Here is a 115343-nt window from a genome sequence, read left to right on the forward strand (position 1 = left end):
AAGTAGATTCATCATATGTTACTCCAAATAGTGTACAGACTATAGAGCAAGCTTCATTTACAAGCAATGCAAGTTTACAAAGTGTTAAACTTGTAAATGGTATAACAAGCATTGGAAGTTCTGCATTTAGTGGATGTAGAGGATTAATGAGTATGGATATACCGAGCAGTGTAACAAATATAGGATATAGTGCATTCTTAGATTGTAACGGAATTTCAGAATATAAAGTATACAGTAAAGATGCTAAAGCCTTACTTATAAATAGTTACAGTGGAATAGATCCTTCTAAAATAAAAATATATAATGAAAATTTAAGTAATAAAGATTCAAGTAGCAATGAAACTTTAGTTAAGAATGTAGAAAATGTCATAGCATCCATAGAGGTAGGAAATGTAAGAGATAAAGAAACTATAATTACTCAACATAAAAATAGTGCAGAAATATTAGGTATAGATAAAAAAGTAGATTTGCAGTTTGTTGATGATAAAACAACATTTAATTCAAAGGAATGGATAGGATATCTAAAAGGGAGTGAAAATGTAATAGGAACTATAAATAGTGTTTGGAATGATGTAAATGGATCATGGTATGCTGAACATTCAGAGGAAATTTTAAAAATAAATTGGAATAAAGACAAGGAAGCATGGAACATTCGTGCTAAAGAGGAAATACATGATGGGCTAAAGATAATGATAAAAATGGGTATTATTTAAAAGGAAATGTAGGAATGGATTAAAGTGAAGATATTAATGTTTAGTATATAAACTATTATGTTATATGAAAATATAATTAGATATTAAAACATTCTATTTAGTTAGAACAATTTATAAAAAACCCAACAAAAATAGTTTTTTGTTGGGTTTAAAAATTCAATAGTATTATTTTAGTAAGAATTATATAAAATTTTTTGTTTTATATAATTTATGATACTTTAAAAATAAAAACTTCACTTATGCTTTATTATTGTAAACCTTAAGTAAGAAAGTTATCTTTTTCATATGATTTAGTCTCTGAAGGGGTGCAAAATTATCACAGTTTAATATTTAAGAAGTAGATGGATTTTACGAGAATTAATATAAGTGAGGAGTGAATGAAAATTATGGATTTTAGCGTTGAGATTAGTAAAGATGGATATAGAGTTCTTTTAATTAATGTAGATGGAAAGAAAAAATATTTGGGTAACAAATATAATCAAAAAAGAGAAATTGAGAAATTTATGGGTAAAATTAGCAATATGACTGAAAAAGATAATTACATAATTTTTGGTTTGTTTTTTGGAGAGCATATAGAAGAGTTATTAAAAGTAAGTAGTTTTAAAAGTCATATTTTAGTTGTAGAACATAATCAAGCCCTTATTGATTTTTGTAAAAAGGATAAACAAGTACAACAAATATTAAATGATTCGCGAGTAAGCTTGGCTTCAGATGAAAGTGATATAGAACAATTTTTTAATCAATATGTAAATGAAAATAATGTAGCTAACTTGAAAATAGAAGAATATTGTTCATATTATAATTTTTATAGGGAGTACGTAAATGATAAATATGAATTAATAAAAAAAGAAATTACAAGAATAACATTAAACAGAAATACAATATTAAAATCTTATGACATTATATTTGATAATTTTTTGAACAATCTTAAATATTTGGCGATGTCAACACCGGTCAATGAATTAAAAGATAAATATAAAGGAGTACCAGCAGTTATAGTATCAGCTGGACCTTCGCTTAGTAAAAATATTGATTATTTAAAGAAAGGTGGTAATAGATTAGTATTAAGCGGTGGAAGAACTTTAAGGACTTTAATTGAAAAAGAAATAGTTCCTAATTGTGTAGCCAGTGTAGATTTTTCAGAAGTTGCATTTAAATTAGTAGATGGATATTTAAATAAGTTTGATGTTCCATTGGTAATTTCAGATAATACTAATACTAAAATATTAGAAGAACATAATGGAAATAAGTTTTTCTTTTCAGCAAACGAATTTTTGAATAATATTTGGAAAACTGATATAAAAGAATTGTTTGGTGGTGGGTCTATTGCTCATACTTTAACATTACTTGCTATACATATGGGATGCAATCCAATTGTTTTTATAGGACAGGATTTAGCTTATACAGGAGATAGAGGACATGATATTTTAGCTGAAAATACATGGCAAAAACTTACCTTTGAGAATTTTTATAGAAATAATTCGGATATATATGTTGAAGATATAAATGGAAAGCCTGTAAGAACTAGTGTGCAGTTGAATGACTATAGACTTTCATTAGAGAAAATAATAAAGGAGAATCCTAATACAACATTTATTAATGCAACGGAGGGAGGCGCAAATATAAACGGAGCAACTAATAAATTATTTAAGGATGTTATACAAGGCTTTCAAGAAGGTTGTGTAGAACCATTTAACAGTAAATCCAATAATGTAGATAAGACTAATGAAGTTATAAGAAAGCTACAGGAAACTAATAAAAGCATTAAAGGATATATTGATTTATGCCAACAAGGAATTAAAATATCAAAAGCATGGAAAGTTAATTATAATACAAAGAATGTTATAAAATTGAGAGAATGTGAAGATAAATTAAGTAAATTAGATAAGAAATTTAATAGTAATCTAAAAAATGTAACTATTATTAATTCAATACTTATAAAGGTTTTATATGATATTGAAAATAATACACAATTTATTATAAATCCTTCAGATAGTTTAGAAGTCAAATTAAATAAGAAAATAGATAGTATATATGAGCTATATTCACAAATGAAAGGAGCATTTGAACTTTCTTATAAAAAAATTGATAACGCTGTTAATGATTTTAATAAAATATAAAATTTTTAATTAGGAATGAATAGATTATTGAATTTATAAAGTATTTAAAGCATTAGAGTTCGTGAAGATTAGTTTTTTTATTTATAAAATATATCAAAAATTTTTATTTATAATGCCAATTAAAGTAAAAGGCTGTATCAGGTTGAATAAAAATCTTCAATCTGATGCAGCCCATTCATTTTTAGAAATATTTAATATGCTTTAGAACAACATGTTTGACAAAGTCCACTATTGTCAGTATCGCGACCAAATTTGTTATCGCAGCATTGCCTACATGCGTCTAGAGTATTTGGAGATATAGCATTGCCTGAATAAAAAATGTTTAATTTATTTCTTAAAATTGCCTTTGCTTGAATTGGTTTTTTCATAATAGTTGCTCTCCTTAGTTTGATTAATCTTATAGTATATAAATAGAAAAAAGCTATTTACATTTAAGACTTTCAAAGATTTTAAAAACATAGACATTTTACAAGTCTTGAATAACTACTATAAGAGAATCATTTGAATATTAGAATTAAATATTAAAGAATAAATGGAAGAATACTTGGAATTATATCTGTAATAGGATTTACAATCGAAGAACAGGTATTTACACAATCTATTTTGTCTTGCCCACTTAAAAAAGCACAACCTAGACTACATAAAGGATTACTACCATTTGGAGCTATAGCACTTTCTGAATAAGAATTGCCTAATTTATTTCTTAAAATTGGCTTTGCTTGAATTGGTGTTTTCATAATAATCACCTCCTTTCATATTTTTATATGGATATGAAAAGGAACTAGTTATTTTATTAATCTAACAAAGCGATCTACATATAGCTTCTTGCATTGGTGAACCTGCATATTTTTTAGAACAAGCTTCTTCACATGAATTCAAGGCATTGGGTTTTATATTCTTATTACTAAAAAAACTATTTATTGAATTTCTTATAATGGATTTTGATTGAACAGGTAATTTCATAATATATACTTCCTTTCATATTTTATTTAAATTTATCAATTGTTATGACATGAGTACATTTCCCAATCACGAATAGTACCTATTGAAACAGGAACTATATCACTAACATCTACAGTGAATAGGAATACTTTACGTGCTTCTTCAAGTAGTTTTTTAGGTTTAAATAGAATTATTTTTACATCCCAACAATCAGAATTAGGACGGCAAATACTGCTACGTTCTACCTCTATAGTATCTAAAGCATATTGCCCAACTATATCAGGGTTATTAAAAATTTCCTTAACTTGAACTAAGTTTGTTCCTGTATAATTTAGTGCACGGTCACCAGAAGTTATTCCTAAATTTCTAAGTTGATAGTATACTCGTTTAAGGAATTTCTTTACATCATCTTCAAAACTGTATAGATATTTTTGTGATTCTGAATCGAGTTGAGCAGAGATAGTTTTAACTAAAGCATCGATAGACCAGTTACACATACCTCTTAATTCAGGTATAAGTATAGGAACTGTATAACCGTTTATTAAAGTTACATTATTTCCAGAAAGAACTCCAGGAATAGAACAAATAATACCTTCAAATACAGCAGTTGAATCCTCAAGAAATTCTCTTAAAAGATCATATACTTCACTATTAAAATGCACAGAAGGATGAATTGCATAAAGTGGACTAGATTCTTGACTTATAGTCCAAATAAGTGAGCTAGCATAAAAAGGATGTTGTTTAAGAAATTGTATCATGTGCTTAGGATTATAAGGATTTGGCTCCTTGATTACAGATGCCATAGCTTGAGTGAAGGAATCACGTCTAGCTTCATTAGGGAAATCATACCCTATATTTCCTAGTACATAAACAAATTGTGATTGAGTTGAATTTTTACAAGCATTGCATTCAGAGGGGGAAACTTCAACTGGCGCTGTTTTTTTAGTAATATTTGTATCGTTAGAGCTATTTTCAGATATTGGATTTGAATTTTGGTTATTATCTTCATGAGTCATAAATTTTCTACTTCCTTTCATTTCTAAAATATTAATATTTGAATTTATATTATTGTAACTGTTAACTTCTTCTGTAGATGTTTCTTTTTCTAAAATTTGTTTAAGAGTTTCTGAAATATTAATTTTACCAGCAAGACAGCGATTTGCTTCTGAAGCATCTCCAATTTTGCAAGATGATGCAGTAGATAAGAGAGCATCTCTTATAATTAGAGGATCTGGTGAAGTTCCATTTTTGATTTGGTTGCTTAATAAAAGAGCTATGCAACCTGTAACAATAGCAGTTGAAAAACTTGTGCCACTTTTGGATTTGGATTTATTATTTGGTATAGCTCCTAAAATATTTTCACCTGGGGCAAGAATCCCGTTAAATTGATAAGGATCACCCCAATTACTATATTCACTAGGCGAACCATATTCATCCATAGAACCAACAGATAATACTGAAGGAATACAAGCTGGCATATTCAGACATTTGCAACCATCATTACCAGCAGCAGCAACAATAAGAACTCCCTTTTCTTTACATAAATTAATTGCATTTCTCAAATAATTTTCTGGTTCAACATCAGAGACTAGTTCACCACCACTAATGTTGATAATATGAGCTCCTAATTCAACAGCTTTGGTAATAGCTGTAGCTAAACCTAATTGATTGCATTTTATAATATTTCCATTAGAATCATCTGAATATATTGGTAGTATAATACCTCTACAATTTGGTGCAATACCATTAATACCTCCAGATTGTTGTCCGAATATAATACTAGTAATATGGGTTCCGTGTTCTGTTGCTTCTCCTTTTACAGAATAGTTTATATTTTCTACATCCATATTTTTAAGATTAGCACCATTAAAACATGAATGAGACAAATCAACAGGTCCATCTAATATGGCTATACAAATGTTAGGATCACCCATTGTTTTAGATTGTAACAACTTTAATTGTTTGTAAAAATCTTCATAAGAATCGTTGTTATATTGGGTTTTACTTAAGGATAAATTTTCAGATGTTCCAATATAATAATTATTTTTTTCTGAAGGTATATTTTTAAATATTATTGACAACCTATTAATTACCTCATTAATATCTTCTTCAGTATTTTCTTTTGATACGCTAAAGCGTAAACTGGAGCATATTTCAGAATCTGTCAAGCCCATAGCCTTTAATACATGAGAATTTCCAATATGATTATTTGCACATGCGGAACCGTGAGATACATATATTTTATTATTGGAAAGTTGCTCAATAAGTTTTTTGCCAACAATTCCCGGAAATTGAATGCTTGAAGTGTTGCAAACCCTTGGTGCTTTATAAGAATTTATTATTGTAGTAGGCATAATTTTTAAAATCTTCTGTTCTAATAAATCTCTATTTTTTCTTATAACTGGTACAAATATATCCATCTTTTTAGAAATAATTTCACATGCCTTTCCTAATCCAACGATAGCAGGTAATGGTTCTGTTCCACTACGTTTTCCATTTTCCTGATTACCACCCAATATCAATGGACAAATTGTATTAATATCAGCTATATATAGAGCACCAGCTCCTTTGGGTGCATGTAGCTTATGTCCAGATATACTAATTGAATCTACATTTAGTTCATTAACATTAATAGGTATCTTTCCTATGGCTTGAACTGCATCACAATGAAATAATATATTATATTTTTTGGCTATCTTACCTATCTCCTTAATTGGGAATATAACTCCAGTTTCATTATTTACCAACATAAGTGAGATTAATGCTGTATTTTCATTAGTTTTGATTGCTTCTTCTACTTGATTTGGATAGATTAGACCATTTTTATCTACTGAAAGGTATGTGACTTTGTGTCCTTTTTCCTCCAATTGGTGAAAGACTTCTAAAACAGAAGAATGTTCAATTTGTGATGTTATAAAATGATGTTTTTGGGTTAGTTTTTGGGCAAGACCATTAATAGCAAGATTATTACTTTCAGTTCCTCCTGAAGTAAAAATAATATTTTTAGAATCACAGTTTATTAATGAAGCTACTCTACCTCTAGCGGTTTCTAGAGCTTTTTTGGCATTTTTACCAAACTCGTGAGAACTAGATGGATTTCCATAGTTGTCATTTAATAAAGGTAATAATTCTGTGGTTACTTCAGGATCTACATGTGTAGTTGCATTATTGTCTAAATAAATAGAATCCATTATTATCCACACATCCTTAAAAAAAAATGAAAAAAGCCGGATAATACAGTATATAAATTATCTCTAAATATGTTACAAATATTTGTGTGAGTTTTTTTATATTTGAATTAAATGAATTGTTAAAAGGATAAAATTAACATATTAGATATTAATGTTAAGACATATGAAACTATATGATGTATAAAAGTTCAGAGGTTATTTTTAAGCAAAATTAATATGTCAATAAATTTCATGAATCGGATTACAATATATAAGTTTTGTAGAGGAGTGTTTTTGATATATAATGTAATAACAAACTATAGTGGAAGAGAAAGGAAGGTTGTTTCCCTTAGAAAAACTAACAATGAAAATGTTAGTAAAGAGGAATCAAAAATCACCAATGATGTACACAATTTAAATATTCCAATTTGATATTTGTTACATTTTGTATTTAAATTAATTAGGTTATAGAATTACATTTGTATTTAACTTATAATATACTATGAAACTTAAAGGTAAAGTATAAAATGCTTTATAGATGAGAGCTTAAAGTATATATAATGAAAGTGGAAGTATTCTAAAATTAAAAAGTGATTAAAGAGGGATGGTATGAAGTTTAAAGAAAGAGTATTAATGTATGAAGATAAATTGAAAGATACAGATGACCAAATAGTGGAGTATATCAATAATAATACAGAAGAATTTTTGAATCAATCTATACAAAAAACAGCTGAAATACTTTTTACTGTTCCTAATACGATAGTTAGATTTTCAAAAAAATTAGGATATTTAAGTTTCTCAGATTTAAAACATTCACTAAGAGATGAAGAAAAAACAATATCTTCAAAAGAAAGTTTCACAGAGTTTACAATATTAAACAATATAAACAAAACCTTAGAATTAATTGATATAAACATAATTAATAAGGCTGCTAAGAAGATTTTAGAAAGCAAAAATACTTTTTGCATTGGGGCAGGAGATTCAATATATTTTTGTGAAATGTTTACTAAGAGTTTGAGATGTGTCGGAAAAAGGGCAGAATTTTTTCAACATAGACATGATATGATTTATAGTATGGAAAAGTGTGAAAGTAAGGATGTAATAATTGTAATAAGTGTAAGTGGTGAAACTAAGCAACTTATTGAAGCTGTAAATAAGGCAAAAGATAGGGGAGCTTATGTTATTGCATTGACACATCTATCTATAAATTCAATTTGTGAATTAGCTGATATTAATTTACATTATTGGGCGCCTAAAATAAGTATCAATAACTATAATGCTACAGATAGAGTAGGTATAGTGATAGTTACAAGATTATTAAGTGAAGCAGTATGGAATGAATTAAAGTGTGAATAAATACACAAAATAACATAATAAGATAAAAAATATGTGCACAAGTGAGAATATTTAAATGTTTTCACTTGTTTTTGTTATTATAAAATTGTAAACGATATTGATAAAGGATGAGGTGGTTTTAGTGAAATTAAATAATTTGACATCTCCAAATCTTATTTTAGTAGACAAAAGTTTTAAGAATAAGAAAGAAGCGATTGAATGCTTAATTGAACAGCTATGGAGTGAGGGGAAAATAACTTCTAAAGAGGAATTTTTAAAAGATGTAATGTATAGGGAGGAATTATCTCCAACTGGAATTGAATCAGGTCTTGCTATTCCGCATGGTAAATCAGAATCTGTAAAAGAAGCAACTTTTGCAGTAGCTTTATTAAATAATACTATAGATGATTGGGAAAGTGTTAGTGAAGATAATAAGGTAAAATTAATATTTCTTTTAGCAATACCAAAGGCAGAAGCAGGGTCAACTCATTTAGAACTTTTAGCGGAATTGATGAAGAGAATTTCAAATGAAAAATACAAGAAATTAATAGAAGAAAGTAAAACAGCACAGGAATTATACAATAATTTAGAAAATTATAAAGAAGAGACTCTAGAAAATATAGAATATACTAAAACAATTGTAGCAGTTACAGCATGTCCAGCAGGAATTGCACATACATATATGGCAGCAGAAGCTTTAGCTAACACTGGAAGAGAATTGGGTGTCAAAGTATTTGTTGAAAAACAAGGTGCTAATGGAATAGAAGATAGGCATACAAATGAACAACTTAAAAATGCTGATGCAGCTATATTTGCAGTAGACGTAGCAGTAAAAAATAAAGAGAGATATGATCATTTACCTATATATAAAACAAGGGTAGCAGCACCTATTAAAGATGCAAAAAGTATAATTATAAATGCACTTAAACAGGCTGAAACACACAAAAAGGGTGAATTTAAGCAAACAGGAAATGCACAAGAAGATAAAATAAATTTTGGACAAGAAATTAAAAAATCAATATTAACAGGTATTTCATATATAATTCCTATAATAGTTGCAGGAGGTATGGTAGCAGCTTTTGCAACATTGATAGCTCAAGGTTTTGGGTTGCAAAATGTATTTAATGCAGAGAATTCATGGTTATGGATGTATAGAAAACTTGGTAGCAATTTGCTTGGAACACTAATGGTTCCAGTATTATCAGCATACATGGCATATTCAATTTCAGACAAACCAGCGCTCGGACCTGGATTTGCAGCAGGTATAGCAGCAAATATGATTAATGGAGGGTTCTTAGCTGGTATGCTTGGAGGATTCTTAGCTGGATATACGATTAAATTGTTTAAAAAATATATTCCTGCGAAGGGTACATTAGGAGGATTTATTAGCTTTTGGGTATATCCAGTGTTTGGTACGATTATAGTTGGAACATTAATGTTCTTTGTATTGGGTAAACCTGTTGGAGCAGTGAATGCAGGATTAATATCATGGCTTGGGGGTATGGCTGGAACTAATGCATTATTACTTGGAGCAATCATAGGGGTAATGGTTTCGTTTGATCTCGGTGGGCCTGTAAATAAAGCAGCATATACTTTCTGTATAGGAGCAATGGCAAATGGTGTTATAATTCCATATGCAATATTTGCATCTGTCAAGATGGTATCAGCATTTGGAGTGACCTTTGCAACAATGCTATTTAAAAAGTATTTTAGCGAAGATGAACAAGAAGTTGGTAAGTCAACTTGGTTATTAGGGCTAGCAGGAATCACAGAAGGGGCAATTCCATTTATGGTTGCAGATCCACTAAGAGTTATTCCATCACTATGTGCAGGATCAGCAATAACAGGAGCACTTGTTGCTATGGTTGGCATAGGTTTAGATGTGCCAGGAGCTGGAATATTCTCATTATTTGTATTAAAGGGTGGAGCTTCAGGATTGGTTAAAACAGGAGTTTGGTTTGGAGCAGCTATGCTTGGAGCAGTAATTTCAGCAGCATTATTGGTTATAACTCGTAAAGCAAAATTAAATAAAGTGGCCAAATAAAGAACCTAAATTTAGATGAAGTTTTTATAATTTCATCTAAATTTTGAATATAGGATAAATAGATATATATGATATGTAGTAATAGAAAAGGTAAGAGGTGTTTTATGAAAAAGGTTCACGTAGTTCCACATATGCATTGGGATAGAGAATGGTACTTTACAACTGAAGAATCTAGAATTCTTTTGGTAAATAATATGGAAGAAATAATGATAATGTTAGAAGAAAATGATGATTATCCATATTATATTTTAGATGGACAAACGGCAATATTAGAAGATTATTTTGCAGTAAAGCCAGAAAATAAAGAGAGGGTCAAAGCACTTGTACAAAAAGGAAAGCTTATTATAGGTCCGTGGTATACTCAGACTGATGAAATGGTAGTTGGAGGTGAATCGATAGTAAGAAATCTTTTATATGGAATGAAAGATTGTGAGGAATTTGGCGAGCCAATGAGAATTGGATATCTACCAGATTCATTTGGACAATCTGCAAGAATGCCTCAAATATTAAATGGTTTTGATATTCATTATTCAATATTTTGGAGAGGTATTTCAGAGAGAGTTGGGACAGGTAAAACTGAATTTTATTGGAAAGATAAAAATGAGTTTAAGGTATTAACTCAATTATTTCCATTAGGGTATGCTATAGGTAAATATTTGCCTTTAGAGAAAGAAGCGTTAAAAGGAAGAATAGATAAATATTTTAGTATACTAGATAAAGGTGCTACAACAGAGAATATTATACTACCTAATGGTCATGATCAAATGCCAGTTCAAAAAAATATATTTGAAGTAATAAAAAAATTAAAAGAAATTTACCCAGAAAGAGAATTCTTTTTAAGTAACTATGAAAATGTATTTAAAGAGCTAGAAAAACAAGAAAATTTAGATGTGCTTGAAGGTGAATTCTTGGATGGTAAATATATGAGAGTTCATAGAAGTATTTTTTCAACTAGAATGGATATAAAAGCAGCTAATGTAAGGATTGAAAATAAGATAACTAATATATTAGAACCTTTAGCTTCAATAGCTTATAGTTTGGGATTTGAATATCATTCGGGATTAATTGAATTGATATGGAAAGAAATTATGAAAAATCATGCCCATGATTCAATAGGATGTTGCTGTTCAGATAAAGTTCATAAACAGATTATGGCAAGATTTGAATTAGCAGAAGACAAAGTAGATAATTTAATTAATTTTTATAAGAGAATAATTGTAGATGCAATGGATAAAGATATTGCTTTAGACAAGTTAACAGCATTTAATCTTTTACCGTATGAAAGGGAAGAAGTAATAAGAGGAGAAATAGTTACTAAATTTAAAAACTTCAAACTTGTTGATGAGAATGAAATTGAGAAAGAATTTGAGATACTAAAAACGGAAATAGTTGATGCTGGCTTAATTGATAGACAAATTGTTCATTATGAAAATTATGATCCATTTATTAGATATACAGTAGAGCTTAAAGACGTTATTCCATCAATGGGATACAAGACTTATTTAATAAAGGAAAGTGTAAATAATAGGGAAAGTTCAGAAGTTTCAGAAGTTTCAGAAGTTTCAGAAGTTTCAAAGGTTGAAACAGAATTCTATGATATTAATATAAATGAAAATGGAACACTAAATATTAAAGATAAAAAGAATAATATAGAATATAAAAATGTTATGTTACTTGAAGATGGATCAGATGATGGAGATGAATATGATTTTTCCCCACTAGAATATGATTTTTTAATTTATAGTGATAATGTCAAATGCAAAAGTATAATAAAAAAGAACACTTTAAGTACAGAAATAACTATTAAATATATTATGGATATTCCTAAGGATTTAGATAGTAGGAAAGCTAAAGTTATAGATTGTAAGATGCCTGTAGAAATTAATTTAACATTACATGAGAGTAATCCAATAATTGATGTTAATATGAGTATCATGAATTTAGCTAAAGATCATAGAGTGCGAGTATACATTCCAACAGGAATAGCATCTAAGGTATCCTTAAGTGATAATCAATTTGGTACTATAGAAAGAGCCGTTAGAGATTCAGCTATGGATGTGTGGGAGTGTGAAGGTTGGGATGAAAGACCAGATTCAATTTATCCGATGATGAGTTTTGTTGCATTAAGAGATGAAAGTAAAGGAGTAAGTATATTAACAAATAGTACAAGGGAATTTGAGGTTATAGGGCAAGTATATGATACTATGGCCATTACCTTATTTAGATCTGTAGGTCTTTTAGGAAAAGAAGAGCTGTTTAGGAGACCAGGTAGACCTTCAGGTATAAAACTTGAAACACCAGATTCTCAAATGATAGGTGAAATAAAACTTAATTTTGCATTGTACTATTTTAAAAATGATGATTCAATGAATAATCTAACAAAGGTAGCAAAAGAATATTTAACTCCAATAATAAGTTATAATAAAATGCCTCACAATGCTATGAAGCTTAATGAAGCTGATTTTGTTACTCCATATAAATATAGTCTTTTAAAGGAAAAGAATAATCAGATTACATTAAGTGCTTTAAAGAAGAGTGAAAAGAATAGTGGATTAATAGTAAGATTCTTTAATGGAACAGAAGAAAATAAAAAGGTAAGTTTTAGAGTAAATAAAAATATAAAAGATTGCTATATTACTAATTTGAATGAAAAGAGAACTAAGAACAGCTTTTATGATAATAAAATAGAATTAGATATAAATAAGAACGTAGTAAAGAATGTATATATAGAATTTTAAAGTCTAAGTTATATTGGAAAAAGTATGTAAGTGAATAGTAAAAGGAGGTGATCTCAAAATATAATTAAAACTTATAATTGAGATTACCTTCTATTGTTTTAAATATTTATGTAATATGGAGTTATACAGTTAAAGATGATATCTATGTATTATAAATATTATTAAGAAATAAAATATATCTGAAGGGGTGAATATAGATATGAGTATAAAAAAAATTGTAATAGCACCAGATTCTTTTAAGGAGAGTTTAACTGCTAAAGAAGCAGCAGAGGCTATGAGAGATGGTTTATCTAAAGCAATTAGCAATTGTTATTTTGAAGTTATTCCTATGGCAGATGGTGGAGAGGGAACAAGTGAAGTTATATCTTATGCAAATAATGGGGAAATGAATGAAGTAGATGTAACGGGACCTCTTGGTAATAAAGTTAAAGGTAAATATGGTTACATAGAAAAGAATAATCTTGCAGTAATAGAAGTTGCAGAGGCATGTGGATTACATCTTGTATCAAGAGAGGAGAGAAATCCAGAGATTACAACTACTTATGGAGTTGGAGAATTGATAAAAGCGGCTTTAGATAAAGGGGCAAAAAATTTTATTATAGGACTTGGAGGAAGTGCAACAAATGATGGCGGCTTCGGAATGCTTCAGGCTTTAGGAGTTAGTGGTAAGGATATTAATAATAATGAAATTAAATTTGGTGGAGCAGAACTTATTAAATTAAAATATATTAACTTTGAAAATTTAGATGAAAGAATTAAAAAATGTAATATTATGGTTGCTTGCGATGTTGAGAATCCACTTGTTGGTGAATTTGGTGCAACAAAAATTTTTGGAGCACAAAAGGGTGCAAGTAAGGAACAATTGGAGAATTTAGAAAAGGCTTTAACTTATTATGGAAATGTATTAAAAAATCATATAGGATTAGATGTAAATAATACAAATAAGGCAGGCGCAGCAGGTGGTCTTGGAGCAGCTTTTATGGTTTTAAATGCAAAACTTAGAAGAGGAATAGATATAGTACTTGAATGGACTGATTTTGAAGAAAGAGTTAAAGATGCAGACTATATATTTACAGGAGAGGGTTCTATAGATAGTCAAACTAAATTCGGAAAGACTATATCTGGAATAGCTAAAATCGCTAAAAGAAATAATATAAAACTTATTGCATTAGGAGGTAGAGTAACTGATGACTCAAGGGAATTATATGATATAGGAGTTACATCCTTATTTTCTATAATTGATTCAGTTAAAACTTTAGATGAAGCTATTGAGGATGGCTATAAATCAATTTCAAAGGTAGCTGAAAATATAGGCAGGATTTTAAAATGAATACTTTGCAATAAAAAATTAATAATATAATATTTTATATAAATATTGTATTATTAATTTTTAAACCCTAGTGGTAAGTATTTTCATACTACTACTAGGTAGTATATAATTTAATATTTATAATTTGTATGCGGCAAATTTGTAATTTTTATGAAGCATTCATTCAATAGATAATGATTTTAAATTTAAAGTTAGTTTTTTATTCTATTAACATAATTAAAATAGAATTTTATTTTTCTGCCTCAACAACATAATAACTGATTTTAATTTTTCCTCCATTATCTGTTCTCTCGGCCTTATCAATAGATAAATGTCTAAAACCAGCGCCGTTCCAATATAATTTAATCGAATTTTCATCAAAAAAGTGTACAGTTCCTCTGTGAGCAAGACATCCTTCAGTTAATTCTCTGTAGGTATTATCTTCTAATTTTTCTCCGGTACCATACCCCGTTGTGTCAATACAAAATAAGCCTGTAGAGAAGAATTTTCCTCCAGGTTTTAATACTCTAAATATCTCTTTTAATATCCTTTTTATATCTTCGGATTTATGTGCATAAGTTGCAGCAGAATCAATGACAGCGTCAAATATTTCATTATCATATTCCAAATTTGCTCCATCACTAACAATTAAGTGACTATTCAAATGTTCATCAATCAACCTTTTCTTTGCCTTTTTAACAGCAGTAAGCGAACCATCAAATCCATATACGTTAAAACCCTCTCTTGCTAAAAACCAAGTCACTGCTCCAGTACCGCATCCAAAGTCTAAAAAATTTATTTTGCTCCTATCTTGTGAATAATAATTTCTTGCTGTAAAACGTATTACCTCTTCACAAGGATATTTTCCCCACTCATGATCCGTATGTATTTGTTCCCAAATAGTATCGAATGTTTTCATAATGAGTCCTCCTAGCTAGTTTTAAAATTATCATTTTAGTTTTTTAGAAATATATAAATAATCTTATATATATTTTTATTATCATATTCATCATAGAGAAAATTAATTTGTTATTTAATTGTTTTTAAGTAATGGTTATACTTATCCAAATTACATAAGATTTTCTGAATAATATATATTAGTATTACAATAGAATTCTTAATTGAAATTAAGTTATTTATATTAGCATAATAATGTGGTCTTATGTATAAATTTCTCAATTGATAGTATTATTTCATAAATTCCAATTTAATATACATTAGATTTACACAAATAATTCATATTACTTTATAAAAATTAATATGAATTATTTGGTGATAATATTTTATATATTAAATTTAGAGATTTATTTATAGAGGAAAATTACGTCTTTTATAGAATACTATTTAAAAATAATAATATTTTATGGAGGAATTTTATATGAATAACAAAGGAATAACAAAAGAATTGTTTGCTACAAAAGATAATGAAGGGAATTTAACAAATGAAGTTGTATGTGACATTTGTAACAACAGATTTAGATGGATTGATGGTGTGAATTCTCAAGCTATTGTGAAATCGATTTCTATAATTAGTTATTATAATAAAGATGAAAAACAATTTAACTTAAATGTTATAGCTAAGTGTCCACATTGTAATTTTAGAACAGAATATAATCAGTATTATAAAGATAAAAAATAAAGGTTATTAAGTTATATTTTATATGGTTTATATATGATGAAGAGATAGAGTATATAATACAATTTGTGTATGGATATGTGAAACATTGAAATGAAATTTACTTTCTTGTATAATTGAATAAAAATAAATAATTAAAATATTAAGAATTTTAAGTTGTAGCTTCAACAGGAAAGATAATGCATAGCCTACAACTAATTCTTGAAAACGATTATTTTAGTGATACTATAAAGCTATGTATTTATATATAGGGGATGAGTGGGAGGACGTGAAACTGGTGGATAATGCAAAACAAGAATTGAGTGTTGAAGTGGCAAGACTTTATTATCAGTCAGATTATAGCCAACAGCAGATTGCATCACAACTTGGAATATCAAGACCAACTATATCAAGGCTTCTTAAATATGCCAAGGAAAAAGGTTATGTTACTATTAATATAGTTGATCCCTTTGCTGATTTAGATAAGTTAGCATATCAATTGAAAGAAAAATATGGACTAAGTGATGTACGAGTTGTTCTTTCGCCAAAGGATGATTATGCTTCTATTAAAAAATATATTAGTAAGCTAGCAGCAGAGTACTTAGAAGAAACAGTAAGAAGTGGAGATATTATTGGAGTAAGTGCAGGAACAACGATGTATGAAGTTGCCAAAAGGGTTACATCTCAAAATGTTAAAGAGGTAGAAGTAGTCCAATTGCAAGGGTCTATTACTCATTCCAAAATAAATAGATATGCATCGGAGACAGTTTCAATTCTTGCTGAAGCTTTCCAGGCAGTACCACGATATTTACCGTTACCATTGATTTTCGATAATTGTAATATAAAACAAATAGTAGAGAAAGATAGCCATATTAAGGACACTTTAGAAATGGGCATACAGGCTAATATAGCTATTTTTACAGTTAGTATGGTTGAAGATAGAGCATTGCTTTTTCAGTCTGGTTATTTAGATGAGGAAGAGAAAACAATTTTAAGGCAAAGAAGTGTGGGAGATATTTGTTCACATTTTTTTGATGAAAATGGCGAGATTTGTGATAAGCAGATTGATAATCGTACAATGGCTATATCATTAAATACTCTTAAAGAAAAAGAAAAATCTATTTTAGTTGCAGGTGGTGAACATAAGGTAAAAGCAATCAAAGGGGCACTAAAAGGAACAATTGCTAATATTTTGATTACTGATCAATATACCGCCAAACGACTTTTAGAATAAGATATGAATCAAATTTTAGTTGCAATTAATTATAAGTGATTATCTAAAACTATGATTTAATAATTTAAACTTATTTTGTAAGATTACTATTATGAATATATGTTAATAGAAATTTACTTGTTAGCTTTTAAAAAAAAAACAAAAATAAATATTTTTAATAGAGTTTTAATATGGAAATGCTCTTTTGTAATTATTTTAATATAAAGAATTACAAAGGAGCGTTTTTATATTTAAAAAGACATTTTAGTAATTTTATTTAAAAAGGTAGTTTATGAGTATTTTTAAAATAAGCTTTTAGTTTATGTGAACAAAATTTCAATTAAAACTTTACAATTGTTCAAAAGGAATATATAATAAACAATTGTAAAATTGATGACTACATTCAAATGAAACCGAATACAGATATTTTCAGTTATGGTGTAAAATTCCTATATGCATTCACTTATTTTGAGATTAGAAAGTATAGTTATGAATTTAGTATAAGGAGTATTAAAAATAAAAGAAATAATTCATCTAAAGGAAAAGCTTTTATTTTATTAAATTTGTAACATCATAATATTAAATTTATCGTATTCAAGAAGGAGCATAAAGATGAAATATATTATTGGAATCATTGGGTTAATTGTTGTTTTGGGACTTGCATGGGTTGCAAGTAGTGATAAGAAAAATGTAAAGTACAAGCCTATTATTACAATGCTTATCTTACAATTTATACTTGGTTTTATTTTACTAAATACTGGTGTTGGGAATTATTTAATAGGTGGTATAGCAAATGGTTTTGAAGTATTGCTTAAATGTGCTGGAGAAGGAGTAAACTTTGTATTTGGTGGCTTAGTTAATGATAAACAGTTTTCATTTTTTATTAGTGTCCTTCTACCAATAGTTTTTATTTCCGCTTTAATTGGTATTTTGCAATATTTAAAAATACTTCCTTTTATAGTGAAATACATAGGCTTAGTTTTAAGCAAAATTAATGGTATGGGAAAGTTAGAATCTTACAATGCGGTAGCATCAGCTATTCTTGGACAATCTGAAGTATTTATTTCAGTAAAAAAACAGCTTGGTTTATTACCTAAACATAGATTATACACTCTTTGTGCATCAGCTATGTCAACGGTGTCTATATCTATAGTTGGTTCGTATATGGTTCTTTTAGAGCCTAGATATGTTGTAACAGCAATTGTTTTAAATTTATTTGGTGGATTCATTATATCATCAGTTATAAATCCATATACTGTAACAGAAGAAGAAGATATTTTAGTAGTTCAAGGAGAAAAAAAGCAAACATTTTTTGAAGTTCTTGGTGAATATATTATGGATGGATTCAAAGTAGCTGTTATAGTTGGTGCTATGTTGGTTGGGTTTGTAGCAATAATTGCTATGATTAATACATTCTTTAAGGGGATTTTTGGAGTTAGCTTTCAAGATGTACTTGGATATGCATTCTCTCCATTTGCATTTTTAATGGGTGTACCTTTTAATGAAACAATACAAGCTGCGAGTGTAATGGCAACTAAGCTAGTGGCGAATGAATTTGTTGCAATGAATTTATTATCAAGTGGAAGTGTACATTTATCAGCAAGATCAACTGGTATTGTTTCTACATTTTTAGTTTCCTTTGCAAATTTCTCATCAATTGGAATTATTTCAGGGGCAGTAAAAGGCCTTCATGAAGAACAAGGAAACGTTGTTGCACGTTTTGGATTAAAGTTATTATATGGTGCAACATTGGTAAGTGTTTTAACAGCAACTATTGTAGGATTAATTATATAAAACAAGTAGAGAATATTAAAAAATCAAAAATTTAGACTAGTGATGTAAAATAGAAAAATATAATAAATGTCTTTATCAAAACTATTTTTTTATAAATTAGCAAATTAAAAGACAGGCTAAAACGGCTATTGGTAACCTTAATAAAAGCTTATCAATAGCCTTATACTTCTTTATTAATTTAAGAATATATTTTGTAATTTTAAATTATAGATTAATTCACAATCTAAGCTATTTTGATAACAGTTCAGTGTACATTATAGAAGTATAGTAGAAAATATTAGTTAAAATATTTTCTAACTTGCAAAAAAATCTCAGACATTTCTTCAGGACTTTTTTTAGCTCCGTCACTTAACCATTTAAATAATAGATTACAGTAACCACCTGCACTAAAAGCCATAATATATTCTGAATTTATCATTTCATCATATTTAGAATCATTAACTGCATCACGAATTTTAGGTAAAAATTCATTATATTTCTCAAATAATAAAAATAATAGTTCATTTTTTTTAAGGAGTTCCAAAAAATCTAAATGTTTTTGCCAAAACTCAAAATATACTTGAATTACATTATGCATTGTAAGATCCGTAGCTTGGCGTAAGCAGTCAATATAATCCTCCATTAATTCTTTTGCATATTGAGACAACAACTCTTCTTTAGTGGAAAAATTCCTATAAAAAGTTCTTCTTGATAAAGTAGCTTTATCTGTTATTTCTTTAATTGTTATATCCTGATACTGTTTTTCCTTCATAATATCTAGCAAAGCATTTATCATCCATTTTTTTGATTGCTCAGAAATTTGATTCTTTTTTTCTTCCATATTTATTTTCTCCTTTACTTTGTGTCACATATTTCTACTAGATGTAGCACTTGTGCTAAAAGCATTGACATTCCAATATGTGATTATTATACTATATTCAACCGAGGTGTCACAAGTGTGGCACTTTAATGTAAATAGTAAAAATGGAATGTGATTTTTAACTAAATCCAATCCTGTAGATATTGCAATAATCTAATTAAGCTAAATGTAGAAACTAATACAAAAAGAAGAATTCTACAAAATACAGAGTACTCTGATAAATTTTTTCTAGACAAATAATCATAATTTTTTGCGAAAGTAAAATAAATTTTATAAAGATATAAATTAGTTGTTTAAAATTTTTTATAAGGAGAGATAGGCTTATGACTGATAATTATGCGTTCATCAATTGTAATATAATAGATGGAAATTTACAAAGTGAAATTCAAAAGGACATGACAATTTTAGTGAATAGTAATCTAAAAAATGGTGTTAAACAAGGTATAATTCATAAGATTGCAAACAAAAATGAAATAGAAGTACCACCCAATTACAAGGTAATTGATTTGCAGAATAGATATGTAATGCCAGGTCTTATAAACGCCCATATTCATTCCTTTGGAACTGGGAAACCTATGAAAGCTGTGGAGAATGAAAGAAGGCAAAAGCTACTATTTAAGCTTTTAAATACTAAGCCTGGTAGAAACGTATTTAAGCGAGTGATGAAAAAAAACTATATTAATGGTTTGAATTCAGGAGTAACAACTATGCGTTGTGTAGGTGATTTTTTCTACCTTGATGTAAAGTTAAGAAATGAAATTGATAATGGAAATTTTTTAGGACCTAGACTTATGGTTTCTGGTCCAATGATTAGCGTAACAGGAGGTCATGGTGGAGCAAGTCTTGCAATAATTAGTGATTCGCCTTGGGAAGGTAGAAAATGTGTAAGAAAAAATGTGAGAGAAGAAGTTGACCTTATTAAGATTTGTGTTACAGGAGGTATAGCTGATTCTAGAAAAGTAGGAGAGGCTGGTAGATTGCAGATGACTACAGAAGAGGTGACGGCTATTTGTGATGAAGCTCATAAAATTGGGATGATGGTTGCTGCTCATGTGGAAAGTAAAGAAGGGATGAGAGTTGCTCTAATGGGAGGCGTAGATACTATAGAACATGGTGCTGAAATGGATGATGAGATTATAAGTCTTTTCAAAAATAATCCTAAATCATTAAGGGGGTATTCAGCTCTCATACCAACTATGCATCCTCCAGTTTCTTTTAGTATGTTAGATACAAGCATTACAGGTATAAGTGAAGTCGCTAAGGAGAATACTATAATTGTTTACAGAGAAATGGTCCAAGGTATTAAGCAAGCTTTAGAAGCTGGAATAAAAATAGGTTTAGGTACAGATGCATCAATGTCTTATATAACTCACTATAATACATGGAGAGAATTAGATTATCTTGTTAGGTATATAGGAATTACTCCAAAACAAGCGATTTACCACGCTACTAAGTCAAATGCAGAAATTCTAGGTATTGATGATGAAACTGGCTCGTTAGAAATTGGAAAATCAGCTGATTTCATAGTATTAAATGAAAATCCTTTGGAAAATTTAAGAAGCTTGTCCGAGCCTAAAATGGTTATTATTCGAGGCACTATAATTAATGAACCTAATATTGATAAAATACCTCAGATTGATGAAGCTCTTGACCAAATATAATAATAAATAAATTGGTTGCAATAATAAAATATAGACTTTGTTATTTTTATTTTTTATGAAAACCTATTGAACATATTAATACTGACTTATGGCAGTATTAATATGTTATTATTTTTTGAAAGCAATTTAAAGTTATAGTATGAAATGAAGGGAAGAAAAAAATGATTATGAAAAAGTTTTATTATAAATAGAATGGAAAAATACTTGCCAAAGTGAGAAAAACAATTAAAATGGAAAAAATATTGCGGTTTTATTAAAAATATATTAATATAGAAGGAAGAAATTTAATAGTTCAGATGAAGATAGCGGGAGAGTAATGGATATGCCATTCACCGAAGAAGTAAATCTTTCAGGTACCTATTTAGTTAGAGATGACCGTTATTGGATGAACCCTTGGAGAGACTCGAAATAGAGCACCGAAGGAGAAAGCTATAAAAGCGAAACTCTCAGGTAAAAGGACAGGGGAAAGGTAACATATCTTAAAAAGTAATATATTATAAATTACTTTCTTAGAGCTTATCTATTCTCATTTGTGTCTCCAATCATAAAATACTTATATAGTAAAAGGCATTTTATAATTTTCTTATCTTTTGAAACTATAAGTAGTCTTATACAATTTTTTTCGACTTAGAGTTTATTCATCAGAGTAGGGGGATTATATACTTTTTTAGTACATGCTTTTTAACTAAGGTGGAGGGATAAAATGAATCGATTAACAAAAGTACTTACCCAAATCTATTCTATAGTATTGGGAGGTGAAGGTTTAGTCTTACTAATTGAAACTTGAATCTATTGCATTAATAATACTTTTTTGGACATTATTGAAATAAGAAGAGATTTATCATTAATTAAATAATAGTTCTAAAAAAATTAAGATTGCAGTAAAGAAGATTTATAAAAGTAACACTTAGAAAGGCGGAATACATATGTCAGAAAATAAAGATTTATCAAGAGGATTAAAAAATCGTCATGTTCAACTACTTGCAATTGGAGGAGCGATTGGTACTGGGTTATTTCTGGGCTCAGGTAGGTCTATTCATTTGGCAGGACCATCTATTTTATTTGCATATATGATAACGGGTGTTATTTGTTTTTTTATTATGCGTGCACTTGGCGAATTATTGCTTTCTAATTTAAATTATCATTCCTTTGTAGATTTTGTACATGATTATTTAGGAAAAGAAGCAGCATTTATTACTGGATGGACCTATTGGTTCTGCTGGATATCACTTGCTATGGCTGATTTAACTGCTGCTGGACTTTATATACAATATTGGTTTCCGAATATAGCTCAATGGGTTCCAAGTCTTATAGTACTTGTAATTTTATTAATTATGAACCTTACTACAGTAAAGTTATTTGGAGAAATGGAGTTTTGGTTTGCATTAATTAAAATTGTTGCAATTTTGTCATTAATTATAATTGGTACAGTTATGATTATTAAAGGTTTTTCTACAGATGCTGGAGTATCTAGCTTTACAAACCTTTGGAGTCATGGTGGTTGGTTCCCAAATGGAGCAAGTGGTTTTATTCTTTCTTTCCAAATGGTTGTGTTTGCTTTTACTGGAATAGAGTTAGTTGGGTTAACAGCTGGTGAAACTGAAAATCCAGAAAAAGTTATTCCAAAGGCTATTAACAGTATTCCAATTAGAATTATTATTTTCTATATTGGAGCACTTGCTGTTATTATGAGTATATATCCATGGAATTCTATTAATCCAGATAAAAGCCCATTTGTACAGGTTTTTGCTGTAGTAGGAATAGTGGCAGCAGCAAGTATTGTAAATTTTGTTGTATTAACATCAGCTGCATCAGCTTGTAATAGTGGTATTTTTAGTACTAGTCGTATGGTTTATTCTCTTGCTAAGGAAAATAATGCACCTGAATCAATGAAAAAATTAACTTCTCATCAAGTACCTTCGAATGCTTTAATTTTTTCTGCAACTGTCATTTTAATTTCAGTTATTTTGAATTATATTATGCCAGAAGGAGTATTTGTACTTATTACAAGTATATCAACATTTTGCTTTATCTTTATTTGGGCTATTATAGTAGTCTGTCACTTAAAATATCGAAAAACTAATCCTGAACTTGCAGCAAAGAGCAAATTCAAAATGCCATTTTTTCCAATTGCTAATTATATAATTCTAGCATTTATTGCTTTTGTTATAATTGTATTAGCACTTAATAAGGAAACTCGAGTAGCTCTATTTGTAACACCTGTATGGTTTATAATGCTTTGGTTAATTTATAAGGTATTAAAACGAAAATGATTCAAGTTTAATTAATTACTTTATTATTAGTTAGAGAAGTAAAAAGAGAATTAAAAATAATTTAGTAATTAAAAAAATATTATATAATTATTAAATAATAATTTTTATGGCGGTGTTAGAGAAATCAGGCACCGTCTTTTTAATTTTTATATTTAGAAAACATTAGTTGTATTAAGTAGATAAGAAAAAAGAAGGCTGATATAATGTTTTTAGAATAGATAGATTTTAATAAATAATCTACATCTATAACAGTTAGAGTCGTCTATATTTTCAAATAGTTTGAATGTAGAAAGTTAATTAGAACTTATATATTTATAAAATAAATCAGCATAAAAACAAGTAAACTAAATAGATAAAGGAGAATAAAATGAAATATTATTTAGCGCCAATGGAAGGGATTACTGGATACATATATAGAAATTCTTATAAGAAATTTTTTAATAATATTGATAAGTATTTTACGCCTTTTATTGTTCCAAATACAAGTACAAGCCTTAAAACTAAAGAATTAAGGGATGTTTTACCAGAAAATAATAAAGGAATGAATATAGTGCCTCAAATACTTACCAATGATCCAGAAGGTTTTATTACTACTTCTAGGAAGTTACAGCAATTAGGTTATGAAGAGATTAATTTAAATTTAGGCTGTCCATCTGGAACTGTTGTTTCAAAGAATAGGGGTTCAGGATTTTTAGCTAAAAGAGAAGAACTAGATATGTTTTTTAATGAAATATTTAAAATGGATGATATGAAAATTTCTGTAAAAACTAGAATAGGAAAAGACAGTCCAGAAGAATTCTATGAATTAATAAAAATTTATAATAAATATCCTATAGAAGAATTAATTATTCATCCTAGAACTCAAAAGGATTTTTATGGGAATAAACCTAATTTAGAAGTATTTAAGGATGCATTAGCTTTAAGTACTAATCCAGTATGCTATAATGGAGACATTTTTACCGTTAATGATCATAATAGCTTAATTAAAGCTTTTCCAGAAGTAAAAACTCTAATGTTAGGAAGAGGGGTACTAGCTAACCCAGGATTAGTTAGTTTGATAAACAATGATACTAATATAAATAAAAAAGTATTAAAGGATTTTCATGATGAAGTTTTAAATGAATATATAGAATTATTTAATGAAGATAAAAATGCAATGTTTAGAATGAAAGAATTATGGGGTTATATGATCTACATATTTTCAGATAATAAAAAATATGCTAAGAAAATAAAGAAAGCACAAAAACTACGAGATTATAATGAAGCTGTTTCAAAGTTATTTGAAGAACAAGAAATTTTAGAAGGAGCAGGATTATTTAACAATGAGAATTAAATAGTGTAATATTATGTTAAATGAGTATTCTTTAACAGATACATTTCATGATTTATTGCAAACATTAGTAATTATTAATGAATGGGTTAAAAAGACTTTATGAATAATAAGATAAAAAAGAGATTTAATGGGTAAAATATGAGAGGATTTATCCATATTTCTATAAATGACAGGGAATAATTTTTTGTATATAATAGAACAGTACTAAAAATTTTAGAAAGAAGGATACTGAATATTATGAAAAGAATAAATGAAATTTTTAGTGATTATGAAGCAAAAGGCAATATAAATAATGCTATTGTAGAATCAGTTATTTTGTACAAAAAGAGCCAATGCTTAGAGCTTAAAATTACTTCAGATAAATATGTTGAAATAAAAGAAGTTGAAAGTCTTAACATGTTTATAAGAAGAAAATTTTCTTTAAAAGATTCTATAATAAAAGTAAAATATGTTGATGGAATAGAAAGAAAGCCTATAGAAGAGGAATTAGAAAATATTATTCTTTTAATAGCAGACAAACAACCAGTTTTAAAATCAGTAGTAGGTAACAGTGATTTTACAGTTACTGATAATACTATAAATTTTAGCTTCAAAATTGCAATATCAAATTTTTTGAAATCTATGAAGTATGATAAACAGATTCACAATGCTATAAAAACATTTTATGGTGAATCATATAAAATAAACTTTATTGATAATGTAAGTAGTGAAGAGTTAGAACTTCAACAAGAAGAAAAACAAAAAGAGATGTTAGCTGTTTTAAGTCAGATTAAGACAGATGCAATTAGTAATTCACCTAAATTACCTAAGGAACCTGTAGTTAGAAAAGAGGATGAAAAAGAGGAAACAGGTAGTAAAAAAGCTGATCCATTTTTAATATTAGGAAGAAGTTCTAAAATTAAGGATCCTATAATAAAAATTACAGATATTACACCTGATGAAGGAAAGGTAGTTATAGAAGGTGAATTATCTAATATGGAAACAAGGGAACTAAGAAGTGGAAAGATATTAGTTTCCTTTGATGTGTATGATGGCTCAAGCTCTATGACATGCAAAAGTTTTTTAAATCCTGCTGAAAGTGAGGAAGTGTTATCTAGACTTAAGAAAGCTGGTGGTGTAAGGCTAGTTGGAATGGCTAGTTACAGCAAGTTTTCTGGAGAAGTTGAGATGATTGCTAATATTATAATAGAAACAATGGGAATTAGAAGGGTTAAGAGACAGGATAATGCTGAAGTAAAAAGAGTAGAGTTACACATGCATACGCAGATGAGTCAAATGGACGCTATGACTAGTGCTACTGATTTGATTAAAAGAGCTATGAGCTGGGGAATGAAGTCAATTGCTATAACAGATCATGGAGTAGTGCAGGCTTTCCCAGAGGCACATAAGCTTTTGGGAAGAAATAATCCTGATATGAAAGTTATATATGGGGTGGAGGCTTATTTAGCACCTGATAAAAAGCCATCTTTTACAAATTCTAAGGGACAGAGTATAGATACCACTTATTGTGTACTGGATTTAGAAACCACTGGATTCTCACCAAAAACTGAAAAAATTACTGAAATAGGTATCATGAAATATAAGGATGGAAAGGTAATAGATAAGTTCAGTTGTTTTGTAAACCCTGAGAAGCCAATTCCTGCAAGGGTTATAGAGGTTACAAATATAACTGACGATATGGTAAAGGATGCTGAGAAAATAGAGCAAGTTTTTCCTAAAATGTTAGAGTTTATTGAAGGAAGTGTTTTGGTAGCTCATAATGCTACATTTGATGTTGGGTTCTTAAAACATAATGCGAGAGTATTAGGATATGATTTTGATTTTACATCTTTAGATACATTAACATTAGCACAGGAGTTATTTCCTGAGTATAAAAGTTATAAATTGGGGAGAATTGCTAAAAATCTAGGTATAAAAGTAGAGGTTGCTCATAGAGCTTTAGATGATGTTGATACTACAGTTAAGGTATTTGAGATAATGCTTGGAATGTTAAAGGAAAGAGGAGTAAAAACTATTGATGATATAGAATTATATGCAGCTAATGAAGAATCTAAAAAAGAGTCATATAAGAAGCTTAGAACATATCATACAATAATATTTGCTAAAAATTATGTTGGACTAAAAAATTTATATAGACTAGTATCTTATTCAAGTCTAGATTACTTTTATAAAAAGCCTCGTATATTAAGGAGTATGCTCCATAAATATTCAGAGGGATTAATTATAGGAAGTGCTTGTAGTGAAGGAGAATTGTATCAATCAATACTTCTTGGAAAATCTGATGAAGAGATTGAAGCTATTGCACAGGAATATGATTATTTAGAAATTCAGCCACTAGGAAACAATGAGTACTTAGTAAGGAAGGAGCAAGTACCCGATAGAGAGTATCTAAAGGAAATTAATAAAAAGATTATAAAGCTTGGAGAAAAGCTAAATAAACCTGTTGTAGCTACAGGAGATGTACATTTTATGGATCCTGAAGATGAAATATATAGGCGTATACTTGAAGCTGGGCAAGGGTTTAAGGATGCGGATGAACAGGCTCCGCTATATTTAAGAACTACTGAGGAGATGCTTGCTGAATTTTCTTATTTAGGAAGAGAAAAAGCTTATGAAGTTGTAGTTACAAATACTAATAAAATAGCAGATATGTGTGAGCAAATAAGTCCTATATCACCTGATAAAGCTACACCACATATAGATGGTTGTGAGCAAACAATTAAGGATATTACATATGAAAAGGCCCATGAACTTTATGGGGATCCTCTTCCTGAACTAGTTAAACAAAGGCTAGAGAAGGAGCTTGATTCTATTATAAAAAATGGTTTCTCTGTTATGTATATAATAGCTCAAAAGCTAGTGTGGAAATCAAATGAGGATGGGTATCTAGTTGGTTCCAGAGGTTCTGTTGGTTCTTCTGTAGTGGCATATATGACTGGTATAACTGAAGTAAATGCTCTTCCACCTCATTATAGATGTCCAAATTGTAAGCATTCGGATTTTTCGGATTATGGTATTAAGCTTGGATTTGACTTACCAGATAAGAAGTGTCCTGTTTGTGGTGAAGAGTTAGCTAAGGATGGTATAGATATTCCTTTTGAAACTTTCCTTGGGTTTAATGGGGATAAAGAGCCAGATATAGATTTAAACTTTTCAGGAGAATATCAAGCAAAGGCTCATAGGTATACAGAGGTTATCTTTGGAAAGGGCACAACTTTTAAAGCAGGAACAATAGGTACTATAGCTGAGAAAACAGCTTTCGGATATGTAAATAAATATTTTGAGGAAAAAAATATTACAGTAAATAAAGCGGAAATTTTGAGAATTTCAAAAGGATGTACAGGAATAAAAAGAACTTCAGGACAGCATCCTGGTGGAATTATAGTTGTCCCTAAGGGAAGAGAAATTTTTGAATTTTGTCCTGTTCAACATCCGGCTGATGATCCAAATTCTGATATTATAACGACACATTTTGATTATCATTCTATCGATCAGAATCTGTTAAAACTTGATATATTAGGACATGATGATCCCACAGTTATAAGAATGTTACAGGATATAACTGGGATAGATCCTAAAACAATACCTATGGATGAGAAAAAAACTATGTCTATATTTTCATCTACAGAAGCATTAGGAGTAACTCCAGAACAGATAAATTCAAAGGTAGGAACCTTTGGTATTCCTGAGTTTGGTACTAAGTTTGTAAGAGGAATGCTTTTAGATACTATGCCTAAAGCATTTATGGATTTAATATGTATATCTGGACTTTCACATGGTACTGATGTTTGGCTTGGTAATGCTAAAGATTTAATTGATCAAGGAATAGTAACTAGTATAAGTGAAGCGGTATGTACTAGAGATGATATTATGGTCTATCTTATAAAAAAGGGTCTTCCACCTAATACAGCCTTTAAGATAATGGAAACAGTACGTAAGGGAAAGGCTTTAAAAGATCCTAAATTTCCTGAATATGAAGAATTAATGAGAGAGTATGATGTACCAGAATGGTATATTGATTCATGTAAGAAAATAAAATACATGTTTCCTAAAGCCCATGCAGCAGCTTATGTTATGATGGCATTTAGAATAGCTTGGTTTAAGGTTCATATACCTCAGGCGTATTATGCAGCATATTTTTCTATTAGAGCTAAGGCTTTTGATGCAGAATTTATGATATTCGGAAAAGAAAAAGTTAGAGCTAAGATGAAGGAAATTGAAATGATGGGGATGCAAGCTCCTCCTAAAGACAAAGATATGTACGATGATTTAGAATTAGTTTTAGAGATGTACGAAAGAGGACTTAAATTCTTACCAATTGATTTATATAAATCTCATTCTACAAATTTTCTAGTAGAAGAGGATGGATTAAGGCCACCTATAAATAGCATAGCTGGTATGGGAAATGTAGCAGCAGAAGGTATATATAATGCAGTACGTGAAGAGACACCTATAAATTCAGTAGAAGATTTAAAGAAACGTGCTAAAATAGGAAATGCTGCTGCAGAGTTACTTAAAAAGTTTGGATGCTTAAATGGTCTTCCTGAAAAAGACCAATTGAGTTTCTTTGATGTAATTTAGATTATAGTAATAATAAGTAATAAAGCTCTGGGATAAAACCAGGGCTTTATTATTTTATATAGGAAAGCTAATTAATTTTAGATAATGATTTAGAAAAATTGGTTTTTGTGGTTAAGTAAATATTATTTATAGATTATAATTAATGTGAAGATATAGAATTAATATTTATTAAGTTGCTATTGGAGGATAAAATGCAAGAGAATTATAGTATTGGAGAATTGGTCAAAAAACTTAATATGAACAAAGAAACTATAAGATATTATGAAAGAATTGGACTGTTAATTGAGCCTAAGAAAGATAAAAATGGGTATAGAGTATATGGAAAAGAAGATATAGAAAAAATTCAATTTATTAATATTGTTAAAAACTTAGGTTTTAAATTAAGAGAAATAAAAATATTAATGGATGAGGAACTATTGTATGGAGATTTAAAACATATTAAAGAAGTTATTTCTAAGAAAGTACTTGAGATAAATATAAAATTAGATGAGTTACAAGAAAAGAGAGAACTTCTAAAAAAAGTTGATGGTATACTGTCATCTGATAAGGTTCCAAATTGTGAGGAAATAAGAAATATTTTTTAATTAAGACTTGACTGAGTACTATAGTACATAGATTAAAATACCATTAGAAAAAGTATTTATTAAAAGAGGAGATTTTCTAATGGAGATAGTTAAGGATACAATGTTATATTTTTCAGGGACTGGTAATAGTCTGCAAGTATCTAAAGATATTAATAATGAGCTTAATGGATTTGATTTAATCAAGATTACAGATTTTATTAATGAAGATAAAATAGTTGTTAGGAGTGGCAGGTTAGGTATAGTTTTTCCTGTATATTATGCAAGGATGCCTCTGATAGTTGAGGAGGGTTTAAAAAAGTTAGAAGTAAGTAAATCAACATATATTTTTGCAGTAGCAACTTGTGGAGGGGCACCATCTAATGTATTGCTAAAGTTAGCTGAGTTTCTAAAAATCAGAAATATAAAAATGAATGCTGGCTTTTTAGTTAAGATGCCTAGAAATAATATATTTTCATATAGTTCAATTTCTGTTGAAAAACAAAAAGAGATATTTAAAGAAGAAAAAGGGAAAATAAAAGAAATAACAAAATATATTAAAAATAAAGTTGACTGTAGCTATGAAGTTGATAAGTTATTTATTGTATTATTTGATCAAATTACTGGGAAAATTACAGATAAAATTATGAGTGATTTTCATTATAGAGATAAATATTTTTGGACTAATGAAAAGTGCAATGGTTGTGGATTATGTAAGAAGGTTTGCTCAGTTAAGAATATAGATATTGTTGATAACAAGTCAGTTTGGGAAAATAGATGTGAACAGTGTACAGCATGCATTCAATATTGTCCGCAAAAAGCTATTCAATGGAAAGAAAATACTGTGAAAAGAAGTAGATATAGAAATCCTAATATAAGTGTTAAAGAATTGATTTAATTATAAGGTAATAAGTACTTAGTATATTTCTTTAATTGATAAGTATACTAAAATTCAGTAAATCGATTATAATAGTTAATATTATAAAAGAGTTAGAGTAGGTTTGGATGAATAAAGATATAGAGATATTTAAAATTTAAAATTATGATAAGTTTAGTTGTATAGCTGATAAGTGTAAGTTTACATGTTGTTCAGGCTGGGATATAAGTATAGATATTGATACTTATAATAGATGGAAAAAAGAAGAGGATAAGTTTAATTATATTTTAAATAATGTAAAAGTAAAAAAGTGTGGAAGAAAAACTGAGTATTCTATGGATAAAGAAACTAGTGAAGATTGTCCTTGTTTAGATAAACAAGGATTATGCCAGATAGTAAAAAGTCATGGGGAAGGGCATTTGTCGTTAACATGCCACACATTTCCTAGGATAGAGAATGTTTTTGAGGATAGGAAGGAACTATCATTGTCATGTGCGTGTCCAGAAGCTGTTAGGCTTATTGATAGCATAAACGGCAAAATAGGTATAGCTTCAGAAAATAATACTGATTTAGCAGATGATTTATTAGAATTAAAAATAAGAGAAGCTATCATTAATATTATAAATACTGATAAATTTTTGTTAGAACATAAACTTATTTTAAGTTTTGAAATGCTATTAAACATTTTAGAGGGTGAGAATCTTGAAGAAGATACTATAGTAAAACAAATAGAGATATACAAATAGTGGAAAGCATATGGAGAAACTTATAAATAGGTATAAGAAAATAGGTTTAAATGCAGATGAATCTATTGAAGAGATTAATTATCTATTCTTAGACATTATACAAAACTATAAGGAGGTATCTATTTTAAAAAGTCTTTTTGAAGATATTTCGGATTTTGCAGAAAATATTGAAATAGAGGGTGTTTTAGATAAATGGTCTGGTTTTAAAAGATCATTTGAAGAACATAATAAGTTAGTTGAAAATTGCATTGTATCTAAGATTCTAAGTAGCGTTGTTAGTAATGATATTGAAGAGATGATAATTTCTTTTCAAATGATTATATTAGAGTACTTATTAGTAAGGTATGCTGTATTTTTGAAATATTGTATTAATGAAAACATAAATACTAAAGATATAAAAGATTATATTGTAGCTTTTTCAAGAATTATAGGTAATAACACTAAGGCTATGGTGGATTTTTTTGAGGATAGTTTTGGTGAGGTTATTTTAGAATTAGGGTATTTATCTTTTATAGCTTTATTTTAATAAGAATAAATTTGATATAAATACTTATCTTTACAAATTAGTTTGATATAATGATTTTAGGTGATAATTATGTTAAGTATATAATTAATTTACTATGTGAAATTTATTAAGTATTTTAAAATAATTATATAGGTAGTTAAAGGTTGTGATTAATTTGTATAGTATTATGATTATAGAAGATGATAAAAAAATGACTGAACTTATAAAAAAACATTTAGAGAAATATGGATATAAAACATTTTTAGTTAAGGATTTTTCAAATATAGCCAATGAATTTCTGGAGTATAAACCAGATTTAGTTTTAATGGATATAAATCTTCCTTTTTTTGATGGATTTTATTGGTGCAATGATATAAGAAGTTATTCAAAAGTACCAATAATATTTATATCAGCTAGAGATTCAGATATGGATCAAGTTATGGCAATAGATAGTGGTGGAGATGATTATATAACTAAGCCATTTTCTTATGATGTACTTCTAGCAAAAATAAAAGGTGTATTAAGAAGAGTTTATGGTAGGTATGCAAATAGTGAAGAAGATTTTATAAAGATTGATGATTTAGTTCTTTATACAAATAAGAATATAGTACAATTTAGAGAGAAAAAAACAGAACTTAGTAAAAATGAATTTTCACTTTTACTACATCTTGTGAAAAATATAAATAAAATTGTAACAAGAGATACTTTACTAGAAATTCTTTGGAGTGATACAGAATTTATTGATGATAATACTCTGTCCGTTAATGTTACAAGAGTTAGAAAGAGATTAGCAGAAATAGGAATTAAAGATGCTATAGAAACAAAGCGAGGACAAGGATATAGGTTTCTTAATAATTGGGAGAAGTTAAGAGTTGGTGAATAGAATGAAATTTATAGATTTTTTAAAAGATAGAATAGCATATGTAATAGTATATTTTATAAGTATATCGTTAGTTATTTTAATAACATATTTATCAGTAACTATGAAAGTAGTAGATTTTTCTTTAAGTAATGTAATATATGCCTATTTTGTTTCAACAGTAATATTTATTATATTTTTGTTATATGAATACTCAAAAGTAAGAGTGTTTTATAGTCATCTTTATGAAGCGTTAAATTCTGAAAATATTATAGAAGAGGTTGTAAATGTAGGAGCTACTAGAACAATAGAGCAACAACTTTTTTCAGATATATTAAAAAAGGTACACAAAAATTATAAAGGTGATATTTATAAATATGAAGATATTCAAAAGCAGTATTCATATTTTATCAATCAATGGGTACATCAAATGAAGACTCCTGTGTCTATAATTAATTTAATGTTACAGGAAGAGTGTACGGCTGAATGTAAAGAGATTTTTGATAGTGTAGGTGAAGAGAATGAGAAAATATCACAGGGTCTTAACCTTATGCTATATAATGCAAGATTAAATGAGTTTAATCATGATTTTAATGTAGAAGCTATAGATGTATTGTCTATTTTAAGAAAAGTGATAAATGACAATAAAAAATTACTTATTAGACACAAAATATTCCCTGAGATTAATGGAGAAAGTACAGTTGTTCAAACGGATAAAAAGTGGATTATTTTTGTTATCAATCAACTTTTAATTAATGCAATAAAGTATACATCTATAACAGATAAGGAGAGAAAAGTTATAAGTTTTAATATAAAAGAAGAGACAGAAAAAATAATTGTAAGCATTAAAGATAATGGAATTGGTATACCAAAGGAAGATATAGGACGCGTATTTAATACTTTCTTTACAGGTAAAAATGGGAGAAAAACCTCTGAATCTACAGGAATGGGATTATATTTGTCAAAACGTATTTGTGAAGAGATTGGACATAGGTTGCATGTTGAATCGGAAGAAGGAAACGGAGCCGAATTTTATATTACTTTCTATAAGAGTAAAAATATATTTAAACTATAATCTTTCAAAATTGAAAGATTAATATTGAAAATGAAAGAGAAATCGATATTAGGATTTCTCTATTTTTTTTATAATAAATGTATAGTCTTGAAATAAATTGTGAATGGGAGGAACGTATATGTCAATTTTAAAGGCTCAAAATATAACAAAAATTTATGGTGGAAAAAAAGGTGGGCTTAAGTTTAAAGCTTTAGATAAATTTAATTTAGAAGTTGAAAAAGGTGAATTTGTTGGAGTAATGGGACCATCAGGTAGTGGTAAAACAACATTACTAAACATAATGGCAACTATAGATAGTCCTACATCAGGAGAACTTTTTATAAATGCTACAAATCCAATAAAATTAAGTGAAAAGGAGATTGCTTTATTTAGAAGAAAAGAACTAGGGTTTATATTCCAAGATTTCAATTTATTAGACTCACTATCAGTTAAGGAAAATATAATATTGCCACTTGTACTGGAGAAGGTTAAGGTAAGAGAAATAGAAAATAGAGTTGAAGATATTACTAGTTTATTAAATATTAAAGATATTTTAAATAAAAAGCCTTATGAGATTTCAGGAGGTCAGCAGCAGAGAGTGGCTTGTGCTAGAGCGCTTATTCATAATCCTTCAATAATTCTTGCAGATGAACCGACAGGAAATCTTGATTCTAAAGCATCTCAGGATGTTATGGAAACTTTAGTGAATCTAAATGAGAAAAAAGGAGCAACTATAATGATGGTTACTCATGATCCTTTTTCTGCGAGTTTTTGTAAAAGAATAATTATGATTAAGGACGGAAAGTATTTTTTGGAAATTGTTAATGGAGGGAATAGACAAGCATTTTTTAAAGAGATAATGGATTCTCTATCACTTTTAGGAAGTAGACCTAATAATTATACAGTGTAGGAGGAGTAAAATGACTATTAATAATATAATTATCAAAAATATTAAAGGAAATTTAAATAAATATGTTATGTATTATTTAAGTAATGTAATAGTTGTAACCATATTTTTTATATTTGCTAATTTTATATATAATCCTGGGGTTGATACAGGTAGTGTTAATGATAAGACTATAAGTGATTTTTCTAGTAAATTGATGTATATGTGTGAGTTTGTAATAATAATTTTTACCTTTATATTCTCAAATTATTCAATAACTAATTTTTTAAAATCCAGAGAAAAGGAATTTGGACTTTTAGCGATGTTTGGTTTAACTAAAGGTCAAATAAGGAGATATGTTATATTTGAAAATGTAATAATTTCAATTACTTCTATTATAACAGGACTTTTTTTGGGAATGTTGTTTTCAAAGTTATTTTTTATGGCTGTATTTGCTATTTTGGATTTGAATATGGAAATTGGATTTTTGATATCAATTAAAGCTGTAATAGTAACAGTAATAAGTTTTTTTGTACTTTTAAATATGATTAGTTTCATTACAAGTTTTAAAATAAAAAATAATAATATAGCTGAATTATTAAAGGGTGCAAGAATACCTAAAGAAACACCGAAGTTTTCTAAATTTAAGTCAATACTTGCAATACTGCTTATTATTTCTGGGTATATTGTTGGCGTTATGTCTAAAGGTTCAATTATAATCACGATGATTCCTATACTTATAGTTGTAATAATAGGAACACGCTTTTTGTTTACTCAATTTAGTGTGTATTTTACTAACAAACTTCAAAAAAACAGGAATGTTTACTATAAAGGTATTAATATGATAACTTTGTCACAAATCATATACAAATTAAAAGATAATGCCAAGGTACTATTTATTACTTCGATACTTAGTGGAATTACTCTTGCAACAGCAATATCAGTTTATTCAGTTCAAAAAGTAACTCTATCAACTCTTGAAGAAAATTGTCCAAATGATATAAGTGTTATTGAGCAAGGTGAAAATACTCATAAGGTTATAGCTAACGGCAAAGTTGAAGAGATTTTAAATAAGCATAAATTTGATATTAAATATAAAAATGAAATAGAGATAATAAAAGCAAAGAATAATGATATAAACGGAGAAACTAAGAGAGATACTTATGGCATGAAAATAAATAAGACTGATTTTAATGTAATGTCTCAAAGTAGTTTTAATAAACTTGCGAAACAGTATGACAAGAAATCAGTAAATTTAAAAGATGGAGAAGCCGTAATATATACTTATGATTTAGCTGGTGGAATAGCTAATGTAACAACAGAACTTCCGTTTAAGGATGAGAAAAGTATAAACTTAAATATTAATGGGAAGGTAAACAAGGTAAATATACTTGATAATTTAAAAGGTGGAGTTCTAAATGCAGATACAAAAACTACTAATTCTATAATTATTAGTGATAGTGAATTTAAAAAATTGTGGAATGAGAGTTTAAAGAACAGTAAATATATTTATTACGGATATAATATAAAACATAATTTAAAGGCTTCTGAAGCAGTTACTGAAATAAAAGATACAGTTACAAAAGGACAAGAAGTTTTCTTTAATGAGAGGGTAATAAGTGCAGCTGGTTTGATGCAAATTTTATCTGTACTATTATTTATAGGGACATTTATTGCAATAATATTTTTCATTGCAACAGGAAGTATATTATACTTTAAAATGTTTAATGAAATTCAGAAGGATAGGCAAGATTTTATAGGGTTAAAAAAGATAGGTGTTACGCAGGAAGAAATAAAAAAGGCTGTAAGTATTCAAAGCTTCACAATGTTTTTCTTGCCACTTACAGTAGCAACATTGCATGCTGCTTTTGCAGTAAAATCTGTAGGGTTGCTGCACGCAAAATATTTCATATTCATTGCTGGAATATATTTAGTATTTCAAACAATATATTATTTATTTGCTAAATGGATGTACATTAAACAAATAAATAGTTGGAAGATTTAAATATATTAACAACTAAATAAATATAATATTTATATATGAAGTCGTAGGACTAAAATAAGCCACCTGTTTTACAGGTGGCTTTTGATTTTATAGAATTATTGACTAGTTACATTCTATTTTTCTTCTAGTAGTAAAAAGTCAGATTTTTTTAAGGTTCCTATTATAGAGTTATAAATAAGAGCCACTAATATTACGGATACTATTGCATTAACTAATGTAGTAACTGCACTTATTTTTGCTAAGACTGATGCTGCTTTTTGAGGTTGTCCTAAAATGTATTGTTTATAAAAATAGCCTACAATAGGATCGAAAATAACATTAAAACCTAATCCACAAATTGAAGAAATAATACTCCATCTAAAGACATATTTTTTATCAGTACTCTTGTTTATTTTTGCATATTTATGAGCAACTAATCCTGTTATTAAACCAATACATAATTTTAATATAAATGTTTTTGGAGCTCCTAAAATATATACAGGATCCATTATATCTGCTATTGTCATTCCTATGGCTCCAGCAAGGCCACCATACAATCCACCAAGAAGTAATGCTGCTAATACACAGAATGCATTACCTATATGCAATGAGGTTGCATCTCCTCCAGGTAGTGGAATTTTAATTTGAAGAAATTTAAATGATACAAAGCATAATGCGGCAAACAAAGCAGTTTGAGTTAATTTTTTAATTTTTGAATTTTTGTTTTTCATATAACATCCCCCATAGAATAAATATTTTGTATTAAAATACCACTAACAATATAACATTATATAAATGTTTTTTGCAATTGTATGGGTACGAAATGATATTGTGAAAATATGTAAAAATATAGGATGAGATCTATTGTTTGATTGGTAATAGTGTCTAAATTATAATTAAATATCATGGAAGTATGTAAATTATTTATGATATAATCATAAGGTATTCATAAAATATTTTTTTTATGTATATAAAATTCTGTAGGAATAATTTTTTATTATTAACTTTTAAAATATTTAAAATTTAGGGAGGAATAAAGATGGAAAGAAACATTAGTAATGTAGGCAGAAAAAATAGCAATATAGCAACTTGGATATTATTAATTTTTTCTGTAATCTTTTTTATATCTTATCCATTCCATGACAGCTTTGTAGGTGGATTAATATCTAGTCTTTGTTGTGCTGCCATGATAGGTGGATTAGCAGATTGGTTTGCAGTAGTAGCACTTTTTAGAAAGCCATTAAATAGTAATATATTAGCTAGGTTATTTAGAACAGAAATAATACCTAAAAATAGAGATCGTATATTTGAGGCTTTAGTAGATATGGTAGAAAAAGAGCTTTTAACTAAGGAAAGTATTATGAATAAGTTAGGGAGTATTAATCCTTCAAAAGCTATAATAGAGCTAACTAAAGCGGATAAAAAACAAGAACTTTTGGTTATATTAAATAATATTTTTAATGAAATACTTAATAGTTTAAGTGAACAAGATTTACATAATATAGAATCATTAAGCAATGAAATTTTAAAATCTAATTTGAAATCAATAGAACTTTCAAAAGTTATTTCACAAAGTTTAGAATGGATGTGGAATAATGGTTATAAGGAAAAAATCACAGATATAATAGTTGATAAAATAGAGGAATTATCTAAGACTTATGAATCAAAAATGCTTCTTCAAGATGCTGTACTTCAAATATTAGAACTTAATAGAGGAAGCTTTTTGATTATGATTATAGGATTTTTTATAAAAGGAAACTTAGAGAATATTGCAAGGATTGTTCAAGAAAAATTAGTGAATTTTGTAGCACAGATGAAAAGTCCAGAAAATAGTGAACGTGAAAAAATACAGCTGTTTATAGTAAAGCAAATTAATAGATTGAATGAAGATGAAGAATTAAAAAATGTAGTAGAAACATGGAAAAATGAAAAGTTAGAAGTAAATCAAGATATGTTTAATGAGTTAAGTTTGGCTATAAAAAGTTATATTTTAAGCTTAAAGTCGGATGATGCTAAAACCTTTGAAACTATAGAAAATCTATTAGGAAAATTAGAAAATAATATAGAAAGTTTTAAGAATGATGAAGAAAAACAAATAAAGGTCAATAATACCATAAAAGGGTTAATTGAAAAATTGGTTGAGAAGAATCATCATAAAATAGGTTTAATAGTTCAAGAAAAATTAAATGAAGTATCTGGTGAGGAACTTTCTAATATGATAGAACCTATTATAGGAGAAGATCTTCAATTAATTAGAGTAAACGGGTCTTTAGTTGGTGGACTTGTTGGAGTAATAACTTATATTCTTACATTTTGGATAGTTTAGGAGAGATGGGCATGAATTATAAACGTAAAGCTAATATAGCACTTGGTATTTCAGTCATTTTCTTTTGTATTTGTATAACATTAAGATATTTTTATAGAGATATGGTTTTATTTAAACTTATGCTATTTGTATCAGAAGCTTCATTAGTAGGAGGAATAGCTGACTGGTTTGCAGTTACAGCACTTTTTACAAAACCATTAGGGTTTTCCTATCATACTGAGATAATACCGAGGAATAGAAAATCTATTATAAATTCAACGGCAAAGTTAGTTGAAACAGATTTATTAAGTAAGGAAACATTACAAAAGCAAATAGGGAATTTATCTGTAACTCAAAAGATTATCAATTATATTGATAATGATAGAAGTAAAAAATCGAAATATATAGATAAAATAACTAAAATGATAATAAATTATATCTCTAAAAAAGATTTAAAAGAAGTAACAGATTATATAGAGAATATTATGAAAGAAGAAGGAAAAAACATAAATTTAGCAGATAAACTTAAAGATTTCATAAAAAATAAATTTATATATGAAAATAGAGCTAAGTGGGCACAAAATTTTTTAAATAAACTTTCTACAGAAGAGGGAAATGAAAAGTTACTTATTATTTCTCAAAAAATTCTTAATAGTAATGAGGAAGGGTCAAGTTTTTCATTAAATAGTCTATTTAAAAAATTAAATATATCAGTAGCAGAAGATTTAGCGGATGTAATAAAGACTCAGCTTCAGAAGATACTTACAAATCTTATAGAGGAAGATAGTACTCTTTCACAAGTATGTGTAGAGAATATAATTAAAAGCATAGATAGTATAGAACTTTCTCCAAATTCAATTGAAGAGTGGAAGCTTAGTATATTAGAAAAAGCAGATTTTAAACCAATTATAAAGTCGCAACTTTCAATCTTAATAAATACAAAAGTCATAAGCGATATACTAGAGAAGCTTTGGGATTACTTTAAAGAAAATACTAGCATTAAAAATGTAATAGATAAAAATATAAGAGATATGATTTGTGATATCTTGGAGAAAAAACATAATGTAATAGGAAATATTGCAAGTGATACATTAAACAGTTTTACAGATGAAAAGCTAAATCAATTTATAGAAGAAAAAGCGGGAGAAGACTTGCAGTGGATAAGAATAAATGGATCTGTACTTGGAGGATGCATAGGTTTAGTATTATTTGCATTTTTAAATCTAATTTTTGAGCCTTATGTTTCACCAATAATTAGAGGATTATTATTTTAAAATTATAATTTTATAAGCTTTTTCAAAAACAAAATTGTAAAGGATATTTAGGATGTTTTCAAAGATGATTTTAAAATTGTTTTGAAAAACATCCTTTTTTATTGATAATATAGTAAATTAAAAAAGTTATACCCATAAAGGAAAGGAGAAACTTTTACAGATACAATCTTATAATTTGTAAATAATAATAAAATAACTATAAGATAAAAGGTTGTAAAAGGCTTGATTTACAAAAGTATGAAATATATAATAAAGATGGAATAAAAATATAATTATATAAATGTAGAAAAATTCAACAGAATTAAAGGGAGGTTCATAAAATGAGTATTACTATTTACTAATTAATTTTCAAAATAGAAGATTAGAATAAGAGAAGTTATTAAGTGATTAATTACTTAGTTTTTTTGTGTACTTCTTTTAATTAGTAAATAGAAAGTGTTGTTTTATAGAACTAAAATATAAATTTTATTTGTGCATATTTAAGCTATAGAAGACCTTAGATGATTTTTAAAGTTTTGTATCTTAAGTAATAATATTTTTTATAAATCTAATTTAATTATTATTTCTAGATATGGAGTAGTATAATTAAATTTGGATTTTAGTGTGCGAAATGTTTAGAGTTTAGACTATAAGAAGATAAATGTTTTCTTATAGTTTTTTATTTTTATAAAAAAGGATAAATTACGCTAAAAATAAGTTTGAAGCTATAAGAAATGAAGATTATAAGAAAGTACAACAAAAAAGGTAATTGCTTAGTATACGATATGATTAAATTAGGGGGAAAGTATTATGGAAATAAATCTAATTGAAGAAAAGATAAATAATATAAAAGAATTCTCCGGAGTTATAAGTATAAAAAAATATGGTAAGGTAATATATGAAAAGGCATATGGATTTGCTGATATTGCAAATGAAAGAAAAAATAATATAAATACAAGATTTGGCATTGCGTCAGGAGCAAAGTTACTTACAGCAATATCTATATGTAAGCTTGTAGATGAAGGACTACTTAAATTTGACTCAGTGGTAAAAGACTATGTAGAGTTAGAGAATATTAGTGACAATGTAACAATAAAGAACTTATTAACTCATACATCAGGAATACCAGACTATTTTGATGAAGAAAAATTGAACGATTTTAGTGAACTATGGAATGAAAGACCTATGTATCTGATGAGAGAACCAAAAGATTTTATTCCTCTTATGAAAGTTGGAAAGATGATGTTTAATGTAGGTGAAAAATTTCATTACAATAATGGAGCATTTGTAATTCTTGCTTTAATAGTTGAGAAGGTAAGTGGTATGAAATTTGTTGATTTTGTTAAAAAGAATGTTTTTGAAATTTTAGATATGAATCAAAGTGGATATTTCAGTATTGATATGCTTCCTAAAAATTGTGCATATGGATATGAAGAAAATAAAGATGGTACATTAAAAACTAATATATATTCAATACCTGTTGTTGGTGGGGGTGATGGTGGAGTATTTGTAACTTTAGAGGATATAAGTAAATTATGGAATGGATTATTAAACTATAGATTATTAAGCAAAGATACAACTGATGAATTATTAGCTATGCAAGTATATGTTAATTATGATGTATATTATGGTTATGGTATTTGGATAATAAAACATGATGATGGAGTTTATAAATATTATATAACAGGATCAGACCCAGGTGTTAGTTTTGAATCAGCGGTATATCCAAAGAAAGGAATAGAAGTAACTATATTGGGAAATAGGGAATTTAGTACTTATGAAATAATTAAGGAATTGGAAATCTATTTATAGAATTAGTAGTATAGTATTTTTAAAGTCACAGATTTTAGTTTGTTGAGTTTGTTAGGTTTTTGCTTAGAAAATTATATAAGATATTTAGGATGTTTTTAAAGAATAATTTTTAAAATTATTTTAAAAACATCCTTATTGCATTTACAATACAATAGGCTTAAAAGGGATTTTGCTTATTTAAATTTAGCGTTTATAAAAAATAACTAATTTAATAAAGTTTATATTGTTAATGACCTAATATAATGCATTCAAAGTATAAATACATTATGTTAGAATAAAACTAGCTTAGACATCTAAGTATTATTAAGATTAATTAATGGTTACCTTAATAAATAATCATTTCGATAGGAGATATATTTGTGGATTATACTGATTATAAAATTATTGAGATACTTTTAGAAGATGGAAGAATACCAATGAAAGAACTTGCAAAAAGAGTAGCTCTTAGTGCACCAGCAGTAGCTGAAAGGGTGAAAAGACTTGAGGAAGAGAATATTATAACTGGTTATAAAGCTAAGGTGAATTATGAGAAGCTTGGCAAAAAAATTAATGTACTTATAAATATAGATATAAGTGGTCAGAGATCTGAGAAGTTTAAAGAATTTATTGAAAATGAGGATGCTATAGTTGAATGTCATCATGTTACTGGACCATATTGTAAGATTTTAAAAGCTAGACTTGAAGATATTTCGAGTTTAGAGACGCTTATTGGTAAAATACAAATGTTTGGAAATACTGAGACATTTATAATACTTTCGTCATCAGAAAAAGAAAATTTATTAAATCCAGAAAAAGATACTTAATTAAGCTTATATTATTTAAATATTAAATTAGTAGAATTATATATGAAATAAAATTTATTGTAGAAATAGTTGTTGTTATAACAAAGGATAAGGAGAAAATAATATGGATAGTTTTAGTCTTCAACGCAAAGAAATAGAAGAGGTTTACGGGAAAATAAGTCCTTTTGAACTTAAAGATAAATTAATTAATCTTGCAGAGGAATCAAAAAAGAGAGGTACACATTCATTATTAGATGCTGGAAGAGGAAATCCTAATTGGATTGCTGCTACACCTAGGGAAGCCTTTTTTACTTTTGGACAATTTGCTGTTGCAGAAAGTCGTAGAGTATGGAACGAATATGATTTAGCTGGCATGCCAAACAAGGAAGGAATTGCAAAACGTTTTGTAGAGTTTACAAAAAAACATAAAGATGCTCCAGGAATTGAACTTCTTAGTAAAATGATTAATTATGGAGTAACAGTAAAAGGATTTGATCCAGATGAGTGGATTTACGAATTGGTAGATGGAATTATTGGAGATAATTATCCTCAGCCAGATAGAATGTTACATCATGTTGAATGTGTTGTTAATGACTATCTTATTCAGGAATTGTGCTATAACGAGCCACTTGAAGGAAAGTTTAAAACTTTTGCTGTTGAAGGGGCTACTGCAGCTATGTGTTATATTTTTGATACACTAATTGCAAATAATATTTTGGCAAAAGGGGATAAGATAGCACTTATGGCTCCAATTTTTACCCCTTATCTTGAAATACCTCATTTACCACGTTATAATTTTGAGGTTGTTAAGATCATGGCTGATGAAATAACTGAAGATGGTAGACGTACATGGCAATATTCGTCTAAAGAAATAGAGAAATTAAGTGACTCATCTATAAAGGCATTATTTATAGTTAATCCAAGTAATCCAGCTTCAGTTGCAATGAAACAAGAAACTGTTAGACAATTAAAAGATATCGTTAAAAATGATAATCCAGATTTAATGATTATTTCAGACGATGTATATAGTACTTTTGTGGACAACTTTCGTTCATTGATGGCAGATTTACCGTATAATACAATTGGAGTATATTCATATTCAAAGTATTTTGGAGTAACAGGATGGCGTCTTGGAACCATTGCAATTTATGAGGATAATGTATTTGATAAATTATTAAGAGAGCAGGATGAAAATAAGAAAGAAAGAGCAAGAAGACGTTACTCTGGAATTTCTACTGATCCAGACAATATCTCTTTTATAGATAGAATAGTAGCAGATAGTCGTCAGGTAGCACTTAATCATACTGCAGGATTATCAACTCCACAACAAGTGCAAATGGCGTTCTTTTCATTATTTGCTATAATTGATAAAGAAAATAGATATAAGCAATTAACAAAGAATATTTGTCGTCGTCGTAAGAAACTTTTGTTTGAAGGATTAGGATTAAAATTACAGGTAGATCCGTTCGATGCAGCATACTATACACAATTTGATTTGTTGGAGTGGGCAGAGAGAAATTATAATGATAAATTCGTACAATATTTACAAAAAAATTATAAACCAGTAGATATTCTTATACGTTTAGCAGAGCAATCTTCAATAGTACTATTAAGCGGTAGTGGATTTGATGGACCAGAATGGTCTATAAGAATATCACTTGCAAATCTTAATGATGAAGCTTATTCTAAAGTTGGACAAGTTTTGCGTAAAGTATTAGGAGATTATGCAAAAGAGTGGAAGGAATTTAAAAAGTAATCTTATAATTTTTAGCTATTTACTAATAAAATCCTTGATAGAAATATCACGGGTTTTTTTATTTGAAATGTAATAAAAATACTTTTAATAACTTTAAATGTAAATAAAATACTAAAAATGTAAAATTAAAGTTAATGAGTAAAATACTATAAAAAAGAGAATGATATAAGAAATGTAATTTAAACTTAAATAGTGAACTATTTAAGTTTTTACTTATATTAATATTATTGGTAATATAAATATAATTATTAATAATTAATTCATAAGGTTTGCAAACATTATAATATTATTAAGGAGTTGTACCTTTTGGAACTAAGTACTATTAAGCTAAGTCAAGAAATCTACAGGTCGGATGTAGAGCAAATAGTTGATTGGCTTAGCGATAAAGAAATAACAAATAATTTAAATGAAGATAGTAATGCTAAAGATGAGTTAATTAGCGTTATAAATAGAGTAAATATGCCTATTTTAACCCATTTGTTTAATAATAATTGTAGATTTTTCACAATTAAAAACATATATGGAACTATAGGTTTTTTAAGGTTGGTTCCTAAAAATGGAATGGTTGAAATCGTTATTACAGTAGGCAAAAAAGAGCTGTGGGGAAAAGGTATAGGACATAATGCGGTTTATGAAGCATTAAAAAAAGCTTTTTTTGATATGAGAACAGACGAAGTTGTTGCTAAAATTAAGAAAACTAATGAAAGATCTAGAAACCTTTTTAAAGGTATTGGGTTTGAAGAAGTTAAGCAATTAGAAAGTGAAGTAGAATATCATATTACCAAGGAAACTTTTTTTAGAAAGGTTGCATAAAACAACAGATTATTGAAAGTTACTATAAATTTATAGTGATAAAGTAAAATATACATAAGATTTATTGATATTTTTATTGTTTATGATACAATGTAGTAGATAAGGATATATTTCATATTTGTTAGAGTTAGTATATTATAGATATTTTATTAGATTAAAGTTTAAAGAATAACTAAATAATTCATATTTTATAAACTTAAAGATTAGGAGAGTATATATGAAGGAATTTAGTATTAGTACCAATATTTATTTTGGAGAAGGTTCTTTAAGCAAACTAAGTGAAATAAAGAATAAAAGAGTAATAATCATATGCGATAAGTTCATGGAAACTTCAGGTATGGCTGCAAAAATACAGGAAAAGTTAGTGAATTGTGAAGTAACAGTATTTAGTGATATAGTACCAGATCCTACTGTAGAGATTGTTGCTGCTGGAATTCAAAAACTACAAGCTTTTAATGCTCAAATTATGATAGCTCTTGGTGGAGGATCATCAATTGATGCGGCTAAGGGAATAAGGGAATATTCAAAGCAATTCCTATCAGATGGTAACCAAATAGAAGAATTTATTGCTATACCTACTACAAGTGGTACAGGATCTGAAGTAACTGAATATGCAGTAATAACTAATAAGCAAGAGGGATTGAAACATGCTTTAGCAGATAAATCACTTCTTCCTACAATAGCAATACTTGATCCAGAACTTGTAGCTTCTGTACCGAAAGCTATTACAGCAGATACAGGAATGGATGTAATTACACATGCTATAGAAGCTTATGTTTCAAAAAATGCTACTGATTTTTCTGATGCGTTAGCAGAAAAAGCAATTTCTTTAGCTGTTAAATTTTTACCTAAGGCTTTTGACGATGGTAATGACTTATTAGCTAGAGAAAAAATGCATAATGCATCTTGTTTAGCTGGGATGGCATTTAATTCAGCTGGACTTGGAGTTACACATAGCTTAGCACATGCAATAGGTGGTAAACTTCACATAGCACATGGAAGAAGTAATGCAATTATACTTCCTCATGTGATAAAATATAATGCTAATTTAGATAATAATACTTATAATCAAGAATATGGAGTAGCAGCTGAAAAGTATCAAAAACTTGCAAAGTTATTAGATTTACATGCACCTACAGTAGTTATTGGGGTTAACAATTTAATTAAATGTATTGTTGACTTACAAAAGAAAATGATGATTCCAACTACACTTAAGGAACAAGGTGCTGATTTAGAATTATTAGAGCAAGTTAAGGCTGAGCTAATAAATGCTGCTATGAAGGATATTTGTACAACTGCAAATCCTAGGGAAGCTACAAGAGAAGATTTGATAAAAATTTTAGATGAAATTACTGGAACTAAATAGTTTTGTTTAAACCACCTGTAAGGGTGGTTTTTATTTATGCAAATTTATAAGGTGCTTATATATATAAATCAAGTGATATCAATGCTTTAGGTAGGGTAATCATTACTTTGTTTTTTGAAATTTTATATTAATATTTTGATGATGTACACGATTAAATTTTTGGCAATTTTATAGTAATAATAAAGATTTAATAAAAATACTTTTAAGATTTTTGTTGAAAACAATTTCAATTTTATATAAAATTATATAAGATGATTAAAATTTTATATAAAATAAAATTTTACAAAGGATAGGGAGGTTATTTTATGAAGGAGTATGAATTATATTGTATAGGTAGTGTTGAAAAGATGTGTAATCTTTCAAAAAAAGCACTTAGATATTATGATAAAAGAGGAATATTATGTCCTGATGAAGTATCTGATAAAAGTGGCTATAGATACTATAGTAAGAAAACCTTACTTTCAGTGCCAATGATAAAATATTATAAACAAAGTGGATTTAAGCTTGAAGAAATGAAAGATTTACTTAGTGAGACAAGCTATTCAACTTTTCAAAAAAGTTTCAAAAATAAGATTGAAGAACTTAAGGAAATAGAAAATGAACTTAATTTGAAACTTAAATCAATAGAAGATTGGTACGATCTTATAACTGAGGCGGATATGGTAATAGAAAATAATGTACAAGATGTATCTGTAAAATATCTTGATGCTTGTAAAATGGTTTATTTAAATCAAGATTTTAATTATGATTATATAGAATCTATAGTTAATATAGAGTTTACTAACTATATAGAGCATATAAATAATGCAATAACAGGACCTGTTATAATAGAATATCCTTCATTTGAAGAAAAGATAAATGGTAAATGTAATAAAATGACAATCATGCAGAGAACCATTTTAAAAAATAAAGATTTTGAGGAAATTGAATTTGGTGGGTTTATGGTAGCAGCATGTTATCATATAGGATCATATGAAACCATTAATAATACATATAAGAAAATAAAGGATTGGGCGAATAATAATGGTTATAAATGCTCAGAAAAATCATATGAAAGATATGTTATAGATTATTGGACAACTAAAGATAGTAATAAATTTGTGACAGAAGTAATGATTAAAATAAGTAAGAGAAAAAAATAATTTGAAAACGTTAACCCTTGGGGGAAGCATAAAGATGCTTTAATTAAGAATTTTTAATTAGCATTTCATAAAATAAGAGTTCTAGTTTGATTTTAATAGTAATCAAATTAGAACTTTTGTTTTGTTGAAAATTAGTATAAAAACGTTGATTACATGGGATTGATGCTCTCTAAAAATGATAAGATATAAGGAGATTTTTTTGTTTTTTAAAGTGCAAAAGAATAAATTAATAAGCATAGTCATTATATGTATTGACTTTCCCCTATAGGGAAAGGACTATAATTTAATTACTAATAAAAATATTTAGAAATATGAAAAGTTATTTGTTAAATTTAAGATTAAATAAAATATCCATATTATAATTTTAACAATATTAATTATTATGAAAAATATTCAATTCCTTATCAAGCGAAACAAATAGGTTAATACACTTATCAAATCTAAATATGATCATTAATAAATTTTAATTTAATGATAATACATTAAACATTTACATGAGGGGAGTTTTATTTTATGAATGAGAAGTCAGGAATGGCCAATTCATCTGCGATTGCTGCAAAAAGACAGCTAGCAGCCAATTTCCGTAAAAAGGGTATTTCCATAGCCTTATTTTCAGGTCTTATGTATGGATTTTATTCAGCATTTATGACACTAGGTATGAAAAAAGGAGTATGGGCAGATTGGTATGGAGATAATAAGGCAGCTTTATCAGCACTTGTTATTACATATCTATTAGGTGCTTTGGGTAGCGCTGTAAACGATACATGTAGTGCTGTATGGGCGATGCTACATGCAATAATGAAAGGAAAAGGTGGAGACTTTTTTAGATGTCTTAAAACTAAACCTGGTAAAGTAATGATTTTAGCTGCACTTATAGGTGGACCTATTGCAAGTACAGCTTATGTTGTTGGTCTTCAAATGGCAGGGTCAATTGTTATTCCTATCACTGCTCTTTGTCCAGCTATTGGAGCTATCTTAGGTAGAGTTTTGTTTAAACAAGAATTAAACAAACGTATGATGGCTGGTATAGCAATTTGTGTCTTATCTAGTTTTATGATAGGTAGTACAAGTATTGGTGGAGATGCACCAAAAGGTATGTTCTTAGGTCTTTGTATTGCTTTTATAGCTGCTTTAGGCTGGGGATTTGAAGGTTGTGTAGCTGGGTATGGTACATCAATGATAGATTCAGATATTGGTATTACTATACGTCAAGCAACATCAGGACTTTCTAATTTATTAATTCTATTACCTATTTTTGGTATTATATTCGGAGACGGAGTTGGTTTTTCAGCTAATTTAGTTGGGCAAGCATTTACAAGTGGACCTTCTATGATTTTCTTTGCTTTAAGTGGTCTTTGTGCATTCGTTTCGTATATGTGTTGGTATAATGGTAATAGTATGTGTGGTGCTGCGCTTGGTATGGCTTGTAATGGTACTTACTCATTCTGGGGACCATTTTGCTGCTGGATAGTACTTGGTGTATTTGCTGGTATGGAAGGTTGGTCATTACCTCCTATTGCTTGGATTTCGGCTATAACTATGATGGTTGGAATATTAACAATAGCTATGAACCCATTAGATTTATTTAGAAAAAAGGAGGCTAAAAGTAATGAAGCCGCTTAATTATGCTATTTTAAAACATTTTACAAAGGTAGAAGATGCTTGTGCTGACGATGTAATAGAAGCTTTAATGGGTGAGTATGGTAAATTTAAAGCTCTTAATAAGAAAGATGTAATAACAGCTTTAATGACAGCAGAAGCTAATGGACTTCTTCAAGAAACAAGATTTGATCTTGATAATAATGGTGAATTAAGAGTTTATTATCATGCACATGAAGAAGGTGCAGCTACAATTAATAAATATATTGAGGATTAATAGTTATTAAAGATAAATCTTTATAGTTTGTTAAAAAGACTTTCTTTTATTAAAAATTATAGATATATAGTTTTTGATAATTAGAAAGTCTTTTATTTTGATATAAATAATTTTAAATTTTATAGAGATTAAAATAATGTATAACATTCCCCAAAGGGAAAGGTTATACATTGTTTTAAATATTAATGATAGATATAAAGAATATGAATTTAAGTAATATCTTACAATAAACGTTTACTTTATATAAAGTTAAATGGCTGATTTTAGATTATTATAAGGGGTTTAAATACCTTTGCATTATATTGGTTATAAGGCAAAAAAAATATTGTTAAAAAGATATTGACTTTCCCCTAAAGGGAAGGGGCTATAATTGAATTAGGCAATAATAAACATTTACGCAATGTAATATGTGAAAAAATTAATAATATTAAATTTTGTTTGCATGGTTAAAAAATTGATGTAACAGTTTGTAACGGGAAAGGTGGGAGGTAAATGAGATATTATGGAGATGAAGCTTTAGGTCTTGTAGAAACAATAGGATTGGTTCCGGCACTTGAAGCTGCAGACAAAATGTTAAAAGCTGCAGATGTTGAATTAGTTTCATATGAAAATGTAGGATCAACACTTGTTACTATTATGGTTAAAGGTGATGTTGCTGCGGTTAGATCAGCAGTAGAAGCTGGAGCAGAAGCAGCAGCAGCTATAGGAAAATTAACAGCAAAAAATGTTATGCCACGTCCTATTAGAGAAGTTGGAGACATTGTTTCTGTACATGATATTGATTCTTAAAAATTAATAAAGGAGAGAATTTAGATATGCCTAGATATGAAGCTATAGGATTAATTGAGACTTTTGGTCTGGTTTTTGTTTTAGAAGCTGCAGATGCTATGTGTAAAGCTGCAGATGTAGAGCTTATAGGTTATGAAAACGTTGCCTCTGGATATATTTCTGTAATAGTTCGTGGCGATGTAGGAGCTTGCAAAACAGCGGTAGAAGCTGGGGTGAAAGCTGTTCAAGATATGGAAGGTGGAAATCTTTATAGTTCAGTTGTTATTGCAAGACCACATGACGACCTTGAAAAAATTATAGAACGTTACAAGATTCAAAATTTATCTTCATAAATCAGAATAATAATGTTAAAGACATTATAGGTATCTTATTTCTAAGTGGAAAGGAGAGATGCAAATGAATATTATAGATAATGATTTACTCTCCATACAGGAAACTCGAATTCTTGCTGAAAATGCTAGAGAAGCACAAAAGAAATTATCAACTTTTCCACAAGAAAAACTTGATGAAATTGTTGAAAGAATGACTGAAGAAATTGAAAAGCATATTTATGAACTTGCTAGTATGTCTATTGAAGAAACAGACTATGGAAGATATGAAGATAAGTGCATAAAAAATAGTTTTGTTTGTACTTATGTTCGTAATAGACTTAAGGGGATAAAATGTGTAGGTGTTATTAACGAAGATATTCATAATAAAACCATGGATATAGGTGTACCTATGGGTGTAATCGTTGCATTTTGTCCACCAACAAGTCCGGTTTCTACTACCATATATAAAGCACTAATAGCAATAAAATCAGGAAATGCTATTATATTTTCGCCTCATCCAAGAGCGAAGAATACAATAGCTAAAACTTTAGATATTTTAATTAGAGCAGCTGAAGGTTATGGTTTACCAGAAGGAGCATTAGCATATTTACATAATGTAACATCTAAGGGAACGGAAGAGTTAATGAATCATAATGATACTTCATTAATAATGAATACAGGAGTACCAAGTTTGTTAAAAGCAGCGTATAAATCAGGGAAACCAGTAATTTATGGTGGAGCAGGAAATGGACCAGCTTTTATAGAACGAACAGCTGATATAAAGCAAGCTGTAAAGGATATTATAGATAGTAAAACCTTTGATTATGGTATTGTTTCTGCTGCTGAACAGTCTATTGTTGTTGATAGTTGTATTGAATCTGAAGTTAGAAAAGCATTAGAAGAGAGTGGAGCTTATTTTATGACTGAGGAAGAATCAGAAAAACTTGGTTCCTTATTCTTTAGACCTGATGGAAGTGCTGATACTGAACTAGTTGGGAAATCACCTCAAATTTTAGCTAAAAAAGCTGGTTTCAATGTCCCAAATAATATAAGGATTTTGATTTCTAAACAGAAATATGTCTCACAAACTAATCCTTATTCAAGAGAAAAGCTTTGTCCCGTTTTAGCTTATTATATTGAGGATGATTGGATGCATGCTTGTGAGAAGTGTATTGAACTGTTACTTAGCGAGAGACTTGGACATACACTAATTATACATTCAAAAGATGAAGAAGTTGTTCGTCAGTTTGCATTAAAAAAACCAGTTGGTAGAGTTCTTGTAAATACTCCAGGTGCTTTTGGAAGTATGGGGGCAACAACTAATTTGTTTCCTGCAATGACATTAGGTAGTGGCTCTACAGGTCAAGGTATGACTTCTGATAATGTTTCGCCTATGAATTTAATATATGTTCGTAAGGTTGGTTATGGTGTACGTAAAATAGATGAGATAGTTAAAACAGAAACATATGAAAAAAATTTATATCCCAATAATGAAGAAAAACAAAAGATTTATGATTTAGATAATGCAAAAGTTTTAGAAAATCTCTTAAGACAAGTTATCAATGATTTAAAATAAACACTCAGATTAATAATCTGAAATATTTAAAGAATGAGAGGGAAGGCTTTTTGGATATTCGTGAATTTTCAAATAAGTTTATAGAAGCTACTCAAAATATGTCTACAGACGAACGTGAACGTTTAATGAAGATGTTTGAGACTGTTTCAAAAGAAATTACAAAAGAAGAACCTGTTACTCAAAGTAAAGTATGTGCTGAAGGTGATAAAATTCCAGATGGAATGACAGAGCGTTTAGCAAAATTAAAAGAGAATTATTTAAAGCAAGTTCCATCAATTACTACACATCGTGCTAGGGCAATTACTAAGATAGCTAAAGAAAATCCTGGTATGCCTAAAATATTATTACGTGCAAAATGTTTTAAATATTGCTGTGAAACTGCACCATTAGTAATTCAAGATAATGAATTAATTGTAGGGGCTCCTTGTGGTGCACCTCGTGCAGGAGCATTCTCTCCTGATATTGCTTGGAGATGGATGCAAGATGAAATTGATACTATAGGTACAAGAGCTCAAGATCCATTCTATATATCAGAAGAAGATAAGAAGATCATGAGAGAAGAATTATTCCCATATTGGTCTGGTAAGTCTGTTGATGAATATTGTGAAAGTCAATATCGTGAAGCAGGTATTTGGGAACTTTCAGGTGAATCATTTGTTTCAGATTGTTCTTACCATGCTCTTAACGGTGGTGGAGATTCAAATCCTGGTTATGATGTAATCCTAATGAAAAAGGGTATGTTAGATATTCAGCAAGAAGCAAGAGAAAATCTTGAAAAACTTGATTATGAAAAACCTGAAGATATTGAAAAGATTTATTTCTATAAAGCTATAATCGATACTACTGAAGGTGTTATGATTTACGCTAAGCGTTTATCTAAGTATGCAGCCGAACTTGCTGAAAAAGAAACAAATCCTAAGCGTAAAAAAGAATTACAAAAGATTTCTGAGATTAACGCGAGAGTACCAGCACATAAGCCAAGTACTTTCTGGGAAGCAATTCAAGCAGTTTGGACTGTTGAATCCTTATTAGTAGTTGAAGAAAATCAAACAGGTATGTCTATAGGACGTGTTGACCAATATATGTATGATGTATATAAGGCTGATATAGAAGCTGGTCGTATGACTGATTTTGAAGCATTTGAATTATCAGGTTGTATGCTTATAAAAATGTCTGAAATGATGTGGATTACAAGTGAAGGTGGTTCTAAGTTCTTCGCTGGTTACCAACCATTCGTTAATATGTGTCTTGGTGGTGTTACAAGAGATGGAAGAGATGCTACAAATGAATTAACTTATTTACTTATGGATGCAGTTAGACATGTTAAGATTTATCAACCATCATTAGCTTGTCGTATACACAATCAGTCACCATATAAATATTTAAAGAAAATTGTTGAAGTAGTTCGTGCAGGTATGGGATTCCCAGCTTGTCACTTTGATGATGTTCATATAAAGATGATGCTAGCTAAGGGTGTTTCAATAGAAGATGCTAGAGATTATTGCTTAATGGGATGTGTTGAACCACAAAAATCAGGAAGATTATATCAATGGACATCTACAGCATACACTCAATGGCCAATATGTATAGAACTTGTACTTAATAATGGTGTTCCTCTTTGGTATGGAAAACAAGTTTGTCCAAATATGGGCGATATAAATAGCTTCAAGACTTATGAACAATTTGAAGAAGCTGTTAAAGAGCAAATAAAATATATTACTAAGTGGTCAAGTATAGCTACTGTAATATCTCAACGTGTTCATAAAGACCTTGCGCCAAAACCACTTATGTCTATCATGTATGAAGGATGTATGGAAAATGGTAGAGGTGTTGAAGCTGGTGGAGCTATGTACAACTTTGGACCAGGAGTTGTATGGAGTGGACTAGCTACTTATGCTGACTCTATGGCAGCTATTAAGAAATTAGTATTTGATGAAAAGAAATATACATTAAAAGAATTAAATGATGCTTTAAAAGCTGATTTTGTTGGATATGAAAAGCTTAAAAAAGATTGTTTAGAAGCTCCTAAGTATGGTAACGATGAAGATTATGCAGATTATATTGCGGCTGACATAATTAACTTTACAGAAATAGAACATCGTAAATTTAAAACTTTATATTCAGTACTTAGTCATGGTACATTATCAATTTCTAATAATACTCCATTTGGTCAAATGACAGGAGCTACAGCAAATGGACGTGGAGCATGGACACCATTATCAGATGGTATAAGTCCAACTCAAGGTGCCGATTATAAAGGACCAACTGCCATAATAAAATCAGTTTCTAAGATGGCTTGTGACAATATGAATATAGGTATGGTTCATAACTTTAAACTTATATCAGGCTTACTTGATACTAAAGAAGGCGAAGAAGGAATAATAACATTACTACGTAGTGCATGTGCTCTTGGGCTTGGTGAAATGCAATTTAACTATTTAGATAATGAAACACTAATAGAAGCTCAAAAACATCCAGAACAATATCGTGATCTAATAGTACGTGTTGCTGGATATAGTGCATACTTTGTTGAACTATGTAAAGATGTTCAAGATGAAATTATAAGCAGAACTATGCTTACACATTTTTAAAATAGATAATTGAATTTTGGTTTAGATAATTTATTGATTTATTGAATTTAGTACTGGCATGCTTTAATGCATGCTAGTACGCAAATAATGTTTTTTAAACATAACAAATAAAACTGGAGATTGAATAGTATGAGTAATAGAAATTTAGGTGTAATGGAAAGAAAGGCAACAATTTTCAATATACAAAAATATAATATGTATGATGGCCCAGGGGTAAGAACTCTTATATTTTTCCAAGGATGTCCATTACGTTGTAAGTGGTGTGCTAATCCTGAAGGAATGATAAGAAAACATAGGGTTATGTTTAAGAGTAATTTATGTATTGATTGTGGTGCTTGTGAAACTGTTTGCCCCGTTGGAATACATACTATTTCAAATGAAACCTTAAAACATGAAGTAAACACCAGTATAGATTGTATTGGCTGTGGTAAATGTGTTGATGCATGTCTTAAGTCAGCAATATCTATAGTTGGGGAGACTAAAACAATTTCCGAACTTGTAGAAATTATAGAAGAAGATAGAGCATTTTATGAAGTTTCCGGTGGTGGAGTTACATTAGGTGGTGGAGAAGTACTAATGCAACCTGAAGCTGCTGCTAGTCTCCTTATGGCTTGCAAACAGGAAGGAATAAATACTGCAATAGAAACTTGTGGTTACGCAAAGTTAGAAGCAGTTCTTAAAGTTGCAGAGTTTACAGATTTATTCCTATTTGATATAAAGCATATTAATTCAGATACACATTTTAAGTTAACTGGAGTAAGAAATGAGCAAATTTTAGAAAATTTGAAAGAGCTTCTTATACGTAAGTACAATGTTAAGATTCGTATGCCTTTATTAAAAGGTGTGAATGATAGTAAAGATGATATTGAAAATACTATGAGGTTTTTAACTCCATTTAAAGAATATAAGAATTTTAAAGGTATTGATTTACTTCCATATCATAAGATGGGCGTAAATAAATATAATCAGTTAGGTATGGAATACCCTATAAATGGGGATCCAAGTTTAACAAATGAAGACTTAGATAGAATAGAGAATTGGATTAAAGATTACGATTTGCAGGTTAAAGTAATTCGTCACTAAATATTTTCAAATAGATAACAAGATGGAAGGTAATATTTATGGGAGAGTTTCTTGAAAGAAATATACAGCGTGTTATACAAGAATATGTACCTGGAAAACAGATTACTATAGCTCATGTTATTGCTTCACCAATGCATGATATATATGAAAGATTAGGCATTGATGAAAAAGGTGCTATAGGGATTTTAACATTAACTCCTTGTGAAACTGCTATTATTGCAGCAGATATTGCTACAAAGTTTGCAGATGTTGAGATTGGATTTTTAGATAGGTTTACAGGATCAGTTGTTATAAATGGTGATGTACAAAGCGTTGAAACTGCGCTGAATGCAGTAAATGATACGCTAAAGGACTTACTGGGATTTGCGCCAGCTCCCATTACAAGAACATGAGAAAGAAACGAATAATGGTGATAGGTCCTTCTCGTAGTGGAAAGACAACACTCGTAAATGCATTAAATAATTATAATGGTGAATTAAGAAGAACACAGGATATGATTTATGGAGAAAATACTATAGATGTGCCAGGCTCTTATATAGAAAATTCATGGATGTATAAGCATGTAATTGCAGCAGCTCAGGATGCATCTCATGTTCTGATGTTAATTGACCAATCTAGATGTACGGAAATTTACTCTCCAGGATTTGCAAAATCATTTAGATGCCCTGTAATTGGTGTAATAACAAAATCTGATTTGATGCCTGAAAATAGAGAAAAATGTATAAAACAACTAAAAAAAATAGGAATATCAGAGCCATATTTTAATGTCAGTTTTCCTAAGGGGACAGGTATTGATGCTTTGAAAAAATATTTATTTGAAGAAGGTAAAAGTAAAGGGGGCAATCATGAAATTTATTACTGAAGAGTATTTAAGAACCTTATATAAAAAAGAACCTTTTAGTATTTACAAATTAAATCACGGAGAGCGCCTTACACCTGGAGCAAGTCAATATCTTTCTGATAAGAGGATAAAGAGGCTAGATGATGTTTCTTGTAATAATGATAAGGTGGATGAGAAGAATAAATCTCAAACGTTACCCAATAAAGAAAGAGAGATTAAGAAGCTTTATTGTAAACTTAAATCTATTGAGGCATTATTCCTTGTTACTAGTAGTGAATTTATAAAGGAAGATGTTATTTTAGCACAAAGTATTATTGCTCTAAAAAAAAGGATTTCAAATGTAAGAAATTTTGTAGATGGAAAAAGTACAATAGAAGATTCAATTTGTAAAGAATGTAAAGGGATAGACCTAAATAATTTTTACGATGATATTGATGATTGTTTTGAAATTACAGAATTTCATATGCAATTAGAAAAAAGTAATCAAATTTTAAAATTAAATGTGCTACGTTGTGCGCTTCGTGAAATAGAACCTATTGTTTTTGAAATTTACGGAGATGATAACATGGGAGAAAAGATTATAAAGGATGTTAATTCAATTATTAATTTATTATCCCAAATAATTTGTTCAACTATTGGAGGGGAAAAATGTCAGAGAAAAGTTTAACTTTTGAATATTGTGATAAACTTGTTCAAGATTTTGAAGATGTTATAGAAAGACCAATTGTAGGTAATTCATCTACATATTATACAGGGGTTGATTTAGGAACTGCATATATAGTGTTAGCTGTCTTAGATGAAAATTATAGACCAGTTGCAGGAGCTTATAGAAATGCAAGTGTAGTTCGTGATGGTATGGTTGTTGATTATATTGGAGCAGTTAGGATTGTAAGAGAACTAAAACAAGAAATTGAGGAGAAATTAGGCACAGAATTGATTTATGCAGCTGCAGCCATTCCTCCAGGAACAGAAGGTTTAGACTCTGGAGCTATTAAAAATGTAGTACAGTCCGCTGGATTCGAATTAACAAACTTATTGGATGAACCTACTGCCGCAAATGAAGCACTTAAAATTCAAAATGGTGCAGTTATAGACATAGGTGGTGGAACAACAGGAATTTCTATTTTAAAAGATGGAAAGGTAATATATGTTGCTGATGAACCTACAGGTGGAACTCATTTTTCATTAGTTGTTTCAGGTGCATATGGAATGTCTTTCGAAGCTGCTGATTCATATAAAAGAGATTACAGCAATCATAAGGAATTATTGCCTGTACTAAAACCAGTGGTTGAAAAAGTTTCATCAATTATTAATAACCATGTAAATGGATATGATGTTAAGGAAATATCTTTAGTTGGAGGTACATGCTGTTTAGAAGGTATAGAAAAAATAATTGAAAATAAAACAGGAATATATACACATAAGCCTAAAAATCCTATGTTTGTTACTCCTTTAGGTATAGCACTTAGCTGTACAAAAGAAATAATTGAATAAGGAGAGTGTTTAAGTGTGGATTTCAGAATTATAAAATCACCTTCTGAATGTACTATAGATATTCTTAAACGGCGTATGGGAACTAACTGTAAAACTGATTTATCTAGTGTTGATGCAGTTGGACTTGTCCAAGGAAAACTTATAGAGATGATTTATGCAGCTGATATTGCTGAAAAAGCCGTTGGAGTTACAGTTGAAGATATAAGGGGAAGTTGTCCACAACATATGATTTTAATTGGAATATTTGGAGATACAGCGTCAGTTGAATCAGCAATTAACGAGATTAAGTTTAAGATGGAAGAGGGAAAAGTTTTATGATAGCAGCAAAACTTATTGATAATGTATGGGCAACTAGAAAAGCGGAATCGCTTAATGGTTTTAAATTTATGTTAGCTGAAGAAATTGGAGGCGTACATGCAGGAAGAAGGCTAATAGTAGTAGATATTATTAGTGCAGGTATAGGTGATAGAGTTATTGTTTGTACTGGATCTTCTGCTCGTAGAATGTTAGGAAATGATGATATTCCAGTTGATGCAGTTGTTGTAGGAATAATCGATGAAGATTGTAACTTTGGCTAGTCTTAGAGTATATATAGATACGCTTAAGTGATGGCCACGACTTAATTTTGTACTTCAAACTTACTCATACAAACGATAGTTAGTAGGAGTTTCATTATAAAATTTAAATATGAAGTAAATCTCAATATTATAATGAAAGGAAGTGATTATGTGAAAAAGTTAATCTGTGCAAAAGATGTTGATGAGTTAATAAAACAGGGACAAAAGGTAGTCCATATTGATAACAATATGATTATTACTCCAGCAGCTGAAGATTTAGCAAAAGCTAATAAAATAGTCTTTGCTAAAGGTTCTATTAAAAATGAATCAAAAAATTCAGAAATTACAAAGGACTTTATAAACAGCCTTGATAGTGAAATGCTTTTAAAGCTTTTTAGAGCTATGATGGACAAAGGTCTTTTAGAAGAAATGCTTAGTTGTCTAAACAAAAGTAAAACTCCATATGTTTCAGAATGTGATGCAGGGGGATTGAAAGTTGTTAGAGGCAATACAGTTAAAATGGATGTATTTGATACAGGAGATCCAAATGTAAAAGCTTACTATCAAGAGTTAGTAAGTAAAGAGGAATCTAAAATGAGTGCAGGTTTCCTTACAATTGAGGAATCTCGATTTGAATGGGAACTTACTTATGAAGAAATTGATTATGTTATAGAAGGTACTTTAACAGTAGAGATAAATGGAAAAACATTTACCGCTTATCCTGGAGATGTATTATTTGTTCCATCAGGTTCTAAGGTAGTTTGGGGGTCACCTGATAAGGCAAGGGTATTTTATGCTACATATCCTGCAAACTGGGCAGATCTCTTATAGTAAACTTAGGGAGGGTTAAAGTATGCAAGCACTTGGTTTAATAGAAACAAAAGGCCTATTAGCTGCTATAGAAAGTGTTGATGTAATGCTTAAAGCAGCAGATGTAAGTATTTTTGAAAAAACTTATGTAGGAGGCGGACTTGTTTCGGTTGCAGTAACCGGAGATGTAGGTGCAGTAAAGGCGGCAGTAGAAGCTGGAGCAGCAGCAGTTAAAAATTTGGATCCACAATTATTAGTTTCAGAGCATGTAATCCCACGTCCTCATAATGATCTTGATAATATAATTGGAATGGAAAATAAACAGCAATCTATTGAATATTATGATGAAGAAATAAAAGACAATGATAATATAGTAGAAATTTCAAATGAAACAGCTGAAATAGAAGAAGTGGAACTGCCAAAAGAAAATCTTTCAAAAGAAAATCTTTCAAAAGAAAATTTGCAAGAAGAAAAACTAAAAGAAGAAAACCTACAAGATAAGCAATTAAGTTATGTTCCAGAAATAGACATTAACAATATAAAGAAGGTTACTGTTGATAAACTAGTAGAAGAAATTGGTATAGACAAAACTATTGAAGTTTTAAATAAACTTACTGTATCAAAACTTAAGGAATTAATTCTTCAATATGAAAATATTAAAGTTACATCAGGAAAACTTTCTAAAGCAAGTAAGAAGTTATTAATAACTAAAATAAAAGAAAGTTATAAGTAATTTTAATAAAAAAGATATATTAAACAAGGGGGAACGGTAAAGTGGAAAATTTTGATAAAGACTTACGTTCAATACAACAAGCGAGAGACATTGCTCGTTTAGGAAAAATAGCAACAGAAAAGATTGCAGAGTATACTGAGGAACAAATTGATAAAATATTACGTAACATGGTTAAAGTTGCATCACAAAATGCAGTACTTCTAGCTGAAATGGCAGTTGAAGAAACTGGCTTTGGTAAAGTACAAGATAAAACTTATAAAAATTACCTAGCTTCTAATGTTTTATATGATTCAATTAAAGACATGAAAACTATAGGAATTGTTAAAGAAGATGAGGTTAATAAATTAATGGAAGTTGCAGAACCAGTTGGTTTAGTAATGGGTATAGTACCTTCAACAAATCCAACATCTACAACTATCTTTAAATCAATGATAGCTATTAAATCTCGTAATGCAATAGTATTCTCACCACATCCATCTGCTGCAAAATGTACAATTAAAGCAGCTACATTAATGAGAGATGCGGCTATAGAAGCTGGAGCACCTAAAGATATAGTTGGTTGTATAACAATGCCAAGCATTGGAGCTACAAATGAACTAATGAAGAGTAAAGAAGTTTCTGTAATAATAGCAACTGGTGGTCCTGGAATGGTAAAAGCAGCTTACAGTGCTGGAAAACCTGCACTTGGAGTTGGAGCAGGAAACTCTCCAGCATACATAGAAAGAACTGCTAATGTAGAGCAAGCTGTTAAAAATATTATTGCAAGTAAAACTTTTGACTACGGTACAATATGTGCATCAGAACAATCAATAATATGTGAAGAATGCAATCATGACCAAGTAGTTGCAGAGTTTAGAAAACAAGGCGCATATTTCATGACAGAAGAAGAAACAAAGAAAGTTTGTAGTCTATTATTTAAAAATGGACATAACATGAATGCTAAATTCGTGGGTAGATCTCCACAAGTTATAGCAAGTGCTGCAGGAATATGTATTCCAGAAGGAACAAAAGTGCTTATAGGTGAGCAAAAAGGTGTAGGTGATGGATATCCATTATCTTTTGAAAAGCTTACTACAGTACTTGCATTCTATACAGTGAAAAATTGGCATGAAGCATGTGAATTAAGTATAGAACTACTTCAAAATGGAATAGGACATACAATGAGTATTCATACTGAAGATAGAGAAGTGGTAAGACAATTTGCTAAGAAACCAGCATCTCGTATTTTAGTTAATACAGGTGGTACACAAGGTGGAACTGGTGCAAGCACAGGACTTGCTCCATCATTTACTCTAGGTTGTGGTACTTGGGGAGGAAGTTCAGTTTCTGAAAATGTTACTCCAATGCACCTAGTTAACATAAAAAGAGTTGCTTATGGATTAAAAGATTGTACAACATTAGTTTCTAATGATGAAACTTTCAAAAAGATTGCATCTGCTACTGATGTTTATTGTACAGATAACAAATGCTTAAACTTAAGTCCAGATCAATATGCAGCCCTATCAAAATGTACTAATTCTGATAATGGTAAAGGGGCAAATGATGAGCAACTTTTACAATTAGTTGATCAGTTAGTTAAGATAATGAAGGGGGAAAAATAAATGGATGATAGATGTGAAGCTATATTGAAGCTTTTACTGGAAGCTGTGCAAGCTAATAGCTCTAATACACAGCCACAAGATAATCCAGATGAAATACCAGTAGGAGTTTCAAATAGACATGTACATCTTTCACAGAAAGATTTAAATGTTCTGTTTGGTGAAGGTTATAATATAACAAAATTTAAAGATTTATCACAACCAGGACAATATGCATGTAAAGAAACTATAACTATTTGTGGACCTAAGGGCGCTATTGAAAAAGTTAGAATTCTTGGTCCTATAAGAAGTAAGACACAAGTTGAAGTTTTAACTGGAGATTGTTTTAAACTTGGTATTGCACCTCATACAAGACTATCAGGAAATCTATGCAATACACCGGGAATCACTTTAATTGGACCAAAAGGTTCAGTTCAAATCGAAGAAGGTGTAATGGTAGCACAAAGACATATTCATATGTCAACAGAAGATGCTATAAAATTTGGAGTTACTGATGGACAAGTAGTTTCCATACAATTTGGTGATATAAGAGGTGGAATCTACAATAATGTAGCTATAAGGGCAAATGATACTTCAGTACTTGAATGTCATATAGATACAGAAGAAGCAAACGCTATGAATATTAATGGTAAATCAAAAATTAAAATTATAAAATAGAAAATTGAAATTACAAAATAAAAGATTATAATATAAAATTTATAATATAAAAAATTAAAAATAAGGATTTTTAGGAGGATTTTAAAATGAAATATGATGCATTAGGAATGATCGAAACAAAAGGATTAGTAGGTTCAATAGAAGCAGCAGATGCTATGGTTAAGGCAGCAAATGTTTATTTAATAGGTAAAGAATATGTTGGTGGTGGATTAGTAACAGTTATGGTAAGAGGAGACGTAGGAGCTGTAAAAGCAGCTACTGATGCTGGTGCAGCAGCAGCACAACGTGTAGGAGAATTAATATCAGTTCACGTTATACCTCGTCCACATTCAGAAGTAGAAGTAATTCTTCCAACATCTAAAGAAATTGCAAAATAAGAAGAAACATTAATTCTTATCAGTATAAAGCGGATATCTATACATTAAAAAGTGGATTCTATTAGTGAATCCACTTTTTTATTTATATATAAAATAATGTTTTGAATTAAACTTATTAAGTGATTTTTGAGTATGATAGATTTACTGTTAGGGATAAAAATAATTTATTTAATAAATAAAAAAATAATTAACTTGGCATACTATTTAGGAATAAATTTAGAAAAGGAGTTTTAGTATGAAAAAGAAAATTAGGATAGTCATAGCTTTAACTGTAATTATATCATTATTTAATATTATTGGGTTAAATTGTTATGCTAACTCACAAGTTAAAAATCTATCACAAAAGGAGCAACAAGGTAAAGAACAAGATATTGTTGATATTGCTAGTAGTGATAGTAGATTTAAAACTTTGGTAACAGCTTTAAATGCTGCAGGATTAGTTGATACACTTAAAGGAAAGGGACCATTTACTGTATTTGCACCAACGGATGAAGCTTTTGCAAAACTTCCAAAGGGTATAGTTGAAAGCCTTCTAAAGCCAGAAAATAAAGATACACTTGTAAAAATTTTAACTTATCATGTTGCACCAGAAAAGCTTACTGCAGCGGAAGTAGTAAAATTAAATGGTAAGGAATTAAAGATGGTAAATGGTGATAAGGCTAAAATAGAAGTTAAAAATAATGAAGTATATATTGATGGAGCTAAGGTTATAGTTACTGATATTATAGCTAAAAATGGAGTAATACATGTAATAGATACAGTAATGACTAAATAATATTAATTTAAATTTTATTAATTAATATTAAAAATCCATGACAAATTGTCATGGATTTAATTTTATAATATTTCCAATACTTCTACTGTATATTTTCCACCAGGAGCATCAACTTCAACATTGTCACCAACCTTTTTGCCTGCTAATGCTTTTCCTAGATCAGATTCTATACTTATGAGCATATTTTCAGGATCTAAATCTAGAGTAGTTACTAAAGTTATAGTATCTTCATCACCGTCTTCTACAAATTTAATTCTAGCTTTACTGTTAATCCCTAAGACTGATTTATCTGCTTTTGAATCATCTATTACAGTTGCTGTTGAAATCATGGTTAATAAATATTGAATTCTATTATCGTTTTCTCTATAGTTTCTACAAGCTTCTTTGTATTCAGCATTTTCAGATCTATCACCATGAGCAGCAGCTACTAATTTTTCTTTAGCTATTTCAGCTCTTTTTACAGTCATTCTATAGTCTAATTCTTCTCTTAATTTTTTGATGTTTTCTTCAGTCAATATATTATTCATAAAAAGTTAGGCCTCCTATTAGTAGTTCATGTTAATATTATATAAATATATACAAGAAATTTAAAGGGTTATTAAAGGAAATTTCTATTCATTGACATTATTAAAAGTGTTTTTATAAAATAACTCCTTATTAATTAAAATTTAATTTTTATATGTATTTATTTAGATGTATAGAATATTAGCTTTAAATGATTAAAATCAAGCTGTTTAGAAATCATTTTTCATTTAATATTTTTGCTTTGCAGTTATAAAAGGCTTCACTTTTGTGTAAAAATAACTTATTATTGTATTAATATGGAATGAATTTTTTGTTTTACTTGTTACTTTTAAAAAGTAATATTAATAAAGAAAATATATCAGAATTTCTTTTGAAGATATAATTATAAATTTTGTAATGGGGTTTTAGTATGTTGTCATTGAGTGTTTATTATGAGGATGAAGATGCGTCAATTAAACTTGGAAAATTTATAAAAGAAATAATAAATATAAATGAAAAAGTAATAATTGTTTGCATAGGTACAGATAAATATATATGTGATTGTTTAGGACCTTTAGTGGGGTCTTTGCTTGTTGATAGTAAGATTCCTTTAAATGTTTATGGTGTATTAAATAATCCTATTCATTCAATTAATTTTGAAGAAACTACTAAAGAAATCATTAATTTATATCCAGACTATAAGATTATTGCAATTGATGGGTATTTGGGGAATGAAGAAGAAATAGGGTATATACATTTTGGAGAAGGTGGAATTAATCCAGGAGCTGCTGTTTATAAGAAGCATTCTCCAATAGGAGATTACGCAATTAAGGCTGTAATACAAAATGTAGAAGTAAGTGATTATTTATTAAAGTTACCTATTAGATTAAGGTACATTTTTAAAATTGCTACAATTATTAGAGATGCCTTTAAGTATGCGTATGAAATATAATTATTCATATAAGGTTAAAAATATAATTACACATCTTTTAATATTATTAATTTCTTATAATTTCTATTGAATTTAACGTTTAAAATTCACTTTATTCTAATTAAAAATAAGTTTAAAATTTTTTTGCAGTTATAAGCATTATTATTTGAAATTTGTCAAAAAAACATTTATAGTTATATTAACTATAAATTATTCTAAACCATTAAAGATTATCAATTTTAAAAAATCAATTTATAAAAAGACATCAATGCAAAATATTTAAATAGGGTAGAAATGAAGGTGTTAAACTAATAAAAACCTTAGATTATGTAACTGTTAATACAAAATGTGAAGAACATGAAAAATATAATGAACAGGTATTTCTTGATCTTTTATAAGGTAGTGCTTTCACAACATCTGAATTGCAATATAGTAAGGATTTTAGATAATGTACAAATTCATCATGCGAAGTCATTAGAATCATTTTAAATACTGTTAAAGATAGATTTTAGAGTATTTTGTTACTACCTTATAGTTCGCAACTTAATTTAATTGAAAGGTTATGAAGACGGTCAAAGTCTTCAGTGATTAATAATGTATTTTTCTCTTCTTTACCAAGAGTCAAAGTTAAAGTATAAATAATTGTAAAAAATACAAATGCAATTATTACTCAAACGATAGATAAAATATGTGTTAGAACGTAGAAAAATTATATTACAACAAATATATATATTGAAATTTTAAATCTATATTTATATTAATACATTTGTTAAAACTAAAATAAAAAGTATTAGATTTAATTTATAGAAAACGTATTACAATATATATTAAAAAACTTTTTAAATTTTAATTAACAGAGGAGGAAGTTTTATGGCTATAACTGTAACTGAAGCTTTAGAACTTGAAATACTTAATGGATTTAATGTTATTGCGGGTAAAGGTGGACTTTCAAAACCAATAACTAATGTAGCAGTTTGGGATTATGAAACCGGAGACTTAATAAAAAAGAATTTTAGACAAGGCGATTTTGCATTAAGTACACTTGTTGCAATAAAGGATAATATAAATGAACTTTATCAAAGTGTTGAAAAAATGATAGAAATTGGAATAACTTGTCTTGCCATTAAAAATATATATTTTGATTATATTCCGGATGATGTAATTAAACTTGCTAATAAAAGTGATTTTCCAATAATGCTATTTGAGAATACATTTACTGAAGATGTAATTGTACATGTTAATAAAGCTATTGTTAAAAAACAAGAGCATGAAAATTTAGCATTACAAATAAATAAAATTCTATATGATAATTTAAACGATATAAGTATAAAAAAAATAGCACTTAATATTAATTCTAATTTTAAGGAAAAAAATATAATAGCTTTTTGTAAGAAGAAGAAAAAGAAAAAACTTACAGTTTTGGAAAAACGTTTTCATTATGAAGAAAATGACCCTTTTAGTAAAGTTATTCCATATAAGGATGGATATCTTGTTATTAATACTTTTGAAGAAATAAGTAATAAAGATATAGATAGTTTCATTTTAAGAAGGATGGAATGGCTGGGATTTTCTAAGAAAGACTATGTTATAGGTATAAGTAGTTTGCATGAAAGTTTAACAAAATTAAATAATTCAATACAAGAATGTTTATATGCTTATAAGTATTCAATAACATATAATAAAGACGTTTCATTCTTTTTAAAAATGGGTATTAATAAGTTATTCATACCTATTCTTGATAATCCATGGGTAATAAAATATTACAATGAAATGATAGAACCATTAATTAAATATGATGAAAATAATGAAACTGAATTATTAAAAACAGCTATAAAATATATTGAAAATAATGGTGATATAAAAGCTACTGCCGAAGAATTGTTTCAGCATGGTAATACTGTTAGATATAGAATAGACAAAATAAACAAAATTATTAAAGAACATTGTCAAAGTGAACATTTTTATGAAGAACTTGCTGTAGCCGTTAGAATATATACTTTGTTACATTGTTGTTTGTAATTTTTACAATAAATTATGTTTTTTAATTTGAATTATTACAAAACCCAAATGTCAAAAAATGTTGTATTATATGCGTGTAAGGAGATTTAATAAATTGATATTCATTAAATTTGTACAAGCTTTTTTAATATAGTTATAAAAGGAATTATTTACATTAAAAGGGTTTTATTTTTAAAATTACAAATTAGTGGATACAATTTAATGACATTATTTTATAAGTAGTATGGGAGGAAAGAAAGATATGAAAAAATTAAAGATTGCTTACACAGTAGAATCGAAAGAGTATTTTTCAACTGAAAGAGAATTAGTTTTAGCTGAGAACACAGACTTTACAGATGTGGCAGCACTAGTAGTAACTGATTCAGATTTAGATCTAATTAATGCTGCATATGATACAAAGTTTGGGGTTCCAATATTTGTTGTTTTAAAAAGTGGAGAAAAGCTTAATAGTGAATTAGCACAAAAAGTTTACCGTGTAATTGATGGAAATAGTTTTGATGGTAATCTTTACAGCAGAGTAATTGAAAGTGCTGCATCACAATATGAAGAAAAGATGTTACCTCCATTTTTCAAAGCGTTAAGTAATTATGTAGAAAGAGGAAACGTACAATTTGATTGTCCTGGACATCAAGGAGGTCAATATTTCCGTAAACACCCTGCAGGTAGATATCTTTATGAATTCTATGGTGAGAACGTTTTTAGGGCAGATATTTGTAATGCAGACGTTGCATTAGGAGATTTATTAATTCATGAAGGTCCAGCAGTAGATGCTGAACAAAATGCTGCAAGAATATACAATGCAGATAAAACTTATTTTGTAATGAATGGAACAAGTGCTTCTAATACTGTAGTTGTAGGCTCAGCGGTTTCACCTGGAGACTTAGTTTTATTCGATAGAAATAACCACAAATCAATATATAACTCAGCTCTAGTACAAAATGGAGGTATTCCAGTATATTTAGAAACTGGACGTAATCCATACGGATTCATTGGTGGTATAGATGCTCATTGCTTCGATGAAGAATATTTAAGAAAAGAAATAAGCAAAGTGGCTCCAGAAAAAGCTAATGCTAAGAGACCATTTAGATTAGCAGTAATTCAACTTGGAACTTATGATGGAACTATTTATAATGCTAGACAAGTTGTTGAAAAAATAGGACATCTTTGTGATTATATATTATTTGACTCTGCATGGGTTGGATATGAACAGTTTATTCCAATGATGAGAGATTGCTCACCTTTATTATTAGAATTAAATGAAAATGATCCTGGAATATTTGTAACACAATCTATTCATAAGCAACAAGCTGGTTTCTCACAAGCATCTCAAATACACAAGAAAGATAGTCATATAAAAGGACAACGTAGATACATAGACCATAAGAGATTCAATAATTCATTTATGTTATATGCTTCAACTAGCCCATTCTATCCATTATATTCAACATTAGATGTAAATGCTAGAATGCAAGAAGGGGAAGCAGGTAAACGTCTATGGGCTGATTGTGTAAAATTAGGTGTTGAAGCTAGAAAATCTGTTATAAAAAATTGTTCAATGATAAAACCATTTATTCCACCAGTTGTAAATGGAAAGAGATGGGAAGAATATAATACAGAAGAAATTGCTAATAACATTGATTTCTTCAGATTCGTACCAGGAGAAAAATGGCATGCATTTGAAGGATATGGTGAAAATCAATACTTTGTTGACCCTAACAAGTTTATGTTAACAACACCAGGAATAGATGCTACAACTGGTGAATATGAAGATTTTGGTATACCAGCTACTATTCTTGCAAATTATTTAAGAGAAGTTGGAATTATACCAGAAAAGAATGACTTAAACTCAATATTATTCTTATTAACTCCAGCAGAAACTGCAACCAAGATGGAAAATCTTGTGGCTCAATTTGTTAGATTTGAAGAACTTGTAAAAGAAGATGCCCCATTAAGTGAAGTATTACCAACACTTTATAATAAGAACATCAATCGTTATAAAGGATATACAATTAGAAGACTATGTCAAGAAATGCATGACTTCTATAAAAACAGTGATGCAAAGACATATCAAAAGAGATTATTTAGATCAGAACATTTACCAGAAAGAGGAGTTGTTTATGATACAGTAAACAATGCTGCTTTAGATGAAGTTGCATTAGGTGCTGAATCAGTTAGGACTGATTTACCTACTAGAGTAATGACTGCTCAAGATGCTAAATGGGCATTAACAAGAAATAATGCAAAACTAGTTCCATTAGAAAATATTGTAGGAGAAATAGCATTAGAAGGTGCACTTCCATATCCACCAGGAGTATTTTGTGTTGTTCCTGGAGAAGTTTGGAGTGAAACAGCTCAAAAATACTTTACAATACTACAAGATGGAATTAATCAATTCCCTGGCTTTGCTCCAGAAATTCAAGGAGTATATCTTGAAAATCAAGAAGATGGAAATGTTAAGGCATACGGATACGTATTAGATAAAAAAATGATTTAATGATGTAGTAGCTTATAAGTTTTGTATAAGCTACTCATTATAAATGATTAATCAAAGCCTTATAAAACATTAAAACAGGGGGAAAAAACTATGGGAAAACAAAAAAATAAAATGAGTGTAGTACAGTTAACTATGATAACTGCAATAAATATGATGGGTTCTGGAATAATAATGCTTCCAACTAAACTAGCTGAGGTTGGAACAATGTCAATTCTTTCATGGGTAGTTACAGGTATTGGATCAATGGCATTAGCTTATGCTTTTGCTCAATGCGGTATGTTTAGCCGTAAATCTGGTGGTATGGGTGGATACGCAGAATACGCTCACGGAAAATCAGGTAGTTTTATGGCAAACTATTCTTATGGATTATCATTAGTAATTGCCAATATAGCAATAGCGATATCTGCTGTAGGGTATGCATCGGTATTATTTGATATAAAATTATCTCCACTTACAGTAGGTATATGTACAATATTTACTTTATGGTTAGCTACAGTACTTAATTTTGGTGGGGCAAGTATTACTGGAAAACTTGGATCATTTACTGTATGGGGAGTAATTATTCCTGTATTAGTTATGTCGACTGTAGGTTGGTTCTGGTTTAGCGGTTCACAATATGCGGCTGCTTGGAATCCTCATAATTTTTCATTCTTTGATGGTATTGGTAAATCCATTTCAATAACTTTATGGGCTTTCTTAGGACTTGAATCTGCTTCTGCAAATATGGATGCAGTTGATAATCCAAAAAGAAATGTTCCTATAGCTTGCTTAGGAGGAACTATAGGAGCTGCATTAATATATATTATATCAACAAACGTTATTGCTGGTATAGTTCCAAATGCAGACTTATTAAACACTAATGCACCATTTGGATTAGCTTTTGCTTCAATGTTTAGTCCAGTTGTAGGTAAGATTGTTATGGGTATGATGGTTCTTTCATGCTTTGGTTCTTTATTAGGATGGCAATTTACAATTGCTGGTGTATTTAGAACATCTGCAGTAGAAGGATATTTTCCAAAAATATTTGGAAAAGTTACAAAAACCGGAACTCCTATTATGGGAATGGTTATTATTACTATAGCACAATCTTTACTTGCATTAATGACAATTAGTCCAACTCTGGCTAAACAATTTGACGTGTTAGTAAATTTAGCGGTTGTTACGAATGTTATTCCTTATTTACTATCAATGGCAGCAGTACATGTAATAATGAAGTCAGAAGGTGTACCAGATAAAAAAGTAAAGGTAACTACATTTATTTCAGTGATAGCCTCAATTTATAGCTTATATGCTCTTTACTCTTCAGGTTTAGAACCAATGTTCTATGGAGCAATAGTAACCTTTGCTGGTTGGACATTATATGGTTTTGTTTCACATCGTTTTGATTTAAAGAAAAATGAAAATGTAAAAAATGTAAGTGCATAGTATTGTTAAAAGACACCTAAATTTATATTAACTTTATATAACTGCCTTAAAATGATTTTAATAAGTTATTTTAAGGTAGTTTTTATGTATGAAGAATTCTAATTGTGAAAAAATTAAGATAATTAAGTAATCTATAAATTAAAATTATAGGTTACTTTTTTGTATATTTTCTGATTTTATTATAGAATAAATTAAGTATAAAGGATAACTAAGAAAGTTATGAAAAATAATTTTATATAAGTATATAAAGGAGTAATAATGAAAAATAGAGAAGATTTGGTAAATGGAAGTATTGTAAAATCATTAATTAAGTTATCCATACCTATAATGGGAACGTCCTTTATTCAAATGGCTTACAATATGATAGATATGATTTGGCTTGGAAGACTTGGAAGTAAGGCGGTAGCTGGAGTTGGAACAGCAAGTTTTTTTACATGGTTTGGAATGTCACTTGTATTTGTATCTAAAGTTGGAGCTGAAATAGGGGTAGCACAGTCAGTTGGAAGCGGAGATGAAGCCTCTGCAAAGGAGTATGTCAAAAATAGCATACAGTTAAATATAATTTTAGGTATAGTTTATGGATTGTTTATGATTGTATTTAGGAAACAATTAATAGGATTCTTTAATTTAGGTGATGAAGAAGTTATTGATATGGCATATACATTTTTAGTAATCATAGCAGTAGGAACTAATTTTAATTTTATTAATCCATTGCTTACTGGTATTTGTAATGGAGGTGGAGATTCTAAAACTCCATTCAAAATAAACACCTTAGGACTTATATTTAATATTGTTGCAGATCCATTTCTCATATTTGGTATAGGACCATTTCCAGCATTAGGAGTAAAGGGGGCAGCGATAGCTACAGTATTAGCGCAGGTATTAGTAACAATATGTTTCATATATTCATTAAAGAACAGAACAGAAACATATTTTAAAGTTAAGTTACTTAAAAAGTTAAATCCTATTTATTTAAAAAAGATATGTAAATTAGGAGTACCTGTATCACTTCAGAATGGCTTATTTTCATTTTTTGCTATGTGTATAGCTAGAGTAATTTCTGGGTATGGACCTACTGCCATTGCAGTGCAGAAGGTTGGCGCACAAATTGAAGCTATTTCATGGATGACCGCTGGAGGATTTTCTACAGCTTTAAGTGCATTTGTGGGACAGAACTTTGGGGCTAACAAGTGGAAGAGGATTTATAAAGGTTATTATGCAACTTTAGGAATTGCAAGTTGCGTTGGGATAATTACTACGTTACTTTTAGTGTTTGGTGGAGGAACTATATTTAAATTTTTTATACCCGAAAGTGAAGCAATAAGAATGGGGACAGTGTATTTGATTATACTTGGGTATTCTCAACTGTTTATGTGCATAGAGATTACAACAACAGGAGCTTTTAATGGACTTGGAAAAACAATATATCCTTCTATAGTTAGTATAATATTTACTGGTCTAAGGGTACCAGCAGCTATATATTTAGCAACACCTGATAGGTTGGGGTTAAATGGAGTATGGTGGAGTATATCATTAAGTAGTGTTTTAAAGGGAGTTATACTTACAAGTTTATTTGCTTTTATGGTATTGTTACCTAATAAAAAAAGGTTAATAGAAGAGAGTTCTGCTAATTAAATTTGAAAGTTTAGAAGTTTAATAATAAAATATTAAAAAAGGTATGGCAGTTATTGTCATACCTTTAGTTTTACATATTATTAGAAGATATCTTTTAATAATATTGGTGTTTGGGAGGTAGTTGGAAAGTCAGGTACTTGATTATAATTAATAAATAAACTTGATAAAACAGCATTATAATCTGGGTTTGGAAATGGGTCTACATAGGTTACATGGACTAATTTATCAAAGCTAGTATTTATTCTATCTAATTCGAATCTGTCTACATTACCATAAGAACTGCCAATTATATAATATATATCACTAGGATTAGATTTTTTAGCTGCTCTAATAATGGAGTTTCTAATCTTTTGATAATAAGATATTTCAAATCTTTCAGCTTCTCCATATGGAGGAACCATACCATTATGCTTTGGATAGTCATTAATAAAATCATATTTGATATTAAAATCGCAGACTGTTATTTTTTGTTGAAAGGATAATTCATTGTAAGGTATTTTATATTGTGTGCCTAAAGGAAAGGTTTTTTTATAAGAAAAACTTATAGAGCCATGTGGTTTATAGAAGATTATTTTATTACATCCATTCTCAAAGCAACCAAGTTTAAAAGGTAAATCATTAAGCATTAATAATCTTTCCATAATAATATCATAGTTGTAGGAGTTAAAAATAATTCTATTAAAATTATTATAATTTTGTTTAATATAGTTGATTAATGGAACATCAATACTAGTTAAATCATTATTAGTAATTTGACTATTATAATATATCATTAAATATCTAAGATAACTTGAAAATTCTCCATAAGCAGCAAAATATAAATTGCTTATAATTTCATTATCAGAATATCTTAGTGTAAGACGTGTATTATTATAGTATGACAGGATGTTCATATTATATTGGTTATTATAATAATCTCCGAAATCATTTGTTGATATTATTTCTTCTTTATATTTAGCCAATGCATATACATTACCACAGGTTATTATTTGTGAAATGATTTGGTTAGCTTTAGCTCTGTCCATACCTGGTCTTGCACCAAGTTGCCAAAGTTTTGGACAGTGCTCTTCAGTTAAGAAGGGATCATTTGTCATAGGGAAATTGAAGCTTGCTCCATAATAAAATAAATTAGATAAATCAATATTAAGAGGAGGTTGTCCTATTTGTTTTCGATAATCATTAATTTTATTTACTATACTAATGGAACTACCATTTCCTATTAACAAGTATAGATTTTTCATAGCCTCACCCCATAAATATAACAATATATTTGTATACTGTTAACATATGGTGAATGAATGTAAAATGTGTACAGTTAATATAATAAAGTAATGTACAAAAAGTCAATGACAAGGAAGTTAATTCATGAAAAGGAGTTAAATGAATTAAAAAGATATTATCGTGAAAGTAGCGATAATATCTTTCTAAATTTAATAAGATTTATGTCGTTTAAAATTTTTTAGATAGAAATTATATTTATAAATTTATTAGGTTTATAGATTAAGTGATTAAGAAAATTTAAATAAACTTATTTGTTTATTTAAATTTGGGGCTTTAAAATAACTTTTATACGGTGTATGAGAACTTTAATATAAATAAAGTAAAGAAAATTTTTAATAATTATGATAAAAAAATAAGGTATGATTATTGCAAATCATACCTTATTTTTTTAAGAAGGAAGATTAGTTAACATCTTTGCCCATTCAATAAACTTATTTTGAAGATAACCACGGTAAAGAAGTTCATGTTGACCAACTACTTCAATATGATCTATATTATTTATTTCTCCCATGTAGTTCCAAACACCTTTTTTTGGAGCGACATTAGGATTATAGTTTACGATTACATCTTTTGATCCTTCGTGAGGAGCTATAGCAGATCTAACGCTAACAATACCATCATTTCTCCACCAGCTACTATCAACCTTTACCTTTCCAGGAGTAGAATTTGTGTATCTTCCCATGTATCTTGAACTCTTTAAAAGAAGAGGATTCATATTAATGTTAGGTACTTGATAATTAGTTATTAAATCTTTATGAGTATCTACGCAAGCGATAGAGAAGTAATAAATATCATCTTGAGCTTTTACCCAACTATTTAATTCTTTTGAGCCTTCTTGAGATAAATCCCAAATACTTAGGTCTTTTGTTTCCTTCCAAATGTTACTAGTGAAGACTTTTCTGTAGTAATCTTCGAAAGATTCATTAGGTTGTTTCTTTAATCCCCATTGATCCAATCTAAAATCAAAACAAGGATTAGTAGAATCGATTATACCAGTTTTACTAGCCATAGCAGCGAAAAATCTATGAACTGCAGGCTCAAAACTTTCTTGTTTTGAATCTTCTTGGCTACCATCGTGTGGAGTAGCTATAGTTGTAATGCTATCAATCCAGTGATGGTTTCCTGTAAATAAAGGACTTATATTAGTACCATTAGAATTTATTTCATTAGCATCACCATTTGTTAATAATTGTGCTAAAACTCTAACAGTTTGTCCACCCATACTATGACCTATAAGATGAACTTTATTTATTCCATTAGAATTTGAAGTTCCAAGAGCTGGGTAAACACCAGGATATGTTCTTCCATAACGAGCATGTCCTTCTTTTCTAGAATGAGCTTCACCGTAGTCTACAGTGCCACCTTTTAAATAAGCATATAGTTCACAAGCTCTATCCCAGTTACTAGATATAGAACCAATAGTAGGTGTAAAAACTGTATAACCATTTTGAGCTAAGATATCTTTTAGACTGTTTTCTCCACCCCAATAGTTTATTCCATAAAGTTCATTATTACCCCAGCCAAATAAACCATGAACCATAATTATTGGATAATTGTGGTTTAGTTTTGTGATTTGGTTATTGGAGTCTTGTGCTTTAGGTGTAGCTGTACTAGCGAATGCAGTAAAAGAAGATGATAGGCTTAATACCATAAAACAAAGCAATAATAATAATGGTTTTTTGAGATGTTTTTTCATTATAAAACCTCCAATTTGATAAAAATTTGTACTACCCAGTCAGTATAACATTATTTTTTAAATAAGTATAAAACTGTAAAAAGCCGTTAATGTCAAAAAAAGGTTTTGTACTGAGTAGTACAAATAGAAATCTTTAAGTATCTCAATAATGCTACCTTTTACATAATAATGCCTTAGTAAAATAAATATTGTTGATAACTAAAAATTTAAAATAATTTTTTAGTTATAAGCTTTCTTATCATATCTACAGGTATTATTGTTATGGCGAGCAATAAGATGCTTGTCCATTGATTTAAGGTAAGAGGTACACAGTCAAAAAGATAACCACCATACTTAGTTAAAAGTATTTGAATTATAACTATAATTCCCATTATCTTTATAAATGCAAAGTTTTCATATAATCGGTCAAATAAGTTTAACTTTTCACTTCTAACATTAAAACCATTAAATACAGCAGTTAGAACGAATAAACAAAAGTAACCAGTTAGTTGTTCTTTTTCATTACCAAATGAATACTTAGGAGATTTTAGAAAAATAAAACTAAGTATAGTAATCCAAGTACCTATTGTAAGAATTTGAATTATCATATCTTTTGATATTATACTTTGAGTTCTTGATTTAGGCCTCTCATCCATATATCTTTTAAATGCAGGTTCTGATCCTAGCGCAAGTGCTCCAAGTCCATCCATAATTAAATTTATCCATAAAATTTGCGCAATACCTAGCGGTTGTCCGACTCCTACAAAGGGTCCTATTGAACAAACAGCAACAGCGCATACATCTGTTGATAATTGAAATTTTATAAATTTTAAAATATTATTATATATAGTTCTACCATAGAGTATTGCACTTTTAATAGATTTAAAATTATCATCTAATATAACAATGTCTGAAACCTCTTTTGCTACATCTGTTCCAGAACCCATAGCGAAACCAACATCGGCTCTTTTTAAAGCTGGAGCATCGTTAACACCATCACCAGTCATACCACATACTAGATTTAATTCTTGTGCAAGTTTAACCATTCTTGATTTATCAGTAGGTAAAGCTCTTGCTATAACTCTTAAATTAGGTAATACTTTTTTTACTTCTTTATCACTCATTTTATTTAATTCGTCTGAAGTCAATACAACATCTGTATTTTTTTTGAGTAAACCACAATCTTTACTTATGGCTACAGCTGTTTCTTTTCTATCACCAGTTATCATAACTACTTGAACACCAGCATTCATAACTTCTTTTATAGCTTTTCTTGCTTCTGGTCTTACATCATCTCTTATGCAAACAAAGCCTACAATAATTAAATCATCTGGTAGGGTGTTTTCAATCAATTTATTTTTACTGTATCCAAAAGCTAATACTCTTATTGATTTACTAGCTAATTCGTCTATTTTCTTATTAATTTTATTTTTATTTAAATTAGATATTTCACCTGAGCTTGTAATATATTTATTTGCTTTAGAAAGTAATTTTTCTGGAGCACCTTTATATACTGTAATATCATTAAGCTGTGCGGCAGAATATTTGAAGGCTGAATTAAATTGCTGTACATTTATAATTTTTACATTATTATATTTTTTTAAATCTTTTTTAGGTAGAAATTGAATTAATGCTCTATCAGTTGCATTACCTCCAATTATGTTATTCTTTTCATCAATAATGCAGTCAGTATTTTTTCCTATACAAAGATTAAGTAATTTTTTTATATAATCACTGTCTTTAATGCTATCTTTTATATCACCATCAAAAAATTCAATTACTTCAAGGTGACCTTTAGTTATAGTTCCAGTTTTATCACTAAATAATATGTTTAATGAACCTGCTGTCTCTATGCCTACAGATTTTCTAACTAAGATATTGTTACGTAGCATTTTAGAAGTATTTTTCATAAGCACTAAAGCAATCATTAAAGGTAAACCTTCAGGAACAGCCATAACTACTATAGCTATAGACATCATTAATGCTTCTAAAAATTCTTTTAGTATTATTATATTATCTAAGACTATAAAGTTTTTAACCCCGCCCACAAGGATTATCTTATTTAGTATTAATGCTATTAATATGAATATAGCTCCTATATATCCAAAGGTAGATATTTTATTAGCTAAGTCTTCTAACTTAATTTTTAGTGGACTTTCTACGTTGTCTTCAGCCATATCATTAGCCATAGCGCCCATAGTTGTATTCATACCAGTTTTTAAGGCTCTCATAACGCCGCTACCATTTACTACTATAGTTCCTCTAAAGAGAGAACTTTTATCAACAAAGGTATCTCCTGTTATAGCTATTTCATCATAAGTTTTACCTGTTGCTACTTTTTTACATTCCTCTGTCTCACCATTAAGACATGAGTTGTCTACGCAAATGGAGCCCTGTATCAAAATCCCATCAGCAGGAATTTTATCACCAGACTGAAGGATTATACAATCTGCAACTACTACTTCATCAACATTTATTTCCATAGCTTTACCATCTCTATATACTTTACAAGTTTCTTTTCTTGCTTTTTTCTTAAGTTTTCTATATTCTCTATCCGATGCAACCTCTGTTCTAGCTGATATAAAAGTAACTAATATTACAGATATTATTATTCCAATTATTTCACTGAATTGTCCATAGCCTAAGAGAGCGATAACACTCATTATAACTGCAATCCCTAATAATATTTTAATAATAGGATCATTAAAAGCATCTTTGAATTTTTTCCAAAACGTTTCAGGCGGAGCTTCATAGATTACATTATCTCCAAACTTCTTTCTATTTTCCTTAACATCTTTACTACTTAAGCCCTTAATCATTACATAGTATTCCTCCCATTCTCTTATTGCTGTAAATACAATTAATGCCTTTATAAATAAATATATGTTAAGTTAAAATCTTTATTACAATTTTCTAATCTAACAAATCAACCTTTCGGTTGATTACAGATTTTAGGACTAGAGCGTATTATTTATATCAGAGGTGATGATTATGGAATCAATAATAGAAGTAAAAAATTTAAAAAAATATTATAAGGAAAACAAGGCTGTAAATGGATTAAGTTTTGATCTATATAAAGGAGAAATATTAGGATTTTTAGGACCTAACGGAGCGGGTAAAAGTACTACAATAAGTATTCTTTCAACTATTTTAAAACATGACTCAGGAGACATAAAATTTTTTGGTACTGATATAAAGGAAAACAAAAAGTGGATAAAACAGCAACTTGGTATAGTACCTCAAGAACTTGCTATATTTGAAGAAATATCTGCATATAAAAATGTTGAGTTTTTCACATCTTTATATGGGTTAAAGGGAAAGCAATTAAGAAGCGTAGTTTTAGAAGCTTTAAAAATGGTGGGACTAGAGGAAAAAAGAGATAATAAACCTTCTACTTTTTCAGGAGGAATGAAACGTAGACTTAATATAGCTTGCGCAATAGCTCATAAACCTAAGATTTTAATATTAGATGAGCCAACTGTAGGAATTGATCCTCAATCTAGAAATCATATATTAGAATCAATAAAAAGGTTAAGAGATCAGGGAACAACTATTATATATACAACTCATTATATGGAGGAAGTTCAGGAAATAGCAGACAGAGTAATAATAATGGACAGCGGCATAAAGGTAGCTGAGGGAACAATAGCAGAACTTATGGAAAGTTATAGGAATACAAGAATATATAAGATATCTATAGACACTATTAAGAAAGAAAATTTTAAATGTGATTTTTTATATGAAATAGAAGGAATTCAGAAAGTAGAAGTTGATGATAATTGCTTTAGTATAACTACAATTAAGGAAATAGAAAATTTAGATAAGATAATTTTAGGCTTAATAAATAGAAATATAAAAATAAGCCATATAACAAGTGAAGAAGGAAATTTGGAAATGGTATTTCTAAAATTGACAGGAAAAAAATTAAGGGATTAGAGGTAAGAAAAGATGATTTTATGGAGACTTATTAAACAAGATTTTAGAAATCTTATAACAACCCCAGTCGTTATAATGGCATGTATTTTTTATCCATGGATATTACTTTTAATGTTTGGGTTCATATTTTCTAGTCTTTATGGAGGCAAGGGAGTTAGCTCCTATGATTATTATGGTGTAACTATGATTCTTTATATAATAATTACATCTGTAACTATAACACCTAATACTTTCTTAGAGAAAAAATTAAGACAAGGAAACATTAGAATAGCTTATGCACCAGTTTCAAAAAACTTAATTTATTCTTCTAAAATATTATCATCATATATTTTTATGATAATTACGACTTCTCTAAATATAATAGTTATGAATTACTTTAAGATAGTTAACTTTGGTGGAAGCAATTTTATATATGTACTTTTATTGTTTTGGGTATTTTTATTGTTTACAGTAACCTTTGGGTGCGCAGTTTGTGTGATTTTAAAAACAGAGGAGCTTACTAATATGATTTTATCTAACATAGTGAGTATTTTTGCTTTGCTTTCAGGTATGTTTTTTCCTGTAGATAATTTGGGTAAAGTTGTTAGTAATTTATCAAGTTTATCACCTCTAAAATGGATATTAAATCTAACTTTTGCTGTAATATATGATAATAATTTTCAAAATTATAATGCTATATTATTCACATTAATTTTATTATCGATGATATGTTTAGCTGTTACACATTTTAGTTATAAGCCTGAGGATTATATATAAAGGAGATGAGAAAATGATAAATCTTATAAAAGGACTTTTATATAGAATGATAAATAACAAGACTTTTTTAATAATGCCTCTTATAATAACACCAATAGTTATAGCAGCAGCTATTTATTTCTCGAGTAGTTTTGTTACAAGAGCCAATATAGGAGTAGTAGGTGATTATAATGTTAATTTAAAAAGTGATGAAATCAATATTGTAAAGCTTGAAAAAAAAGTGCCTATTTCAGATTTAGTAAAAAATAAATATGAGGCAGTCATATCTTTTGAAAATGGAAAAGTTCAAATTGATACAATAAAAGGCGAAGATTTTAAAAATAGGATAGAGAAAATATTACAGGGGGAAAGGGTTAATTTTAAAGAAGGAGAGAGAAGAGGAATAGCTTCCAATATAGTTGGATTTATAACTATGTTTGTATTGTTATTAGGAGTAATGTTATATAGATTTTTCTTTGATGACAAGAAAGGTATATCAAAAAGAATTATAAGTGCAAATATATCTTATGAACAATATGTATGTAGTCATTTTGTGTCAGTATTTATTATGATATTTATTCCAACAGCATTAATAACAGTAATAGCAAAGGAATTACTTAATTTAGATACGAGAATAAATGCAGTAGAGTTTATCTTTATAATATTAATATTGTCATTATTATCTTCAGCTTTTGGCTTATTAATGTCTTCAATTGTAAAAGAAATGGAGAGTGCTAGTATGCTAGGAGTTATGATAAATATGCTAACTACATTACTTGCAGGGAGCTTCTTTACTATATCTAATAATAAATTAATAGAGAGTTTAGGTAGTGTTTTTCCTCAAAAGCATATTTTAGATTTTACAGTTTTTTTAGAGAATGGTAAGGGGGTAAGTTATGGTGATTTAGCAAATGTTCTTTTAGTTACCCTTATGATGATAATTTGTTCCTTTCTAATAAATAAATATAAAATGAGAAGATATAATTGTATGTAAAGATATGATAAAATAATAACTAAATGTAATAAGTTTTTAAAGGTGATGTGATGAAAAGTATTCTTTATACAAGATTAATAAGGCCCAAAAGTAAAAAGACAATCAATAGAAATAAGAATATCGAAGACAAGTTAAATACTATTTCAGAAAATAAATTAACAATAGTAGAAGGTGGTGCTGCTGTCGGCAAGAGCACACTTATTTCTAGTTATATAAGTGATAAAAAGAATTATATGTGGCTTTCTTTAGATGAAAATAGTGATGATTTAACTTACTTTTGGACTTATATCTTACATGGATTAAAAAATAATATTGAGGATTTAAATTTTTATATAGATATGATAAATCCATTGGTAAATAGAGAGGATATTTTTGAATTAATATTATCATTAATTAATGAACTTATTAGTGAGGAAGATTTATTTTTAGTATTAGATGACTTTCATTATATAGAAGATAGATTTCTTATTGAAACTATAGAGTATTTTATATCTAATTCATCAGATAATATACATTTTATCTTAATCTCGAGGCATGATGTTAAGATTTACCTAGGAAATATTCTTATGAAGGGTGGAGTAGTAGAGATTGTTGCTGAGGATTTGTATCTTAATCTAGAAGAAACAAAAGAGTTTATAAAAAATACTACTAATAAAGTTATTAATGATGAGCTAATAAAAGAGATATATTTAAATACTGAAGGTTGGATAGGTGCAATTAAACTTTTTATAACAGTATTAGGAACAAATAAATCAATGAAAAATATACCTAAGGGTAATAAATTATTTATTGATTATATGAATAATGAAATAATAAATAGCTTATCTAAAGAAGAAATAGATTTCTTAGTTAAAACTTCGATTTTAACTTATGTAAATCCAGGGATATATAATGATATAGCAAGTGAAGATGGATTTTCAATAATAGAAAAGTTAATAGAAAAAAATATGTTGATTATAATGATAGATGAAGAAAAAAATATATTTAGATACCATAATATTTTAAGACAATATTTATTGGAGCTTTTTGATAAATATGAAGAAGAAATTAAGGAACAAACTATAAATAAGATAACAGCTTCTCTAATTAAAGATAGTAATTTTGATGAAGCAATAAATATTTTTATGAATTGGAAAAAGTATGACAATGCATTAAAACTAATAGAAAGTAATGCACATAATATTGTATCTACAAAAATTTTAAATGAGTTTCCATTAGAATACTATAGTAAAAGCGTAGACTTGGCTTTTATATCTATATTTTTTAATTATTTGAATTTGGATTATGAAAGATGTTCTTTAATAATTAATTCAATAGAAGATAAAATTGATAATAGTAGTATTTTAAGGGGAATTAGATTGTTTAGCATTATATTAAACAACTCATTAATTAATGTTAGTAGTTTTGAATTAAGTAAAGAAGTAGATGTTAATTTAAATATACTTACAAAGACAATTTATTACACTTTAGCTGCATGGATATTAGGATTTTGGGGTGAATGTACTAAAGCTTTAGATGTTATGGAGTTAATAAATGAATCAAATAAAGAGTTAAACAATAGCTATATTGAATTAATTAATAAGTACAATAAAACTTCCCTATTAGAAGAGGTTGGTAAGTTAAAAGAGGCCAAAGAGGTGTATGAAGAGTTAAATGAAAGTATTAAATATAAGAATTATAAATCTTGTTTTACTATTTTTAGAACAGTAGGATTGCCTGGGGTTTATATAAAACAGCTTAAGGATAGGGATGCAGAGGAACTTCTAATAGAGGCACAGGAAGTACTTGATACTTTAAAGGGAAGGGCAGCATTTAGTTCTTTGAAAGTTGGTATTGCGTATAACTTAGCGGAAGTTAAATATATTCAAAATAATATTGATGAATGCGAAAAAATAATAAATAGCATAGATAAAGGAAATAAAAAAGGTTATGCATATATTCAAATATTGGCACTTAAGATTAGATTATTATCATCAGAAAATAGAGTATTAAAAGAAGAATATGATCAATTTATAGATTCTTATGAAAAAATGTATAAGAATTTAAATTGTTCTGGCAATGTAGGAATAACTTATGGAATAGCACTTTTTGAGATAGGTAAATATGAAAAAAGCTTAGAAAAATTTAATAATATTATATTTAAATGTAGAAAGGATGGAATAGGCTATTCACTTATATATTCATTATTATGGAAGTTAATATTATTAGATAAACTTAATAAGTATGATGAGAGAGAATGCATAAACATTTTAAAAGAGGCTATTTTTTATTCTAGAGATGAAGACATACTATTTCCTTATTATCAAAATAGAAAATATTTAAAACATATAATAATAAAGTTTGAATTACAATTATTAGATGACAAGAATAATAAGGATTTTATAAAAAAATTAAAGGGAATCATGGATTTAAAATCTGAAAATAATATTTTAAGTTCTAGAGAATTAGAGGTACTTAAGGCGGTAACGGACGGATTAACAAATAAGGAGATTGGAGAAAAACTATTTATATCTATTTCAACAGTAAAGACTCATATAATAAATATATATTCAAAACTTGGAGTAAAGAATAGGGTAGAAGCAGTAAATGAAGGAAGAAAAATGTTTTGATATTATAGAAGTTTAGATATATATTATTTTATTTTGAATATATATTTAAGTAAAGTCCCACTTGAGGAAGTTGTAAATAATCAACTTAACAAGTGGGACTTTTTAATGCTCCAAAATTTTGTGAAATAAATTTGTTGATTTCTAAAAAAGCTTTCTATTATTAGTTTTGGTATATCACCTAATTATTCATATGAGACTTATTTGGAGACAATGAGATATAGCCATTCTTTGCTGATAAATTAATTTTTTTATCAGATATAGAGTTATCTACATTCATATCAAGCTCATTTTTTATTTTTCCTGTTTTTGAATTATAAGATAGGTAAAACTTATCTTCTTTAGGAACTAATAATTCTATATTTCCTTTTTGGGCTGTAGCATTAATACTCATAGGCATTTTTATAGTAGATATTTTTATATCTCCACTTTCAGAATTACATTCAATATTATTTGAGTGTGCATTTTCTATGTTAATTGGACCGTTTTTGGATTTAACAAATATCTTATTTTTAAAAGTTTTTGGAATATCAATTTTTAAACTCAAGTGGTAGACCCCGATAGTAGAATCTTTTTTATCTGCTATTGAATTACTAATTAATAAGTTTCCATTTTCAATTTTAGATGTTAGCTTTGGTGAATCACTAGGAAATAAGAATTTACTTTCACCAGATAACGAAATTTTTAAGTCCTTTGAATCAGAGGTAGTAATTGAAATAGAAGAAGTTGATTTTATTTCAATTTCATCTATTTTTGATAATTGCTCTGAATAAATAATACTTTGATCAGTTGTATTCTTGGGTTCCAAGACTTTAGAAAAGATAAAAAAGCTCAGTATAAAGACTATAAGTATTGTAAGTGTTATAAATAATTTTTTCATAAGAAAACCTCCTAAATTTAAGTTATAAGTTAATAATAAAACTAAATATTTTATATGGAGTTAATAAAAGCTTAATATAACCTAAAATTTAAAATGATTAAATTGAAATGTTATTATAGTTATGGTAGGTTAAAGTTAATAACTATGTAAGAGGAGATATGTAAATGGAATCAGTTTTAATTGTAGATGATGAAGAAGAGATAGTAGAACTTTTAGATTTTTATATGAAAAACAACGGATACAATACATATAAGGCTTTTAATGGGAAGGAAGCTATTAAAGTTTTTGAAGAAGAATCAATAGATATAATAATATTAGATATAATGATGCCAGAATGTGATGGTAAAGAGGTTTTAAAAAGGGTTAGAGCTAAAAGTGGAGTGCCTATTTTATTTTTATCAGCTAAAGGAGAGGATATTGATAAAATTGATGGATTATTTCTTGGAGCAGATGATTATATAGCAAAACCATTCAATCCCATGGAGATTGTTGCAAGGGTTAAAGCATTACTTAGAAGAAGTGCTGTATTTAATAATAAAGAAGAAAAAAAAGATCATATAATTAATGTAGCAAATTTAAGGTTAGATGAGATGGCGTGTAAGTTGTATAAGGATAATTTAGAGGTAGAGTTAACATCTGTTGAATACAAGCTGATAGCTTTCTTTATAAAAAATCAAAATAGGGTTTTTACTAAAGGACAATTATATGAAAATGTATGGCAAGAATCTTATCTTGGAGATGAAAGAATTATAATGGTTTACATAAGCAAATTAAGAGAGAAAATAGAGATTAATCCAAAGGAACCTAAGTTTATAAAAACGATAAGAGGACTTGGGTATATTTTTGAAGGTAATTAATATATGAAAAAGAGATTTAATTTTATAAAAAGTAAACTTAATATTAAGGGATTTCTTATTATAAATTACCTTGTGATTTTTGCTATCTTGTATATATGTATACAGTTATCATTTGCCTCTTCTAATTTTGTTTTGGGCAATTTTATTTTCAAGAATAAGGTACTTAATTATTCAGGAGGAATAGATTCTATTTATAATAAAGATTTCAGTAAAATAGATATAAGTATTCTAGAGGAAATAGGTGGTTGGATAGAAATTCTAGATGAGAATAAAAAGGTGATATATGTAAAAGGAGAAAAAAGAGATAAAGTAACTCAATATAGTGAAAAAGATTTATTTGAATTAACAGCTTTATTTGTAAGGAAGACAGATTCAAAGGAGCATGATTATATTGGAGAATTATCATTTGTAGAAGGGAAAAATGGAGAGCAATATATTTTAATTATGAAATTTGATAGAAAGAAGATGTCACCTTCAATGACGTATAAGCCTAGTTTAGGTTACAAAAAGGATATTCCTTTTGTATTAAAAACTTATGGAGTAATGGGATTATTTATAGTTTTATATCTATTAATAGGTTTATATATTTATAGTAAGATAAGCTCAAAATTTATAACAACGCCTCTTAAAAATTTTATAGCTGGTATAAAGAAAATTAAAAGATGTGATTATGATGTTAGAACAAATGTGCAAGGACTAAAGGAGATGCAAGAGGTTGAAGCTGAGTTTAATGAAATGGCAATGAAACTTAAAGAAGTTACAGAAGAAAATAAGAGGATAGATGAAAGCAAAAAGAGGCTTTTAGTTGATATTTCACATGATTTAAAAACGCCTATAACTTCTATCCAAGGTTTTTCAAAACTTTTATTAGAAGAAAATATAACTGAGGAGGAAAGAGAAAAGTTTTTAAAAATTATATATAATAAATCAATATATTCTACATTACTTATAGAAGATTTATTTCAAATGTCAAAGCTTGAAGATGCAGAATATAATATAGATTTAAAAGAGGATAACTTTAGTGAGTGGTTAAGGAGGCTTATTATAGAATATTATGAAGAATTTAGAAATAGATCTTTAAACTTAGATATTGATATTACCGAAAAACCAATTATTTTTAGGTTTGATGGAAATCTTATGAGAAGAGCAATTTCAAATATATTAAATAACAGCTTGAAGCATAATAAACCTAATACAACTATAGCAATTTCTTGTTATTTAGAAGAGGAGAATGTAATTTTAAAATTTGGAGATGATGGAGATGCTATAGAATCACCTATAAGAGATAAAATATTTGAGCCATTTGTTAAATCAGAGATGAAAAAATCAGAGGGTAGTGGTCTAGGTCTTGCAATAACTAAGAAAATAATAGAAAAACATGGTGGGAAAATAGAATTGACATCAACTGATAAAGAAAAAAATCTATTTAATATTTGTATTCCTTTAAAATTTTAGGTTTCATTAAGGTTTAATTACACTTCTATTAAAATTAAGGTTTTATCATAAAAGTAGATAAAATATTAATTTATAAATAGGAGGAAAATTATGCTTTCAATAAAAAATGTTTCAAAAAAATATTCAAATGGATTTACAGCACTTTCAGATTTTAATCTTGAGGTAGAAAGTGGTGTAATTGGTCTTTTAGGTGCAAATGGAGCTGGTAAGTCTACACTTATGAAGATGATAGCTACAATATCAAAACCGTCTCAAGGTCATATATATTGGAATGGACAGGATATCCATAAAAATGGAGATGTGTTAAGACAGGATTTAGGCTATTTACCACAGGAATTTGGAGTATTTCCTAATTTAAATGCAGTTGAATTTTTAAATTATATGGCTGCTTTAAAGGGAATGAATATGAGAATTGCTAAAAATAGAATAGAAGAGCTTATAGATTTATTAAATCTTAGTGATGCAGCTAAAAGGAGCATAGGAAGTTATTCTGGTGGAATGAGACAAAGAATAGGTATAGCACAAGCACTTTTAAATGATCCTAAAATTCTTGTAGTTGATGAACCAACCGTTGGATTAGATCCAAATGAAAGAATGAATTTTAGAAATCTTATAAACGGGTTATCTAAAGATAGAATAGTATTATTATCCACACACATAGTTTCAGATGTAGAATCAGCAGCAGAAAAGATTGCACTTATGAACAAAGGTAAGTTAATATGCTTTTGTAAAAATGAAGAACTTTTAACATCACTACAAGGTAATGTATGGGAGTGCTTAGTAGATGAAACTGAGCTTAATAAGATAAAAAATAAATATATAACCGGGAATATTACTAGAAGAAGTGAAGGTATGTTAATAAGAGTGATATCTGAAATTCAACCTTCACAAAATGCTATTATCGTACAACCTACTCTAGAAGATGCGTATATTTATTATACCGCTAGAAAGAGTGGTGAAAGTAATGAATAAGGTATATCAGATATATTATATAGGAATATCTAATTTCCTAGACAGAATAAGAGATAAGAGTACAATTATTATAACTTTATTTATGATGTATATATCATATTTATTTTTTCCAGAAAAAAATGCTAGTATTTACTTTAGTTTAAACGTTAGTAAAGATGGTTTTTTTTATAGAGGTATATATAATTCTACATGGCTTGGTTGGATTAGTACTATGATGTTTATTACTACTATATCTCTTATAGGATTTTATTTTACTAATAATTCTATAAAGAGAGAAAGGAATCTTAAGATAGGTGAAATAACTGCTTCTATGCCTATGAGATCATATGATTATATATTTGGGAAAGCATTTGGTAACTTTTTGTTTCTCTTATTGCAGATGGGGGTTGTAATTTTAATTACTATTATTATGCAATTTGTTAGAGGAGAAAGTTATTCTTTTGAAATATTGAAATTTTTAAGGCCTTTTTTATTGCTAGGTATACCAATTTGTATAATTATATCAGTAATAGCAATAATGTTTGAAAACTTACCTTTTTTATCAGGTACATTAGGTAATGTGGTTTATTTCTTTGTATGGTCCTTTTTATCAGTAGCTTCCATGATGACTGCTAATAAAGGAAGCTTATTTTTTACAGATATTTTTGGAATTAAAGCTATTAGTAAAATAATAGAAGAGCAGTTTAAAAATGCTTTCAACGAGTTACAAGATTTAAAGAACTTTAGTATAGGGAATTCTGGAACTTTACATGGAAATATTAAAACTTTTGTAATAGATAAGGTTGATTTTAATTTTAATATTATTTTAGAAAGGTTTCTTTGGATAGGAGTAGCTATTTTTGTTCTTTGTTTAATATCTATAATCTTTAGAAGAAATTTGCTTATAATAAAAAAGGTTTCTAAAAAGGATAAAAAGGTTAGAGAAGATGAGAGCTATAAACATATAAAAAATAGAACTTTAACACCAATAATCAATAAAAGAAGTCATTCAAATGATTTAAATATAATAAAGGGTGAATTAGAATTATTATTAAAGTCAGCACCGATATGGTGGTATGGAGCAATAGTTTTCCTTTCATTTGTAATACTTTTTTCAAAAGGTGATAGTAATAGTAAAACTTTAATACCTATAATGTGGATACTTCCTTTATTTATATGGTCTAAACTTGGAGCTATGCAAAGAAATTTTAATATGGAAGGATATCTTTTCACATATAAAAATTATAGAATATCACAGCTAATAGATTCTTTTATTGCTGGGTATATATTTACTTTAATAATTAATTTAGGAGTAATAATTAAATTTATTTCTAATAATAATTTTAAAGGTGTTTTATATATTTTAATGGGAGCATTTTTTATAACAGCATTTGGAATCTTCATAGGTAATTCAATTGGAAGTTCAACAGTATTTGAAATAATATATATAATATTATGGTATATAGGAATGCTTAATGGAATGCCGTATTTAGATTTTCTTGGACTTACACAAGATGCTTCAAATATGAATATACCAATAATATTTTCTATATTTGGTGTTGTAGCATTGGGTTTATCATTTTTAGCCAGAAGTAATAGAATTAAAAACTTATATAATTAAGGACTTATATAATTATAAAATATACATGTTGAAATTTAAAAGCTACATTTAGCTTAGTATAATTGTTAAACCATATGCTCCCTTTATAGCAGACAATTAGAGTAATAAAATTGTCATTATAAAGGGAGCATAATATTAGTTACATAGTCTTGTTTTTTTTAAATGTACTTGATAGAGGTTTCGTTTTAAATGAGATTACATCTTTTTTTGTTATTATATGTTTATATTAATTTGAATTAAAAGATTTTAAAACTTTAAATCTAGTATCACATAAATCTACTTGAACTTTCTTATTATTAAAAACATTTTCAGAAAGTTCCTTTGATATTAATGGCATACTGTCGGTAACTTCTTTATTATTAATAGAGTCATCATTTATAATTAGTGAAAAAATATAGACATCTTTTTTCTTATCAATTTTCATATCTGATTCTGAATTAGATGAAAAAACCCCTTGTTCTTTTAGGTAATCCCCTAATTTTTGAGCCTCTGATTTTGTTACATTATTAGTATAGTAAATTTGGCTTTTATCATAAGTAATTGATTTATCAGGAATATATGAAGAATATATGATTGCAACTATAGATAATACCAAAAGCAAAACACTTATGATTATAGGAATAAGATAAGATGCTCTTTTACCACCATTTTGAATATAATTTTCATATAATGATTTTTGATCGTTCATAAAGTAAATACCAGCACCCACATTTATACCAAAATATATGGCTTTAGATATAGTATCAGGTATAGGAAGTAGAACAGCTAAAGCTGTAAGTATTATAAATCCTACAATAGTTAAAGTCAGTGAAATATTCTGTTTTTTATTATTACCAGATCTACCGAAATTTAATGAATACATGATTCCAGCAGGAAGAAGCGAAAAGAAAACACTGAAGATAATAAATGATTTGGGATTCCATAATTTTTTATTTTGCATAATAGTAGAGTTCATTAAAAACCTCCTTGAGATAAAGATTATATTGATATTGTACCATAATTTGTAAAAGGCAAAAAGTTTATTGTAATAATTTTATAATCTTAAATTATTACAATAGACTTTTTGCCTAGTAAATATGGAACTGAGATTTATTTTAAGGTACTCATATTGAAATTTTATGAATTTTAAAAAAATTTATATGAGTAATAATTTGTTTTTAAAGGTTTTAATAGAAAATTTTCAATATTTCACATGGAAGTCCTGTATAGCTGGAAATTTGATTTAAAGAAAAACCATCTAACTCTATAGGATTTAATTCAATATCAAATAATTTAAATGCAAAGTAATTAGCCTGTTTTTCTAGTTTTCCAATATTAGTTAGATTTTTGTTGAATGCTGATTGCAGAGCTTTTGTGTGTAACAATGCATGTCCTAATTCGTGAGCTAAGATAAACTTTTCTATATTAAGATCTAGATCATTTCTAATAAAGACCATTTCCCTGTCCAAAAAATTTCTATTGTAAAATGCTTCATTTCCATGAAGTAAAATATTGCGTGATTCTAATTTAACAATTTGTATATTTAAATAATCATATAAAGTGTATATATCATTAGAGTCATAAGTTTCTTTTAACCCCATAACTATAGTGTCAATCCAAGAATTCATATTATATACCCACCATCCTTAATTCAAAACAGAGAAGTTATAATAATTATTTTTTATATTTATAACTTATTAACTTCATTTGATTTAATAATTCGTTAGCAAAATCTACAAGATCTTCATCACTCATTTTGTTTATATCAAATCCACCATACCCCATAATAGTTGGTTGTTTAAGTATAAATTGCATAGCCTCTTCAGCTGTTTTAAACTCATTTGTTTCATATAAAGCTTTTTCTTTTTTATCTATACTAGCTTCATTAGATTTTGAATCATATAAATCATTATCAGATTTAAAAAATGAATCAGTAGTGACATCTAAAATAGCAGCTATTTTTTCTAATTTTTCTAAGCTTGGATTTTTAGATTTATTATTTTCTAAATCGCTTAAATAGCCTAAAGAAATATCAGTTAATTTAGCTAATTTATTTATACTAAGGCCTTTAGCTTTTCTAATACTTCTTATTTTATCACCTAACATACAAATAGTCCCTCCGAATTTTAAATTTTCTTATAAAATAATAGTAGCATTACAAAAGTTCAGTGTCAACGAATTAATAAGCAAAGAGGGAATATTCGTTAAAAACGAATGATATTTAAAAAAATTAGATATATATGGTTAAAAATAAATGTTGTTCGTTTTAGACGAATGATATATTATTCAGTTATAGCGAATAAAAATAAGTTTAGGGGGAATAACAATGAAAAAAGATTTAATAAAGAAAATAGAAGGAATTTTATACAATTATAAAACTTCATTAGTAGAGATAAATAATTTGAAAATAGATTTGGAAATGATGAAGGAAGAATATAGAGGAATTACTTCAATTAATTATGGAGAAAAATCTTCACCTACTAATAAATTTAATAGTAGTGTTGAGAATGAAGTAATAAAAAGAGAAGAAATGATAGTACAGCTTGAAAATAATATAAGATATAAAGATGCTATGTATAGGAAAGTTACAAACTCTTTTGATATTTTAGATGAAAGGGAATATAGGTTTATTAAGGAATTTTATTTTGAAAAATGTAGCTATATGAGAGTAAGTGAAATTATGAATATGAGTTATAGTTATGTCTACGATTATAAGATGGCTGTTTTAAATAAAATATCTCCGCTAATATTTACATCAAATTTACCATAAATAAACCTGATTTTTTACTGAGACAAACCTCGAACATATGTTCTATAATAATATCATAGAGTTATATCAAAAAACAAAAACAACTTTTTATAGCTCTAAAAAATCTTATATAAGTTCTTATGTAAGAATGAATTATTAGGATTAACAACCCGGGAGTTAAAACTATTAATTCAAAAGTAATTATGGAAGCTTCCAAGGAAAAAATTAAATTTTATAGGAGGTAAAAATAAATGACCTTATTAGAAGGTGTAAGAACATTTATAAAAACTTGCCCCTATTTATCAGATTCAAGTAAAGATGTAAATGTAAATTATCTTTCAGAAAATATAGATTCATACTCAATAGAAGAAGTTGAAAGTATTCCTATAATAAAAAAATATATTGATGGAAGTGCTATTAAACAATATGTTTTTGATTTAACGAGTAGGGAGAGTTATGGAGATAATGTAGCTATTAATTTGAAAGTTAGTGAGTTTTACGAAAAATTTGCAAGCTGGTTAGAAGAGCAAAGTTCACTTAAGAAATTGCCTTATATAGGTGATACAAAAGAAGCTAGAAAGTTTGAAGTTATTTCAAGCAATTATATAGCTGATAAAAATGCTGATAAAGCACAATACAAAATAAGAATTAGATTAATTTATTTAGAAAATGGAGGAATGTAATATGTCAAAAAATATTAAAAGAAGAAATGGGATTGCAAACTATCTAAATGTGGGAACAGGTAATGAAGAGTATGTATTAATGGGGGCTGGATTTACAGAATTAAAAGAAGTGCCAGCATCACAAGTAAGTTCAAAGAAGTATATAACAGATAAGAGTGCTACAAAGAGAATAATAGGTTATGATTGGACTACTTCATTTAATACAGATCAAATAAGAGATGAAAAAGCTGTTGAATTCATATGTAATGTAGGAGAAAAGCAATTAGTTGGTGAAGGTTGTGAGACAGATTATGTAATAGTAGATCTTGATAAAAAATCTACAATTGCTAACGAATATAAAGCAAGAAAATTTAGAGTTGCTATAGAAGTAGCAGAATTCCCTACTAGTGATGAAGGAGATTTAACAGCAACAGGTAACCTACATGCAGTAGGGGATTTAGTATCAGGTACATTTAATACTGTAACTAAAAAATTCACACCAGAAACTTCAGAAGTGAAGGGAGTTTAATAATATGCTTATTAATAGTGTTGAATTAGAGGATTTAGATATATTTGATGCTGATGTTGCTGAAAAATGTGAAAAAGTATTTTCAAAGGTTGCAGAAGAATCTAATAAAATAGAAAGCTCAGAGGGTAATGCATCACAAATAATAAGAAAAGAATGTGCACTTATATTTGAATGTTTCAATGAGCTTTTTGGTAAAGGGACTGATAAAAAGGTATTTGGAGATAAGACTAATATCCTAGTTTGTATGAAAGCTTTTGAAGAGCTTATTGAAAAAGTTAGCGAGCAAAAGAAAGAATTGGATAAAGTTACATTAAAATACTCACCAAATAGAGCTAAACGTAGGGGCAAGGCATAATAATGAATATTCTTATTGATTTATTACCTAGGCAAGTAAATATAGATGGAATTGATTATGATATTAATTCAGATTTTCGTACTTCTATATTGTTTGAAATGATGGTTCAAGATAATGATATTGGAAATAAGGAGAAAATAGTACAAGCTTTAGAACTATATTATCCAGTTATTCCTGAAAACTTACAAGAAGCAATAGAGAAAATAATCTGGTTTTACGGATGTGGGAAAGAAGTAGAAAAAGGAAAAGGTGGAGAAGGAAGTAACAAAGCAAAACAAATATATTCTTTTGAATATGATGATGATTATATTTATGCAGCTTTTTTAAATCAATATGGGATCGATCTTCAAGAAATTGAGGATTTACATTGGTGGAAGTTTAAGGCTATGTTTAAAGCTCTAAAGGAAGATAATGAAATAGTTAAGATAATGGGCTATAGGGCTATGACAATACCAATGGATATGCCTAAAGATCAAAAAGATTTTTATAGAAAAATGAAAAAACTTCATGAGATACCAAGGTCAAAAAGTGAAAGAGAAAAAATTAATGCTATAGAAGAGGCCCTAATGGGTAATGGTATTTTACATGATATATAGAATTTTATATTTAGCAGAAAGCATCTATATTTGTAGGTGCTTTTGTTATTAAAGGAGGTGAAAATATGGCAAATTTACCTACGGTTATTGAACCAATTTTAAATATAGATAAGGTAAAAAGTGAATTAAGTAATATCAATAAAATAGCTGCTGATAATCCTATGATTATAGATGCTGATTATACGGAAGTTAAAGAAAAAGCAAAAGGAGCAGCAAAGGAAACAGAGTCACTTGCTACAAAAGCTGTAAAAGGAATTGAAACCGCTCTTAAAGGACTTGAAAAGAAAATTGGAGATGTTGCTAAAAAATCTATAAAAGTAGGTAGTGAATTTGATAAAAGTATAGGTAAGGTTTCTGTTGCTGATAAGCAAAAAGAATTAGATGGCGAATTTGATAAAATTTACCTTACGTTATATAAGAAGTTTGAAGAGCCTATTAAAAAAGCTCTAGATACGGCAATTAAATGCGTTGGAGAGTTAGGAAACAATTTAGCTGATGGTAAATTATCAGGTGGATTAGATACTATTGCAGATGCTTTTAGCAAATTGATAGATAAAGTATGTGAGTTAGCTATAAAGTGGTTACCAAAAGTAATAGATATATTAAGTTTTGTTTCAGAGCATGCTGGATTAATAACATCTGCAATTGTAGGAATTGGAACTGCAATAAGCGTTTTAAATATTGCGGCTAGAATCACAAAATTTATAGAGAGTATAAAAGGATTAAGTTTAGGGATAGGACTGTTAGGAGGAAGTACAACTTTGATAATTGCAGGTGTGGCTGCAGTTATAGTAGCGATAATAACACTTTGGAATACAAGTGAAACTTTTAGAAATATAATTATTACAGGATGGCAGGCTATACAAGAGATTGCAAGTGTAGTATGGGGAGGTCTTGTTACTTTTTTTACAGAAACTATACCTCAGGCATGGCAGTCTGTAATAGACTTTTTTGTTGGTATACCAGATTGGTTTAGTGGATTATGGACTAATATACAGCTAGCATTTGTAAATGGATGGCAAGCAATAGTAAACTTTTTTACTGAGACTATACCGGCTTGGATAGCATCAGTACTTCAGTTTTTAGGGCAATTACCAGAGAATATAGGATTTGTTTTGGGATTTGTAATTGGGAAAATAGTTTTATTTGCACTAGAGTGTTGGAATTGGATAAACAATGAGCTACCTCTTATAATATCAGGTATTATAAGTTGGTTTGCATCATTGCCAGGGCAGATATGGAATTGGTTAGTTAATGCTTATAATAATATAGTGCAATGGGGAAGTAATGTATTTACAAACGCAACTTTATGGATTGGAAATACAATAAATTCAATAGTAAGTTGGTTTTCAAATTTACCAAATAGAATTGGTGAATGGTTAAAAAATACAATAGATTCTATAATTCAATGGGGATCTAATATGGTTGATAAAGGGGCAGCAGCAGCTAGTGATTTAGTTAGTAATATAGCAAATACAGTTTCAAATCTTCCTCAAAAAATGTCAGATATAGGAGAAAATATTGTGAAAGGTATATGGAATGGTATAACAGGAATGGCTTCATGGATTCAGGATAAGATCTCTGGATTTGCAACAGGTGTATTAGATGGATTTAAGAAAGCATTAGGAATACATTCACCTTCAACATTATTTAGAGATGTTATTGGATTAAACTTAGTAAAAGGAATTGGTGTAGGTATTAACCTTGAAATGCCTAATTTACAAGATGATATAGATAAAAATCTGACTAACATGACAAGTAGACTAAAAAATACAGTAGATTTTGAAAGCTCTAAAATGTCTTATAGTCTAACATCAAAGGCAGTATATGATTCAGCAAATGCCTCACCATATATTATTACAAATAATAATGATAAGGGAGTAACTCAAAATGTTACAATAGTTAATCCTGAAAGAACTCCAAGTGAAAATGCTAGAGCACTTAGAAAAGTAGGGAGGGATTTAGTATTTGGATAATAAATATTTAAATTTAAAATTAAAATGGGATAATAACAAAATAAGCATAGGAAATAATGAAAAGTATAAGCTAGTAAGTATTGAAGGTCTTGAAGGGGCTGCTTATGAGGTTAATATAAATAAGAATAATCAATATGATGGTGGCTATATTGAGAATAAGAGAATAAATTCAAGAGAAATAACAATTGTTGCAGAGTTCCCAATAATAGAAGAAGCTGAAAGGGAGAGACAAGAGTTAATTAAATTTTTTAATCCTAAGAAATCTGGAGTATTGACTGTAAATTATGGGGGCTATGAAAGAGATATAGTTTATGAAGTAGAGAAATTTAAGGAAACACGTTCTAGTTTATATGAACCGTTAAGCTTTCAATTAGATTTGATTTGTCCAGATCCATATTTTAAAGATTCTATTATTGCAGAAACGATTAATACGTGGATAAAAGGATGGAAGTTTAAATTTAAACTTCCATTTAAATTTAAACAAAAAGATGAGAATAAAAAAAATATTTATAACAAGGGTCATGTTAAGACACCTGTAGAGATTATGTTTAAGGGTCCAGCAGTTAATCCTTCTGTAATAAATCATAGGACTGGAGAGTTTATAAAAGTAATTAAAACATTAACCTCAGATGATACTTTATTTATTACAACCGAGTTTGGAAATAAGAAGGTTGAAATCGAGAGTAATGGTATAAGAAAAAATGCATTTAATTATATAGATTTAGATAGTACTTTCTTTAGTTTAGAAGTTGGAGATAATCTTATAGAGTATAATACTGAAAGTTTAGAACCCCAAAGTGTAGAAATAAAATACAAGAATAGATATTTAGGAATTTAATAGGAGGTGACATTTTGGAATACAGTGGTTTTTTTAATGGAGATCAAGAATATGGACAAGATGAATTTAGTAGATATTTTGATAATATTTATGAAAGTGGAGTTTCCATAAATGAAGATAATAATATGACATTACAGGTTAATAAATGTGATAGTGGAGTTCAAGTAGATAAAGGTTTTTCTATTATAAAAGGTTTTTATCTTTATAATGATAGCATAAAGAATATTGGTATATTAAAAGATTCAAATTATGACAGAATAGATAGAGTTATAATAAGACTTAATCTAAATAGTAAAAAAGTATCTATAGATGTTAAGAAAGGTATACCATCAAGTAATCCGGAGGTACCGAGTTTACAAAGAGACAATTTAGTATATGAACTATCGTTAGCACAAATAAAGGTACCTAAAAATGGAGAAATGGTTATTGTGGATGAGAGATATAAAAAGGAATTATGTGGGGCAATAAGACCAAAAAATTTAACAGAATTTAATTCCATGATAGAAGGTTTTACTAATCAGTTCAATAAATGGTTTGAAGCTCAGCAAGCTAAAGGATGGAGAAATGTTTTCATTCAAAATACAACACCTGAAAAGGTGGTGCCAGGTAGTATATGGATACAAATTTAGTAAATATAAGATTTTTTGATAGAGATATTAATTTTCTAGGAGAAGTGGATAATTACACTTCTCTTTTTTATATCTCAAAATGGGAAACCTTTGGAGAGTTTGAATTTCATATTAAAGAGTTTAATAAGGAATTACTTTATAAGGGTAATTTTATAATGCTAAACAAGGATAGTTCAAGAGTTGGCGTTATTGAGCATATAGAAATTACTCAAGAGGATATAAAGGTAAAAGGCTTTGGCTTAGGTTATTTACTAACTCAAAGAATTACCCTTCCACCCAATAATTATGCATATCATGAATTTAATACAAATGTTGAAGATATTATGTTAGCACTTGTTAAAACTAATGTAGCAGACCCAATAGATTCTAGTAGGAAGATACCAAACTTTATATTAGAAGAGTCAAAGTCTAGAGGACATAAATTAGAATTTCAGACTAGGTATAAAAATCTAGCTGATGAATTAACTAAACTAGCTAAAGCTAGTGGATTAGGCTGGAAGATACTTTTAGACTATAAAGCTAAAAAACTTATATTTAGAATATTAGAAAGTAGAGATTTAAGTGTTAATCAAAAAATTAATTCTCCACAAATCTTTAGCGTAGATTATGAAAATATAAGAAAAGAAAATTATATAGAAAGTAATATAGGGTATAAGAATTGTGGATATGTAGCAGGACAAGGTGATGGAAAGTTTAGAGAAGTCAAGATACTAAATAGTAATTTGACAGGCTTAGATAGAAGAGAAACCTTTATTGATGCAAAGGATATTTCAGAAGGTGGAAATTTAGATGATAGAGCTAAAGTTAAATTAGCGGAAACACCTCAGATCACTAATTTTGAATGCGAAGTGGATCCTAGAGATTATGGAGTAAATTGGAGTATAGGAGATATAGTTACTACTGTAAATAAACGTTGGAATTTAAAAATGCACAATAAGGTTACAGAGGTAAAGGAAATTTTTGAAGCTGGAAGCTATAAGGTAGAACCTACCTTTGGTACAATAATTCCTACTCCAACTGATAAAATTAAGCAAATTACAGATACTCCATTACATGAAAGTGTTCAAGGTGCTAAAGGAGATAGTGGAGAAAAAGGCCCTCAAGGCTATTCTATTCAATATAATTGGAATGGAACTAAACTAGGTATCAAAAGAGAAGATGAGGCAAATTATAAATATGAAGATTTAAAAGGTGAAAAAGGAGAGCAAGGTCCACCAGGGCTTAGTGTAACTTATACACATACTCAAATATCTCCTAAAACTAAGTGGATTATAAAACATGATTTAAATAAGAGACCTTCAGTAACTATTGTGGATATTGAAGGTAATGTTGTTATTGGAGATATAAGATATATTGATGATAATAATTTAGAATTAAATTTTACAAGTGAATTTGCAGGATATGCATATTTGAATTAGAAAGGGGTGAGTATAGTGAAGTTTTTAACTAATTTAGATTTAAATAAAAATGAGTTGCAAAATGCTAGGATTCAAAACTTAGCAGCTCCACCTAATAATCCGTTATCAGGACAAGCTTATTATAATACTAAAGATAATATAGCATATATTTTTGATGGTACTACATGGAGAAACTTATTTTCAATGTCTATAGAAGAGGTTATAACATTATTAAATAAATCTAACTATAAGATTGATGATGATAATTTAAGTAACAATGTAAATGATGCGGTAATCAAGAGACATGAGCATATTAACGCATCTATTTTAAATGTAATAACACAAGAGCTGATAAATAAGTGGAATTTGGCAGAAGTAAATGCTAAAAGCTATGCAGATAAACAAATAAACGATTATAAAATAAGGCCTGCTACCAAGAATACTTTAGGTGGAATAAAGGTTGGTGCTAATCTTTCTATAAATGAAGATGGTACTTTAAATGCAAATGATAATTCAGTTAATTATATAGTAAAACAGGAAAAGTTTGTAGCAAGTGAAGGTCAAACATTATTTAGTCTTACAAAAGGTAGTTATAAGGTAGGTTTAGGTGCCTTAAGCATATTTATGTATGGGGCTAAAATAAGTAATGATGCCTTTAATGAAACAACAGAAAAAAGCTTTACCATGAAAAATCCATTAAATGTTGGAGATATAGTACTTGCCGAATATATAGAATTAGTTAATGTTACCCCTTATCCAATACACGGAAAGGAGCACTTATCAGGTGGGGTGGATCCTATTCCAAAAGCCACTACTTATACTGAGGGCTTAATGTCAAAAGAGGATAAAAACAAGCTTGATAGTATTAGTATTGGTGCAAATAAAGTAATTAGATCTGACAAAAATGGAATGATTTTAATCGATGGATTAGAGCAAAATGTATATATCCACCCAAATGATATAAATACAAGGCATGTAACAGATGATGAAAAAAACGTTTGGAATGCTAAAGAAACTACTTTAGGCTCACAAGATAAAGCAAATAGAGCAGAAACTAATGCTGAAGCTTATACAGATAATAAAGCTACTGATATTTTAAGTAATGCAAATAAATATACAGATAATAAAGTAGCAGCACTTGTTAATTCAGCTCCAGAAGCCTTAGATACATTACAAGAACTAGCAAAAGCTTTAGGAAATGACCCTAATTTTTCTAGCACAATACTTAATAAACTTGGATTAAAGCTAGAAAAAGTGGCATTTACCATAGGAGATGGGAAAACTACAGAATTTACACTAAAGCATAATTTAAATACTTCAGATACAACATGGAGTATTAGAGAAGCATCTACTGGAGAGGGGATTTTCACAGACGTAATAACTGTAGATACAAATGCTATAAAAGTTTTATTTGCACAAGCACCAGCAAAAGAACAATTTAGAGTGGTGGTGAATGGATAATGAGATTTTTGGGAAAAGAATTAAAATTCAATGGTTTTGATATATTTCATACAGGAAATTTTAATCCAAATGCTAAGGTAGATAAGGATTTACCTAGCGGTAATTTAAAAGCAATAGGTTTTATAAAAGCATTTCTATCATCAGTATCAGGAGATGATATTACGCTTAGAGGGACAACCCAAATAAGATTTTCTGATTCTAATGATTGGGATTGGAATTCTTGGGCTGGTTTAAAATATGATTCAAACAAAAGAAAAATATTTTTAGGCGGAGCTGGAGGTGTATTTGCAGCTAATGGACAAGGAACAAAGGTAGAACTTGATTTAACAAATCAAGTTAATAATGTGATTTTACCTAGCTCTACTATAAATGGTAATTATGTAGCTACTACAAATCAAATACCAACTAAACTTAGTCAATTGCAAAATGATATAGGGGCAGGTGGAGGAAACAAAATAATAATACAAAATAATCAACCTAATTTATTAAAGGGTGATATTTGGATACAAATATTATAAATTTTAAGGAGATGATATAAATGGGACAAACAAAAAAAGCAGTTTATAAAGTTCATAATGGAACAGATTTTGATGAAATAATGTTTAAGACAAGTGAGGATTTACTAGTAGGACAAAATCAAATATTATCTGAAAATGGGTATAGAGAGTTACCAGGAGGGTTAATAATTCAATGGGGGTATAGTTTAGTAGAACCAACAGGTACAAGCATAAATATGCCTATAAGGTTTCCGAATGGAATTTTTTCTGTAAGTACAACAATAAGTGATCCAGGAACTTGGTCAGCTAATATTACGGCCAGAAACCAATCTTATATAATAGTTAGGCATAACTTCCAAGCAGGAAAATTATATGTTGGATGGATAGCATTAGGACATTAGGAGGTAAATTAAGATGAAATTTTTTGGATTTAAAGAAAATGGGCAATTTGATGGATTTTATACAAAAGAAATACATGGAGATAATATACCAAAAACAAATATAAAAATAACTGAAGATTTATGGCAGGAACTTTTAAAGGGAATTTACAAGTATAAGTTAAATTTAACAGAAGATAAAGTTTTAGATGTAGCTGATAAGGATATTTACTTTGATAAAGTAGAAACTAAAGTATATGATGTCCCTAAGCTACCTAATACGCAAGAATTATTAGCTCAACAAATTACTAATCTATTAATAGAAGGTAAAAAGAAGGATGTAATAATAACTAAGTTAGCTAAAACTGTGGATGAATTAAATAAAAAAATATCTAATATTGGAGGGGTCAATTAATGTTTGATTTTTATAAAACTTTTTATAATATGGGATATTTAAAAAAGGATGATATAAAGGAAGCTTGTAAATGGACTTGTATAACTAAAGAAGAGTTTAAAAATATAGTTGGAGAAGATTATATAGAATAATTATTAACTTAAGTAAGAAAGCTTAAGTTTTTTTATAAAGAAATATAAAAAATAAGGAAAATCAAGATGCGTTTTATTACGGGATTTTGATTTTCTTTTTATATTTATTAGGCTAAATATAAAAAGAAAAAATCTAGTATGTATACTTTTGCACTAGATATTGAAAGGAAGTGTAATATGGATGAGTTATTAAGAGAAGCGGTAAATCAAGGCTTAGGGTATGGACTTTTTGTTTTTCTACTTTTGTATGTCTTAAAAACTACAGGTGAGAGGGAAACGAGGTACCAAAATATGTTAGATAAGTTAACTGAGAAGTTTAATATAATTGAGGATGTTGAAGAGGATGTTAAGGAAATTAAGAGTCATATATTTAAGAAATAAAGGACGGTGTTTTAAATGAATAAGCAATTTTGGGAGAGATTTAAGAATCCGTGGGTGATAGTAACTATAACGTCGTTAGTTATTTTAATTCTTGTACAAAATGGGATTCAAGTTGATGATAAAAGGGTAATGGAAACAGTAAAAGCTTTATGTAGTATAGGTGTTATACTAGGAATATTAAATAATCCAGATACTAAAGGTTTAGACTTACCCTATTTAAAGAGTAAATCAGGTGATCAAGAAGCTAAATAAGTTCTTGGTTTCTATATTTAAAATAAAAACTAAGGTATTAAAAAGGGAAGGTGATAAAAATGGAATCAATAAAAACAATAGAACAAAAGGAAATCAGACTTTATGGAGGAGAGATAGTAACACCAGAAATACATTTTTTTGATATAACTCCTGATAATAGAGAAGGTGGTGTATATGGCTTATGTGCTATTATTAAATTGTCAGATGGTAGAAACATTATGATAGATGCTTATATGGATGGGAAAGATAACTATAGTAAGTTAAAACAATTTCTAAATAATATAGGAGTCAATTCAATAGATATATTATTCACTACTCATAATCATAGTGATCATATAGGAAATGCAGTAAATTTATTAAATGATTATAAAATAAAAAAACTATATGTTAAAACTCCTGATTGGATAAAATTAGATAAAGATGAGATTAAATGGGATACGCAAGGGTATTATAATAGAATGATATCTAAGGCTAATGAAGTAGGCACACAAGTTATAGAGTGTACTGACACTACAATTCAACTTAGTGATATAGAAACAATGAAAATTTTAGGTTCCGAATATTTTGATTATTCAGATTATAACGGTTGTAGTGTAAATTATATATATCAATATAAAGATATTAGAGTATTATTTACTGGTGATAGTAACGTTGGAACTTTAAATAATTTACGTGGAGAATTTGGTAAAATTGATATTTATCAAACGCCTCACCACGGAATGAATCAAATTCCAGAAACTTTTTTAAGAGAAATACAGTCTAAAGTTGGGGTGTTTGGAAATCTTGTAAGTGATAGAGAAGATGTAAAACCTAATATATTATTCTTAGAATGGTTTGGGTGTAATGTTTATGGAGCATTAGATAATAATTGTAAAATGTGTTTTAAGTTATTTTCAAATTGTGTTCTTTACAGCCTAAAGCAAACTATTAAAACAAATTGTTTTGTAAAACTTGATGATAATGGTTCATGGGGATATGTTAAAGATTCTGGTATTCCCGCGGAAAATGAAATAATAAATTATAACCTAGAGTATTATTATATAGATAAGAATTGGAGAATGGCAAGGTTGCAATTTTTTGATTTAGAAGGTAGTACTTATTATGTTGGGCAAGATGGAATTTTATGGCGTGATAAGTGGATTCAAAAACCAAATAGTGATAAGTGGTATTGGTTAAAGCTAAATGGAGCAATGGCAAAATCAGAATCAGTAAAAATTGACGGAAAATATTATAATTTTGATAAAGATGGAATATGTACTAATCCATAAAAGTAATGTATAGGATATAGAGGAAAAGTTAATGAAAAGGCAATTTAAAATTTTATTATCATTGGTGGCTTTAATAGTCACTTTTTTTATTTCAGATATTAATGTACAAGCAATGTCTATAAAGCAAGAATTTATTAATAATAACAGGAGTTATAGAAGTCTAAAACCTATAGGAATTGTAATTCATGATACTTGTAATGAAGGTGCAACTGCAAAAAATAATAGGGACTATTTCAATAGAGTATATGTTGGAGCTTCAGCACATTATTTTGTAGATTGGAATGAAGTTATACAAACTATTCCTAGTAATGAGCAAGCTTGGCATGCTGGTGGTTATGCTAATAGAAATTATATTAGTATAGAGATGTGTAATCCTAAGAGTGGGAATATAGAACAATTTAATAATGTATATATAAAAACTGTTGAACTTGCAGCGCAAATTTGTAAGGCTAATGGATGGAATGTACGAGATAATGTTTTTAGTCACAAGTATATAAGTGATACCTATAAACAGACAGACCATCAAGATCCATATGCTTTTTTAGCTAAATATAATAAAAGTTGGGATAAGTTATGTGAGGATATTCAAAAAGCGATAGAAGGGGGAAATATAGAGTCTATTTATCCAAAGGATATAAATATTCAATCAGAAGATATTCATAATAGTTTTACTCATCCTAATAATGCACAAATAAAAAATGATTTTTTTTATATTAGAGATGAAAATGGAAATGTTATACCAAATAGAAGAGTTGATATAGGAGATAAGGTAACAATTTTAGATATATCTTATTCAAAGCAGCTTATAAAGTTAGAATATCCAACCCCTCTTGGAGTAAGGCGTGGTTGGATTAAAAATTCACCAAATTATATAAGATATTTTTATAAAAATCAATATAAAAATGGAAGTACATTAGAGGATATATATCAAAATTCAGATGTAATATATAAAATAGGTAGTATATCAAAATATGAGGAAGCTACTGTATTATATAGAAATAATGGGATTTTACATGTTGCATATTCAACTAAAAAAGGTACTTTAACAAAATCAGGATTTGTTAAATATAATGATCATTTTAATAAGTTTTAAATAAGTGATTATAAATAAGTGTGGTAATGATTATTTTTTTAATCATTACCACACTTATTTTTTTCGCGTATATTTAACCTAAATAACTTTAAATCTTAACTAATTAAATAAAACCCCTCAATTTTATAAAACTAGTCATTATTTTTAGAAATTGATATTAAATATCAATTTTACATATTTAAAAATAGAATTGTTAATAACAATAACCATTTTCAGTATAATATAATATGAATTACACCACAAATTTTGGAAATAAAAAACTCCAATTACTCTTTATTAAGTAATTGGAGTGGGTTCACTATTAGCTCCGCTTGTCTAAAGTGACCAAATAAAGAACAAGCATCATAACTTCCAAAATTTCAACATAAATTAAACATAATATAGATTAAGTTGGTATATTTTAATTCAATAAAATTTTACATAGTGTTCAATTATTTGTCAATAGAAGAAAATGGAATAATGATCTTTATGTTGAAATATATTACTATTTATTAAGAAATAGAATGATATTTATTTACAAGATATGTATGAAATTATATGATTTATATATAAATCTAATAAGTATAAATTTAAGAGGTGAAGAGATTGAAAAGAGAAGGTTGTGGCGTATTTAGAAATGATCCTAAGGTTATATCTAAATATTTTAAGGAATTATTATTTGAGGAAAATTATATAAGTTATTTTGATAATATAATATTTGCAGTATTTGATAATTCAAAGAGCCAAGATTGCATAAAGTGTTTTGAAAGGGAATTTTTTAGTTAAAGAAAAAGCTATATTAAATGTTCACTATTCAAATTACAATGGTAATGATATAATGAAAATAGTGAAAATGTTTAAAATAGAATAGTTAAACTATTTGCGGGGGGACTTTAAAAAGTTGAGAAGGATAAAACCTGACCCTTTGAACCTGTTAGCTAATACTGACGTAGGGAGCAAATCATCTACTTATGTATTTGATTATATGCTTACTGTTATATTGGTAAGCATTTTTTTTTGTAGGAAATTATCCACATAGTAAGAGAATTCTGTACGTCAACTTTTCTATTTACAAATATATAAGGAGGATGAAGTTTAATGGAGTTTAATTTTAGTTTTAAAGAAAAAAATTATAATGGAGATGTTAAAGTTACTGATTTTGAGGGAGCTATATTTGATTTAGATGGAACGTTGTTAGATTCTATGGATGTTTGGGAGAAGATTGATATAGAGTTCCTATCAAAACGAGGCTTAGAAGTTCCTGATGATTACATAAATAATATATGTGCTTTTAGTTTTAAAGAAGCAGCAAAGTATACTATAAATTTGTTTAATTTAGATGAAAGTGAAGAAGATATTATTAACGAATGGAATGAGATGGCTATACATGAATATAGTAATAATGTCAAATTAAGACCATATGCTAAAGAATATCTTTTTTATTTAAAAGAATGTGGCATTAAGTTAGCCGTAGCAACAGGATTACCTAAAAATTTATATGAACCTGCATTAAAAAATAATTGTGTTTTTGAGTTGTTTGATGTTTTTTGTTCTACTGATGATGGTGGAAGAGGGAAGGGATATCCAGATGTGTATTTACGGGCACTTGAAAAATTAAATATGTCTGCTGAAAAATGTATTTCCTTCGAGGATGTTTTACAAGGAATTATTAATGCAAAAGAAGTAGGACTAGCAGTATATGCTATGTATGATAAATATTCACTTAAATATAAAGAAAAAATAATAAAAATAGCAGATGGGTATTTAGAAGACTTTAAAAATGCACCTATACCCTATTAGTTAAAAATGAGGTGATGTAAATGAAGGAATATTGGGACTTATATGATGAAAATAGAAACAAGGTGAATTTAATACACGAAAGAGGAGTACCTATTAAAAGCGGTTTGTATCATATGGTTGTTAGTGTTTGGATAAGAAATAAAGATGGGAAATATCTTATGTCCAAGCGTCACCCTAATAAGCAATATCCAAATCTTTGGGAGTGTACTGGTGGAGCTGTTATACTTGGAGAAACTAGTCTACAAGCAGCGATAAGGGAAGTGAAAGAAGAATTAGGAATTGAGCTTGATGAAAATTTAGGTAAACTAATTTATAGTAAACGTAGGGATGAATGCCAGGATTTTTACTATGTATGGTTATTTAATAGTGAAATTGATTTATCAAAGCTTACTTTACAGGAAGAGGAAGTAGTTGAGGCAAGGTGGATGAGTAAGGAAGAAATAGATGTTTTCTTTGAGAAGAAGAAAATACATCCTTTATTAGGATATTATCAAGAAATATTTAGTGATAAATGATGATATGTACTATAAAGATAAATTAGACATTTTATAAAATATGACTGAAAGGTATAGCAAAGCTATACCTTTACAGCTTTAAGTCTATAGGAGTAATATAAACATTATATTTTTTCTAAATAATTACTAAACTGTTTTTTATCTATGAAAGTAGTTAATTTTCATAATTCTATTCATAAAATTAATATATTAAAAACTAAGCATTTTTTGTGATAGCTATCAATTTAGCCATTTCAAAAGCAAGATTATCCTCTTTTTCATTATCTCTAATAAAGGAAGTAGTTTTATCATTTTTTGTAGTTAAAAAAATAATTTCTTTTTTACCTTCAGTTTTTACTTCAAAAGTTTTTATATCAGCTATAGAAATTTTATCTTCATATACAGTTTCTGGTAAACCGCCCCAAGTAGAATGACTTTTGGCATCTATATATAAATTTTCAGTAGTAAGAGTTAGCTTAAAATCATTTGTTATTCTACCTCCAACCCCACCAAGTAAATTTACTATAGTATTACCTATTGTATTTGCTACTACTTTGGAATTACCAACATTCTTATGTGATTTAATAATACATAGAACTGATTCATTTTTTAATATATCTGTCATAATAAACCCCTCCAATTGATTAATTATTATACATTTATAATACCTTCCAATAAAGTTTTTTATAATATGAAACTTTTAAGTTATACATTTATTAATCTGAAATGTCATATACAGTATTTTTAATAACCCTATGATTTTTCTCGTTAAAGTACTACAGCAGGAAAGAAAATCTATTTTGTATAGCAATATAGCCATTAGGATTACAATATAAATAGAATGAGAAGTTTTTAGATATTATAAAATAATTTAAATTGACAGTTAATTTAAATTATTTTATAATTAAAGAATAGATAGATTTTAAAAGTAAAGAGAGGTATTTTTGTGAGTGTATAGTATCTAAAATAGTCAATTTAATATTGGTTCCTAAAATTAGGGTATATAGTACCTTTATTTCTTATGGAATTAATTATAACTATTAAAGATACAAGTCCACGAATTTACTTTTAGTGTAGTAAAACTACCTTTTTAAAGGGAACTCCTATGTATTGTTTATATATAGGAATAAGTTTGACTACTTTATTTAAGAGTTGCATTCTAAAGCTGTGGAAGTATCCATGGCTTTTTTAGTTTTTAAACAAAAAATCTATCTAGCTTTCGTTGGCTTGTAAAACAAGTAAGGAAGGTTTTTAAAATGAATAAAATTATGTTGGAAAAATTACATTATTATGAGCTTAAAGAAATAGTTAAAGGGTATTGTGTTAGTGGTTTAGGAAAAGAGTTAATTGATAAGTTAGAACCTAGCACTAGTTTAAATACTGTTAATAGAAGATTAGATGAAACGTCAGAAGGAAGAAGGTTATTAGATGCATCTTATCATATTCCATTAGAGGGGATTTTTAATATAAAACCACTTATTGAAAAGATGGAAAAAGGTTCGGTGTTAGAAGCATCTGATTTAACCATGATGACTGATTTCTTAAGAGGTTCAAGAAAGGTTAAAAAATTTATAAAGGATAAGGATGGATATGCACCTACACTAAGTTCTTATGCAGAAAACATTTTTGATTTGAGTTATATAGAAGATGAGATAAATATGGCCATAACTGGAAATAGGGTTAATTCTAATGCAAGTAAAGAACTCAAAAAAATTAGAAGAAATATAGACGATTGTGAAGGAAAAATAAAAGAAAAGTTAAATAGTTTTTTGAAAAATAGTTTAAACAAAGAGTATATTCAAGAATTTTTTATTAGTCAAAGAAATGGAAGTTATACTATACCGATAAAGGCAGCTTATAAAAATCATATTCAAGGAAGTATTATAGAAACCTCATCAAAGGGAACTACAGTATTTATGGAGCTTAATAGCATATCAAAATATACTTCTGAGCTAAGTGTGCTTAGAGCTAATGAGAGCATGGAAGAATATAAAATATTAGCTATTATTACAGAAATGTTATTTGATAAAATAAAAGAGTTGAAGATGAATATGGAAGTGATTGCTGAATATGATATGATTTTAGCAAAAGCAAAATATAGTTTAGACATAAAAGGAATAAAACCTAAGATTAATGATTATGGATATATTAAAATAATAAAAGGAAAATATCCGCTTATAAAGAATGGAGTGCCATTAGACTTTGAAATAGGAGAAGATTATAGAAGTTTAATTATAACTGGTCCTAACGCTGGAGGTAAGACAATTGTTTTGAAAACTGTTGGTTTATTAGTATTAGCAATTCAATCTGGATTTCATATAGCAACAGAAGAAGAAAGTGAAATATCAATATTTAATAAGATCTTTGTTGATATAGGCGATGATCAGAGTGTAGAAAATTCGTTAAGTACATTTTCATCTCATGTCAAGAATTTAGCCGAAATAGTAAAAGAGAGTAATAAATTAAGTTTATTATTATTTGATGAAATAGGTAGTGGAACAGAACCTAATGAAGGAGCTGCTTTAGCAATTGCTATATTAGAAGATATATATCATAAAGGTTCAATTACTGTTGCATCTACTCATTATGGAGAAATTAAGAATTTTGCTCAAAATCATCCTGATTTTGAAACTGCGGCAATGGAATTTAAAAAAGATACTTTAGAACCATTATATAAACTCAATATAGGTAAAACAGGTGATAGTAATGCTTTATATATTTCAAAAAAGATGGGGATACCTGATTCAATTATAGAAAAAGCTAAAAAATATATAGAGGTTAAAAATTACGATTATACATTAATAAAAGATAGTAAGATACTTAAGAAAAAGCAAGTAATAGTTAACGAATTAGCTTATGAGTATAAAGTTGGAGATAAGGTTATGCTTTTAGATAAGAACGAGTCTGCAATAGTATATAAGGAAAAAGATAATTTGAATAATATAGTAGTTTTATATAATAAGGAATTCATAGAGGTTAATTATAAAAGAGTTAAGCTAGACATTAAAGCTAGTGAGCTTTATCCAGAAGGTTATGATTTAAACCAATTATTTATTAGTTTTAAGGATAGAAAGCTTGAAAGGGATATTGAAAGAGGTTCAAAGAAAGCTTTAAAAAACTTAAGAAAAGAGAGTATTTACGATAAGCATAATCATTGCAAATTAGAGAATTAGTATATTATTTTAAAACTCCATTAGTTTATAATGGAGTTTTATTTTTTGTGCAATATGGATAAAATGTATTTTAATGTAATAGAATTATAGAGTTGATTTTATATTAAAAAGAGGAGAGTTTTAAATTGCTTTTAATAAATATTTTTGAAATTATTGGAACCATAGCCTTTGCGATTTCAGGTGCATTAGTAGGAATAGAAAAAAAGCTAGATATATTTGGTGTTACGTTTTTAGCTATTACTACTGCTATCGGTGGAGGTGTATTTAGAGATATTATAGTTGGAAGAACACCACCGACTGCCTTTAATAATCCAATTTATTGTGTCATATCCATAATATCAGCAATTTTAACTTATTTATTTTATAAAAAGATACACAAGTTTAAAAATATTATTTTAATATCAGATGCTATCGGGTTAGGTATATTTACAGCAGTAGGAGCGAACGTAGCTTTTTTTTGTAGTATGAATAAACCTTTTATAGTTATATGTACAGGGTTAGTCACTGGAATTGGGGGAGGTATGTTAAGAGATGTTTTTGTTAAAGACATTCCTTTTGTGTTCAAAAAGGAAATATATGCTGTGGCATCAATATTAGGAGCTATAAGTATGTATTTTTTATATGATTATTTGTCTAATATACTTTCTATGTATGCTTGTTTTTTTGTAACATTCATAATTCGTATTTTATCAATAAAATATAATTTGAATTTGCCAGTATTAGATGATAAAAATATAGGATTTAAATCAGATGAGATTTAGAAAATTAATTTTATATTTGATTATAATTTCAAAAATAGTACAATTTATAAAAAAATGTACTATTTACATAAAATTAACGAAAAATAAAAAGGAAATTAACAAAAAATGTCGAATATAGAATAAGTTATTTATTAAATTTACAAATATACTTAAGATGTATGAGGTGTACTGTGGAAGAGGGGTTAAAAAACTTTAACTTTAAAAAAATATTAAATGAAAATAATATTCATAAATATATTATTTTTATACTTTTACTACCATTTATTTTATATATAAGGAAAGCAAACCATATAATAGCTCATAGTATTATTGAAACATTAAATACAGCGATATGTTTTAGTAGTGTTATTATTATTATTAATTCGTATAGAATGTCACAAAACAATTATTTTCTTTTTTTTGGAGCTTTATTTGGATTTGTTTCTCTTTTTAATTGTTTACATTGTGTTGTGTATATGGAGAGTTCTTATAATCCAAAAGTAGCAATAAATTTATCAGAACAATTAAATATAACTTTTAGACTTGTAGAAGGAATATCTATAATGATATCTTTTATTTTTTTATACAGACCTTTAAAAAAATATATAATTTTTTATTTTTATATAATTATTTCTTTAGTATTAGTATATATAATCTTTTTTACGAATTATTTTCCTACATGTTTTATTGTGTCGGTAGGGAAAACTAGATTTGCTATCATGTGTGACATTATAGTGATTTTTTCAATGTTATTATCAATTATTCTTTTCTTTAAAAATAGAAAATATTTTAGTAAAAAAACTGTAACTTATATGGGGATATATCTAATATTATCAATATTGGTAAGATATATGGTTATTATTAATAATTCGACTTATAATGATTTTGATATATGTAATCATACTTTAAAATTTATATCTTATTATTTTCTATATAAAGCTTTAGTTGAAAATGTAATAAAAAATCCTGTAAATGCAATTTTTAATGATTTAAATAATAAAAATATAGATCTTCAATTAAAAACTATAGAATTAGAAAAGACTATTATTAAATTAAATGACGAAAAGCTTAAAACGGAAAAAATTAATAAAGAGTTAAAGTTATTAAATGAAGCTAAGGAAAATGAAAAGCTTAAAACTGAGTTTTTTGCTAATTTATCTCATGAACTTAAAACTCCAATAAACGTAATTTATAGTGCGCTTCAATTACTAGAATTAAATAATAAGGATGAAGTTTCACAAAAATATAATAAGATAATAAAGCAAAATTGTTATAGGCTTTTAAGATTAATTAATAATATAATAGATTCCACTAAAATAGATTCCGGCTTTTTAAACTTGAATTTAACATATAGTAATGTAGTAATGATAGTAGAGGATGTTGTATTATCTGTTTCAAATTATATAGAAGCCCATGGCATGAATGTTATATTTGATACAAATGTAGAAGAAAAATATTTAAATATTGATTTAGATGCTATTGAAAGAATACTTCTTAATCTTATTTCAAATTCGGTAAAATTTAGAAGTAACAATGGAACTATATATGTTAGTATTTTTGATAAACAAGAAAGTGTAATTATATCTGTAAAGGATGATGGAATAGGTATCCCAACTGAGCAGCAGAAGTTTATTTTTGATAAATTTAAACAAGTTGATAAATCTTTTACAAGAAATAAAGAAGGAAGTGGAATGGGATTGTCTCTTGTAAAAGCTTTGGTTGAATTACATAAAGGAACTATAGCGGTAAAAAGTGAAGTAGGTGTGGGAAGCGAGTTTATTATAGAATTACCTGTATTGGAATCGGTGGAACATGAATTGAAAAATAATAGATCCCATAATAGTAATATAATTAAAAATATAGATATTGAATTTTCTGATATATATTTTTAAAAATCATATATATGATTTTATGTTAATTATACAATAACATAAAATCGTATATTAATTTTAAATATAAATTTATTATATTGTACTGAAAATTAGAAAAAGCAAATTGTTATGTGTTTATAATATAACAGATAAATATGAAGTTAGCATGAAAGTACATTTTATAGAACATAGAAGTGAATTAATAAGTATATAAAATTCAGGTATAATAGACTCATAAAGTTAATTTGATTAACTATACAGGAGGTAATTGTTGTGGAAAACAAAAATATTATACTAAGAAAGGCAAAAAAACAAGATGTAGATACTTTAGCGAAACTTATTTATTGTACAGAGGTTCATCCAGATTACGTTTGAGGAGGAGAATCTGAGCAAGAATGTTTAGAAAATCTAAAAATTTTAATAAAAACAGAAGGTTCAAGATATAGTACTGAGTATATAACCGTAGCAGAAAAAGATGAACAAATATTAGGTGCTATGATATTAATACCTTATGATAAATTAGATAGATTAAGCATGAAAACCGATTTTAAACAATTAAAGAAGATGTATGGAATTAGTGAAAAAATTTATTATATGATTACTAGAGTTAAATACATGTTATTTAGAGAGTGTAGAAGAGGTAATCTGTATATAGCAAATATTGCTACTGATGAGACTGCAAGAGGGCTTGGAGTAGGTAAAAAGTTAATGAAGTATGCAGAGCAAGTTGCTAAAAAAGAAGAGTATGATGGTATTTCGTTATTAGCTAAAAATGAAAATGTAAGTAAGTTTTATGAAAAACTAGATTATAAAAAAGTCTTTGATAAAGTACTTTTGGGTGAAAGAATAATAAAAATGGCTAAATACGTTTAATATAGATTGTTTTTTTAAACTCCCTTAGATTTTTTCTAAGGGAGTTTTTTACGTGTGAAAGTGGGTAATATATGAATATTATCATAAAATCAATAAAAAGGTTTACAAATTTTTTATTGATTTATTAAAGCTATCTTATATATTATAGTACGTTTTTCTAAAGGATTAGATTACTTCTCATTTGGTTTTGATGTTGATTTTTTAAATAAAGTGTTAATGCTTCAGTTAAAGAGTTTTATTTTTGATAAATAGTTATTTTTTATGCAATATAAATTTTACTTAATTTATATTTTTATTAAGCATTTTAATAACTTTAAAAATATTGTATAATTAATAGTGAATAATATATGGAGGGTTCGGA

At 28.1% G+C, this 115343-nt stretch carries 101 protein-coding genes, 1 pseudogene and 3 riboswitches; of the genes and pseudogenes, 86 read left to right on the plus strand and 16 right to left on the minus strand.

What is annotated here, in order from left to right:
• Together BUB01_RS07285 and BUB01_RS07290 are read left to right on the plus strand one after the other, a co-directional pair.
• The coding region (locus BUB01_RS07285; RefSeq protein WP_143152467.1) for a leucine-rich repeat domain-containing protein at positions 1-713 on the plus strand (713 nt) is incomplete at its 5' end.
• A gap of 377 nt (positions 714-1090) precedes the next feature.
• Complete coding sequence (locus tag BUB01_RS07290) at positions 1091-2833, plus strand: motility associated factor glycosyltransferase family protein (RefSeq protein WP_084108499.1); 1743 nt, start codon at positions 1091-1093, stop codon at positions 2831-2833.
• A gap of 191 nt (positions 2834-3024) precedes the next feature.
• Here the strand turns inward: BUB01_RS07290 and BUB01_RS23125 are convergent, their stop codons facing one another.
• The 4 genes from BUB01_RS23125 to BUB01_RS22710 form a co-directional block, all read right to left on the minus strand.
• The gene (locus BUB01_RS23125) at positions 3025-3201 is read right to left on the minus strand and encodes a hypothetical protein (RefSeq protein WP_159433214.1); all 177 of its coding nucleotides are present in this window, start codon (positions 3199-3201) and stop codon (positions 3025-3027) included.
• Positions 3202-3354: 153 nt separating this feature from the next.
• Positions 3355-3570: a hypothetical protein gene (locus tag BUB01_RS07295; protein ID WP_072986049.1), complete on the minus strand. Its 216-nt coding sequence runs from the start codon at positions 3568-3570 to the stop codon at positions 3355-3357.
• A gap of 61 nt (positions 3571-3631) precedes the next feature.
• Positions 3632-3796 carry a hypothetical protein gene (locus tag BUB01_RS23130; protein ID WP_159433215.1) on the minus strand — a complete coding sequence of 55 codons (165 nt, stop codon included), beginning with the start codon at positions 3794-3796 and terminating at the stop codon, positions 3632-3634.
• Between the two features lie 35 nt (positions 3797-3831).
• On the minus strand, positions 3832-6966 hold the full coding sequence (locus tag BUB01_RS22710; RefSeq protein WP_084108502.1) for a PatA/PatG family cyanobactin maturation protease: 3135 nt from the start codon (positions 6964-6966) through the stop codon (positions 3832-3834).
• Positions 6967-7239: 273 nt separating this feature from the next.
• Here BUB01_RS22710 and BUB01_RS23135 point away from each other — a divergent pair, with 273 nt between their 5' ends.
• From BUB01_RS23135 to BUB01_RS07325, 5 genes are all read left to right on the plus strand, one after another.
• Positions 7240-7377 carry a hypothetical protein gene (locus BUB01_RS23135; RefSeq protein WP_159433216.1) on the plus strand — a complete coding sequence of 46 codons (138 nt, stop codon included), beginning with the start codon at positions 7240-7242 and terminating at the stop codon, positions 7375-7377.
• A gap of 177 nt (positions 7378-7554) precedes the next feature.
• Positions 7555-8301, plus strand: a complete 747-nt coding sequence (locus tag BUB01_RS07310; RefSeq protein WP_072986050.1) for a MurR/RpiR family transcriptional regulator — start codon at positions 7555-7557, stop codon at positions 8299-8301.
• Positions 8302-8422: 121 nt separating this feature from the next.
• The gene (gene mngA, locus BUB01_RS07315) at positions 8423-10324 is read left to right on the plus strand and encodes a PTS 2-O-a-mannosyl-D-glycerate transporter subunit IIABC (protein ID WP_072986051.1); all 1902 of its coding nucleotides are present in this window, start codon (positions 8423-8425) and stop codon (positions 10322-10324) included.
• A gap of 104 nt (positions 10325-10428) precedes the next feature.
• Positions 10429-13062 carry a mannosylglycerate hydrolase gene (mngB, locus tag BUB01_RS07320; RefSeq protein WP_072986052.1) on the plus strand — a complete coding sequence of 878 codons (2634 nt, stop codon included), beginning with the start codon at positions 10429-10431 and terminating at the stop codon, positions 13060-13062.
• 199 nt (positions 13063-13261) lie between these two features.
• Positions 13262-14392 (plus strand): glycerate kinase family protein, encoded by a 1131-nt coding sequence (locus BUB01_RS07325; protein WP_072986053.1) that lies wholly within the window; start codon positions 13262-13264, stop codon positions 14390-14392.
• Between the two features lie 229 nt (positions 14393-14621).
• Here BUB01_RS07325 and BUB01_RS07330 read toward each other — a convergent pair whose 3' ends face one another.
• Positions 14622-15290, minus strand: coding sequence for a methyltransferase domain-containing protein (locus tag BUB01_RS07330; RefSeq protein ID WP_072986054.1), 669 nt, complete (start codon positions 15288-15290; stop codon positions 14622-14624).
• Between the two features lie 459 nt (positions 15291-15749).
• On the opposite strand from BUB01_RS07330, the gene BUB01_RS07335 reads away from it, so the two are divergent.
• From BUB01_RS07335 to BUB01_RS07345, 3 genes are all read left to right on the plus strand, one after another.
• Positions 15750-16010 (plus strand): hypothetical protein, encoded by a 261-nt coding sequence (locus BUB01_RS07335; protein ID WP_072986055.1) that lies wholly within the window; start codon positions 15750-15752, stop codon positions 16008-16010.
• Positions 16011-16284: 274 nt separating this feature from the next.
• Positions 16285-17220 (plus strand): sugar-binding transcriptional regulator, encoded by a 936-nt coding sequence (locus BUB01_RS07340; RefSeq protein WP_072986056.1) that lies wholly within the window; start codon positions 16285-16287, stop codon positions 17218-17220.
• 591 nt (positions 17221-17811) lie between these two features.
• Positions 17812-18993: a NupC/NupG family nucleoside CNT transporter gene (locus tag BUB01_RS07345; RefSeq protein WP_072986057.1), complete on the plus strand. Its 1182-nt coding sequence runs from the start codon at positions 17812-17814 to the stop codon at positions 18991-18993.
• 277 nt (positions 18994-19270) lie between these two features.
• On the opposite strand, the gene BUB01_RS07350 is transcribed toward BUB01_RS07345, so the two are convergent.
• Positions 19271-19813: a TetR/AcrR family transcriptional regulator gene (locus BUB01_RS07350; protein WP_072986058.1), complete on the minus strand. Its 543-nt coding sequence runs from the start codon at positions 19811-19813 to the stop codon at positions 19271-19273.
• Positions 19814-20175: 362 nt separating this feature from the next.
• On the opposite strand from BUB01_RS07350, the gene BUB01_RS07355 reads away from it, so the two are divergent.
• From BUB01_RS07355 to BUB01_RS07405, 11 genes and pseudogenes are all read left to right on the plus strand, one after another.
• Positions 20176-21513: a metal-dependent hydrolase family protein gene (locus BUB01_RS07355; RefSeq protein WP_072986059.1), complete on the plus strand. Its 1338-nt coding sequence runs from the start codon at positions 20176-20178 to the stop codon at positions 21511-21513.
• Positions 21514-21896: 383 nt separating this feature from the next.
• A riboswitch (glycine riboswitch) is annotated at positions 21897-21985 on the plus strand.
• Positions 21986-22439: 454 nt separating this feature from the next.
• Positions 22440-23786: an amino acid permease gene (locus tag BUB01_RS07360; RefSeq protein ID WP_072986060.1), complete on the plus strand. Its 1347-nt coding sequence runs from the start codon at positions 22440-22442 to the stop codon at positions 23784-23786.
• A 367-nt stretch (positions 23787-24153) separates the two neighbouring features.
• Positions 24154-25119: a tRNA dihydrouridine synthase gene (locus tag BUB01_RS07365; RefSeq protein WP_072986061.1), complete on the plus strand. Its 966-nt coding sequence runs from the start codon at positions 24154-24156 to the stop codon at positions 25117-25119.
• Positions 25120-25356: 237 nt separating this feature from the next.
• Positions 25357-29700, plus strand: a complete 4344-nt coding sequence (gene polC, locus BUB01_RS07370; protein ID WP_072986062.1) for a DNA polymerase III subunit alpha — start codon at positions 25357-25359, stop codon at positions 29698-29700.
• Positions 29701-29891: 191 nt separating this feature from the next.
• A complete protein-coding gene (locus BUB01_RS07375; RefSeq protein WP_072986063.1) occupies positions 29892-30284 on the plus strand; it encodes a MerR family transcriptional regulator in 393 nt (130 codons plus the stop codon).
• Positions 30285-30363: 79 nt separating this feature from the next.
• Entirely contained in the window at positions 30364-31158 is a 795-nt protein-coding gene (locus BUB01_RS07380) for an EFR1 family ferrodoxin (RefSeq protein WP_072986064.1), read from the plus strand.
• Positions 31159-31319: 161 nt separating this feature from the next.
• Positions 31320-32409: pseudogene (gene fliB, locus BUB01_RS07385) on the plus strand (flagellin lysine-N-methylase).
• A gap of 154 nt (positions 32410-32563) precedes the next feature.
• Positions 32564-33271 (plus strand): response regulator transcription factor, encoded by a 708-nt coding sequence (locus tag BUB01_RS07390; protein ID WP_072986065.1) that lies wholly within the window; start codon positions 32564-32566, stop codon positions 33269-33271.
• 1 nt (position 33272) lies between these two features.
• Positions 33273-34322 (plus strand): sensor histidine kinase, encoded by a 1050-nt coding sequence (locus BUB01_RS07395; RefSeq protein WP_072986066.1) that lies wholly within the window; start codon positions 33273-33275, stop codon positions 34320-34322.
• Between the two features lie 118 nt (positions 34323-34440).
• On the plus strand, positions 34441-35211 hold the full coding sequence (locus BUB01_RS07400; protein WP_072986067.1) for an ABC transporter ATP-binding protein: 771 nt from the start codon (positions 34441-34443) through the stop codon (positions 35209-35211).
• Positions 35212-35221: 10 nt separating this feature from the next.
• Positions 35222-37192 carry an FtsX-like permease family protein gene (locus tag BUB01_RS07405; protein ID WP_072986068.1) on the plus strand — a complete coding sequence of 657 codons (1971 nt, stop codon included), beginning with the start codon at positions 35222-35224 and terminating at the stop codon, positions 37190-37192.
• Between the two features lie 113 nt (positions 37193-37305).
• Here BUB01_RS07405 and BUB01_RS07410 read toward each other — a convergent pair whose 3' ends face one another.
• Positions 37306-37902: an ECF transporter S component gene (locus BUB01_RS07410; protein WP_072986069.1), complete on the minus strand. Its 597-nt coding sequence runs from the start codon at positions 37900-37902 to the stop codon at positions 37306-37308.
• 308 nt (positions 37903-38210) lie between these two features.
• Here BUB01_RS07410 and BUB01_RS07415 point away from each other — a divergent pair, with 308 nt between their 5' ends.
• The 27 genes from BUB01_RS07415 (at position 38211) to BUB01_RS07545 (ending at position 64468) form a co-directional block, all read left to right on the plus strand.
• Positions 38211-39497: a DUF445 domain-containing protein gene (locus tag BUB01_RS07415; protein WP_072986070.1), complete on the plus strand. Its 1287-nt coding sequence runs from the start codon at positions 38211-38213 to the stop codon at positions 39495-39497.
• Positions 39498-39508: 11 nt separating this feature from the next.
• The gene (locus BUB01_RS07420; protein WP_072986071.1) at positions 39509-40750 is read left to right on the plus strand and encodes a DUF445 domain-containing protein; all 1242 of its coding nucleotides are present in this window, start codon (positions 39509-39511) and stop codon (positions 40748-40750) included.
• A 789-nt stretch (positions 40751-41539) separates the two neighbouring features.
• Positions 41540-42541, plus strand: coding sequence for a serine hydrolase domain-containing protein (locus BUB01_RS07425; RefSeq protein ID WP_072986072.1), 1002 nt, complete (start codon positions 41540-41542; stop codon positions 42539-42541).
• 359 nt (positions 42542-42900) lie between these two features.
• Positions 42901-43344, plus strand: coding sequence for an Lrp/AsnC family transcriptional regulator (locus tag BUB01_RS07430; protein WP_072986073.1), 444 nt, complete (start codon positions 42901-42903; stop codon positions 43342-43344).
• 103 nt (positions 43345-43447) lie between these two features.
• Complete coding sequence (gene aspD, locus BUB01_RS07435; RefSeq protein ID WP_072986074.1) at positions 43448-45079, plus strand: aspartate 4-decarboxylase; 1632 nt, start codon at positions 43448-43450, stop codon at positions 45077-45079.
• Positions 45080-45385: 306 nt separating this feature from the next.
• Positions 45386-45892: a GNAT family N-acetyltransferase gene (locus BUB01_RS07440; protein WP_072986075.1), complete on the plus strand. Its 507-nt coding sequence runs from the start codon at positions 45386-45388 to the stop codon at positions 45890-45892.
• A gap of 217 nt (positions 45893-46109) precedes the next feature.
• Positions 46110-47258, plus strand: coding sequence for a 1-propanol dehydrogenase PduQ (locus BUB01_RS07445; RefSeq protein ID WP_072986076.1), 1149 nt, complete (start codon positions 46110-46112; stop codon positions 47256-47258).
• Between the two features lie 305 nt (positions 47259-47563).
• Complete coding sequence (locus BUB01_RS07450) at positions 47564-48400, plus strand: MerR family transcriptional regulator (RefSeq protein WP_072986077.1); 837 nt, start codon at positions 47564-47566, stop codon at positions 48398-48400.
• A 513-nt stretch (positions 48401-48913) separates the two neighbouring features.
• On the plus strand, positions 48914-50023 hold the full coding sequence (locus BUB01_RS07455; protein WP_072986078.1) for a hypothetical protein: 1110 nt from the start codon (positions 48914-48916) through the stop codon (positions 50021-50023).
• Positions 50010-50276 carry a hypothetical protein gene (locus BUB01_RS07460; protein ID WP_072986079.1) on the plus strand — a complete coding sequence of 89 codons (267 nt, stop codon included), beginning with the start codon at positions 50010-50012 and terminating at the stop codon, positions 50274-50276. Before BUB01_RS07455 ends, BUB01_RS07460 begins: the two co-directional genes overlap by 14 nt.
• Positions 50277-50768: 492 nt before the next feature.
• Positions 50769-51065, plus strand: coding sequence for a BMC domain-containing protein (locus tag BUB01_RS07465; protein ID WP_072986080.1), 297 nt, complete (start codon positions 50769-50771; stop codon positions 51063-51065).
• A gap of 26 nt (positions 51066-51091) precedes the next feature.
• Complete coding sequence (locus BUB01_RS07470; protein WP_072986081.1) at positions 51092-51397, plus strand: BMC domain-containing protein; 306 nt, start codon at positions 51092-51094, stop codon at positions 51395-51397.
• Between the two features lie 64 nt (positions 51398-51461).
• Positions 51462-52952 carry an aldehyde dehydrogenase family protein gene (locus BUB01_RS07475; RefSeq protein ID WP_072986082.1) on the plus strand — a complete coding sequence of 497 codons (1491 nt, stop codon included), beginning with the start codon at positions 51462-51464 and terminating at the stop codon, positions 52950-52952.
• A gap of 50 nt (positions 52953-53002) precedes the next feature.
• A complete protein-coding gene (gene cutC, locus BUB01_RS07480) occupies positions 53003-55543 on the plus strand; it encodes a choline trimethylamine-lyase (RefSeq protein ID WP_072986083.1) in 2541 nt (846 codons plus the stop codon).
• Between the two features lie 129 nt (positions 55544-55672).
• Complete coding sequence (gene cutD / locus BUB01_RS07485) at positions 55673-56626, plus strand: choline TMA-lyase-activating enzyme (protein ID WP_072986084.1); 954 nt, start codon at positions 55673-55675, stop codon at positions 56624-56626.
• Positions 56627-56664: 38 nt separating this feature from the next.
• Entirely contained in the window at positions 56665-57018 is a 354-nt protein-coding gene (locus BUB01_RS07490) for a BMC domain-containing protein (protein ID WP_072986085.1), read from the plus strand.
• Complete coding sequence (locus BUB01_RS07495; RefSeq protein ID WP_072986086.1) at positions 57015-57488, plus strand: EutP/PduV family microcompartment system protein; 474 nt, start codon at positions 57015-57017, stop codon at positions 57486-57488. The genes BUB01_RS07490 and BUB01_RS07495 overlap by 4 nt, the downstream gene beginning before the upstream one ends.
• Positions 57472-58134, plus strand: a complete 663-nt coding sequence (locus BUB01_RS07500; protein ID WP_072986087.1) for a cobalamin adenosyltransferase — start codon at positions 57472-57474, stop codon at positions 58132-58134. Before BUB01_RS07495 ends, BUB01_RS07500 begins: the two co-directional genes overlap by 17 nt.
• Positions 58116-58961: an ethanolamine utilization protein EutJ gene (gene eutJ, locus BUB01_RS07505; RefSeq protein WP_072986088.1), complete on the plus strand. Its 846-nt coding sequence runs from the start codon at positions 58116-58118 to the stop codon at positions 58959-58961. Before BUB01_RS07500 ends, eutJ begins: the two co-directional genes overlap by 19 nt.
• Before the next feature lie 15 nt (positions 58962-58976).
• On the plus strand, positions 58977-59279 hold the full coding sequence (locus tag BUB01_RS07510; RefSeq protein WP_072986089.1) for a BMC domain-containing protein: 303 nt from the start codon (positions 58977-58979) through the stop codon (positions 59277-59279).
• The gene (locus BUB01_RS07515; protein WP_072986090.1) at positions 59276-59539 is read left to right on the plus strand and encodes a EutN/CcmL family microcompartment protein; all 264 of its coding nucleotides are present in this window, start codon (positions 59276-59278) and stop codon (positions 59537-59539) included. Before BUB01_RS07510 ends, BUB01_RS07515 begins: the two co-directional genes overlap by 4 nt.
• A 150-nt stretch (positions 59540-59689) precedes the next feature.
• Positions 59690-60349, plus strand: a complete 660-nt coding sequence (locus BUB01_RS07520; protein ID WP_072986091.1) for a cupin domain-containing protein — start codon at positions 59690-59692, stop codon at positions 60347-60349.
• A 22-nt stretch (positions 60350-60371) separates the two neighbouring features.
• Positions 60372-61061, plus strand: a complete 690-nt coding sequence (locus BUB01_RS23805; RefSeq protein WP_072986092.1) for a BMC domain-containing protein — start codon at positions 60372-60374, stop codon at positions 61059-61061.
• Positions 61062-61102: 41 nt separating this feature from the next.
• Positions 61103-62662, plus strand: a complete 1560-nt coding sequence (locus BUB01_RS07530; RefSeq protein ID WP_072986093.1) for an acetaldehyde dehydrogenase (acetylating) — start codon at positions 61103-61105, stop codon at positions 62660-62662.
• Positions 62663-63316, plus strand: a complete 654-nt coding sequence (locus BUB01_RS07535; protein WP_072986094.1) for a phosphate propanoyltransferase — start codon at positions 62663-62665, stop codon at positions 63314-63316.
• Between the two features lie 86 nt (positions 63317-63402).
• Complete coding sequence (gene eutM, locus BUB01_RS07540; protein ID WP_072986095.1) at positions 63403-63693, plus strand: ethanolamine utilization microcompartment protein EutM; 291 nt, start codon at positions 63403-63405, stop codon at positions 63691-63693.
• A 235-nt stretch (positions 63694-63928) separates the two neighbouring features.
• Positions 63929-64468 (plus strand): fasciclin domain-containing protein, encoded by a 540-nt coding sequence (locus tag BUB01_RS07545; protein WP_072986096.1) that lies wholly within the window; start codon positions 63929-63931, stop codon positions 64466-64468.
• A gap of 62 nt (positions 64469-64530) precedes the next feature.
• Here BUB01_RS07545 and BUB01_RS07550 read toward each other — a convergent pair whose 3' ends face one another.
• Positions 64531-64995 (minus strand): GreA/GreB family elongation factor, encoded by a 465-nt coding sequence (locus BUB01_RS07550; RefSeq protein WP_072986097.1) that lies wholly within the window; start codon positions 64993-64995, stop codon positions 64531-64533.
• Between the two features lie 407 nt (positions 64996-65402).
• Between BUB01_RS07550 and yyaC the strand changes: the two genes are divergently transcribed.
• The 5 genes from yyaC to BUB01_RS07580 all read left to right on the plus strand — a co-directional run bounded on the left by yyaC (position 65403) and on the right by BUB01_RS07580 (position 73476).
• The gene (gene yyaC, locus BUB01_RS07555) at positions 65403-65924 is read left to right on the plus strand and encodes a spore protease YyaC (protein ID WP_072986098.1); all 522 of its coding nucleotides are present in this window, start codon (positions 65403-65405) and stop codon (positions 65922-65924) included.
• Positions 65925-66773: 849 nt separating this feature from the next.
• Positions 66774-67922, plus strand: coding sequence for a PucR family transcriptional regulator (locus BUB01_RS07565; protein WP_072986099.1), 1149 nt, complete (start codon positions 66774-66776; stop codon positions 67920-67922).
• Positions 67923-68163: 241 nt separating this feature from the next.
• A complete protein-coding gene (locus tag BUB01_RS07570) occupies positions 68164-70416 on the plus strand; it encodes an ornithine decarboxylase (protein WP_072986100.1) in 2253 nt (750 codons plus the stop codon).
• 90 nt (positions 70417-70506) lie between these two features.
• Complete coding sequence (potE, locus tag BUB01_RS07575; RefSeq protein WP_072986101.1) at positions 70507-71841, plus strand: putrescine-ornithine antiporter; 1335 nt, start codon at positions 70507-70509, stop codon at positions 71839-71841.
• Positions 71842-72099: 258 nt separating this feature from the next.
• On the plus strand, positions 72100-73476 hold the full coding sequence (locus BUB01_RS07580; RefSeq protein ID WP_072986102.1) for an MATE family efflux transporter: 1377 nt from the start codon (positions 72100-72102) through the stop codon (positions 73474-73476).
• An 80-nt stretch (positions 73477-73556) separates the two neighbouring features.
• Here BUB01_RS07580 and BUB01_RS07585 read toward each other — a convergent pair whose 3' ends face one another.
• The 3 genes from BUB01_RS07585 to BUB01_RS07595 form a co-directional block, all read right to left on the minus strand.
• Positions 73557-74717: a hypothetical protein gene (locus BUB01_RS07585; RefSeq protein ID WP_072986103.1), complete on the minus strand. Its 1161-nt coding sequence runs from the start codon at positions 74715-74717 to the stop codon at positions 73557-73559.
• Positions 74718-75145: 428 nt separating this feature from the next.
• Positions 75146-76453: an esterase/lipase family protein gene (locus BUB01_RS07590; protein WP_072986104.1), complete on the minus strand. Its 1308-nt coding sequence runs from the start codon at positions 76451-76453 to the stop codon at positions 75146-75148.
• Positions 76454-76659: 206 nt separating this feature from the next.
• A complete protein-coding gene (locus BUB01_RS07595) occupies positions 76660-79251 on the minus strand; it encodes a calcium-translocating P-type ATPase, PMCA-type (RefSeq protein ID WP_072986105.1) in 2592 nt (863 codons plus the stop codon).
• Positions 79252-79423: 172 nt separating this feature from the next.
• On the opposite strand from BUB01_RS07595, the gene BUB01_RS07600 reads away from it, so the two are divergent.
• From BUB01_RS07600 to BUB01_RS23810, 4 genes are read left to right on the plus strand one after another with little or no spacing between them, the layout of a single operon-like run.
• On the plus strand, positions 79424-80368 hold the full coding sequence (locus tag BUB01_RS07600) for an ABC transporter ATP-binding protein (protein ID WP_072986106.1): 945 nt from the start codon (positions 79424-79426) through the stop codon (positions 80366-80368).
• Between the two features lie 12 nt (positions 80369-80380).
• Positions 80381-81124 carry an ABC transporter permease gene (locus BUB01_RS07605; RefSeq protein WP_072986107.1) on the plus strand — a complete coding sequence of 248 codons (744 nt, stop codon included), beginning with the start codon at positions 80381-80383 and terminating at the stop codon, positions 81122-81124.
• Between the two features lie 13 nt (positions 81125-81137).
• Positions 81138-82097, plus strand: a complete 960-nt coding sequence (locus tag BUB01_RS07610; RefSeq protein ID WP_072986108.1) for an ABC transporter permease — start codon at positions 81138-81140, stop codon at positions 82095-82097.
• Between the two features lie 50 nt (positions 82098-82147).
• On the plus strand, positions 82148-84706 hold the full coding sequence (locus BUB01_RS23810) for a helix-turn-helix transcriptional regulator (RefSeq protein ID WP_072986109.1): 2559 nt from the start codon (positions 82148-82150) through the stop codon (positions 84704-84706).
• A 178-nt stretch (positions 84707-84884) separates the two neighbouring features.
• Here the strand turns inward: BUB01_RS23810 and BUB01_RS07620 are convergent, their stop codons facing one another.
• Positions 84885-85583, minus strand: a complete 699-nt coding sequence (locus BUB01_RS07620) for a DUF4097 family beta strand repeat-containing protein (RefSeq protein ID WP_072986110.1) — start codon at positions 85581-85583, stop codon at positions 84885-84887.
• Between the two features lie 164 nt (positions 85584-85747).
• Between BUB01_RS07620 and BUB01_RS07625 the strand changes: the two genes are divergently transcribed.
• The 4 genes from BUB01_RS07625 to BUB01_RS07640 all read left to right on the plus strand — a co-directional run bounded on the left by BUB01_RS07625 (position 85748) and on the right by BUB01_RS07640 (position 90467).
• Positions 85748-86440, plus strand: coding sequence for a response regulator transcription factor (locus BUB01_RS07625; RefSeq protein ID WP_072986111.1), 693 nt, complete (start codon positions 85748-85750; stop codon positions 86438-86440).
• 132 nt (positions 86441-86572) lie between these two features.
• Complete coding sequence (locus tag BUB01_RS07630) at positions 86573-87895, plus strand: HAMP domain-containing sensor histidine kinase (protein WP_207649983.1); 1323 nt, start codon at positions 86573-86575, stop codon at positions 87893-87895.
• Positions 87896-87985: 90 nt separating this feature from the next.
• On the plus strand, positions 87986-88867 hold the full coding sequence (locus BUB01_RS07635) for an ABC transporter ATP-binding protein (protein WP_200802857.1): 882 nt from the start codon (positions 87986-87988) through the stop codon (positions 88865-88867).
• Positions 88860-90467, plus strand: coding sequence for a hypothetical protein (locus tag BUB01_RS07640; protein WP_072986114.1), 1608 nt, complete (start codon positions 88860-88862; stop codon positions 90465-90467). Before BUB01_RS07635 ends, BUB01_RS07640 begins: the two co-directional genes overlap by 8 nt.
• Positions 90468-90693: 226 nt before the next feature.
• Here the strand turns inward: BUB01_RS07640 and BUB01_RS07645 are convergent, their stop codons facing one another.
• From BUB01_RS07645 to BUB01_RS07655, 3 genes are all read right to left on the minus strand, one after another.
• Complete coding sequence (locus tag BUB01_RS07645) at positions 90694-91422, minus strand: hypothetical protein (protein WP_072986115.1); 729 nt, start codon at positions 91420-91422, stop codon at positions 90694-90696.
• Positions 91423-91633: 211 nt separating this feature from the next.
• Positions 91634-92074 carry an ImmA/IrrE family metallo-endopeptidase gene (locus BUB01_RS07650; RefSeq protein ID WP_072986116.1) on the minus strand — a complete coding sequence of 147 codons (441 nt, stop codon included), beginning with the start codon at positions 92072-92074 and terminating at the stop codon, positions 91634-91636.
• Between the two features lie 46 nt (positions 92075-92120).
• Positions 92121-92552 (minus strand): helix-turn-helix domain-containing protein, encoded by a 432-nt coding sequence (locus tag BUB01_RS07655; RefSeq protein ID WP_072986117.1) that lies wholly within the window; start codon positions 92550-92552, stop codon positions 92121-92123.
• 220 nt (positions 92553-92772) lie between these two features.
• Between BUB01_RS07655 and BUB01_RS07660 the strand changes: the two genes are divergently transcribed.
• From BUB01_RS07660 to BUB01_RS07760, 21 genes are all read left to right on the plus strand, one after another.
• Positions 92773-93216, plus strand: coding sequence for a hypothetical protein (locus tag BUB01_RS07660; protein ID WP_072986118.1), 444 nt, complete (start codon positions 92773-92775; stop codon positions 93214-93216).
• Between the two features lie 230 nt (positions 93217-93446).
• Positions 93447-93878 (plus strand): hypothetical protein, encoded by a 432-nt coding sequence (locus BUB01_RS07665; protein ID WP_072986119.1) that lies wholly within the window; start codon positions 93447-93449, stop codon positions 93876-93878.
• 1 nt (position 93879) lies between these two features.
• Entirely contained in the window at positions 93880-94386 is a 507-nt protein-coding gene (locus BUB01_RS07670; protein ID WP_072986120.1) for a hypothetical protein, read from the plus strand.
• A 4-nt stretch (positions 94387-94390) separates the two neighbouring features.
• A complete protein-coding gene (locus BUB01_RS07675) occupies positions 94391-94741 on the plus strand; it encodes a DUF6673 family protein (protein ID WP_072986121.1) in 351 nt (116 codons plus the stop codon).
• 2 nt (positions 94742-94743) lie between these two features.
• The gene (locus BUB01_RS07680; RefSeq protein WP_072986122.1) at positions 94744-95337 is read left to right on the plus strand and encodes a bacteriophage Gp15 family protein; all 594 of its coding nucleotides are present in this window, start codon (positions 94744-94746) and stop codon (positions 95335-95337) included.
• Positions 95338-95402: 65 nt separating this feature from the next.
• Positions 95403-97313, plus strand: a complete 1911-nt coding sequence (locus tag BUB01_RS07685) for a phage tail protein (RefSeq protein ID WP_072986123.1) — start codon at positions 95403-95405, stop codon at positions 97311-97313.
• Entirely contained in the window at positions 97306-98151 is an 846-nt protein-coding gene (locus tag BUB01_RS07690; protein WP_072986124.1) for a phage distal tail protein, read from the plus strand. Before BUB01_RS07685 ends, BUB01_RS07690 begins: the two co-directional genes overlap by 8 nt.
• A 14-nt stretch (positions 98152-98165) precedes the next feature.
• A complete protein-coding gene (locus BUB01_RS07695; protein WP_072986125.1) occupies positions 98166-98780 on the plus strand; it encodes a hypothetical protein in 615 nt (204 codons plus the stop codon).
• Entirely contained in the window at positions 98765-100198 is a 1434-nt protein-coding gene (locus tag BUB01_RS07700; protein ID WP_072986126.1) for a siphovirus ReqiPepy6 Gp37-like family protein, read from the plus strand. The genes BUB01_RS07695 and BUB01_RS07700 overlap by 16 nt, the downstream gene beginning before the upstream one ends.
• A 15-nt stretch (positions 100199-100213) precedes the next feature.
• Positions 100214-101638: a hypothetical protein gene (locus BUB01_RS07705; RefSeq protein WP_072986127.1), complete on the plus strand. Its 1425-nt coding sequence runs from the start codon at positions 100214-100216 to the stop codon at positions 101636-101638.
• The gene (locus BUB01_RS07710; protein ID WP_072986128.1) at positions 101638-102156 is read left to right on the plus strand and encodes a hypothetical protein; all 519 of its coding nucleotides are present in this window, start codon (positions 101638-101640) and stop codon (positions 102154-102156) included. Before BUB01_RS07705 ends, BUB01_RS07710 begins: the two co-directional genes overlap by 1 nt.
• Before the next feature lie 20 nt (positions 102157-102176).
• On the plus strand, positions 102177-102536 hold the full coding sequence (locus BUB01_RS07715; RefSeq protein WP_072986129.1) for a gp53-like domain-containing protein: 360 nt from the start codon (positions 102177-102179) through the stop codon (positions 102534-102536).
• Between the two features lie 13 nt (positions 102537-102549).
• The gene (locus tag BUB01_RS07720) at positions 102550-102927 is read left to right on the plus strand and encodes a hypothetical protein (protein WP_072986130.1); all 378 of its coding nucleotides are present in this window, start codon (positions 102550-102552) and stop codon (positions 102925-102927) included.
• Complete coding sequence (locus BUB01_RS07725) at positions 102927-103058, plus strand: XkdX family protein (protein ID WP_084108505.1); 132 nt, start codon at positions 102927-102929, stop codon at positions 103056-103058. Before BUB01_RS07720 ends, BUB01_RS07725 begins: the two co-directional genes overlap by 1 nt.
• A 177-nt stretch (positions 103059-103235) precedes the next feature.
• Complete coding sequence (locus tag BUB01_RS07730; protein WP_072986131.1) at positions 103236-103439, plus strand: BhlA/UviB family holin-like peptide; 204 nt, start codon at positions 103236-103238, stop codon at positions 103437-103439.
• A 15-nt stretch (positions 103440-103454) separates the two neighbouring features.
• Complete coding sequence (locus BUB01_RS07735; RefSeq protein ID WP_072986132.1) at positions 103455-103691, plus strand: phage holin family protein; 237 nt, start codon at positions 103455-103457, stop codon at positions 103689-103691.
• A gap of 59 nt (positions 103692-103750) precedes the next feature.
• Positions 103751-104959, plus strand: a complete 1209-nt coding sequence (locus BUB01_RS07740) for a ComEC/Rec2 family competence protein (RefSeq protein ID WP_072986133.1) — start codon at positions 103751-103753, stop codon at positions 104957-104959.
• A 31-nt stretch (positions 104960-104990) separates the two neighbouring features.
• Positions 104991-106052 (plus strand): peptidoglycan recognition protein family protein, encoded by a 1062-nt coding sequence (locus tag BUB01_RS07745; RefSeq protein ID WP_072986134.1) that lies wholly within the window; start codon positions 104991-104993, stop codon positions 106050-106052.
• A gap of 277 nt (positions 106053-106329) precedes the next feature.
• Positions 106330-106414, minus strand: a riboswitch (cyclic di-GMP riboswitch).
• A gap of 223 nt (positions 106415-106637) precedes the next feature.
• Positions 106638-106817, plus strand: a complete 180-nt coding sequence (locus tag BUB01_RS07750; RefSeq protein ID WP_072986135.1) for a hypothetical protein — start codon at positions 106638-106640, stop codon at positions 106815-106817.
• 88 nt (positions 106818-106905) lie between these two features.
• A riboswitch (TPP riboswitch) is annotated at positions 106906-107004 on the plus strand.
• A 125-nt stretch (positions 107005-107129) separates the two neighbouring features.
• Complete coding sequence (locus BUB01_RS07755) at positions 107130-107831, plus strand: HAD family hydrolase (RefSeq protein ID WP_072986136.1); 702 nt, start codon at positions 107130-107132, stop codon at positions 107829-107831.
• Positions 107832-107851: 20 nt separating this feature from the next.
• Complete coding sequence (locus tag BUB01_RS07760; protein WP_072986137.1) at positions 107852-108346, plus strand: NUDIX hydrolase; 495 nt, start codon at positions 107852-107854, stop codon at positions 108344-108346.
• 196 nt (positions 108347-108542) lie between these two features.
• Here the strand turns inward: BUB01_RS07760 and BUB01_RS07765 are convergent, their stop codons facing one another.
• Entirely contained in the window at positions 108543-108950 is a 408-nt protein-coding gene (locus tag BUB01_RS07765; RefSeq protein WP_072986138.1) for a hypothetical protein, read from the minus strand.
• Positions 108951-109581: 631 nt separating this feature from the next.
• Here BUB01_RS07765 and BUB01_RS07770 point away from each other — a divergent pair.
• From BUB01_RS07770 to BUB01_RS07785, 4 genes are all read left to right on the plus strand, one after another.
• Positions 109582-111498: an endonuclease MutS2 gene (locus BUB01_RS07770; protein ID WP_072986139.1), complete on the plus strand. Its 1917-nt coding sequence runs from the start codon at positions 109582-109584 to the stop codon at positions 111496-111498.
• Between the two features lie 125 nt (positions 111499-111623).
• Complete coding sequence (locus tag BUB01_RS07775; RefSeq protein WP_072986140.1) at positions 111624-112259, plus strand: trimeric intracellular cation channel family protein; 636 nt, start codon at positions 111624-111626, stop codon at positions 112257-112259.
• Between the two features lie 158 nt (positions 112260-112417).
• Entirely contained in the window at positions 112418-114130 is a 1713-nt protein-coding gene (locus BUB01_RS07780; RefSeq protein WP_084108508.1) for a sensor histidine kinase, read from the plus strand.
• Between the two features lie 435 nt (positions 114131-114565).
• On the plus strand, positions 114566-114982 hold the full coding sequence (locus tag BUB01_RS07785; RefSeq protein WP_341422553.1) for a GNAT family N-acetyltransferase: 417 nt from the start codon (positions 114566-114568) through the stop codon (positions 114980-114982).
• Positions 114983-115343: the final 361 nt, after the last annotated feature.

Origin of the sequence: Clostridium cavendishii DSM 21758 (assembly GCF_900141845.1) — a bacterium.
GTDB classification, from domain to species: domain Bacteria; phylum Bacillota; class Clostridia; order Clostridiales; family Clostridiaceae; genus Clostridium_AG; species Clostridium_AG cavendishii.

Coding starts and splice junctions, on each gene's coding strand:
- BUB01_RS07595 (WP_072986105.1), bottom strand. CDS start 79,251: ATGATTAAGGGCTTAAGTAGTAAAGATGTTAAGGAAAATAGAAAGAAG.
- BUB01_RS07425 (WP_072986072.1), top strand. CDS start 41,540: ATGGAAATAAATCTAATTGAAGAAAAGATAAATAATATAAAAGAATTC.
- BUB01_RS07445 (WP_072986076.1), top strand. CDS start 46,110: ATGAAGGAATTTAGTATTAGTACCAATATTTATTTTGGAGAAGGTTCT.
- BUB01_RS07490 (WP_072986085.1), top strand. CDS start 56,665: ATGGGAGAGTTTCTTGAAAGAAATATACAGCGTGTTATACAAGAATAT.
- potE (WP_072986101.1), top strand. CDS start 70,507: ATGGGAAAACAAAAAAATAAAATGAGTGTAGTACAGTTAACTATGATA.
- BUB01_RS07415 (WP_072986070.1), top strand. CDS start 38,211: ATGGAAAGAAACATTAGTAATGTAGGCAGAAAAAATAGCAATATAGCA.
- BUB01_RS07450 (WP_072986077.1), top strand. CDS start 47,564: ATGAAGGAGTATGAATTATATTGTATAGGTAGTGTTGAAAAGATGTGT.
- polC (WP_072986062.1), top strand. CDS start 25,357: ATGAAAAGAATAAATGAAATTTTTAGTGATTATGAAGCAAAAGGCAAT.
- BUB01_RS07730 (WP_072986131.1), top strand. CDS start 103,236: ATGGATGAGTTATTAAGAGAAGCGGTAAATCAAGGCTTAGGGTATGGA.
- BUB01_RS07410 (WP_072986069.1), bottom strand. CDS start 37,902: ATGAAAAACAAAAATTCAAAAATTAAAAAATTAACTCAAACTGCTTTG.
- BUB01_RS07475 (WP_072986082.1), top strand. CDS start 51,462: ATGAATATTATAGATAATGATTTACTCTCCATACAGGAAACTCGAATT.
- BUB01_RS07680 (WP_072986122.1), top strand. CDS start 94,744: ATGAATATTCTTATTGATTTATTACCTAGGCAAGTAAATATAGATGGA.
- BUB01_RS07310 (WP_072986050.1), top strand. CDS start 7,555: ATGAAGTTTAAAGAAAGAGTATTAATGTATGAAGATAAATTGAAAGAT.
- BUB01_RS07500 (WP_072986087.1), top strand. CDS start 57,472: ATGAAATTTATTACTGAAGAGTATTTAAGAACCTTATATAAAAAAGAA.
- BUB01_RS07470 (WP_072986081.1), top strand. CDS start 51,092: ATGCCTAGATATGAAGCTATAGGATTAATTGAGACTTTTGGTCTGGTT.
- BUB01_RS07545 (WP_072986096.1), top strand. CDS start 63,929: ATGAAAAAGAAAATTAGGATAGTCATAGCTTTAACTGTAATTATATCA.
- BUB01_RS07355 (WP_072986059.1), top strand. CDS start 20,176: ATGACTGATAATTATGCGTTCATCAATTGTAATATAATAGATGGAAAT.
- BUB01_RS07780 (WP_084108508.1), top strand. CDS start 112,418: ATGAGGTGTACTGTGGAAGAGGGGTTAAAAAACTTTAACTTTAAAAAA.
- BUB01_RS07535 (WP_072986094.1), top strand. CDS start 62,663: ATGGATGATAGATGTGAAGCTATATTGAAGCTTTTACTGGAAGCTGTG.
- mngB (WP_072986052.1), top strand. CDS start 10,429: ATGAAAAAGGTTCACGTAGTTCCACATATGCATTGGGATAGAGAATGG.
- BUB01_RS23130 (WP_159433215.1), bottom strand. CDS start 3,796: ATGAAATTACCTGTTCAATCAAAATCCATTATAAGAAATTCAATAAAT.
- BUB01_RS07405 (WP_072986068.1), top strand. CDS start 35,222: ATGACTATTAATAATATAATTATCAAAAATATTAAAGGAAATTTAAAT.
- BUB01_RS22710 (WP_084108502.1), bottom strand. CDS start 6,966: ATGGATTCTATTTATTTAGACAATAATGCAACTACACATGTAGATCCT.
- BUB01_RS07755 (WP_072986136.1), top strand. CDS start 107,130: ATGGAGTTTAATTTTAGTTTTAAAGAAAAAAATTATAATGGAGATGTT.
- eutM (WP_072986095.1), top strand. CDS start 63,403: ATGAAATATGATGCATTAGGAATGATCGAAACAAAAGGATTAGTAGGT.
- BUB01_RS07700 (WP_072986126.1), top strand. CDS start 98,765: ATGGATACAAATTTAGTAAATATAAGATTTTTTGATAGAGATATTAAT.
- BUB01_RS07570 (WP_072986100.1), top strand. CDS start 68,164: ATGAAAAAATTAAAGATTGCTTACACAGTAGAATCGAAAGAGTATTTT.
- BUB01_RS07400 (WP_072986067.1), top strand. CDS start 34,441: ATGTCAATTTTAAAGGCTCAAAATATAACAAAAATTTATGGTGGAAAA.
- BUB01_RS07515 (WP_072986090.1), top strand. CDS start 59,276: ATGATAGCAGCAAAACTTATTGATAATGTATGGGCAACTAGAAAAGCG.
- BUB01_RS07760 (WP_072986137.1), top strand. CDS start 107,852: ATGAAGGAATATTGGGACTTATATGATGAAAATAGAAACAAGGTGAAT.
- BUB01_RS07625 (WP_072986111.1), top strand. CDS start 85,748: ATGGAATCAGTTTTAATTGTAGATGATGAAGAAGAGATAGTAGAACTT.
- BUB01_RS07420 (WP_072986071.1), top strand. CDS start 39,509: ATGAATTATAAACGTAAAGCTAATATAGCACTTGGTATTTCAGTCATT.
- BUB01_RS07770 (WP_072986139.1), top strand. CDS start 109,582: ATGAATAAAATTATGTTGGAAAAATTACATTATTATGAGCTTAAAGAA.
- BUB01_RS07460 (WP_072986079.1), top strand. CDS start 50,010: ATGAAGCCGCTTAATTATGCTATTTTAAAACATTTTACAAAGGTAGAA.
- BUB01_RS07655 (WP_072986117.1), bottom strand. CDS start 92,552: ATGTTAGGTGATAAAATAAGAAGTATTAGAAAAGCTAAAGGCCTTAGT.
- BUB01_RS07375 (WP_072986063.1), top strand. CDS start 29,892: ATGCAAGAGAATTATAGTATTGGAGAATTGGTCAAAAAACTTAATATG.
- BUB01_RS07380 (WP_072986064.1), top strand. CDS start 30,364: ATGGAGATAGTTAAGGATACAATGTTATATTTTTCAGGGACTGGTAAT.
- BUB01_RS07650 (WP_072986116.1), bottom strand. CDS start 92,074: ATGAATTCTTGGATTGACACTATAGTTATGGGGTTAAAAGAAACTTAT.
- BUB01_RS07585 (WP_072986103.1), bottom strand. CDS start 74,717: ATGAAAAATCTATACTTGTTAATAGGAAATGGTAGTTCCATTAGTATA.
- BUB01_RS23810 (WP_072986109.1), top strand. CDS start 82,148: ATGAAAAGTATTCTTTATACAAGATTAATAAGGCCCAAAAGTAAAAAG.
- BUB01_RS23125 (WP_159433214.1), bottom strand. CDS start 3,201: ATGAAAAAACCAATTCAAGCAAAGGCAATTTTAAGAAATAAATTAAAC.
- BUB01_RS07740 (WP_072986133.1), top strand. CDS start 103,751: ATGGAATCAATAAAAACAATAGAACAAAAGGAAATCAGACTTTATGGA.
- BUB01_RS07350 (WP_072986058.1), bottom strand. CDS start 19,813: ATGGAAGAAAAAAAGAATCAAATTTCTGAGCAATCAAAAAAATGGATG.
- BUB01_RS07335 (WP_072986055.1), top strand. CDS start 15,750: ATGAATAACAAAGGAATAACAAAAGAATTGTTTGCTACAAAAGATAAT.
- BUB01_RS07685 (WP_072986123.1), top strand. CDS start 95,403: ATGGCAAATTTACCTACGGTTATTGAACCAATTTTAAATATAGATAAG.
- BUB01_RS07580 (WP_072986102.1), top strand. CDS start 72,100: ATGAAAAATAGAGAAGATTTGGTAAATGGAAGTATTGTAAAATCATTA.
- BUB01_RS07495 (WP_072986086.1), top strand. CDS start 57,015: ATGAGAAAGAAACGAATAATGGTGATAGGTCCTTCTCGTAGTGGAAAG.
- BUB01_RS07295 (WP_072986049.1), bottom strand. CDS start 3,570: ATGAAAACACCAATTCAAGCAAAGCCAATTTTAAGAAATAAATTAGGC.
- BUB01_RS07600 (WP_072986106.1), top strand. CDS start 79,424: ATGGAATCAATAATAGAAGTAAAAAATTTAAAAAAATATTATAAGGAA.
- BUB01_RS07360 (WP_072986060.1), top strand. CDS start 22,440: ATGTCAGAAAATAAAGATTTATCAAGAGGATTAAAAAATCGTCATGTT.
- BUB01_RS07660 (WP_072986118.1), top strand. CDS start 92,773: ATGAAAAAAGATTTAATAAAGAAAATAGAAGGAATTTTATACAATTAT.
- BUB01_RS07465 (WP_072986080.1), top strand. CDS start 50,769: ATGAGATATTATGGAGATGAAGCTTTAGGTCTTGTAGAAACAATAGGA.
- BUB01_RS07745 (WP_072986134.1), top strand. CDS start 104,991: ATGAAAAGGCAATTTAAAATTTTATTATCATTGGTGGCTTTAATAGTC.
- BUB01_RS07550 (WP_072986097.1), bottom strand. CDS start 64,995: ATGAATAATATATTGACTGAAGAAAACATCAAAAAATTAAGAGAAGAA.
- BUB01_RS07640 (WP_072986114.1), top strand. CDS start 88,860: ATGAATAAGGTATATCAGATATATTATATAGGAATATCTAATTTCCTA.
- BUB01_RS07590 (WP_072986104.1), bottom strand. CDS start 76,453: ATGAAAAAACATCTCAAAAAACCATTATTATTATTGCTTTGTTTTATG.
- BUB01_RS07670 (WP_072986120.1), top strand. CDS start 93,880: ATGTCAAAAAATATTAAAAGAAGAAATGGGATTGCAAACTATCTAAAT.
- BUB01_RS07645 (WP_072986115.1), bottom strand. CDS start 91,422: ATGAACTCTACTATTATGCAAAATAAAAAATTATGGAATCCCAAATCA.
- BUB01_RS07720 (WP_072986130.1), top strand. CDS start 102,550: ATGAAATTTTTTGGATTTAAAGAAAATGGGCAATTTGATGGATTTTAT.
- BUB01_RS07290 (WP_084108499.1), top strand. CDS start 1,091: ATGAAAATTATGGATTTTAGCGTTGAGATTAGTAAAGATGGATATAGA.
- BUB01_RS07765 (WP_072986138.1), bottom strand. CDS start 108,950: ATGACAGATATATTAAAAAATGAATCAGTTCTATGTATTATTAAATCA.
- cutD (WP_072986084.1), top strand. CDS start 55,673: ATGAGTAATAGAAATTTAGGTGTAATGGAAAGAAAGGCAACAATTTTC.
- BUB01_RS07715 (WP_072986129.1), top strand. CDS start 102,177: ATGGGACAAACAAAAAAAGCAGTTTATAAAGTTCATAATGGAACAGAT.
- BUB01_RS07325 (WP_072986053.1), top strand. CDS start 13,262: ATGAGTATAAAAAAAATTGTAATAGCACCAGATTCTTTTAAGGAGAGT.
- BUB01_RS07735 (WP_072986132.1), top strand. CDS start 103,455: ATGAATAAGCAATTTTGGGAGAGATTTAAGAATCCGTGGGTGATAGTA.
- BUB01_RS07620 (WP_072986110.1), bottom strand. CDS start 85,583: ATGAAAAAATTATTTATAACACTTACAATACTTATAGTCTTTATACTG.
- BUB01_RS07565 (WP_072986099.1), top strand. CDS start 66,774: ATGGCTATAACTGTAACTGAAGCTTTAGAACTTGAAATACTTAATGGA.
- BUB01_RS07365 (WP_072986061.1), top strand. CDS start 24,154: ATGAAATATTATTTAGCGCCAATGGAAGGGATTACTGGATACATATAT.
- eutJ (WP_072986088.1), top strand. CDS start 58,116: ATGTCAGAGAAAAGTTTAACTTTTGAATATTGTGATAAACTTGTTCAA.
- BUB01_RS07455 (WP_072986078.1), top strand. CDS start 48,914: ATGAATGAGAAGTCAGGAATGGCCAATTCATCTGCGATTGCTGCAAAA.
- BUB01_RS07330 (WP_072986054.1), bottom strand. CDS start 15,290: ATGAAAACATTCGATACTATTTGGGAACAAATACATACGGATCATGAG.
- BUB01_RS07610 (WP_072986108.1), top strand. CDS start 81,138: ATGATAAATCTTATAAAAGGACTTTTATATAGAATGATAAATAACAAG.
- BUB01_RS07605 (WP_072986107.1), top strand. CDS start 80,381: ATGATTTTATGGAGACTTATTAAACAAGATTTTAGAAATCTTATAACA.
- BUB01_RS07395 (WP_072986066.1), top strand. CDS start 33,273: ATGAAATTTATAGATTTTTTAAAAGATAGAATAGCATATGTAATAGTA.
- BUB01_RS07345 (WP_072986057.1), top strand. CDS start 17,812: ATGAAATATATTATTGGAATCATTGGGTTAATTGTTGTTTTGGGACTT.
- aspD (WP_072986074.1), top strand. CDS start 43,448: ATGGATAGTTTTAGTCTTCAACGCAAAGAAATAGAAGAGGTTTACGGG.
- BUB01_RS07675 (WP_072986121.1), top strand. CDS start 94,391: ATGCTTATTAATAGTGTTGAATTAGAGGATTTAGATATATTTGATGCT.
- BUB01_RS23805 (WP_072986092.1), top strand. CDS start 60,372: ATGCAAGCACTTGGTTTAATAGAAACAAAAGGCCTATTAGCTGCTATA.
- BUB01_RS07725 (WP_084108505.1), top strand. CDS start 102,927: ATGTTTGATTTTTATAAAACTTTTTATAATATGGGATATTTAAAAAAG.
- BUB01_RS07635 (WP_200802857.1), top strand. CDS start 87,986: ATGCTTTCAATAAAAAATGTTTCAAAAAAATATTCAAATGGATTTACA.
- BUB01_RS07710 (WP_072986128.1), top strand. CDS start 101,638: ATGAGATTTTTGGGAAAAGAATTAAAATTCAATGGTTTTGATATATTT.
- BUB01_RS07665 (WP_072986119.1), top strand. CDS start 93,447: ATGACCTTATTAGAAGGTGTAAGAACATTTATAAAAACTTGCCCCTAT.
- yyaC (WP_072986098.1), top strand. CDS start 65,403: ATGTTGTCATTGAGTGTTTATTATGAGGATGAAGATGCGTCAATTAAA.